Source organism: Pseudomonas sp. GW821-FHT09C08, assembly GCF_059418125.1.
Genome location: NZ_JBWKPG010000004.1, coordinates 549,474 through 664,816 on the forward strand (window position 1 = coordinate 549,474; position 115,343 = coordinate 664,816).

The 115,343-nt window shown below is 60.6% G+C and carries 85 protein-coding genes, 1 tRNA gene and 3 pseudogenes (1 of these 89 only partly in view); 48 read left to right on the plus strand and 41 right to left on the minus strand.

Features of this window, described 5'->3' with window-relative positions; genetic code table 11:
- Positions 1-98: 98 nt before the first annotated feature.
- The 4 genes from AC07OJ_RS17140 to minC form a co-directional block, all read right to left on the minus strand.
- Positions 99-734, minus strand: a complete 636-nt coding sequence (locus AC07OJ_RS17140) for a pseudouridine synthase (RefSeq protein ID WP_495094852.1) — start codon at positions 732-734, stop codon at positions 99-101.
- A 95-nt stretch (positions 735-829) separates the two neighbouring features.
- The gene (gene minE / locus AC07OJ_RS17145) at positions 830-1,084 is read right to left on the minus strand and encodes a cell division topological specificity factor MinE (protein WP_003175252.1); all 255 of its coding nucleotides are present in this window, start codon (positions 1,082-1,084) and stop codon (positions 830-832) included.
- 3 nt (positions 1,085-1,087) lie between these two features.
- Positions 1,088-1,900, minus strand: coding sequence for a septum site-determining protein MinD (gene minD, locus AC07OJ_RS17150; RefSeq protein WP_003175251.1), 813 nt, complete (start codon positions 1,898-1,900; stop codon positions 1,088-1,090).
- Positions 1,901-2,101: 201 nt separating this feature from the next.
- A complete protein-coding gene (gene minC / locus AC07OJ_RS17155) occupies positions 2,102-2,839 on the minus strand; it encodes a septum site-determining protein MinC (RefSeq protein ID WP_065903444.1) in 738 nt (245 codons plus the stop codon).
- Positions 2,840-2,957: 118 nt separating this feature from the next.
- On the opposite strand from minC, the gene AC07OJ_RS17160 reads away from it, so the two are divergent.
- Both AC07OJ_RS17160 and AC07OJ_RS17165 read left to right on the plus strand, forming a co-directional pair.
- Positions 2,958-3,890 carry a lipid A biosynthesis lauroyl acyltransferase gene (locus AC07OJ_RS17160; RefSeq protein WP_065903442.1) on the plus strand — a complete coding sequence of 311 codons (933 nt, stop codon included), beginning with the start codon at positions 2,958-2,960 and terminating at the stop codon, positions 3,888-3,890.
- A gap of 84 nt (positions 3,891-3,974) precedes the next feature.
- The gene (locus AC07OJ_RS17165) at positions 3,975-5,123 is read left to right on the plus strand and encodes a patatin-like phospholipase family protein (protein WP_495094853.1); all 1,149 of its coding nucleotides are present in this window, start codon (positions 3,975-3,977) and stop codon (positions 5,121-5,123) included.
- Positions 5,124-5,234: 111 nt separating this feature from the next.
- On the opposite strand, the gene AC07OJ_RS17170 is transcribed toward AC07OJ_RS17165, so the two are convergent.
- The 8 genes from AC07OJ_RS17170 to puuE form a co-directional block, all read right to left on the minus strand.
- Positions 5,235-6,020, minus strand: coding sequence for an outer membrane protein OmpK (locus AC07OJ_RS17170; RefSeq protein WP_065903436.1), 786 nt, complete (start codon positions 6,018-6,020; stop codon positions 5,235-5,237).
- Between the two features lie 23 nt (positions 6,021-6,043).
- The gene (locus AC07OJ_RS17175; RefSeq protein ID WP_141697272.1) at positions 6,044-6,412 is read right to left on the minus strand and encodes a hypothetical protein; all 369 of its coding nucleotides are present in this window, start codon (positions 6,410-6,412) and stop codon (positions 6,044-6,046) included.
- Between the two features lie 44 nt (positions 6,413-6,456).
- The gene (locus AC07OJ_RS17180; protein WP_065903433.1) at positions 6,457-7,800 is read right to left on the minus strand and encodes a nucleobase:cation symporter-2 family protein; all 1,344 of its coding nucleotides are present in this window, start codon (positions 7,798-7,800) and stop codon (positions 6,457-6,459) included.
- Positions 7,801-7,977: 177 nt separating this feature from the next.
- Positions 7,978-9,276: a urate hydroxylase PuuD gene (locus AC07OJ_RS17185; protein WP_106803058.1), complete on the minus strand. Its 1,299-nt coding sequence runs from the start codon at positions 9,274-9,276 to the stop codon at positions 7,978-7,980.
- Between the two features lie 51 nt (positions 9,277-9,327).
- Positions 9,328-9,831, minus strand: coding sequence for an ureidoglycolate lyase (locus AC07OJ_RS17190; protein ID WP_495094854.1), 504 nt, complete (start codon positions 9,829-9,831; stop codon positions 9,328-9,330).
- Between the two features lie 118 nt (positions 9,832-9,949).
- The gene (gene alc, locus AC07OJ_RS17195) at positions 9,950-10,951 is read right to left on the minus strand and encodes an allantoicase (protein WP_495094855.1); all 1,002 of its coding nucleotides are present in this window, start codon (positions 10,949-10,951) and stop codon (positions 9,950-9,952) included.
- 81 nt (positions 10,952-11,032) lie between these two features.
- On the minus strand, positions 11,033-11,548 hold the full coding sequence (uraD, locus tag AC07OJ_RS17200; protein WP_065903423.1) for a 2-oxo-4-hydroxy-4-carboxy-5-ureidoimidazoline decarboxylase: 516 nt from the start codon (positions 11,546-11,548) through the stop codon (positions 11,033-11,035).
- Positions 11,545-12,471 carry an allantoinase PuuE gene (gene puuE / locus AC07OJ_RS17205; RefSeq protein WP_495094856.1) on the minus strand — a complete coding sequence of 309 codons (927 nt, stop codon included), beginning with the start codon at positions 12,469-12,471 and terminating at the stop codon, positions 11,545-11,547. The genes uraD and puuE overlap by 4 nt, the downstream gene beginning before the upstream one ends.
- Before the next feature lie 380 nt (positions 12,472-12,851).
- Here puuE and uraH point away from each other — a divergent pair, with 380 nt between their 5' ends.
- Entirely contained in the window at positions 12,852-13,205 is a 354-nt protein-coding gene (uraH, locus tag AC07OJ_RS17210) for a hydroxyisourate hydrolase (protein WP_065903417.1), read from the plus strand.
- 155 nt (positions 13,206-13,360) lie between these two features.
- Positions 13,361-18,553, plus strand: coding sequence for a dermonecrotic toxin domain-containing protein (locus AC07OJ_RS17215; protein ID WP_495094857.1), 5,193 nt, complete (start codon positions 13,361-13,363; stop codon positions 18,551-18,553).
- On the opposite strand, the gene AC07OJ_RS17220 is transcribed toward AC07OJ_RS17215, so the two are convergent.
- The 3 genes from AC07OJ_RS17220 to AC07OJ_RS17230 form a co-directional block, all read right to left on the minus strand.
- The gene (locus AC07OJ_RS17220; protein ID WP_065903413.1) at positions 18,534-19,175 is read right to left on the minus strand and encodes a LysE family translocator; all 642 of its coding nucleotides are present in this window, start codon (positions 19,173-19,175) and stop codon (positions 18,534-18,536) included. The two genes, AC07OJ_RS17215 and AC07OJ_RS17220, sit on opposite strands and share 20 nt — an antisense overlap.
- 15 nt (positions 19,176-19,190) lie before the next feature.
- Entirely contained in the window at positions 19,191-20,537 is a 1,347-nt protein-coding gene (locus tag AC07OJ_RS17225; protein ID WP_065903410.1) for an NCS2 family permease, read from the minus strand.
- Positions 20,538-21,272: 735 nt separating this feature from the next.
- The gene (locus AC07OJ_RS17230; protein ID WP_065903407.1) at positions 21,273-21,707 is read right to left on the minus strand and encodes a MarR family winged helix-turn-helix transcriptional regulator; all 435 of its coding nucleotides are present in this window, start codon (positions 21,705-21,707) and stop codon (positions 21,273-21,275) included.
- A gap of 81 nt (positions 21,708-21,788) precedes the next feature.
- On the opposite strand from AC07OJ_RS17230, the gene AC07OJ_RS17235 reads away from it, so the two are divergent.
- Together AC07OJ_RS17235 and AC07OJ_RS17240 are read left to right on the plus strand one after the other, a co-directional pair.
- On the plus strand, positions 21,789-22,955 hold the full coding sequence (locus tag AC07OJ_RS17235) for an aminotransferase-like domain-containing protein (RefSeq protein WP_120449298.1): 1,167 nt from the start codon (positions 21,789-21,791) through the stop codon (positions 22,953-22,955).
- A gap of 10 nt (positions 22,956-22,965) precedes the next feature.
- On the plus strand, positions 22,966-23,568 hold the full coding sequence (locus AC07OJ_RS17240; protein WP_213554578.1) for a glutathione S-transferase family protein: 603 nt from the start codon (positions 22,966-22,968) through the stop codon (positions 23,566-23,568).
- A 37-nt stretch (positions 23,569-23,605) separates the two neighbouring features.
- Here the strand turns inward: AC07OJ_RS17240 and AC07OJ_RS17245 are convergent, their stop codons facing one another.
- Positions 23,606-24,493, minus strand: a complete 888-nt coding sequence (locus AC07OJ_RS17245) for a LysR family transcriptional regulator (protein WP_065903398.1) — start codon at positions 24,491-24,493, stop codon at positions 23,606-23,608.
- Positions 24,494-24,623: 130 nt separating this feature from the next.
- On the opposite strand from AC07OJ_RS17245, the gene AC07OJ_RS17250 reads away from it, so the two are divergent.
- The 3 genes from AC07OJ_RS17250 to AC07OJ_RS17260 are packed head-to-tail and all read left to right on the plus strand — an operon-like array spanning position 24,624 to position 27,554.
- Positions 24,624-25,916 carry a CitMHS family transporter gene (locus AC07OJ_RS17250; protein WP_262132059.1) on the plus strand — a complete coding sequence of 431 codons (1,293 nt, stop codon included), beginning with the start codon at positions 24,624-24,626 and terminating at the stop codon, positions 25,914-25,916.
- 1 nt (position 25,917) lies between these two features.
- Positions 25,918-27,243, plus strand: a complete 1,326-nt coding sequence (locus AC07OJ_RS17255; RefSeq protein ID WP_495094858.1) for an acyclic terpene utilization AtuA family protein — start codon at positions 25,918-25,920, stop codon at positions 27,241-27,243.
- On the plus strand, positions 27,240-27,554 hold the full coding sequence (locus tag AC07OJ_RS17260; protein WP_106803065.1) for an AtuA-related protein: 315 nt from the start codon (positions 27,240-27,242) through the stop codon (positions 27,552-27,554). The genes AC07OJ_RS17255 and AC07OJ_RS17260 overlap by 4 nt, the downstream gene beginning before the upstream one ends.
- Before the next feature lie 112 nt (positions 27,555-27,666).
- Here the strand turns inward: AC07OJ_RS17260 and AC07OJ_RS17265 are convergent, their stop codons facing one another.
- The 5 genes from AC07OJ_RS17265 to AC07OJ_RS17285 form a co-directional block, all read right to left on the minus strand.
- Positions 27,667-28,038 carry a glutathione S-transferase N-terminal domain-containing protein gene (locus AC07OJ_RS17265; RefSeq protein ID WP_065903382.1) on the minus strand — a complete coding sequence of 124 codons (372 nt, stop codon included), beginning with the start codon at positions 28,036-28,038 and terminating at the stop codon, positions 27,667-27,669.
- Between the two features lie 101 nt (positions 28,039-28,139).
- On the minus strand, positions 28,140-28,685 hold the full coding sequence (folE, locus tag AC07OJ_RS17270) for a GTP cyclohydrolase I FolE (protein WP_003442011.1): 546 nt from the start codon (positions 28,683-28,685) through the stop codon (positions 28,140-28,142).
- A 78-nt stretch (positions 28,686-28,763) separates the two neighbouring features.
- The gene (locus AC07OJ_RS17275; protein ID WP_057721413.1) at positions 28,764-29,321 is read right to left on the minus strand and encodes a Smr/MutS family protein; all 558 of its coding nucleotides are present in this window, start codon (positions 29,319-29,321) and stop codon (positions 28,764-28,766) included.
- 75 nt (positions 29,322-29,396) lie between these two features.
- Positions 29,397-29,717: a hypothetical protein gene (locus AC07OJ_RS17280; protein ID WP_120449294.1), complete on the minus strand. Its 321-nt coding sequence runs from the start codon at positions 29,715-29,717 to the stop codon at positions 29,397-29,399.
- Between the two features lie 142 nt (positions 29,718-29,859).
- Positions 29,860-30,450 (minus strand): cysteine hydrolase family protein, encoded by a 591-nt coding sequence (locus AC07OJ_RS17285; protein ID WP_065903371.1) that lies wholly within the window; start codon positions 30,448-30,450, stop codon positions 29,860-29,862.
- Positions 30,451-30,690: 240 nt separating this feature from the next.
- On the opposite strand from AC07OJ_RS17285, the gene prmB reads away from it, so the two are divergent.
- Entirely contained in the window at positions 30,691-31,599 is a 909-nt protein-coding gene (prmB, locus tag AC07OJ_RS17290) for a 50S ribosomal protein L3 N(5)-glutamine methyltransferase (RefSeq protein ID WP_065903369.1), read from the plus strand.
- Positions 31,600-31,682: 83 nt separating this feature from the next.
- Here prmB and AC07OJ_RS17295 read toward each other — a convergent pair whose 3' ends face one another.
- Together AC07OJ_RS17295 and AC07OJ_RS17300 are read right to left on the minus strand one after the other, a co-directional pair.
- Entirely contained in the window at positions 31,683-32,489 is an 807-nt protein-coding gene (locus tag AC07OJ_RS17295; protein WP_065903367.1) for a hypothetical protein, read from the minus strand.
- Between the two features lie 99 nt (positions 32,490-32,588).
- A complete protein-coding gene (locus AC07OJ_RS17300; RefSeq protein ID WP_065903365.1) occupies positions 32,589-33,551 on the minus strand; it encodes an alpha/beta hydrolase in 963 nt (320 codons plus the stop codon).
- Between the two features lie 143 nt (positions 33,552-33,694).
- Between AC07OJ_RS17300 and aroC the strand changes: the two genes are divergently transcribed.
- From aroC to AC07OJ_RS17320, 4 genes are all read left to right on the plus strand, one after another.
- Positions 33,695-34,786, plus strand: a complete 1,092-nt coding sequence (aroC, locus tag AC07OJ_RS17305; protein ID WP_106803068.1) for a chorismate synthase — start codon at positions 33,695-33,697, stop codon at positions 34,784-34,786.
- Positions 34,787-34,859: 73 nt separating this feature from the next.
- Positions 34,860-36,023 (plus strand): MFS transporter, encoded by a 1,164-nt coding sequence (locus AC07OJ_RS17310; protein WP_120449291.1) that lies wholly within the window; start codon positions 34,860-34,862, stop codon positions 36,021-36,023.
- Complete coding sequence (locus AC07OJ_RS17315) at positions 36,020-36,550, plus strand: acireductone dioxygenase (protein ID WP_315419977.1); 531 nt, start codon at positions 36,020-36,022, stop codon at positions 36,548-36,550. Before AC07OJ_RS17310 ends, AC07OJ_RS17315 begins: the two co-directional genes overlap by 4 nt.
- Positions 36,551-36,761: 211 nt before the next feature.
- Entirely contained in the window at positions 36,762-37,025 is a 264-nt protein-coding gene (locus AC07OJ_RS17320) for a response regulator transcription factor (RefSeq protein WP_065903357.1), read from the plus strand.
- A gap of 59 nt (positions 37,026-37,084) precedes the next feature.
- On the opposite strand, the gene AC07OJ_RS17325 is transcribed toward AC07OJ_RS17320, so the two are convergent.
- Positions 37,085-37,363: a DUF3509 domain-containing protein gene (locus tag AC07OJ_RS17325; RefSeq protein ID WP_003172952.1), complete on the minus strand. Its 279-nt coding sequence runs from the start codon at positions 37,361-37,363 to the stop codon at positions 37,085-37,087.
- A gap of 395 nt (positions 37,364-37,758) precedes the next feature.
- Between AC07OJ_RS17325 and AC07OJ_RS17330 the strand changes: the two genes are divergently transcribed.
- From AC07OJ_RS17330 to AC07OJ_RS17350, 5 genes are all read left to right on the plus strand, one after another.
- Positions 37,759-39,585 (plus strand): long-chain-acyl-CoA synthetase, encoded by a 1,827-nt coding sequence (locus tag AC07OJ_RS17330; protein ID WP_495094859.1) that lies wholly within the window; start codon positions 37,759-37,761, stop codon positions 39,583-39,585.
- 95 nt (positions 39,586-39,680) lie between these two features.
- Positions 39,681-40,196, plus strand: a complete 516-nt coding sequence (locus AC07OJ_RS17335; protein ID WP_065903353.1) for an ankyrin repeat domain-containing protein — start codon at positions 39,681-39,683, stop codon at positions 40,194-40,196.
- A gap of 41 nt (positions 40,197-40,237) precedes the next feature.
- The gene (locus AC07OJ_RS17340; RefSeq protein WP_106803072.1) at positions 40,238-40,768 is read left to right on the plus strand and encodes a hypothetical protein; all 531 of its coding nucleotides are present in this window, start codon (positions 40,238-40,240) and stop codon (positions 40,766-40,768) included.
- Positions 40,769-40,835: 67 nt separating this feature from the next.
- Positions 40,836-41,027 carry a PLDc N-terminal domain-containing protein gene (locus AC07OJ_RS17345; protein WP_003172956.1) on the plus strand — a complete coding sequence of 64 codons (192 nt, stop codon included), beginning with the start codon at positions 40,836-40,838 and terminating at the stop codon, positions 41,025-41,027.
- A 568-nt stretch (positions 41,028-41,595) separates the two neighbouring features.
- Positions 41,596-43,683, plus strand: coding sequence for an LTA synthase family protein (locus AC07OJ_RS17350; protein ID WP_065904285.1), 2,088 nt, complete (start codon positions 41,596-41,598; stop codon positions 43,681-43,683).
- Between the two features lie 72 nt (positions 43,684-43,755).
- Here AC07OJ_RS17350 and AC07OJ_RS17355 read toward each other — a convergent pair whose 3' ends face one another.
- Complete coding sequence (locus tag AC07OJ_RS17355; protein ID WP_015885095.1) at positions 43,756-43,908, minus strand: DUF3309 family protein; 153 nt, start codon at positions 43,906-43,908, stop codon at positions 43,756-43,758.
- Between the two features lie 328 nt (positions 43,909-44,236).
- On the opposite strand from AC07OJ_RS17355, the gene AC07OJ_RS17360 reads away from it, so the two are divergent.
- Positions 44,237-45,058, plus strand: a complete 822-nt coding sequence (locus tag AC07OJ_RS17360; RefSeq protein WP_065904286.1) for an SDR family oxidoreductase — start codon at positions 44,237-44,239, stop codon at positions 45,056-45,058.
- Between the two features lie 164 nt (positions 45,059-45,222).
- Positions 45,223-45,426, plus strand: a complete 204-nt coding sequence (csrA, locus tag AC07OJ_RS17365) for a carbon storage regulator CsrA (protein ID WP_120449285.1) — start codon at positions 45,223-45,225, stop codon at positions 45,424-45,426.
- Between the two features lie 10 nt (positions 45,427-45,436).
- Here the strand turns inward: csrA and AC07OJ_RS17370 are convergent, their stop codons facing one another.
- From AC07OJ_RS17370 to AC07OJ_RS17385, 4 genes are all read right to left on the minus strand, one after another.
- Positions 45,437-45,664 (minus strand): YheU family protein, encoded by a 228-nt coding sequence (locus AC07OJ_RS17370; RefSeq protein ID WP_003192759.1) that lies wholly within the window; start codon positions 45,662-45,664, stop codon positions 45,437-45,439.
- A gap of 60 nt (positions 45,665-45,724) precedes the next feature.
- Positions 45,725-46,909, minus strand: coding sequence for an osmoprotectant NAGGN system M42 family peptidase (locus AC07OJ_RS17375; RefSeq protein ID WP_495094860.1), 1,185 nt, complete (start codon positions 46,907-46,909; stop codon positions 45,725-45,727).
- Between the two features lie 387 nt (positions 46,910-47,296).
- The gene (gene ngg / locus AC07OJ_RS17380) at positions 47,297-49,045 is read right to left on the minus strand and encodes an N-acetylglutaminylglutamine synthetase (RefSeq protein WP_065904291.1); all 1,749 of its coding nucleotides are present in this window, start codon (positions 49,043-49,045) and stop codon (positions 47,297-47,299) included.
- A 3-nt stretch (positions 49,046-49,048) separates the two neighbouring features.
- Positions 49,049-50,821 carry an N-acetylglutaminylglutamine amidotransferase gene (locus AC07OJ_RS17385; RefSeq protein ID WP_495094861.1) on the minus strand — a complete coding sequence of 591 codons (1,773 nt, stop codon included), beginning with the start codon at positions 50,819-50,821 and terminating at the stop codon, positions 49,049-49,051.
- A 311-nt stretch (positions 50,822-51,132) separates the two neighbouring features.
- Here AC07OJ_RS17385 and AC07OJ_RS17390 point away from each other — a divergent pair, with 311 nt between their 5' ends.
- On the plus strand, positions 51,133-55,968 hold the full coding sequence (locus tag AC07OJ_RS17390; protein ID WP_495094862.1) for an NEL-type E3 ubiquitin ligase domain-containing protein: 4,836 nt from the start codon (positions 51,133-51,135) through the stop codon (positions 55,966-55,968).
- A gap of 8 nt (positions 55,969-55,976) precedes the next feature.
- On the opposite strand, the gene mnmC is transcribed toward AC07OJ_RS17390, so the two are convergent.
- Complete coding sequence (mnmC, locus tag AC07OJ_RS17395) at positions 55,977-57,974, minus strand: bifunctional tRNA (5-methylaminomethyl-2-thiouridine)(34)-methyltransferase MnmC2/FAD-dependent 5-carboxymethylaminomethyl-2-thiouridine(34) oxidoreductase MnmC1 (protein WP_495094863.1); 1,998 nt, start codon at positions 57,972-57,974, stop codon at positions 55,977-55,979.
- 156 nt (positions 57,975-58,130) lie between these two features.
- On the opposite strand from mnmC, the gene pap reads away from it, so the two are divergent.
- The 3 genes from pap to AC07OJ_RS17410 all read left to right on the plus strand — a co-directional run bounded on the left by pap (position 58,131) and on the right by AC07OJ_RS17410 (position 62,899).
- On the plus strand, positions 58,131-59,645 hold the full coding sequence (gene pap, locus AC07OJ_RS17400; RefSeq protein ID WP_065904299.1) for a polyphosphate:AMP phosphotransferase: 1,515 nt from the start codon (positions 58,131-58,133) through the stop codon (positions 59,643-59,645).
- A 994-nt stretch (positions 59,646-60,639) separates the two neighbouring features.
- Positions 60,640-61,824: a thiolase family protein gene (locus AC07OJ_RS17405; RefSeq protein ID WP_106803077.1), complete on the plus strand. Its 1,185-nt coding sequence runs from the start codon at positions 60,640-60,642 to the stop codon at positions 61,822-61,824.
- Positions 61,825-61,942: 118 nt separating this feature from the next.
- Positions 61,943-62,899 carry a DMT family transporter gene (locus AC07OJ_RS17410; RefSeq protein ID WP_495094864.1) on the plus strand — a complete coding sequence of 319 codons (957 nt, stop codon included), beginning with the start codon at positions 61,943-61,945 and terminating at the stop codon, positions 62,897-62,899.
- Here the strand turns inward: AC07OJ_RS17410 and AC07OJ_RS17415 are convergent.
- The gene (locus tag AC07OJ_RS17415; protein ID WP_065904309.1) at positions 62,896-64,278 is read right to left on the minus strand and encodes a class II fumarate hydratase; all 1,383 of its coding nucleotides are present in this window, start codon (positions 64,276-64,278) and stop codon (positions 62,896-62,898) included. The genes AC07OJ_RS17410 and AC07OJ_RS17415 overlap by 4 nt on opposite strands.
- A gap of 193 nt (positions 64,279-64,471) precedes the next feature.
- Here AC07OJ_RS17415 and AC07OJ_RS17420 point away from each other — a divergent pair, with 193 nt between their 5' ends.
- The 3 genes from AC07OJ_RS17420 (at position 64,472) to AC07OJ_RS17430 (ending at position 68,156) form a co-directional block, all read left to right on the plus strand.
- Positions 64,472-64,990, plus strand: a complete 519-nt coding sequence (locus tag AC07OJ_RS17420; RefSeq protein WP_025855033.1) for a DUF2059 domain-containing protein — start codon at positions 64,472-64,474, stop codon at positions 64,988-64,990.
- A 6-nt stretch (positions 64,991-64,996) separates the two neighbouring features.
- On the plus strand, positions 64,997-65,290 hold the full coding sequence (locus AC07OJ_RS17425) for a BolA family protein (protein ID WP_065904311.1): 294 nt from the start codon (positions 64,997-64,999) through the stop codon (positions 65,288-65,290).
- Between the two features lie 157 nt (positions 65,291-65,447).
- A complete protein-coding gene (locus tag AC07OJ_RS17430; protein WP_495094865.1) occupies positions 65,448-68,156 on the plus strand; it encodes an RHS repeat-associated core domain-containing protein in 2,709 nt (902 codons plus the stop codon).
- A gap of 57 nt (positions 68,157-68,213) precedes the next feature.
- On the opposite strand, the gene AC07OJ_RS17435 is transcribed toward AC07OJ_RS17430, so the two are convergent.
- From AC07OJ_RS17435 to AC07OJ_RS17445, 3 genes are read right to left on the minus strand one after another with little or no spacing between them, the layout of a single operon-like run.
- Complete coding sequence (locus tag AC07OJ_RS17435; RefSeq protein WP_495094866.1) at positions 68,214-72,743, minus strand: SpvB/TcaC N-terminal domain-containing protein; 4,530 nt, start codon at positions 72,741-72,743, stop codon at positions 68,214-68,216.
- Positions 72,740-77,617 (minus strand): Tc toxin subunit A-related protein, encoded by a 4,878-nt coding sequence (locus AC07OJ_RS17440; protein ID WP_495094867.1) that lies wholly within the window; start codon positions 77,615-77,617, stop codon positions 72,740-72,742. The genes AC07OJ_RS17435 and AC07OJ_RS17440 overlap by 4 nt, the downstream gene beginning before the upstream one ends.
- Positions 77,618-77,646: 29 nt before the next feature.
- A complete protein-coding gene (locus AC07OJ_RS17445; RefSeq protein ID WP_495094868.1) occupies positions 77,647-80,139 on the minus strand; it encodes a Tc toxin subunit A in 2,493 nt (830 codons plus the stop codon).
- 285 nt (positions 80,140-80,424) lie between these two features.
- On the opposite strand from AC07OJ_RS17445, the gene trhO reads away from it, so the two are divergent.
- The 5 genes from trhO (at position 80,425) to AC07OJ_RS17470 (ending at position 87,191) form a co-directional block, all read left to right on the plus strand.
- Positions 80,425-81,366 carry an oxygen-dependent tRNA uridine(34) hydroxylase TrhO gene (gene trhO / locus AC07OJ_RS17450; RefSeq protein WP_033900937.1) on the plus strand — a complete coding sequence of 314 codons (942 nt, stop codon included), beginning with the start codon at positions 80,425-80,427 and terminating at the stop codon, positions 81,364-81,366.
- A 36-nt stretch (positions 81,367-81,402) separates the two neighbouring features.
- On the plus strand, positions 81,403-82,005 hold the full coding sequence (locus AC07OJ_RS17455) for a DsbA family protein (protein ID WP_177343946.1): 603 nt from the start codon (positions 81,403-81,405) through the stop codon (positions 82,003-82,005).
- Positions 81,998-83,812 (plus strand): ABC transporter ATP-binding protein, encoded by a 1,815-nt coding sequence (locus AC07OJ_RS17460; RefSeq protein WP_065904319.1) that lies wholly within the window; start codon positions 81,998-82,000, stop codon positions 83,810-83,812. Before AC07OJ_RS17455 ends, AC07OJ_RS17460 begins: the two co-directional genes overlap by 8 nt.
- 71 nt (positions 83,813-83,883) lie before the next feature.
- On the plus strand, positions 83,884-86,346 hold the full coding sequence (locus AC07OJ_RS17465; RefSeq protein ID WP_106803084.1) for an EAL domain-containing protein: 2,463 nt from the start codon (positions 83,884-83,886) through the stop codon (positions 86,344-86,346).
- Positions 86,347-86,423: 77 nt separating this feature from the next.
- Positions 86,424-87,191, plus strand: a complete 768-nt coding sequence (locus AC07OJ_RS17470) for an iron-containing redox enzyme family protein (protein WP_207200669.1) — start codon at positions 86,424-86,426, stop codon at positions 87,189-87,191.
- Positions 87,192-87,211: 20 nt separating this feature from the next.
- On the opposite strand, the gene AC07OJ_RS17475 is transcribed toward AC07OJ_RS17470, so the two are convergent.
- The 4 genes from AC07OJ_RS17475 to AC07OJ_RS17490 form a co-directional block, all read right to left on the minus strand.
- The gene (locus AC07OJ_RS17475; RefSeq protein ID WP_065904326.1) at positions 87,212-88,138 is read right to left on the minus strand and encodes a GGDEF domain-containing protein; all 927 of its coding nucleotides are present in this window, start codon (positions 88,136-88,138) and stop codon (positions 87,212-87,214) included.
- A 326-nt stretch (positions 88,139-88,464) separates the two neighbouring features.
- Positions 88,465-89,739 carry an MFS transporter gene (locus AC07OJ_RS17480; protein WP_315418494.1) on the minus strand — a complete coding sequence of 425 codons (1,275 nt, stop codon included), beginning with the start codon at positions 89,737-89,739 and terminating at the stop codon, positions 88,465-88,467.
- A gap of 55 nt (positions 89,740-89,794) precedes the next feature.
- On the minus strand, positions 89,795-90,949 hold the full coding sequence (locus tag AC07OJ_RS17485; RefSeq protein ID WP_065904329.1) for an acyl-CoA dehydrogenase family protein: 1,155 nt from the start codon (positions 90,947-90,949) through the stop codon (positions 89,795-89,797).
- Positions 90,950-91,018: 69 nt separating this feature from the next.
- Positions 91,019-91,888, minus strand: a complete 870-nt coding sequence (locus tag AC07OJ_RS17490) for an IclR family transcriptional regulator (protein ID WP_065904331.1) — start codon at positions 91,886-91,888, stop codon at positions 91,019-91,021.
- A 250-nt stretch (positions 91,889-92,138) separates the two neighbouring features.
- Here AC07OJ_RS17490 and AC07OJ_RS17495 point away from each other — a divergent pair, with 250 nt between their 5' ends.
- The 3 genes from AC07OJ_RS17495 to AC07OJ_RS17505 are packed head-to-tail and all read left to right on the plus strand — an operon-like array spanning position 92,139 to position 95,715.
- On the plus strand, positions 92,139-92,924 hold the full coding sequence (locus tag AC07OJ_RS17495) for an enoyl-CoA hydratase (RefSeq protein WP_106803087.1): 786 nt from the start codon (positions 92,139-92,141) through the stop codon (positions 92,922-92,924).
- A 2-nt stretch (positions 92,925-92,926) separates the two neighbouring features.
- A complete protein-coding gene (locus AC07OJ_RS17500) occupies positions 92,927-94,456 on the plus strand; it encodes a 3-hydroxyacyl-CoA dehydrogenase (RefSeq protein WP_495094869.1) in 1,530 nt (509 codons plus the stop codon).
- 26 nt (positions 94,457-94,482) lie between these two features.
- Positions 94,483-95,715, plus strand: a complete 1,233-nt coding sequence (locus tag AC07OJ_RS17505; RefSeq protein ID WP_106803089.1) for a CaiB/BaiF CoA transferase family protein — start codon at positions 94,483-94,485, stop codon at positions 95,713-95,715.
- Here the strand turns inward: AC07OJ_RS17505 and lldD are convergent.
- Positions 95,712-96,842, minus strand: coding sequence for an FMN-dependent L-lactate dehydrogenase LldD (lldD, locus tag AC07OJ_RS17510; RefSeq protein WP_120449275.1), 1,131 nt, complete (start codon positions 96,840-96,842; stop codon positions 95,712-95,714). The genes AC07OJ_RS17505 and lldD overlap by 4 nt on opposite strands.
- A gap of 101 nt (positions 96,843-96,943) precedes the next feature.
- On the opposite strand from lldD, the gene AC07OJ_RS17515 reads away from it, so the two are divergent.
- From AC07OJ_RS17515 to AC07OJ_RS17555, 9 genes and pseudogenes are all read left to right on the plus strand, one after another.
- Entirely contained in the window at positions 96,944-97,840 is an 897-nt protein-coding gene (locus tag AC07OJ_RS17515) for a LysR family transcriptional regulator (RefSeq protein ID WP_213553875.1), read from the plus strand.
- Positions 97,841-97,900: 60 nt separating this feature from the next.
- Positions 97,901-97,976, plus strand: a tRNA-Asn gene (locus tag AC07OJ_RS17520).
- Between the two features lie 123 nt (positions 97,977-98,099).
- Positions 98,100-98,323 (plus strand): annotated as a pseudogene (locus AC07OJ_RS17525) (ParA family protein); the annotation flags it as partial.
- A 453-nt stretch (positions 98,324-98,776) separates the two neighbouring features.
- Positions 98,777-100,408: a hypothetical protein gene (locus AC07OJ_RS17530; RefSeq protein ID WP_495094870.1), complete on the plus strand. Its 1,632-nt coding sequence runs from the start codon at positions 98,777-98,779 to the stop codon at positions 100,406-100,408.
- Positions 100,409-101,152: 744 nt separating this feature from the next.
- Positions 101,153-102,874: pseudogene (locus AC07OJ_RS17535) on the plus strand (ShlB/FhaC/HecB family hemolysin secretion/activation protein).
- A 33-nt stretch (positions 102,875-102,907) separates the two neighbouring features.
- Positions 102,908-110,047, plus strand: a complete 7,140-nt coding sequence (locus AC07OJ_RS17540; protein WP_495094871.1) for a two-partner secretion domain-containing protein — start codon at positions 102,908-102,910, stop codon at positions 110,045-110,047.
- Positions 110,047-110,394 carry a DUF3969 family protein gene (locus AC07OJ_RS17545; RefSeq protein ID WP_120449267.1) on the plus strand — a complete coding sequence of 116 codons (348 nt, stop codon included), beginning with the start codon at positions 110,047-110,049 and terminating at the stop codon, positions 110,392-110,394. The genes AC07OJ_RS17540 and AC07OJ_RS17545 overlap by 1 nt, the downstream gene beginning before the upstream one ends.
- A 504-nt stretch (positions 110,395-110,898) precedes the next feature.
- The gene (locus AC07OJ_RS17550) at positions 110,899-111,786 is read left to right on the plus strand and encodes a ParA family protein (protein ID WP_495094872.1); all 888 of its coding nucleotides are present in this window, start codon (positions 110,899-110,901) and stop codon (positions 111,784-111,786) included.
- Positions 111,783-112,031 (plus strand): DnaB-like helicase N-terminal domain-containing protein, encoded by a 249-nt coding sequence (locus AC07OJ_RS17555; RefSeq protein ID WP_495094873.1) that lies wholly within the window; start codon positions 111,783-111,785, stop codon positions 112,029-112,031. Before AC07OJ_RS17550 ends, AC07OJ_RS17555 begins: the two co-directional genes overlap by 4 nt.
- A 103-nt stretch (positions 112,032-112,134) precedes the next feature.
- Here AC07OJ_RS17555 and AC07OJ_RS17560 read toward each other — a convergent pair.
- Together AC07OJ_RS17560 and AC07OJ_RS17565 are read right to left on the minus strand one after the other, a co-directional pair.
- Positions 112,135-112,442: pseudogene (locus tag AC07OJ_RS17560) on the minus strand (TIGR03745 family integrating conjugative element membrane protein).
- A gap of 92 nt (positions 112,443-112,534) precedes the next feature.
- Positions 112,535-112,789, minus strand: coding sequence for a TIGR03758 family integrating conjugative element protein (locus AC07OJ_RS17565; RefSeq protein ID WP_495094874.1), 255 nt, complete (start codon positions 112,787-112,789; stop codon positions 112,535-112,537).
- 474 nt (positions 112,790-113,263) lie between these two features.
- On the opposite strand from AC07OJ_RS17565, the gene AC07OJ_RS17570 reads away from it, so the two are divergent.
- The 3 genes from AC07OJ_RS17570 to AC07OJ_RS17580 form a co-directional block, all read left to right on the plus strand.
- Positions 113,264-113,863, plus strand: coding sequence for a histidine phosphatase family protein (locus AC07OJ_RS17570; RefSeq protein ID WP_495094875.1), 600 nt, complete (start codon positions 113,264-113,266; stop codon positions 113,861-113,863).
- A gap of 420 nt (positions 113,864-114,283) precedes the next feature.
- Positions 114,284-114,745, plus strand: coding sequence for a hypothetical protein (locus tag AC07OJ_RS17575; RefSeq protein ID WP_162946119.1), 462 nt, complete (start codon positions 114,284-114,286; stop codon positions 114,743-114,745).
- 389 nt (positions 114,746-115,134) lie between these two features.
- Positions 115,135-115,343 carry the start of an Hsp20 family protein gene (locus AC07OJ_RS17580; RefSeq protein ID WP_065904350.1) on the plus strand. The gene runs 250 nt beyond the window's last position, so only the first 209 of its 459 coding nucleotides appear in the window; its start codon is at positions 115,135-115,137; the stop codon falls past the right edge of the window.

The window sequence follows — 115,343 nt, forward strand, 5'->3', positions numbered from 1 at the left end:
GAGGCCGCGAAGGCGGTGTGTCAGGCACAGAAGGACTGTCAGTGCCACCGCCTTCGCAGCCTCGCTAAAGCTCGACAGCATTTGAGCGTGTGTGCAGCTTAGAACGGTGCAGGGCACTCGAAGCGTGCGCGTTCGCCGCTTTGCGGATGGGTGAAGCTCAGCATGCTGGCGTGCAGGCACAGGCGCGGCCAGGCGGCCAGGGCTTGGTCGTGGGCGTAGAGCCCATCACCGAGCAATGGATGCCCGATCGACAGCATGTGCACGCGCAACTGATGCGAACGCCCGGTGATCGGCGTCAGTTCGACGCGGCACCAGTCGCCGCAGCGCTCCAGCACCTTCCAGAAGGTCAGCGCGTGCTTGCCGAATTCGTGGTCGACCACGTGGCGTGGCTTGGTCGGCGGGTCGTAGCGCAGGGGCAGGTCGATGCTGCCGCTGTCCAGTTCCGGCTGGCCCCAGGCCAGGGCGGTGTAGGCCTTTTCGGTTTCGCGGTCGTGAAACTGACGGGACAGTTCGCGGTGCGTATCGGCGTCCCGGGCGAGCAGGATGATGCCCGAGGTTTCCCAGTCCAGGCGGTGGACAATGCGGGCTTCGGGGTAGCCGTTTTCCTGCAGGCGCGTGATCAGGCAGTCCTTGTTGTCATCGGCGCGGCCAGGCACCGAGAGCAGCAGGGTCGGCTTGTTCACCACCAGGACAGCGTCGTCCTGGTGCAGGATATGAATAGTGGACAGCGGCATTAAACAGCCTCGTAACAAACGCCAACGGCGGCTCGCCCACCCGGCCCGTAAAACGGGTCAGGGTGAACGAGCCGCCGTGGCGGCCGCCTGTTCGATCAACGATCAGGCAGGGTGATATTGAGTTCCAGAATCGAGCAGCTGCCGTCATTTTCCAGGGCGACATGCACGTCATCGTTACCGATATTGACGTACTTGCGGATCACCTCGACCAGTTCCTTCTGCAAGGCCGGCAGGTAATCCGGAGTGCTGCGTTGGCCGCGTTCGTGCGCCACGATGATCTGTAGACGCTCTTTCGCTACCGACGCGGTACTTGGCTTTTTGTTGGCGCGAAAGAAGTCGAGAAATTTCATTGTTTAGTTGCCTCCAAAGATACGCTCGAAGAATCCCTTCTTCTTGACATCGAGGAAGCGATGTTCCACGGTCTTGCCCAGCAAGCGATCAACGGCATCGCTGTACGCCTGGCCGGCGTCGCTCTGGTCGTCGAGAATCACCGGCACGCCCTGGTTGGATGCCTTGAGCACCGCCTGGGATTCCGGGATCACGCCCAGCAGGGTCACGGCGAGGATTTCCTTGACGTCTTCAACGCCAAGCATTTCGCCATTGCTGACGCGCTCAGGGTTGTAGCGGGTCAGCAGCAGGTGTTCCTTGATCGGGTCCTGGCCTTCCTCGGCGCGCTTGGATTTGCTTGCCAGAAGGCCGAGCATGCGGTCCGAGTCACGTACCGAGGACACTTCCGGGTTGGTCACCACGATGGCTTCATCGGCAAAGTACATCGCCAGGTGAGCACCGGTTTCGATACCCGCCGGCGAATCACACACCACGTATTCGAAGGTTTCTTTCAGCTCGGCGAGGACTTTGCCCACGCCTTCTTTGGTCAGTGCATCCTTGTCACGGGTCTGGCTGGCGGCCAGCACGTACAGGTTCTCAAGGCGCTTGTCCTTGATCAGGGCCTGTTGCAGGTTGGCTTCGCCGTTCACCACGTTGACGAAGTCGTACACCACGCGGCGTTCGCAGCCCATGATCAGGTCGAGGTTACGCAAACCGACGTCGAAGTCGACGATGACTGTCTTGTGGCCGCGCAGAGCGAGGCCGGTACCGATAGCGGCGCTGGTGGTGGTCTTACCCACACCACCCTTGCCGGATGTAACCACGAGAATCTTGGCCAAGGTGTTTCACCCCTAAGGAAAAAGGACTTTTCAGTCCCTGAAAAACATCTCTTGGAACTCGCTGCAGGCGGGCAGCCCTAGTAGGAAAAAGATGTGGTTTCCGTAGGGGAAACGCCAACTTTCAATTATTCCTACGCAAGTCTTGCCGGTTTCGCTGTGCTATCAGAGTCTAGAGATGCTTGGAAAATGCGGCAGTATCCGTTAAAGACGGATGATGTTCAACACATCGCCCGACAGGCTGACCTGCACCCCGGCCCCCCACAGCGGATCACGGCGCAAATCTTCTGAAACCTTGTACTGGCCTGCGATGGACACTAGTTCAGCAGTCAACTGCTGGCAAAAAATACGCGCTTTGGTATCACCCTTGATGCCGGCGAGGGCACGTCCGCGCATCGGGCCGTATACATGGATATTGCCATCGGCGAGAAGTTCCGCCCCCGGACTGACCGAGGAGATCACCACCAGGTCGCCACCCTGGGCGTAAATTTGCTGCCCGCCGCGTACGGGCGAGGTGATGATCTTTGTAGGCTTGATCGTAGGCTCCGGAGGTTTTTCCGGTTTTTTCTTCACTTCGCCGACCAAAGGTTCAAGCGGACGCTCGCGCGCGCCGGATGGCGGCAGTACTGGCAGTTCAATGGCGATGGCGGCGGCGATGTCTTCGATACGGCTGGCGCGAATCGCCAGGGTACGCAGGCCATGGGAGCGGCACACACGCATCAGGCCGGGCAGGTCAATCGAGCCTTGGCCGGCCGGCAATTTGTCCAGGGCCAGCACCAGCGGGGCATTGTTGAAGAAGTTCGGCGCCAGGGCGACCTTGGCGGCGAGCTGGCGATCCAGGGCGTCGAGGTCGTTGCGGGCGAGTTCCAGCACGGTGATGGCGAGCATGCTGCCTTTCAGCTGGAACACGGGATCTTGGTCTAGCGGTTCGGTTTGGCTCATGGTCGGCAAAAGCGGCTTGTCACGAAAAGTGTCGAGACTTATAACGAGAACACTCACTGGCCGCAAGCCGAGTCGAACCGTTGTAGAATGCGCGGCCCTGTCTTTACCGGAATCTGTAATGGATCGCCCGCGTTTTCGAGCTGTATTTTTTCACCCGCGTTTTTGGCTGTTATGGCTGGGACTCGGCCTGCTGTGGCTGGTCACCCAATTGCCGTACCGCGCGCTGCTGACCATTGGTCGCCTGCTGGGAGCGGGCATGTACCGGGTGGCCGGTGAACGTCGGCGTATCGCCGCGCGAAACCTGGAACTGTGCTTCCCGGAAAAATCCGCCAAGGAGCGTAAGCGCCTGCTCAAGGAAAACTTCGCCTCCACCGGCATCGCCTTCTTTGAAATGGCCATGAGCTGGTGGTGGTCGCGTCAGCGCCTGGCGCGCCTGGCCCACGTCGAAGGCCTTGAACACCTCAAGCAGGCCCAGCTGGATGGCAAGGGCGTGATCCTCATGGCCCTGCATTTCACTACGCTGGAAATCGGCGCGGCCCTGCTGGGGCAGAAACACACCATTGATGGCATGTACCGCGAGCACGGCAACCCGTTGTTCGACTACATCCAGCGCCGTGGTCGCGAGCGTCACAACCTCGATTCGCTGGCGGTCGAGCGTGAAGACGTGCGCGGCATGCTCAAGCTGCTGCGCGCCGGCCGCGCTATCTGGTACGCACCAGATCAGGACTACGGCGCCAAGCAAAGCGTGTTCGTGCCGTTGTTCGGCATCCAGGCCGCCACGGTGACCGCCACCAGCAAGTTTGCCCGCCTGGGCAAGGCGCTGGTGGTGCCGTTCACCCAGGAGCGCCTGGCGGACGGCAGCGGTTACCGCCTGGTGATCCACCCGCCGTTGACCGACTTCCCCGGCGAAAGCGATGAAGTCGATTGCCTGCGCATCAATCAGTGGGTCGAGGCCTCGGTACGAGAATGCCCCGAGCAATACCTGTGGACCCATCGCCGCTTCAAGAGCCGGCCACCAGGCGAGCCTAAACTGTACGAAAAACGTCGTTGATAAGAGCGTGTGGCGGCTGCGCAGTCCTCCGGGAGCAAGCGCCCTCGCCACAAAGAACGAGCTTTCCCCACACGGAGTGATGCGATGCGCCCAGCTGAACCGGTTACAGGCTTGATTCTTTCCGGCGGCGGGGCGCGAGCGGCGTATCAGGTGGGGGTATTGGCGGCGATTGCCGAGCTGTTACCGCCGGGAGCGCCGAACCCTTTTCCGGTGATCGTCGGCACCTCTGCCGGCGCGATCAATGCGGTGAGCCTGGCCAGTGGCGCCATGGACTTCACCGCCGCAGTCCAACGTCTTACCGTGTTCTGGCAGGGCTTTCGCAGCCATCGGGTGTTACGCAGCGACTGGCCGGGGGTAATTCGCCAGGCGAGCCGGTTCTTTATCCACAGCCTGCTGGGCATCGGCGCCCAGGTACCGGTGGCGTTGCTCAATAGCGCGCCGCTGCGCGATTTGCTGCAGGAGCGGTTGAACCTGGACGGTATCGACGCAGCCATCCGCCACCAGCATTTGCATGCGGTCGCGGTGACGGCGTTCGGCTACGAATCCGGGCAGGCCGTGACCTTCTATCAGGGCGGCGGCACCATCGACGCGTGGTTGCGCCATCGGCGTATCGGCGTGCCGACGCAACTGACGGTTGAACACCTGCTGGCCAGTTCGGCGATCCCCTTGTTGTTTGCGCCGGTGAAACTCGACCAGGAATATTTCGGTGACGGCGCCGTACGGCAATCGGCGCCGATCAGCCCGGCCTTGCACCTGGGCGCCAGCCGAGTGCTGGTGGTCGGCGTCAGCGGCAACCCGCGGGGCAACGAGCCGTCGACGCAGCGCACCTACACCGGCCAGGAGCCGACGTTGGCGCAGATTGGCGGGCATATGCTCAACAGCACGTTCATTGACAGCCTGGAAAGTGATATCGAACTGCTGGAGCGCTTGAACCAGTTCAGCCACGTGTTGCCGGCGGATGCTGCGATACAGGGCCTGGCCCCGGTTGAAGTGCTGGTGATTGCACCGAGCCAGCCGATCGATGAAATCGCAGCACGTCATCGGCAGGAATTGCCGGCGGCGCTGCGCCTGTTCCTGCGCGGGCCGGGGGCGACCAAGACGAGCGGGGCGGGGGTGTTGAGCTACCTGCTGTTCGAGGCGGGGTACTGCAGCGAGTTGATTGAGTTGGGCAGGAAGGATGCGTTGGCCAAGCGCGAGGAACTGTCGAGGTTCTTAGGCCTGTCACCGGTCTAAAAATGTGGGAGCTGGCTTGCCTGCGATAGCGGTGTGTCAGCCACCGAATCTGCTGACTGATCCACCGCCTTCGCGAGCAAGCCCGCTCCCACATTTGTTTTGCAGTGTTATTTAGAAGTGGTACTTGACCAGGAAGCTCGCGGTGTCCTGGTTGGTCTTGAACGCGCCGGAATCTTCAATGCCGTACTTGTTCTTCCAGTAGTCGTACTCAAAGCCCACGTACAACTGCTTGTCGCCCCAGTGCAGCGCCTTGCCCAGGTCATATTTGACCTGTGGGTTGAAGTGCAGGTTGGCGTGGTAAGTGCCGCGCGCGTTCTTGTCGTTGTCCGTCACCCAATCCATGAAGCCGTCGATGAGGATGTCGGAGTTGCCGACCGGCACGGTGTACGACCATACCGGGGTGATTTGCCAGACGCCGTCACCCGGGCGATTGCCTTCGGTCTGGCGCTGGTAGAAGTTCAACTGGAAGTAGTCGAAACCGGGGATATTCAAATCAAAGCCTGGGCCGAGCAAGTACGACTCGTTGTCGCCTTCGCCGAACTCATAAGTGAAGGCCAGCAGGACATCCTTGATCGGACCGAATGACAAGTCCTTGTCGAAAATCTTGCCAAACGACAGGCGCGGGCTGAACTCACCGTAATAAGTATTGGGGCCGACATTGCCGTCTTCCTTGCCGTTGTAAAAGATGCGGTCGAGGAAGAAGAAGTTGTCGCCGTACTTCCAGGCGTCGGCATGTTCGAATGTCACGGTTTGTTGGATCTGCGGGTTGACGGTAAAGCTCTTGCCCCACAAGTAAGTCAGGCTGTTGTTCTGCCACTGCAACAGATCACCGGCCACGGCCTGGCCACCGGCCAGCAGGGATCCCGCCAGCATCAGGCCTTTGAACATAGGTTTCATTCGGTTGCTCCCGAGTTAAAGTTTTATGGTTTTTCTTCTACGCAGGCGCTCTGGTGTGGCGCCTTTTGGTTCGCTGCAAAAATCGTCTGTTCGGTCAGCTTTAATGCTTTTAGCAAGAGCTGCGCCAAGGTGTTTAAAAAGCCAAAAAATCCCCGTCGGCTGCATCGGATGCAGTCGAATATCGAGAACTTTTGCGCACTTTGGCAGCAGACATTGGGCCGGGGTAAGTTGGCCTTGCAGTCAGCTTTTACATTGGCTGTTTTTTTTTGAGTCGATTCGAGCGGGCGCGGAGAATACTGGCTCCAAAGCCTTGGCTCAAGTGCGCCGTTACAGAGCGCATGGGGCAGGAATGGGGCACGGCGGGTGGCCGGCCCCGGGTGAATGGCGTGCATGGGGCTGTTTCCTGTTCGTTGTTATTGTTGTTTTAACGAAGGAATCAATGCGTGTGGGCGACGACAGGGCGTTCAGCCCCGCCGAGTATGTTGAACAATATGTTCAGCGACAACGCGCTGAGGGTGGCCATGGCGATCCCGCTGTGGGTAATCGGGCTCATCCACAGTGGCAGTTGCGCGAAGAACTCCGGGCGCACCACCGGGATCAGGCCCATGCCGATGCTCACCGCCACCAGCAACTGGTTGCGGCGGTCGGCAATGTCGGCTTCCTGGAGGATCTTGATACCGGTGGCCGCGACCATGCCGAACATGGCAATCGCCGCGCCGCCGAGGACCGCCGGTGGAATCGACGCCACCAGGAACGCGGCCTTGGGCAACAGGCTGAGTACGATCAGGAAGGCGCCGGCCATCATGGTCACCGAGCGGCAACGCACGCCGGTCATCTGCACCAGGCCGATGTTCTGCGCGAACGAGGAGTGGGTAAAGGTATTGAAGAAACCGGCGAAGAATGACGCGCCGGCATCACACAGCAGGCCGCGGCGCAGCATCTTCGGCGTGACGTCCTGGCCGGTGATCTTCCCCAGCGCGAGGAACATCCCGGTGGATTCGACGAAAATGATCACCACCACCAGGCACATCGACAGGATCGGCGCCAGCTCGAACTTGGGCATGCCGAAATGCAGCGGCGTCACCACTTGCACCCACGGCGCCTGGGCCAGGCCGGCGAGGTCGACCATGCCGATGGCGCCGCACAAGGCGTACCCCAGGCCCATGCCGATCAGCACTGAGATATTGACCCAGAAGCCGCGCATGAAGCGGTTGATCAACAAAATGGTGGCCAGCACCAGGGCGGCAATCGCCAGGTAGATCGGCGAGCCGAAGGTGGCCGCTGCACTGCCGCCACCGGCCCAGTTCACGGCCACCGGAAACAGCGACAGGCCGATCGCGGTGATCACTGTGCCGGTCACCAGCGGCGGGAAGAAACGCACGACCTTGGACATGAACGGCGCGATCAACAGGCCAAAGAAACCGGCGGCGATGGTCGCGCCGAAGATTCCCTGCAGACCGATGCCGGGCATGCCGGCCATCGCGACCATGCTGCCCACGGCGGCAAAACTGGCGCCCATCATCACCGGCATGCGAATGCCCACCGGGCCGATGCCGAACGACTGCACCAGGGTGGCGATACCGGCCACCAGCAGGTCGGCGTTGATCAGAAAGGCGATTTCTTCACGGCTCAGGCCGGCGGCCTGGCCAATGATCAGGGGGACGGCGACGGCGCCACCGTACATCAGCAAGACGTGTTGCAGGCCTACCAGAATCAGTTGCAAGAGGGGCAGCCGCTCCATCGCGGGCGCGGCAGGGATCTGCGGTTCTAACTGGGACATGCAACACCTCGGATCTTTTTTATTTTTGTGTTGTTTGGAACGCAATCTTCGAAACTCAGCAAATCCCCTGTGGGAGCGGGCTTGCTCGCGAATGCGGTGGTTCAGCCACTGATGTGTTGGATGACACACCGCATTCGCGAGCAAGCCCGCTCCCACATTTGGACCTGTGTCAGGCTGTCAGTTGGTACGCGCCCCCTGATTGATCCATGTGCCAATCAAGTCACGCTCCTGCTGGGTCATCTGGGTGATGTTGCCCAACGGCATGATCTGGCTCGCCACGGCTTGCGCTTGAATGCGCGCCGCCTGCTGCTGGATCTGCGCCGGGGTATCGAACATCACCCCGGCCGGCGCGGTGCTGAACAGGGGGCTGGTGGGCTTGGCCGAATGGCACACGGCGCAGCGTTCCTGGATCACCCCGTGCACCTTGTCGAAATCAATCGTCGCCTGGGCCGGCGCAGGTGCAGGTTCTGCGGCTGGAGCAGCAGGGGCTGCGGGCTTCAAGCCACCGCCCAAGGCGGTTTCCGGCAGCGGCTGGTACTCGATCGCCGCCGGAGCCTTGGCCACGTCCGGAGCGGTCGCAACGGGCTTGGGCCCGGTCACATACGCCAGGCAAATCATCGCCAAGGCGCCCACCGGCAAGGTCCACGCGTACTTCTGGCTGTTGTGGCGGGTGTTGAAGTAATGCCGCACCAGCACTGCCGCCACCGCGATCCCGGCCAGGATCAGCCAGTTGTACTGGCTGCCGTAGGTGCTCGGGAAGTGGTTGCTGATCATGATGAACAGCACGGGCAGGGTGAAGTAGTTGTTGTGGCGTGAACGCAGCAAGCCCTTGGCCGGCAGGGCCGGATCCGGCGTGCGGTTCTCGGCGATTGCCGCCACCAGCGCGCGTTGCGCCGGCATTATGATGCGGAACACGTTACCGACCATGATGGTGCCGATCACGGCGCCCACGTGCAGGTACGCGCCACGGCCACTGAACACTTTGCTGAAGCCGTACGCGGCGGCAATCAACAGCACGAACAGAATGAAGCCGAGCAGGGCAGGGCGCTTGCCCAGGGCCGAGTCGCAGAGGAAGGAGTAGATGAACCAGCCGACGAACAGTGAGCCGATGCCCAGCAGCACGCCTTCCGGACCACTGAGGCTGCTGCCCGGGGCCAGCAGGTACAAGGTCGGGTTGGAGTAGAACACCACGCACAGCAGCGCGATGCCTGACATCCAGGTGAAATAGGCTTCCCATTTGAACCAGTGCAGGTTGTCCGGCATGGTCGGCGGGGCCAGTTTGTATTTTTCCAGGTGGTAGATACCGCCACCGTGGATAGCCCACAAGTCACCGGCCAGGCCGTCCTTGGGGTTGACGCGGTTGAGGTTGTTTTCCAGCCAGACGAAGTAGAACGAAGCGCCGATCCAGGCGACGCCAGTGATCATGTGAACCCAGCGCACGCTAAGGTTCAGCCATTCCAACAGATGTGCTTCCACAGTCTTTACCTCTCGCCTGTCACCCTTGTTGTCGGGTGATCCGGCCTTCTCTTATTGGTGGGGGGCGAGGATCAATCGCTCATCCTCTTTGAAGAAATGCTCATCGCAGTTATTGCCTGTGCCACTGCGATCAACCACCAGGAAGTCATCCCGCTTTTCGATCGTCAGCACCGGGTGGTGCCAGACGCCGCGATGGTAATTGATGCCCTGCCTGCCGTTGGTGACGAAGGCGCGGACCAAGCCTGATACAGGTGCATCGCCAAGTGGCGCGACCACGATCAGAAAGGGGTTGCCGAGCAGCGGGATGAAAGCCTGGCTGCCCAGCGGGTGTCTCTCCAGCATGCACACGGTCAGCGGCATATCCAGCGCGTCGGCGCGGAAGATGCTGATGATCGCGCTGTCTTCAGGCTGCGCGGTTTCTACCGTTGCCAGCTTGTGAAAGCGCATGGTCGACCCGTTGTTGATCATGAAGTGATCGCTGCCATCGGTTTCGATAACGTCTCCGAAAGGGGCGAAGGCTTCTTTGGTCAGGGGTTCGATCATCAGTGTGCGCATGGCTGTCTTCTTAAGTTTTCGAATTTGATGTTGTCTGGTCTACCGCTTTCGCGGGCAAGCCCGGCTCCCACATTTGACCGCGTACCCCTGTGGGAGCCGGGCTTGCCCGCGATTGGGCTCACCCTTGTTTCGCGACCTTGCCGAGAACGCGCAGGCGGCTCACACCGCCATCCGGGAACACGTTCAGGCGGATGTGGGTAATCGGGCCCAGTGCCTTGATCTGTTCGGCGAAGGTGTGTTCGGCGTGCATTTCCAGTTTCTGTGCCGGCAGCAGTTCGCGCCAGAACAGCGATTGGGTTTCGATCTGGCTGTCGGTGCCGCCCTTCACGAAAGCGCCCTGGATCGAGCAGGTGTCCGGGTAGTTGCCCTTGAAGTGCAGGGTGTCGACGATGATCTTCTCGATCTCGCCCGGGTGACCCAGCGCGACGATCACCCAGTCATTGCCTGGCGTGCGACGACGTGCGGTTTCCCAGCCGTCGCCCATGTTGATGCCACGGCCCGGGTTGAGGATGTTGCTCATGCGCCCGAAGTGTTCATCGGAGCACGCCAGGGCGCGACCGCCATTCAACGCGGCAGCCAGGTCGACCTGTTCGTTGTCGCCGATTGCGGACCAGTCGCGGAACGGCACGCCGTACACACGCAGGCGGGCCACGCCGCCATCCGGGTAGATGTTGAAGCGCAGGTGGCTGAACGCCTGGTCGTTGCTGATTTCGTGGTAGTGGTGGCTGTTGCCCTGCAGCTCGACGGCCGACAGCACTTCCACCCACTGGGTATTCTCATCCGGCTCGCCCGAGGCCAGGAAGCAGGCTTCCAGCGAGGCCGATGGCGGGTAGTTGCCGGTGAAGAATGAAGTGTCGATGTCCACGCCCTTGATCGAGCCCGGTACGCCCAGGCGGATCACCGCGCTGTCGTAGCCTTCGAAGCGCTTGCGGCGCGACTCCCAGCCGTCCATCCACTTGCCGTTGTCATCGAAAACGCCCTCCTTCCACACGGCCGGGGTCGGCTGGAACAGGCGGTTGGCGTCGGCGAACCAGTCATCGGTGACGGAGATGATCTTGGTGCCCAGGCGGGCGTCGGCCAGGTTGACGAACTTCTCGAAAGGTACGGCGTAAGCTTTCATTCTTCTTGTCTGCCTTAAATAGAGTGGCTTGGGATGCTCGCCAGGCCCTGGGCGTTCATGAACCGCTCGGGCCAGGTCTGCTTAAAGAGTCAGTAATCGGAACAACGCGATCTTGTTGATCTCGTCCAGCGCGCACTTGAACTCGGTGTCCACCGAGTTGTGGATGCGCGTTTCGAACGCGGCGAGGATCTGATGCCGGTTGCTACCTTTTACCGCCATGATGAAGGGAAACTTGAACTTGGCCTTGTAGGCGTCGTTCAGCTCGGTGAAGCGCGAGAACTCTTCGGCCGTGCATTGGTGAATACCGGCGCCAGCCTGTTCATTGGTGCTGGCTTCGGTCAGTTGGCCCTGGACGGCGGCTTTGCCGGCCAGGTCCGGGTGAGCGTTGATCAGCGCCAGTTGGCTGGCATGATCGGCGCTCAACAGGATGTCGCTCATGCGCTGGTGCAGGGTTTCGATCTGGTCGATCGAGGTGTCCTGGCCCAGGTCGTAGGCCTTTTCGGCCACCCATGGCGAATGTTCGTAGATGTCGGCAAAGGCTGCGACGAAAGCGTCGCGGCTCAAGGTCGAGGGTTTCAATGTCTTAAACGCAGTCATTTCGCAGCTCCCGTGTACGGGTGGGTTGCTTGCCAGTGACGGGCGATATCGACGCGGCGGGTGAACCACACCTGTTCGTGGCTTTTGGCGTATTCGATAAAGCGCTTCAACGCAGCCAGGCGCGCCGGGCGGCCGATCAGGCGGCAGTGCAGGCCGATCGAAAGCATCTTCGGCGCCTCGGCGCCCTCGGCGTACAGCACGTCAAAGGCATCCTTGAGGTACTCGAAAAAGTCATCGCCCTTGTTGAAACCCTGCACCTGGGTAAAGCGCATGTCGTTGGTGTCCAGGGTATAGGGGATCACCAGATGCGGCTTGCCGGTCGGGTTGTTGGGCTCCCAGTAGGGCAGGTCGTCGTCGTAGGTGTCGCAGTCATACAGGAAGCCGCCTTCCTCCATCACCAGCCGCCGGGTGTTGGGGCCGGTGCGCCCGGTGTACCAGCCCAGTGGGCGTTCGCCGGTCAGTTCGGTGAGGATGCGGATGGCTTCGAGCATGTGCTCGCGCTCCTGGGCCTCGTCCATGTACTGGTAGTCGATCCAGCGATAGCCGTGGCTGCAGATCTCGTGGCCGGCCTCGACCATCGCGCGGATCACATCCGGGTGGCGCTGGGCGGCCATGGCCACGGCGAAGATGGTCAGCGGGATATCGAATTGCTTGAACAGCTTGAGGATGCGCCACACGCCGGCACGGCTGCCGTACTCGTACAGCGACTCCATGCTCATGTTGCGTTCGCCCTGCAGCGGCTGGGCCGAGACCATTTCCGAAAGGAAGGCTTCGGACTCTTTGTCGCCGTGCAAAATGTTGCGCTCGCCGCCTTCTTCGTAGTTGAGTACGAACGACAAAGCGATGCGCGCCTTGCCCGGCCAGTGGGGGTGAGGAGGGTTACTGCCGTAACCGATCAGGTCGCGTGGGTAGTCAGCGCTCACTGCAGTCTTCCTTCTTGTTCGTGGTAGCAAGTGTGTGGCGGCCAGCGGAAAGACTGGGTGGCGTCACAGCGATGGGCTGATTGTATACAACTTGATGATCACTTTGTAAGCCTGTATTTCCGCATTTTTTCTCGGCGGTTGCCGCAGCTTAACACTGCAAGAAACTTGCCCGGTTGGTCAGTAAATGGATAAAAGGTCGTTTAAAAGCAAGGGGTGTTGAGTTTTTGAGCCTGGGGCGTGTGCTGGCAGGGGTGTCAGAAACTTTGTGATTTTTATTGTGTACAATTTTTATTAAAAGTGTCTTAATCAGCTCAACCACGACTTTTTCATGCCCCATAAGGGGGCGGCCTATTTCACTCAACGCAAGGGAGCCCCAACCCATGGGACGACTGACCACACACGTACTGGACGCAGCCCACGGCTGCCCAGGCAGCGCCATCCAGGTTGAGCTGTACCGCGTCGAAGGCGCGCAACTGGAGCTGGTCGCCACGGCCGTGACCAACAGCGACGGTCGCTGCGACGCGCCGCTGCTGCAAGGGGAGGATTACCGCAGTGGCGTCTACCAATTGCAATTCAGCGCCGGCGACTATTACCGCGCCCGCGGCGTGCAATTGCCACAGCCTGCGTTCCTCGATGTGGTGGTGCTGCGTTTTGGCATCAGTGCCGAACAGGACCACTACCACGTGCCCCTGCTGATTTCGCCTTACAGCTACTCCACCTATCGCGGTAGCTGAGTCGTCACCTCGCTTCACACCCCCAAAGCTCTTCGTTGGTTTTTCGCCCGCCCACACTGCGGGCTTTTTTTTGCCCGGGGCGCGTTCAATTATCTAGCGCCTTATCAGGGCGGGTGCTGCATAGGCTAGGTGTTTTCCTCGACGCAGATACCGCCGTGACCTTACCTGACGATTCCGATGTGCCTGACGACGATGCATGGCAGGCGATGCGTACTCAATTGACGCGGCGGATCAACGCCAGCCCCCATCCCAGCCTGCTGATCAACTGGCTCGCAGCCGCTGATCTGCGCAGTGCCGAATCAGCCAAATTACGCTCGCGCCTGATCCTCGGAGCGCCCAGGGTCTTGCGGGTCATTCGCGCCGAGTTGCGCAAGGCCTTTGAACTGGACCCGGACAAGCTGCTGCTCACCGAGCCCAAGCCGCCTGCCGCTGCGCAAAAAGTCGAGAGCCTGACCGACCGCACGCTGCGCCTGTTGGTGCTGCCTTCGGTGCCGATCAATCTCAACCAGTACACCACCCTGAGCCTCAAGGACGATCCCGCCCGCGTTCTGCCGTTTACCCCGCTGGAGGCGTTGCAACGAGTGATTGCCCTGAACCTGTTTGGGCGGCTTGCCCAGGCATACAGCGACTATTGGCAGGCGCTGGTGCCGGGATCGTGGCTGACGCGCCAGGAGCGCTGGACCCAGTTGCACCAGCAGGCGTTCGCCGACCAGGCTTTTGTGGCCTGGCAACTGGACGAGTTATCGAGTGCAGGGCGGGCCATGGTCCAGGTGCTGGTAGATGCGCCGACGGCGCAGGCGCGGCAACGCGCGGGTGAGCCGTGGGCCAGCCTCAAGGTCAGCCAGTTGATGTGGCCGGGTGTGGGCCCGCGGCTGATGCCCATCCCCGGTGCGCTGCATATTCATCGCGCGGATGACCCTGCGCAGTCGCCGCACGTGATGTACCTGCCAGGGTTGACGCGCAACTATTACGAGTACCGCTCATTCAGCCAATTGCAGTGCGGCCTGGTGGCGCTGATCCAGGGGACGTCACTGGATGAGCTGTGGCAGTGCCTGCCCTTGCGGCGTCGGCACCCGGTGTGCCCGGCGCAAATGACCGCTGCAGCGGTGTGGCAAGGTTCAGCGGTGAAGAGCGATGTGTTTGTGCTCAGCGCCCAGGCGATGCTGGAGAGCCAATGGGAAAATGAGTTGGCGTGCGCGGTGTCGATCAACCTGGCGCAGGTCTTTGCCGGTGCGCGACAGCCTCCAGTGACCGACGCCGGCCGCTATCTCGCCGACGTCGAGCGCGGCCGAACACATTGGGTGGGCACGCCACGGTTGGGGAGTATGCGCCAGCCATTGCAGGCCTGGGACCGGCATCGACGGCGTCACGAGATCATTTTCGCCAGTACGGCGCCGTGGCTGGCGATGGACACTGCGCTGCACCAAGTCAAACGCTACGAAAAAGGCCTGATGAAACTGCTGAACCCGCAGGACCCTGTGGAAGATACCCAAGCCTTGCGGGATTTCGTGACGCTTGAAGCGCAACTCAAGACTGCCGCGGACACCTTGTCCGCGCTGTTGCAGGGGGCGCAACTGCAACTGTTCGACGTGACGTTCTGGAAGGCAAAACCCGACGGTGAACGCCATCGCCTGGCCTCTGTCCTCCAACTCTGGACCGATTGGCTGCGTGGCGAAATCGAGTTGCAGCACCGACTCAAGTTGGTCCGCACGGTCCACCGCGACCTGCTGCTCGAAGTGCTGGATACGCCGCTGGCCAGCAAGCGAGCGGACAGCGAGGCCTGCGTGCTGTCGGTTCTAATGAGGGCTGGACCCGATACCGATTCTCCGTTGCACAGCCTGTTTGCGGTGACCCGCAAGGCGGCGCTCAGTGATCCCGAGCGGCGCGAACCGGCGGTGCTGTGTGCGTTCGGGCGAGACGGCGGCGTGACGGTATTTGACAGCCTTGGCGCATTATCCGTGGGGATCAGGGCCAGCCTTGGCAGCCGAGATGAATCGGTGCTGGGGCGCTACGTCGAGCGACCCAAACGCCAAAGTGTGCGTGAGCAGGCTGCCGACCAAACCCTCGCGGTGCGTTATCAAATCATCGAGGGTAACCCCGTGCTGCTGGCGCTCAAACGGCTGCTCAAGGGTTACCTGTCCCTGCAGCGCGGCCTCGATGGCGACGCCCGTGTATTCAGTGAAACCGCGGATATTGCCTTGAGCCGCCTGCTGCTGGCGGTCGAACTGGAGCAGCATCTGCATGCGCCGGTCAGCGATGCGCTGATCCAGGCGCAGGTGCATGTGGCGCTGGTGCGCAAAGCTGCGAGCGCGAAGAAAAAACTGCCGTCCTGGCTGAGCGAGGCGAGCGTGGCGCAGCGCAAGCGCTTCAAGCACCTGCTGCGCCACTCCCTGGGCAGCGTGCTGGCGTTTGAAGAGCACCTTAAACAGCGGCTGCCGGATCTGCACACCTATGCCCGTGAACGGTTGATTGCGCGCTTACGCGAGGACGGCCTGTTCCCGCAACTGGATATCGACACACCGTTTATCGACATGCCCGACCACGTCGACGGCAAGGTCTGTGGTTGGGAAAGCAGTTGTACAGTGGGCGATCGCAAGGAAGTCCTGACGCCCAGCCCCGAGCGTTCGCGGTTCAGCCTGCTGCAGTTGGCGCTGCATAACCTCGACCCGCAGATGATGCCCACGTGGTGGCGTTTCAAGTACGCCGAGTACCTCAAACCCGCGTGGAAGCAGCAACTGAGCGCGGACTACTTGATCAATATGGTGTTCTCGCTGGATATCGGCGGGCGCTACGCGGTATTGATCGACAGTGTGTTTTATTCGCCCGGTACCGACATGCGTGTGCCACAACTCTTGAGACGCGTCTTGCGGGCAGGTGCCGACGCAGATCTGTATTCGGCGGTTCGACGCGGGTTGACGCTGGAGGCGCAGCGCTTTTTCAACACCGCCATGAACGCACGCATTCCTCAGGATTTGCTGGAACATGGCGATCAATTGCAGCTGTACATCGTGCATCTGGTGGCCCATACCCTGCAGCATGATCGTTATTGCGCGGGCATCCTGGTGATTCATGACCGGCTTTCCCAACGTTGCGTGGTTTACTGGCCCGCCGCGCCGGATGGCATGAGCCTCAGTGAGTACGCCAACCTGCAAGCGGCCCAGGAACACCTGAACCGTCACTGGGCATCGCCTGATCACGTCAGCGCACTGGCACGGCACATTGCACCCGGCTGGGCGTTCGAAGCCATCAACGCGCATCCCGGGCAAACACACGCGACGTCCTTCGACCCCGCCGACTTGCGCCCTGACTACGCCCTGGTGAATGGGTTCTGGCGCGGCGTCGAGTTTGTTCGCTCGTTCTCCGTCAAACACCTGGTGCCCACTGCACGGGTCGAGGACATTGAAAAACAGATCCTCGAGCAGATTGCCAGTGACCCGCAGCACTGGCTGGCCTTGGTGCCCACCTCACACAGTGATGCCAGGGCGCTCCTGTATCAGGCGAGGGCAATTGATCTGCACCGTCAGGCGCAGGCCGTTAGTCAGTCGCGCAAAAGTCTGGAGACCTACCGCGAGCAGCGCCTGGAGGCCGAGGCGGATAGCCGAGGGCGGGCCTTGCTGTCGATTGTCCTGCCGTTTTTTGGCTTGGGTAACCAACTGTATGAGCTGCTGCTGACCGCGCGGCACTATCACCGCACGGGTGATCCTCGGGTTGCGGTGGACGTGGCATTTGGCTCGGTATTTTTGGCGATAGACCTGTTGCTGAGCTTTGTGCCCGGCCCAAAGGTGAAGGCGGGCGCGGTGGTTCGCCCGATGACGCGGTCGATAGGTGCAAGCCTGGGACGGATCCATCGTTCAACCCTCGCGCAGTTTGGTCGGCCCCTCAACCTGCCGCGATCGTCCCCGGCAGTCGCGCGGCTCAAGCCCCTGGAACGGTTTCGCGCCCCGGGCAGGCCGCACAACACGGTGGTGTTGCAGGGGCCTGGGGAAAAGGGCCTCCACGTGCGGCGCGGCGAGCACTTCTTGGTGGAAGACACGCACCATTACCCGGTTTACCGCCGTGAGGGCGAAGCGTTTTTCCGCCTGAAAAACAGCGACGCGCCGGGAACGGATGAGCTGATCCTGACGATTTATTCGCCCAAGGAATGGCTGCTGGGGGCGGATGCGCCCGTGGCCGGTCCGAGTTCCGCGCTACTCAGTCCGTGGCAAGCGGTGCAGCCGCCGAGTTGGCGCCCGCCCAGTGTGCGCATCGCCACGCACAACCGGATCCGCCAGTCATCCGCACCGGCGGATCACTGGTTCAGTTGGCGTGCACCCGCCCCCGACGCGCAGTCGCTGGCTTCCGCGGCTTCAGGGGTGTTCCATGTGCCACTGGAACCGCCAGGATTTCCCTATGACCTCATTTACGTGGGCCGGCGCTATGACACGCCCACGCAATCGGCGGCGGGTTATTACCGGTTGCTCCACCAAGGCGATCACGTGCCGCTGAGCGAGTTCGTGTTTATCGGCAAACACGAGCCACTGGTTTCCAGGGTCAGCGTGGACATTGAACGATGGACCACCACCGCGCTGGGTGAGCAACCGCTGCCGGCAACGCGTACCGCCACCGGTGAGTGGCAGCTCCATGCCCCTCTGTTCACTGGGCCGCCGGAGGCAGAGGTCGGCAGGGCGTTCCCAGGGCTGACGCGTCACAGCCGCAAGTTTGCAGTGGCCCGGGTGCTTGAGCTTTCGGACTCCTCTCGCTCGGCAACGGCCAGCCATTTGCTCAACCTGCGGGCGACGTTGGACGATTGGATGACCCCCAATCCGGTGAGGCCCGGTCAGACGGATGATTTGCTGAGGATGCTGCGGCCTGTGCAAAGGAAGCCGACGTCAGTGTTCATTGGTTACGAAGGCAAGACCCCAGGCTTTACGCGTGTCGACTTCAGGCCCCCTGTGGCGTTGGATGCGCGGCTGCGGTCCGGTGACATGTCGTTGGCGATTGAGAGAAGAACCGCCCAACGCGCGGCTGTCAGGTCAGTGCTTGAGCAGCAGGGTTTCAGCCTTCACGAATGGCAGGTAAGGCGAGGGCATGTTCCGATGCATGAACTGGTGGCGACGCATCCACGTTCAAGCCAGCTGTATTACATGACCTATCAGTGGCTTGAGCGAGGGAGCGTTCAGTTGAATATGCGCCTGACTGATGGCTGGGTGAATACGGCCATCAACGCGCATCAGGATTCAGTCGTGGCTGCAATGGTCCGAAGCGCCATGAGGGAGCAGCGCCTCGTTCCGATCGTCACCGGCATTCAATGGCCCAGCCAGGGCAATCTGCCGCCAACGGTTTATTTCGTCAAAGTGAAACCATTCTAGCCTTGATCAGCGAAGCCACGCCGGCACTGCCGAACAGGGCGGCGCTGACGCGGTTGAACCAGCTTTGACCGCTGCCACTGCGCAGGTACCGCGCAGCACCATGGGCGCCGAGGCCGTAGGCCAGCTTGCACAGCAGGTCGAGCAGGGTCCAGGTGGCGATCATGATCAGCAACTGCGGCAGGAAAGGTTGCTGGCTGCTCAGGAACTGCGGCAAAAAGGCGGCGAAAAACAGGATGTCCTTGGGGTTGCTGGCCCCCAGCACAAAAGCGCGCCCGAACAGCGCGCGAAAGCGCGGTACCGGCGCAGCCTGCGGCACTGTCGCGCCCTGGGATGGCTGGCGTGATTGCTGCCAGCTCTGCCAGGCGAGATAGAACAGGTACAGCGCGCCGACGATCTTCAGTGCGCTGAACAGGTTTTCCGACGCGAGCAGCAATGCGCCCAGGCCCAGGGCCGACGCGCTCAACAGGCAGATCGAGGCGATCACCCCGCCGAGAAAGGCCGGGTATGAGCGACGCAGGCCGTAGTTCAGGCTGTTGCTGATCATCAGCAACGACAGCGGCCCCGGGATCAGGATCACTACCAGTGCAGCGCCACTGAACAGCAGCCAGGTTTCCAGACTCATTGCATGCTCCTTTTTTTATAGAAAGACGAACTTGGCGATAAAGATCGCGCACAGCACCCACAGGCTCACGGAGATCTCGCGGTACTTGCCGGTGCCGGCCTTGAGCGCCACATAGGTGATAAAGCCCAGGGCGATCCCGTCGGCGACCGAGAAGGTCAGCGGCATCATGATCGCGGTCACGATGGCCGGGATGCTGTCGGTGGCTTCATCCCAATTGATATGGGCCATGCTCGCCATCATCAGCATCGCCACGTAAATCAGCGCACCCGCCGTGGCGTAGGCCGGGATCATGCCCGCCAGCGGCGCGAAAAACATCGCCGCCACGAACAGCACGCCGACCGTGACCGCCGTCAACCCGGTACGGCCACCGGCGGCAACACCGGCAGCGCTTTCCACGTAGCTGGTCACCGGCGGTACACCGACCATGGCGCCGAACACACTGGAGGCACTGTCAGCCTTGAGGGCGCGGGACAGGTTATCGATCCTGCCGTCGGCATTGACCAGCCCGGCGCGTTGCGCAACGCCCATCAGTGTACCGGCGGTATCGAACATGTGCACAAAAAGAAAGGCAAATACCACACTTATCATGCTCACATTGAACACACCTTTCACATCCATGGCCATCCAGGTCGGTGCCAGGCTTGGTGGGGTGGAAAGGATCCCGTTGTAATGCACCAGGCCCAGGCCCCAGCCGGCCAGGGTCACGGCGATGATGCTGATGAGGATCGCGCCGAATACGCGGTGATAGCTGAGGATCGCGATCAGCAGGAAACACACCGCCGCCAGCAGCGGCGCCGGCTCATGCAGCGAGCCGAGCTTGATCAGCGTGGCCGGGCTGTCGACGATGATCCCGGCGGTTTTCAGGCCGATCACCCCGAGGAACAGACCGACACCCGCGCCCATGGCGTGGCGCAGGCTGACCGGAATGCTGTTGAGCAGCCACTCGCGGATCCGGGAGAGCGTGAGGCCCATGAACAACACGCCGGAAATGAACACCGCACCCAGCGCGGTTTCCCAGTGATAGCCCATGGTGCCGACCACGGTGTAGGTGAAAAACGCGTTCAGGCCCATGCCCGGCGCCAGGCCTACCGGCCAGTTGGCGTACAGGCCCATCAACAGACAACCCAGCGCCGCGGCGATGCACGTGGCGACAAACGCCGCGCCATGATCGATGCCGGCGTCGGCCATGATGTTGGGGTTGACGAAGATGATGTAGGCCATGGTGATGAACGTGGTGAGGCCGGCGATCAGTTCGGTCTTCACTGTGGTGCCATGCAGGCGCAGTTTGAACAGGCGTTCCAGCCAGCCACTGCGTGCAGGTAAAAGATCCAGCGTTGGGGCTTCGGATTTGCGGCTTTCCACAGCGAGTACTCCTCAAGAGTTTTATTGTTATTTCCAGCGCCGGTCACGACAGTGGGCAGCAGCGCTTTGAGGTACTGGCGGGTTTTGTTGACCAATAGGTCAGGAACTCGCACGAAGCGAATTATGCTTTTGTATACAAATAAAGCAAATAATGTTTTCGATTGTTGGGGCGAAAGTCGATGGAAGGCCACGGGTGTGGTGTCTGGATAGGGGGGAGCCGCGTTTTTTGGTGAGCTGGGTTTGTTGGAGTGATCGGGCTTGTTGGGGGGGAACTGGGTTTATTGGGGTGAACTGGGCTTATTGGGATGAACTGGACTTGCTGGGGTGAACTGGCCTTATTGGGGTGAACTGGACTTGTTGGGTGAACTGGGCTTGTTGGGGTGAACTGGCCTTATTGGGGTGAACTGGCCTTATTGGGATGAACTGGTGCTTATTGGGGTGAACTGGACTTAATTGTGGTGAGCGGGCTTGCCCCGCGTTGGGGTGCGCAGCAGCCCCAAAACCTGCTGGCAGGTTCTGTCTGTAAGAATGCAGTGACTGAATTGGGGCTGCTTCGCACCCCAACGCGGGGCAAGCCCGCTCGCCACAAGTCAGTGCCACAGCCCCAGATCCAGTTGTTGCCCCAAGCCCTTGCCACAGCCACAGATCCAGTTGTTGCCACAAGCCCTTGCCACAACCACCTATCCAGTTGTTGCCACAAGTCCAGCCACAGCCACAAGCACATCTACAAAGCAATCACGGCTGCCCGGCAAGGGCCTGATTCACCGCCAACCAGCCCGCCACGGCTTCCTCCCCGGCTTCACTGAACGCGCGTTGCAACAGTTTCACCTGCTCACGCCGCAGTGATTGCTCGAACCGCATACCTTCCTCTGTCAGTTCCAGCAGGCGTTTGCGCTTGTCGGTCTGCGCCGCAACGCTGTTGACCAGGTGCATTTCCTGCAATTGGCGCAACGGCATGTTCAGCGCCTGCTTGCTCACGCCGAGCAGTTCCAGCAACTCCTTCACGCTCAAGGCCGGGTAGCGCGCGATAAAAAATACGATGCGCTGGTGCACCCGGCTCAGGCCGCGGCGTTCGAGCATTTCATCGGCTTTGGCAGTGAACGCCTGGTAGCCGAAGAAGAACGCTTGCATCGCCTCTTGCTGGCTGCCCTGGTTTTTAAGGTCAAGCATGTTGACGTATCCATTCAAGCTGTCGTAATTTCGGTCAACCAGTTTGACGTATTTCCCACAGGCTTTGCTACCGGTGACCTTATGGCCTTCTCTGAACGTGTTACGCGCCTCAAAAGCTCCTTGATCCGTGAAATCCTCGCGGCAGCCCAGCGCCCGCAAGTGATGTCGTTCGCCGGTGGCCTGCCGGCCGAGGCCATGTTGCCGGCCTTGCAGTGGGAGGGCATGCCGCTGAACATCGGCCAATACGGCATGAGCGAGGGCGAGCCGCAATTGCGCGAGTTGCTGGCGGCCGAGGCGCGCGCCCTGGGGGTGCCGTGCCAGGCGAGCCAGGTACTGGTGGTCAGCGGCTCGCAGCAAACCCTCGACCTGGCGGCGAAGTTGTATATCGACAAGGGCACGAAAATCCTGTTGGAAGGCCCGACCTACCTGGCCGCGTTGCAGATCTTCCAACTATTCGGCGCCGATTGCCTCACCGTGCAGCTGGAAGCAGACGGCCCCGACCTGGCCAGCTTGCGCGCCAACCTTGAACGTCATCGCCCGGCGTTCATCTACCTGATTCCGACGTTCCAGAACCCGTCCGCCGTGCGCTACAGCGAGGCCAAGCGCGAGGCTGTCGCCGCGTTGCTCGATGAATTCGGCGTCACCCTGATCGAAGACGAACCCTACCGCGAACTGACCTTCGACGGTGGCAGCGCCAAGCCCATCGTCGGCCGCCTGAACAAAGCCAGTTGGATCTACACCGGCACGGTTTCCAAAACCTTGCTGCCGGGACTGCGCGTCGGTTACCTGATCGCCAGCCCGGACCTGTTCCCGCACTTGCTCAAGCTCAAGCAGTCGGCGGACCTGCACACCAACCGCGTCGGCCAGTGGCAGGCGATGCAGTGGATCGGCACGCAGAAATACCAGCAGCACCTGGTGCAATTGCGCAGCTTTTACCGCGAGCGCCGCGATGCCTTCCAGGCGGCATTGCTGCGTCACTTCGGCGAGCTGGCCGACTGGCAAGTGCCCCAGGGTGGATTATTCTTCTGGCTGACCTTGAAACAGCCGCTCGACACCCGCACCTTGTTGGCTCCTGCGCTCGATCAGGACGTCGCGTTCATGCCCGGTGAACCGTTCTTTTCCGAGCCGGACCAGCACCTGGGCTCACTGCGACTCAATTTCAGCCATATCGACCCGTCCCGTCTGGACGAAGGTCTCAAGCGCCTGGCCGCAGTGGTCCGTCAAGCACAGCACGCGCAAGCGGCATAAGGGGAGCCCCATGTACAAGGTTTATGGCGATTACAAGTCGGGCAACTGCTACAAGGTCAAATTGATGCTCAACCTGCTGGGCATCCCGTACCAATGGGTGGATGTGGACATCCTCAGGGGTGACACGCAGACCGCCGAATTCCTGGCAAAGAACCCCAACGGCAAGATCCCGGTGCTGGAGCTCGAAGACGGCACCTGCCTGTGGGAATCCAACGCGATCCTGAATTTCCTCGCCGATGGCAGCGAATTCCTGCCCACCGAGCCGCGCCTGCGCACGCAGGTGTTGCAGTGGCAGTTCTTCGAACAGTACAGCCACGAGCCGTACATCGCGGTGGCGCGGTTCATCCAGTTTTACCTGGGGCTGCCGCAGGAGCGCCTCGAGGAATACAAGAAGCTGCACAAGGGCGGTTACAAAGCCCTCAAGGTCATGGAACGCCAGCTGCAACTGACGCCGTACCTGGTGGGCGACCAGTTCTCCATCGCGGACGTGGCCTTGTATGCCTATACCCACGTGGCCCGGGAAGGTGGTTTTGACCTGGATGCGTATCCGGGCGTGCAGGCGTGGTTGGCGCGTGTGGCCAGCCACCCCAAGCACATCGCGATGCTCGACTGAACGCCCTCAATCTGTAGGCGCCCGGCAAGCCGGGCTCCTACAAGGAGGGCATCTGGGCCTTGAGCAGGTCAAAACAGCGCTGCGCCGCCGGGCTCAGGCTCATGCCGCTGCGGCTGATCAGCCCGATCTCCCGGTTCACGCCGGGATGATCGATGTTGATGCGCTTCAAGCCTGCCAAACTGTCCGCCGCCGACTCCGGCAGCACACTGATGCCCAGCCCCTGGCGCACCAAGGCAAGGACCGTGGACATATAGTTGGCCTCCATGCCTGCGTTCATCGTCAGCTGCGTCTCATCAAACAACGCATCCACTTGCTCACGCACACTGCTGTCACGCCCGGTGAGGATGATCGGCTGGTCGGCCAGTTGCTCCAGGGTCAGCTGGCGATGGCGGGTGAGGGGATGGTCCAGCGGCACGAAGGCGCACAGTCGATCATTGAGCACCGGCACAAACGCCAGGCCGTGACTGAGCCGTGCGCGTACACCAATGCCGAAATCGACCTCGCCTGCACGTACCTGGGCATGAATGCGGTGGGCCACCAGGTCGTGCAGGCGCACTTCGATGCCGCCAAAGCGTTCGCGAAACAGCCGTAAGGCCGGGGGCAGGGTGCCGGCGCAGACCGAGGGCAGGGCGGCGATGGTGACGACGCCGCGACGCAAGGCGGCCAGGTCGCGGGAACCGGTGACAATGTTGTCCAGGTCCAGCAGCAGTTTTTCCATGGGCCCGCGCGCGTCCTGGCCGGCGGCCGTGATGCTCACATGGCGCGGGCTGCGGTCGAGCAGGGCAACGCCCAGCCAATCCTCCAATTGCTGGACTTGCACGGTTAGCGCCGAAGGTGACAGGTGCAGTTCGTTGGCCGCCTTGGTGAAACTCCCGGTACGGGCCACCGCGAGGAACGCCTGGATATGCTGGATCGAATTTTTCATTGTTGTTTTTCTCGAGCGTTTTGTTTTTACGAACATGACTCGCTGAACATTCCAATTTACAAAGGGTAACGTGATTCCAATACTCGGGGGAAAACAATAACCGGCCGCAAAGGCCGCTCTGGAGTAACCCATGCTCGCTACCCTGGGTGTCATCACCATCCTGTGCCTGCTCGCTGCCGTCATGAGCAAACGTCTCTCGCCGCTGGTGGCCCTGATCGCCTTGCCGATCATCGCCGCGTTGCTCGGTGGGTTCGGCCTGCAAACCAGCGCCTTCATCATTACCGGTATCAAGAACGTTGCCCCCGTGGTGGGCATGTTTGTGTTCGCGATCCTGTTTTTCGGGATCATGACCGATGCCGGCATGCTCGACCCCATCATTGATCGCATCCTGCGCACGGTAGGGACGCGTCCTACAAGGATTGTCGTCGGTACCGCGACCCTGGCCCTGTTGGTGCACCTCGACGGTTCCGGCGCGGTGACCTTTCTGGTGACAGTGCCGGCGATGCTGCCGCTGTATACGCGGCTGGGCATTGATAAACGTATCCTTGCCTGTGTCTGCGCGATGGCCGCCGGGGTCAACTTCCTGCCGTGGACCGGCCCGGTGCTGCGCTCCTCGGCGGCACTGCATGTGCCGGTGGCTGACCTGTTCCAGCCGCTGATCCCGGTGCAGATCGTCGGCCTGGTCTTCGTCTTCGCCTGCGCCTGGTGGCTCGGCCGCCGCGAGGAAAAACGCCTGGGCCTGGGCGCCGGTTCCAGCGTGGATGCCGTGCCGCAACGGGTGCTCAGCGACGCCGACATCCAGCTGCGCCGGCCTCGGCTGTTCTGGGTCAACCTGGTGCTGACTGTGTTGGTGATGGTGGTGATGATCGCCGGCTGGGTCGACCCGGTGGTGATGTTCATGCTCGGCACCGTGGTGGCCCTGTGCATCAACTACCCGAATGTGGACGCCCAGCGCGCCCGCATCGACGCCCATGCGAAAACCGCGCTGACCATGGCCAGTATCCTGCTCGCCGCCGGGGTGTTCACCGGCATCATGCAAGGCACCGGCATGCTCAAGGCGATTGCCGAAGTGGCGGTGGCGCAGATTCCGGCCGGCCACGGCAAGTTGATCCCGGCGGTGGTGGGCTTTATTTCCATGCCGTTGAGCATGCTGTTCGACCCCGATTCGTATTATTTCGGCGTGATGCCGGTGATCGCCGAAGTCGGCAAGGCCCTCGGTGTCGACCCGTTGCAGGTGGCCCAGGCCTCGCTGCTGGGCGTGCACACCACCGGTTTCCCGGTCAGCCCGCTGACCCCCGCGACCTTCCTGTTGGTGGGCCTGTGCAAGATCGAATTGGCCGATCACCAGCGCTTCACCATTCCTTTTCTGTTTGCCGCGTCGGTGTTGATGACCCTGACTGCGTTGCTCCTGGGAGTGATTTGAGATGAAAACCTTGCGCATCGGTTCCGGTGCCGGTTATTCCGGCGACCGTATCGAACCTGCCGTGGAACTGGCTGAACAGGGCGATCTGGATTACCTGGTCTTCGAATGCCTGGCCGAACGCACGATTGCCCTGGCGCAACAGGCGCGGATCACGGATCCCGACGGCGGCTATGACCCGCTGCTCAGTGAGCGCATGCGCCGCGTGTTGCCGTTTGTGGGGGAGGGCGCCGGGCGTCGCCGCCTGCGGGTAATCACCAACATGGGCGCGGCCAACCCGGTGTCGGCGGCGATTGAAGTGCGGCGCATCGCCAGCGAGCTGGGCCTGCGCCTCAAGGTGGTCGCGGTGGTGGGCGACGATGTCTTGGCTGCGTTGCAGCCCGAGCAAGTGCTGGATAACGGCCAGACCGTCGGTTCACTCGGCGAACGGCTGATTTCCGCCAATGCCTACCTGGGCGTGGAGGGCATCCTTGAAGCCCTGCGCGCCGACGCCGATGTGGTAATTACCGGACGTGTCGCCGACCCCTCGCTGTTCCTCGCGCCGCAGATGTTCGAGTTCGGCTGGGCCGCGGATGACTGGCAGCGCTTGGGTCGCGGCACTTTAGTTGGACATTTGCTCGAATGCGCCGGGCAAGTCAGTGGCGGCTATTTTGCCGACCCGGGCTTCAAGGATGTGGATGACCTGGCGCGCCTGGGATTCCCCTTGGCCGAGATCGATGCCGAGGGCGAAGCGCTGATCACCAAGGTTGCAGGCTCCGGTGGACGGGTCAGCCGTGCGACCTGCACCGAGCAACTGATTTATGAAGTGCATGATCCAGCGGCGTATTTGACCCCTGATGTGACCGCCGATTTTTCCCAGGTGGGTTTTGTCGAGGAAGCGGTTGATCGTGTGCGCGCCCAGGGCGCCGCGGGTCGCGCGCGACCTGAACAGTTGAAGGTCAGCGTGGGCTATCTGGATGGCTGGATCGGCGAAGGGCAGATGTCCTACGGCGGCCCCGGCGCCGTCGCACGGGCTCAATTGGCGCGGGATGTCGTACTCAAGCGTCTGGCGTTAACCGGCGTGAAGATGCAGGACGTGCGCGCCGAGCTGATCGGCATGGACTCGCTCCACGGCCCGCGCAGCAGTGTCGAGCCTTGGGAAGTGCGCTTGCGCGTCGCGGCTCGATGCGAGGAGCGTGGCGAAGCGGTACGGATCGGCAATGAAGTGGAAACCCTCTACACCAACGGCCCCTCCGGCGGCGGCGGTGCCAGTAAAAGCGTGCGCCAGGTGGTGGCGGTGGCGTCATTACTGCTGCCGCGAAGCGCGGTCAACCCGAGGATCGAAGCATGAAACTGCACACGCTGGCCCACTCCCGGACCGGGGACAAGGGCGACACCTCGAACATCTCGATCATTGCTTATCGCGCCGAGGATTACCCGTTGCTGTGTGAACAGCTCACGGCCGAACGCGTGACCGAGTTCTTTGCCGGCCTGCTGGAACCGGGTGCTGCGCCGGTGCGGCGTTATGAATTGCCCACTGTCCAGGCGCTGAACTTCGTCTTGCCGGGGATTCTGCGCGGTGGCGTGACCCGCTCCCTGGCGCTGGATGCCCATGGCAAATGCCTGGGCTCGGCGCTGCTGGATGTTGACTTGGTAATCTGAACTCAATGTGTGCGGGCTTGCTCGCGAATGCGCTTTGTCAGTCGATAGATTAATTGACTGATCCGCCGCTTTCGCGAGCAAGCCCGCTCCCACATTCGATCTTCAGTGTTTGTCAGACCGCGGCGAAGCGCTTGTCCAGGTAGTCGATGATGACCTTGGAGTCATACATCCAAGTGGTCTGGCCGTTTTCTTCGATGCGCAGGCACGGCACTTTGATCTTGCCACCTTGCTCCAGCAGGGTCTGGCGGTCCTGCTCGTTGTTTTTCGCATCCTTGAGCGCCACCGGCACATTCAGGCGGTGCAGGGTGCGGCGAGTCTTCACACAGAACGGGCAGGCGTGGAATTGATACAGAGTCAGGCCCTTGGCCGCTTCGTTGACCTGTGCCTGTTGTTCGGCGGGGCGCTGCTTTTTACGCGGACGGGTAAGGAAGTCGCCCGCGATGATGACGTGGCCGAGGCCCACTCGAAGTGCTTTGACGAACATGGCTGAAACCTCTTGCCCATGAAGAAGGGGCCGCAGCTTACCTGATTTCTGCAGGCGAAAAAAAACCGGCGATGAACGCCGGTTTTTTCCTACTCAGACGATTACTTGATCAGGCTGAGGAATTCGCTGCGGGTGGCCGCGTTTTCGCGGAACTCACCCAGCATCACCGAGGTGATCATCGAGGAATTCTGTTTCTCGACACCGCGCATCATCATGCACATGTGCTTGGCCTCGATCACGACGGCCACGCCCAGGGCACCCGTCACTTGCATCACCGCATCGGCGATCTGGCGGCTGAGGTTTTCCTGGATCTGCAGGCGGCGCGCATACATGTCGACAATCCGCGCGACCTTCGACAGGCCCAGCACTTTGCCGCTCGGGATGTAGGCAACGTGCGCCTTGCCGATAAACGGCAGCAGGTGGTGTTCGCACAACGAATACAACTCGATGTCCTTGACCAGCACCATTTCGCTGTTGTCAGAGCTGAACAAGGCACCGTTGGTGACTTCTTCCAGGGTCTGTTCATAGCCGCGGCAAAGGTACTGCATCGCCTTGGCGGCACGCTTTGGCGTGTCGAGCAGGCCCTCGCGGGAAACGTCCTCGCCGAGTTGGCCGAGGATCGCGGTGTAATTCTGTTCCAGGGACATGAAACTACCTGTGGGATTTTCGCAAAGCGCAAGGTTACGGTGGCGGGCACATCGCTGCAAGCCTGACGATGGCACTTGTTACTCGTCACGCCCTTCCATCATGGTGCGCTTGAGCATCACATACACCGCCCCCGCGCCGCCGTGGCGGGCCTGGCAGGAGGTGAAGCCGAGTACCTGGGTGTGCTGGCGCAGCCAGGTGTTGACGTGGCTTTTGATCATCGGACGCTTGCCGTCCAGTCGCACAGCCTTGCCGTGGGTGACGCGCACGCAGCGGATTTCAAATTTGGTGGCTTCGGCGAGGAAGGCCCACAGGGTTTCGCGGGCTTTTTCCACGGTCATGCCGTGCAGGTCGAGGCTGCCTTCGAACGGGATCTGGCCGGCCTTGAGCTTGCGCATCTGGCTTTCCTGCACGCCGTCGCGGGCCCACATGAGTTCGTCTTCGGGGCCGACATCGATCACGAACTGGTCCGACAGGCCATCCACGGTGGTGGCGTCGGTGCGCACGGTTGCAGCCTGGCGCAGTTTGGCGATCTGCGCCCGGTCGGCCTTGGGTTTGCCGGTGTCGGCGCGGTCGTGCTTGATCGGCTTGACGCCGCGCAGCTCGTTTTTGAACAGGGAAAAATCGTCGTCTTGCATGTCAGCCTCCGCGAAGGGCGGGCAGTTTACCTAAATCGCGGCGGCCAGGGCGCAGGAAACGCTATCCAAGCGCCATCAGTCGTGCTTTTTCATCAGGTGTGAAGCGATGTTCAGCGACAACGGCTGACGCATCTTCCGACGGCTGCGACGCCACAGCCAGACGCCCAGCCACAGCACCAGCAGGCCAACGACCGCCAAGATCGCCGAGCCACCGGGGCTGGCATTCAGTTCGCCAAGGGCCGGCGAGTGACCGAATAAACCAGCGGCACCCGCACCCGCCAGCAGCACACCAACAATCGCCAGCAGCGCGGCAATGCCGGCCACCAGGCGCAGACGCCAGTTGCTCGGGCCCTTGGGGCGCAAGCGACGAGCATCAAAACCATCGGATATCTTCATTCCGACCTTTCCTCCAGGGTATCGGCCCTTCGACCGGAAGATACACAGGTTGTTCCTGTACCCGAGGTAATTGCAGCAAATGACAGGCATTTGCAGATGAGCGGGACATAAAACACGCCGCGCCGCTCATCCCATGGGTCGATCAGATCAGATCTTTGGTCAACGCGAGGGTCGCGAAGTTGTCGGCCATGATGGCCATTTCGGTCTGTTGCACGTGCTCGGCGCTGAGGATGCCGCCCTTGTAGGGCAGGTCGCGTGTCGCACAGGCGTCTTCCACCAGGGTGCAGCGAAAGCCCAGGTTCTTGGCGGCGCGCACGGTGGTGCTGACGCTGGAGTGGCTCATGAAACCGCAGACGATCAGGTCCAGGGAGCCAAGGTCCTGCAGGTGTTTTTCCAGGCCGGTGCCGTGGAACGCGCTGGGCAGCAGTTTGCCGATGATGGTCTCGTCGCCGACAGGTTCCAGGCCGGGGATGAATTCGCCGCGCTCGCCTTGCGGGTCGAACAGGCCGCCAACGGTGCCCAGGTGACGCACATGCACGATCGGGCGCCCGGCGTTGCGCGCGGCAGCGGCCAGTTGCTGGATGTTGGCGACCGCCGCGTCCATGCCCGAGAGGGCGAGCGGGCCGCTGAGGTATTCCTTCTGGGCATCGATGATCACGAGGGTCGCATGGCCAAGGTTGGCTGCCGCATAACCACGACCGCTGAGTTGAAACATCGTCTTTGGAACGGACATTCTGGGGGCTCCTGTGAGTGGGGCTTTTGTGACATTGTCCACTGGCTGAGCGGTTCTGTGAATCGCTACCATCGTAAGGTACGCCGTTGTTGACGTGCAGCCATGTCAAGTGGGCGGCTTGTTTAACCGAATGATGGCAATTTGGATGAAATCCGACGTATGGCCTGGGCTTTTCGTACATCGTCGGTACAGGCGAAGGCTGTTAGAATCGCCAGTCGTTTTTTCCAGGAGTCTGCCCCCGTGATCACTTCCCGCCTGCGCACCTTGCGCGACCACATCCGTTGGGCTGTCAGCCGTTTCCATGGGGAAGACCTGTTTTTTGGCCATGGCACCGACAACGCCTGGGACGAAGCCCGGCAATTGGTGCTCGGCGCCTTGCACCTGCCGTGGGAAATCGCCGACAGCTACCTGGATTGCAATCTGGAAGAAGAGGAAATCTCCCACGTGCAGCGCTTGCTGCATCGACGCATCCACGAGCGCGTGCCTACCGCCTACCTGCTGAAAGAGGCCTGGTTCTGCGGTATGTCGTTTATCGTCGACGAGCGCGTGCTGATCCCGCGTTCACCGATTGGCGAACTGATCGAAAACCGCTTCGAACCCTGGCTGGCCCAGCCACCGGCGCGCATCCTCGACCTGTGCACCGGCTCCGGTTGCATCGGCATTGCCTGTGCCTACGAGTTCCAGGACGCCGAAGTAGTGCTGGGCGACTTGTCCTTCGAAGCGCTTGAGGTGGCGAACCAGAACATCGAGCGCCATGGTGTCGACGAGCGCGTCTACACCGTGCAGGGCGACGGCTTCGACGGCCTTCCGGGCCAGCGCTTCGACCTGATCGTGTCGAACCCACCGTATGTGGATGCCGAAGACTTCGCCGACATGCCGGACGAATACCAGCACGAACCGGAGCTGGGCCTGGCCTGTGGCGATGATGGCTTGAACCTGGTGCGGCGCATGCTGGCCGAAGCGGCAGACCACCTGACCGAGAAGGGCTTGTTGATTGTCGAAGTGGGCAACAGCCAGGTGCACGTCGAGGCGCTGTATCCGGAAGTGGACTTCGCCTGGCTGGAGTTCCAGCGCGGTGGCCACGGGGTGTTCATGTTGACGGCCGAGCAGTGCCGCCAGCATCAAGCGGTCTTTGCCGCTCGGGTGTGAAGCACGCCCTGTAGGCGCCCGGCGTGCCGGCGATGGCTCTCTTGAGGCCACCATCGCCGGCAAACCGGGCGCCTACAGTTGCATTACCGGTGAGTGGCAATCCAGATCAACAACCCCGCCTGAAACACGGTAAACGCCACCAGGCAAGTAATCGTGAAGCGCAAGCCGCTGTCTTCGCGCTTGAACTTGGTGACCTTTTCTTCTTCCTTGCGCAGCTTCACTTCCTGCTCCGCCAGGTTCTGCTCGGCCTGTTGCAGCATCTGCGCGGCTTCGAGAATTTCCACGAACTGCACTTTCTCGGTGTTCCAGCTGTCGAGCACGTCGCTGACCTTGCCCGGCTGCACGTTGCCCTTGAGGTGCTGCACATCGGCGTAAGCCACATCAAACCCCTGGATGCGCAGGAAGTGATCGCGGCGCAGGCGCGTGGATTCGTTGAGGGCGTCCTTGTTGGCCAGGTCGACGCCGTCGACGCGGTAGTGCGACCACTTCTTTTTCGCCCAGGCGGCGCCTTGGGCCACCAGGAAGCGACCGATGCCACGGTTGGCCGGTTCGATTTCCAGGCTGTTGCCCGGGCCGAAGTGCACGCGGTGCGTGTCATGGTCGACCCAGATATCCAGATGGTTCTGCTCACGGCGCACGCGCTGCCCCGGCAGCTGGATGACCATGCGCAACAGGCTGTGGCGTTTGTCGTGGCGCTCGGCATAGCCGAACTGCACGAACCGCAATGGCCGCACGCCTGTGGCGCGGTCGGTGGCCAGCGGCGCCAGGCGCAGCATCTTGAAATGCTCGGCCTGAACATCCGCCCACGGCAGGGGCGCAGCGTCGACGGCCTCGGTTTTTTCAGCCGGGGTGTCGGCGATTGGTTCCGGTGTTGCTTCAGTGGTTGTCATGCGGCGCGATCCTGTCCAAGCCCAGCGAGTCGACAGTCTTTTTGCTGTCGACTCAGGGCTTATCGGCCGGTTTCTGCAGGACTGGAGGCAAATTGTCGCTTAACGGGGTTGAAGTCCGTCGATAAAGCGCACCAGGCGGCTGCCCAACTCGGCGGCGAGCGGCAGTTGCGGGTCATTGTAGGAGGCCAATTGCTGCTTTACGTCATTCGGCACGATGCGCATGACGTGGTTCATGCCTTCGATCACCGTCAATTGCGCGTCGGGCTTGGCGTTTTTCAGTTGGCGGGCATCGTCGACGCCAACCTGGATGTCGTTGGTGCCCTGGATGATCAGCGCCGGCATGTTCAGCTTGGCGAAGGCCGCCGACGGGTCGGCGCGGAACAGGCTGATCAGATACGGCTGCACGCTGGGACGGAAAATACCCTCCAGCGGGCCAGGCACATCGGCATCCACCTGGCCGGCCTTGAGGTGATCAAGGATTTCATTGCTGCGCAGCAACAGGGCAGGTGGCAAGTGGTCGGCCAGTTGCTGGCGAATCACCTGGTCGACCGGCCGCGCGCTGCCGGACAGCGAGATCACCCCGGCCGGGTCCAGTTGCGGTGCCGCCAGGGCAGCCACCAATGCGCCTTCACTGTGGCCCAGCAGGATCAGCGGGCCCATGCGTTCATCGGCCTTGAGCTGCTTGCCCCAGGCCACGGCGTCCGCCACATAGGCATCCAGGGTCAGGTTGCGTTCATCCGGGGTGGCGGCCAGGCTCGCGGCCACACCGCGCTTGTCGTAGCGCACGCTGGCGATGTTGTGCCGCGCCAGCACCCAGGCCAGGCGCTTGAGGCTGTCGTTGCGTGCGCCGTCGGCACTGTTGCCGTTGCGGTCGGTGGGACCGGAGCCGGCGATGATCAACACCACCGGTACCGGCTTGTCGGATTTGGGCAACAGGAGCGAGCCAAACAGCTCGCCGCTGCCGGTGTCCAGGCTGATGGGCCGTTGCAGGACGACAGGGGAGGCGGCGAAGCCAAGGCTGGAAAACAGGGTGAGGGTCAAAAGCAGAACTCGCAGCATCATCGCGCCATCATTGGGAAGGTGCCGGTTGGACCAACGTCTACCGGTAAGGTTTCGAGGATGAACTAGTGAGTTAGCCTGCGTATACTGGCCGCCTTAAGTTATTACGGTTGACTTGATTCAACTGATTTCACGGAGCGCTCTGCATGTCCGGCAATACCTTCGGCAAGCTGTTCACTGTCACCACCGCGGGCGAAAGCCATGGCCCGGCGTTGGTCGCCATTGTCGACGGCTGCCCGCCTGGCCTCGAGCTGTCCCTGGAAGACTTGCAGCGTGACCTCGACCGCCGCAAGCCCGGCACCAGCCGCCACACCACCCAGCGCCAGGAGCCCGACGAAGTCGAGATCCTCTCCGGCGTGTTCGAAGGCCGCACCACCGGCTGCGCCATCGGCCTGCTGATTCGCAACACCGACCAGAAGTCCAAGGACTACTCGGCGATCAAGGACCTGTTCCGCCCGGCTCACGCCGACTACACCTACCATCACAAATACGGCGAGCGCGACTACCGTGGCGGTGGCCGCAGCTCGGCCCGCGAAACCGCCATGCGCGTGGCCGCCGGCGCGATCGCGAAGAAATACCTGGCGACCCAGGGCATCGTCATTCGTGGCTACATGAGCCAACTGGGCCCGATCGAGATTCCGTTCAAGACCTGGGACAGCGTCGAAGACAACGCCTTCTTCAGCCCCGACCCGGACAAGGTGCCGGAGCTGGAGGCCTATATGGACCAGTTGCGCCGCGACCAGGATTCCGTCGGCGCCAAGATCACGGTGGTCGCCGAAGGCGTCAAGCCGGGCCTGGGCGAGCCGATCTTCGACCGCCTCGATGCCGAGCTGGCCCACGCGTTGATGAGCATCAACGCGGTGAAAGGCGTGGAAATCGGCGCCGGTTTTGCCTGCGTGTCGCAGCGCGGCACCGAGCACCGTGATGAGCTGACCCCGGAAGGCTTCCTCAGCAACAACGCCGGCGGCATCCTCGGTGGTATTTCCTCCGGGCAGCCAATCGTTGCGCACCTGGCGCTCAAGGCCACGTCAAGCATCACCACGCCGGGCCGTTCGATCGATGTGCACGGCAACCCGGTGGATGTGATCACCAAGGGCCGCCACGACCCATGTGTCGGCATTCGCGCCACGCCGATTGCCGAGGCGATGATGGCCATCGTGCTGATGGACCACCTGCTGCGCAACCGTGGGCAAAACGCTGATGTACAGGTGACCACCCCGGTGCTGGGCCAGCTGTGACCGCCTGTAGGGGTGAGCGAGCTTGCCGTGGCAAGGGCGCTTGTTCTTGCCGGGCGGCGATGCAGCCCCGGTAATGACCCCAGCCCTCCCGTACTGGCGCCTCTCCAGCTTCTACCTGTTCTACTTCGCCCTGCTCGGGGCGACGGCGCCGTTCCTGGCGCTGTATTTCGATCATCTGGGGTTCTCCAGCGCGCGCATCGGCGAGCTGGTGGCCATCCCCATGCTGATGCGCTGCGTGGCACCCAACCTGTGGGGTTGGCTCGGCGACTACACCGGTCGGCGCCTGGCCATCGTGCGCTTTGGCGCGGTGTGTACGTTGGCGAGTTTTTCGCTGATCTTCGTCAGCCACACCTACGCCTGGCTGGCCCTGGTGATGGCACTGCATGCGTTCTTCTGGCACGCGGTGCTGCCGCAGTTTGAGGTGATCACCCTGGCGCACCTGCAAAAACAGACCTCGCGCTACAGCCAGATCCGCCTGTGGGGCTCCATCGGTTTTATCCTCACCGTGGTGATCATGGGCCGTCTGTTCGACTGGCTGAGCCTGGACATCTACCCGGTAGTCGTCGTGGTGATCATGGCCGGCATCATCGGTGCCAGCCTGTGGGTGCCGAATGCGCAACCCGCCAGCCACGGCAATCGCCTGGCCGGGGAGGGGTTCCTCAAGCAGTTACGCAGCCCTGGGGTACTGGCGTTTTATGCCTGCGTGGCGCTGATGCAAATGAGCCACGGCCCGTACTACACCTTCCTCACCCTGCACCTGGAACACTTGGGCTACAGCCGTGGCACGATCGGCATGCTGTGGGCGCTGGGAGTGGTGGCGGAGGTGCTGATGTTCCTCGGCATGAGCCGCATCCTCACGCGTTTTTCGCTGCGCCGGGTGCTGCTGGCCAGTTTTCTGCTGGCGGCCCTGCGCTGGTTGCTGCTGGGATCGTTTGCCGAGTACTTCTGGGTGCTGCTGCTGGCGCAGGTCATGCACGCCGCGACTTTCGGCAGCTTTCACGCGGCGGCCATCGCCTTTGTGCAACGCAGCTTCGGCGCTAGACAACAAGGCCAGGGCCAGGCGCTGTATGCCGCGCTGGCGGGTACCGGCGGCGCGTTGGGCGCGCTGTATTCCGGCTACAGTTGGAACCTGTTGGGGCCGACCCTGACTTTCAGCATCGCCAGCGTCGCGGCCCTGGCCGCCGCCGTTATCATCGGTCTTCGATTGCAAGAGCAGAACCAAGGAAACCCTCAATGAGCTATGTCGCCGTCTACCCCGTCACTTCACCGGATACCCCGAACAAGGTCCTGACCCATGCCGACGACATCGCCGCGACCCTCGCCGAGCACGGTGTGCGGTTCGAGCGCTGGCAGCCCGCGCCGATCGAGCAGGGGGCCAGCGACGCGCAAATGATCGCGGCGTACCAGGCGCAGATCGACGCCCTGGGCTACGAGCGCGTGGACGTGTTCAGCGTCACCGGCGACCACCCGCAAAAAGACTCACTGCGCGCGCAGTTCCTCGATGAGCGCCGTTACAGTGACGATGAAGTGCGCTTCTTTATCGCCGGCCAAGGCTTGTACACCCTGCACATTGGCGACTATGTGTACGCCATACGTTGCGAAAAGCATGACCTGCTGGTGATCCCGGCGGGTATTGCACACTGGTTTGATATTGGCGAGAACCCGCATCTGGTCACGCTGCGGCTGTTCAATAACGCTCAAGGCCAGGTACCCGCGTTCACGGGAGATGAGATCGCTCGACGTTTCCCCGGATTGGACGACTGATTGCGGCGAATTACAAACATCAACCCCGATGAGTTGTTAGTTGCTGTGGGAAGAAACTTAAATTCCTGTAAGGCCCGGCTGTTTGTTGCGGGCCCTACGCCTTAATACCATTCGTTATGTAACTCTCTGCGGCATCGATGTTTATATCACCTGTCAATAGGAGGAATCCGAATGCTGACAGGGCGTCCGCCAATAAAAGGGAGAGAACTTAATGATAGGCACAGAGGAATCGTCACCGTACTGCGTGCCCGATGCCGTCAGGCGGCGGCTGAGCTTGTCCGGCAAGCCCTTGACCCCCACCGAGTTGGAGATCCTGCGCTGGGCCGCGGAAGGCAAGACGGTCTGGGAGATCAGCCAGATACGCAATACGTCCGAAGCCACGGTGAAATTCCACTTGCGCAATATCTACGGCAAGTTGGAGGTCACCAACCGCGTGCAGGCGATGAACGAGGCTGCGCGACGAGGCCTGTGCTGAATCCATGAAAAAGGGCCGCAATGCTCAACGGCATTGCGGCCCTTTTTTTGGTTGCTTGCTCAGGCCGAATGGTAAGTCGGCAGGGCAAAACGGTTCTGGCTCTGCAGCATCGAGATCTGCGGCAACTCACTGGCTTGTTCGGCCAGGTCGCGGCGAATGGCGCTGATCACCCAGGTGAGTTGATCGGCGGTGTGCAGCTGCTGGTAGGAAATCGAACGCTTGACCTGTTTGCCTTCGCTGTTGCGCAGGGTCAACAGGATGCCGCCGTCGGGACGTGGCTGGGTGGTGACGTCGTAGTTGGAGAATACTGAAGCGAATTTATCTTGGATCAGGCTCATGTCTATCAGCTCCGTTGGCTCAAGTTGGCAAGCATGGAGTGATAGGTGCAGTGATTGTGCCAGCTACCGCATTTTAAAAATATCGTTGTAAATCAGTGGCTTATAAAAAAAGAGATTTTTCGTTTTCGTGCAATTTGCATGAATGGCCATCATGCATCCTGCATTTTGCGCTGCTCAACCCGGCGAATTGCGCGTGCCGTTATCCATAAAGACTGCCCGCACGCGGCTAAATTCCTTTTTTCAGCACGCGCCCCTCGGGATACAAAACTTTTCAAATCCCGCGTGTACAGCCAAAGAGAGGCTGACGTATTTTCCTTCAATGCATTCGGCCTTCTGCCTACAAGAGAGTCGGTGTTTCTGGATCATACGAAGAATAAGAAAAAGGACGTTCCTCCATGAGCCATCCGCAAAACGACATGATCACCTGGGGCATGATGCTGCGTAAGATGCCCGCCATCGTTCGAGCCCTGCCACGGGTGGTGCGCGGCATGCGTGCCGCCAACGTCACCGATCCCCAACAGCCCTGCGGACTGGGCTGGCACTTCGAGCAAGCGGCCCTGCGCAACCCCGACGGCGCGGCGCTGTTGTATGGCGACCGCGTGCTCAGCTACCTCGAAGCCAACCAGCGCGCCAACCGTATCGCCCATCACCTGCAGGCCGAGGGCATCGGCAAGGGCGACGTGGTGGCGCTGTTTATCGAAAACCGCCCGGAACTGCTGCTGAGTGTGCTGGCCGTGGCCAAGCTCGGCGGCATCTGCGCGATGCTCAATACCGCGCAGACTCAGGGTGCGCTGGTGCACAGCCTGAACCTGGTGAGTCCGGTGGCGGTGGTGGTGGGCGCTGAGCTGGTAGCAGCCTATGACGCAGTACGTGAGCAGGTGCAGATCGAGGCCCGGCGTACCTGGTTTGTCGCCGACCAGCAACCCGCCGCCGTGCCCGAGGGCTACCTCGACCTGCTGGCCGCGAGCGCCGAGTGCGCGGAGGACAACCCCGCCAGCACTGCACAGATCTTCTTCAACGACCCGTGCTTCTATATCTACACGTCCGGCACCACCGGCCTGCCCAAGGCCGGCATCATGAAGCACGGCCGCTGGACCAAGACCGCCGTGAGTTTCGGCAGCATCGCCCTGGACATGGGCCCGCAAGACGTCCTCTATTGCACGTTGCCGCTCTACCACGCCACCGGCCTGTGCGTGTGCTGGGGGTCGGCGATTATCGGCGCGTCGGGCTTTGCCATTCGCCGCAAATTCAGCGCCAGTCAATTCTGGGATGACGCGCGCAAGTTCAAGGCCACCACCCTCGGTTACGTGGGCGAGTTGTGCCGCTACCTGCTCGACCAGCCACCCAGCGGGCTCGATCGTGATAACCAGGTCACCAAGATGGTCGGCAACGGCCTGCGCCCCGGCGTGTGGGCGCAGTTCAAGGCGCGCTACGGCGTGGAGCATATCTGCGAGCTGTACGCGGCCAGCGACGGCAACATCGGTTTTACCAACGTGCTGAATTTCGACAACACCATCGGCTTCTGCCTGCAACACTGGGCGCTGGTGGACTACGCCCACGACAGCGGTGAGCCGATCCGGGGCGCTGATGGCTTCATGCGCAAGGTGCAAACCGGCGGGCAAGGCCTGTTGCTGGCGCGGATCGATGATAAATCGCCGTTCGACGGCTACACCGACCCGGAAAAGAACCGCAAGGTGATCCTCACCGACGTGTTCGAAAAGGGCGACCGCTACTTCAACACCGGCGATTTGTTGCGCAGCATCGGCTTCGGCCATGCGCAATTTGTCGATCGCCTGGGCGACACCTATCGCTGGAAAGGCGAAAACGTCTCCACCACCGAGGTCGAGAACGTCCTGCTGCAGCACCCGCAGATCGCCGAGGTGGTGGCCTATGGGGTCGAAATCGAAAACACCAATGGCCGTGCGGGCATGGTCGCTATCACTCCGAGCGAATCCCTGGCCTCACTGGACATGCGCGAGCTGCTGCAATTCGCCCATGGCCAACTGCCGCACTATGCGGTGCCACTGTTCCTGCGGATCAAGGTGAAGATGGAAACCACCGGCACCTTCAAGTATCAGAAAGTGCGGCTCAAGGAAGAGGCGTTTGACCCGGACAAGGCCGGCAATGACCCAGTGTACGCGTGGCTGCCGGGGTCCGACTGCTACGTGCCGGTGACCGGGCAATTACTCGCGCAGATCCAGGGTGGGCAGTTCCGCTATTGATTCTGCCTATGGGCGCTTTTGACAAAAAAGCCATGACAGCTGGGAACTCCGTCGCGACACTGGCGCCTATTCAGTACCAGACACGGAGTTCCCACATGTCAGACCACGCCAAACAAATGACCGAAGACGAAGCCGCCGAATTTGCCGAGCAAGTCTTCGACGTGGCCCGCAAGGGCGATGCCGCCATGCTCGCCGCGCTGCTGGCCAAGGGCTTGCCGGCGAATTTTCGTAACCACAACGGCGACACCTTGCTGATGCTGTCCGCGTACCACGGCCACGCCGAAGCGGTCAAAGTACTGCTGGAATTCAAGGCCGACCCGCTGATCGCGAATGACAAGAACCAGTTGCCGATTGCCGGTGCGGCGTTCAAGGGCAATCTGCCGGTGGTCAAGGCGCTGATCGAAGGCGGCACGCCGGTCGAAGCGGCATCCTCTGACGGCCGCACCGCGCTGATGATGGCGGCGATGTTCAATCGCGTGGAAATGGTCGACTACCTGCTCAGCCAGGGCGCCAACCCCAAGACCACCGACGCCCAGGGCGCTACGGCGCTGGCAGCGGCGCAGACCATGGGGGCCACGGATACGGCGGCGCAGTTGCAAAAACTGGTGTAGGCTGTGCGCCCTCGAAAACCAGCCCGCTACAGGATCACCCCATGAAAACCGCCCTCGTCGAACTCATCAGCAAAATCAGCGCCGGGGTCATGGGCGCAGACGAGGTGGCGCGCATCGCCGATGAAGCGGCCCAGGCCTACGCCGACCCGGTGGCCTTCCTGGCGGCCAACCCGGACATCAACTACGACGACACCTTCCCGATCCCGTTGGGCGAGTGGGTGGTGGTTGGCAGCCTGCCGGACACGGTGCTGTTCCAGGCCGATACCTATGGCGATCTGTTTGCGCAGATCGTCGCCTCGTTCGGCCCGGGTGTGGCGTTCAACCTCAAGCCCAAGCAGTTGGCCAAGACCGAGGACCTGACCGCGCTCAATCGTATCCAGATCCAGATGAGCGCCCTGAGCCCGGAAGATGGCGGCTATGTGCTGCTGGATTTCAGCCAATTGCTCGATGATGAAATCCAGGCCGTGCTGGTCTACGGCAATGACCTGCCGCGCGTGCTCGAGTTGTGCGCTGAAATCGGCATCAAGGCCGAGCCATCCCTGGAAGCGTTGAAAGTCGCCGTACACGTCTGAAATAAAACGGAACCCCGGCCAGGGCTGACTATCCTACAAGTGCATGCCCTCACTTAGGAGCGACACCATGGGTTCCACTTTCAACGGCCTGATCGGGCTGATCATCCTGGCGCTGGATATCTGGGCGATCATCAACGTGTTCAAAAGCGGCGCGAGCACCGGGGCCAAGGTGCTCTGGATCCTGCTGATCCTGTTGTTGCCGGTACTGGGCCTGATCATCTGGGCAATCGCCGGGCCCCGCGGCAACGTGCGGATCTAAGCGCCTCACTCCCTCTGGAGTAGGCACGATAAAGGTGGGAGCGGGCTTGCCCGCGAAAGGGGTTTGCCAGTCGCTGAAGAGGGTGACTGGTCCACCGCCTTCGCGAGCAAGCCCGCTCCCACATTTGGGGTGTATTTCAAGGTTGGAGCGAGTTGTACCGACCGCTCAAATGCCGTAGCACCCCGAATCCCAAGCCCGAGCAGCGATCAAAACTGTGGGAGCGGGCTTGCCCGCGAAAGCGGTGGGTCAGTCGCCGCAGAGGGTGGCTGGCCTGGCGCCTTCGCGAGCAAGCCCGCTCCCACATTTATGTTTCGAAATATTCTGCGCACACAATTTTCACATCCCATCCAAGACAATTCGCCCGCTCAAACCTCCCAGCCAAAGGCTCTATCTCAACTGCCATTAAAGGCGGGGCAGGGGTGCACGTTCAGTAATTAATAGCCTTGCCGGCTTTGATCGGGCACCATTTGCGCCACCGCGTTAACCGCCTACCCCAGCCAGCCTGGGCGAGGGACGGACGCCACTGCATTATTTCGCAACTTAAACTTCCAATGGGTCCTGAAACGACATGGCAAACCCGGACGCCCTGAGTCAGCAGCGAGCTTCTAATCGCCTGCTGCAACCGACCGTCAAATCCCATCTGGCTTACACGCTGCTCTGCGCACTGGTCATGATGGTGATGTTCTCGCTGCTGCGCCTGGCGCTGCTGGTGTACAACCGCGAGATGATCCTCGACACCCCGGCCTCGACCTTCCTCGAAGCCTTCGCCAACGGCCTGCGTCTGGACCTGCGCCTGGTGGTGTACCTGATCATCCCATTGCTGCTGGCGCTGTTCAGCGTACGGGCGATGGCGGCACGTGGGTTCTTCCGTTTCTGGCTGACCGTAGCGTCCAGCATCGCGCTGTTCCTGGGCCTGATGGAAATGGACTTCTACCGCGAGTTCCACCAGCGCCTCAACGGCCTGGTCTTCCAGTATGTGAAGGAAGACCCGAAAACCGTGATGAGCATGCTCTGGTACGGTTTCCCGGTGGTGCGCTACCTGCTGGCATGGGCCGTGGGCACGTTGATCCTGAGCATCGCGTTCAAGGGCGCCGACCGCGCCACTCGCCCGCGCGGCCCGTTCAGCGGTGGCAGCATCGGCACCCGCCAGGTCGCACCGTGGTACAGCCGCATCGCGGTGTTCGTGGTTTGCCTGCTGATCGCCGTGGTCGCCGCACGTGGCACCCTGCGCCAGGGCCCGCCGCTGCGTTGGGGTGATGTCTACACCACCGAATCGAACTTCGCCAACCAACTGGGCCTCAACGGCACCTTGTCGCTGATCGCGGCCGCGAAGTCGCGCTTCTCCGAAGACCGCTCGAACATCTGGAAGGCGACCCTGGATCAGCCACTGGCGACCCAGACCGTGCGTGACATGCTGGTGCTGCCGCAGGAAAAGCTGGTGGATGCCGACATCGCCGCCGTGCGCCGTGACTACACGCCACCGGCCGAGAAGACCCTGCCGATCAAGAACGTGGTCGTGATCCTGATGGAAAGCTTCGCCGGTCACTCGGTCGGCGCGCTGGGGCGTCCGGGCAACATCACGCCGTACTTCGACAAACTGTCCAAGGAAGGCCTGCTGTTCGACCGCTTCTTCTCCAACGGCACCCACACCCACCAGGGCATGTTCGCCACCATGGCGTGCTTCCCGAACCTGCCGGGCTTCGAATACCTGATGCAGACCCCGGAAGGCAGTCACAAGCTGTCGGGCCTGCCGCAGTTGCTCAGTGCGCGCAAGTTTGACGACGTGTATGTCTACAACGGCGACTTCGCCTGGGACAACCAGTCGGGTTTCTTCAGCAACCAGGGCATGACCAACTTCATCGGCCGCAATGACTTCGTCAACCCGGTGTTCTCCGACCCGACCTGGGGCGTGTCCGACCAGGACATGTTCAACCGTGGCCTGGAAGAGTTGAAAGCCCGCGAAGGCGGCAAGCCGTTCTACGCGCTGCTGCAAACCTTGTCCAACCACACCCCGTACGCATTGCCGACTCCGTTGCCGGTGGAGAAAGTCACTGACCGTGGCAGCCTCAACGAGCATTTGACGGCCATGCGTTACTCCGACTGGGCCCTGGGCCAGTTCTTTGAAAAGGCCCGCAAGGAGCCGTACTTCAAGGAAACCCTGTTCGTGATCGTCGGCGACCACGGTTTCGGCAACGAACAGCAAATCACCGAGATGGACCTGGGCCGCTTCAACGTGCCGATGCTGATGATTGCACCCGGCATGCAAGAGAAGTTCGGCGAGCGTGACCACACCGTGGGCACCCAGATCGACATCGTGCCGACCATCATGGGCCGTCTCGGTGGCGACACCCTGCACCAGTGCTGGGGCCGTGACCTGCTCAACCTGCCGGAAGGCGACAAGGGCTTCGGCGTGATCAAGCCGTCCGGCAGCGACCAGACGGTAGCCTTGGTCACCGCCGACCGGATCCTGGTATTGCCCAAGGAAATGCCGCCGAAACTGTGGGAATACGAACTCGGCGCCAACCCTACCGGCAAAGTGATCCCTGAATCGCCGGACGAGGCTGCACTCAAGCAGCGACTCGAGTCGTTCCTGCAAACCGCCACCAAGAGCCTGCTGGATAACACTGCCGGCGTGGTGAATGGTAAGCCGGACTAACTAACCGGCAATAAAAAAGAGGCCTTTTTCAAGGCCTCTTTTTTTTGCATCTTTTTTAATACCGGGTGGCGGTTATATCCGACCCAGCAGCAACAGCACCAACAGCACCACCAGCACTACACCGAGGATACCCGACGGGCCATAACCCCAGTTACGCGAGTGAGGGAACACTGGCAGACCACCGACCAGCAACAGGATCAGGATAATGATCAGAATGAGGCTCATAGTTTTTTTCCTTATAGGCCTTCTGCAAAGACCGGTTATTAAACGAGAGGCCCGTCATTTAAATTCGGACGCCTTAACAACTCCGACTGCACCACGACGGAGAAAATTCCGTGTTTTTTTAAAGCATTTCGCACACAGGCTTATTTCTTTTAATGCGTTCGCAACTGCAGCTCATAAGTTGAAAAAGATTGAACTTAGGCTATACGCCGGCATCCGACCCGGCCTGCGGTTTGCCTGGGGCATTCATCAATCTGATGGTGCGTGGGTGCGGGAAAAACCTTCGCTACACTGCCGGTCACTTCTTCTGTGAACCACAAGGCTACTTCCTATGCAAAATCGCATGATGATCACTGGCGCCGGGTCCGGCCTGGGTCGTGAAATCGCTCTGCGCTGGGCCCGTGAGGGTTGGCAGTTGGCCTTGTCGGACGTCAGTGAGCCGGGCTTGCAGGAAACCCTCAGGCTGGTGCGAGAGGCCGGTGGCGAGGGTTTTATCCAGCGCTGCGACGTGCGCGACTACAGCCAGCTCACCGCGTTTGCCCAGGCCTGCGAGGTGAAGCTGGGCGGCATTGATGTGATCGTCAACAATGCGGGCGTGGCCTCGGGTGGGTTCTTCGCCGAGCTGTCGCTGGAGGATTGGGATTGGCAGATCGCGATCAACCTGATGGGGGTGGTCAAGGGCTGCAAGGCGTTTCTGCCGCTGCTGGAAAAGAGCAAGGGCCGCATTATCAACATCGCGTCGATGGCGGCGTTGATGCAGGGCCCGGCCATGAGCAACTACAACGTGGCCAAGGCCGGTGTGGTGGCCTTGTCGGAGAGCCTGCTGGTGGAACTCAAGCAGCAAGAGGTCGGGGTGCACGTGGTGTGCCCGTCGTTCTTCCAGACCAACCTGTTGGATTCGTTCCGCGGACCGACCCCGGCAATGAAGGCGCAGGTGGGCAAGTTGCTCGAGAGTTCGCCGATCTCGGCAGCGGACATTGCCGACTACATCTACCAGCGGGTGGCGGCGGGCGAGTTCATGATCCTGCCCCATGAGCAGGGGCGGATGGCGTGGGCGTTGAAGCAGAAGAATCCGCAGTTGCTGTACGACGAGATGACAGTGATGGCCGACAAGATGCGCGCCAAGGCCCAGGGTCAAAGCGCCAAGGCTTGAACCCAGGCTGGCCGGTGAGGGTGCTGTCGAAGGCAATATTTCGTCAGGTCTGTCAGGCAAATTACCAACGTTTGTAGGTGCTGGCTGATTTGTTTGCAAGCCATTGATGGCGCCCATCCATGCGCGCATGGTCAAGGTCCTGAGACTCAAAAAGGACAACGACCATGCTGGTATTAAGCCGTACTGTCGACGAAATCATCTCCATCGGCGACACCATCGCCGTGCACATCCTTGAGGTGAACGGTAACCAGGTGAAATTCGGGGTAGAGGCACCGACCGGGGTGCATGTTCATCGTGCCGAGGTCTATCAGAAAATCCTCGAGCGCCAAGGCGCTGCCACCCATCCGGTGCTGGTGCCCAACCCCTGAATAACCTCGGTCAGTCGAACAGATGCTTGGGCACATCGTGCTTGAGCATCAACTGGCACTGCTCGCTTTCCGGGTCGAACACGATCAATGCCTGGCCCTTGGTCAGCGCCTGGCGCACGCGCAATACACGGGTTTCCAGGGGCGTGTCGTCGCCATTGTCGGTGCCGTCACGGGTGACGAAATCTTCGATGAGGCGGGTCAGGGTGTCGACTTCAAGCGCGTCGTAGGGAATCAGCATACAAGCCTCACATAGAGAATCCCGGCGATGCTACTGCGCCGGGACTCCAGTTGCCAGTCTTCAGGACTTGTTGCCCACCAGGCTGTCCACCGACGGCACGCGGGTATCGCTCTCCATCTGTGTTTCATGCTCGATCTGGTGACTGAACCGATCCAGTGAGCCCTGGGCCGGCTGGGCGTCGCTGGCGAACACGGGCGGGCTGAGGATGTAGGCGCTCAACAACCGGCTCAGGGCGGCGAGGCTGTCAATATGCGTGCGCTCGTAGCCATGGGTTGCATCGCAACCAAACGCCAGCAACGCGGTGCGGATGTCGTGGCCGGCGGTCACGGCCGAGTGAGCATCACTGAAGTAGTAGCGGAACAGGTCACGGCGCACCGGCAGTTCGTTGTCGGTTGCCAGTCGCAACAGGTGCCGCGACAGGTGATAGTCATACGGCCCGCCGGAATCCTGCATCGCCACGCTCACGGCATGCTCGCTGGAATGCTGGCCGGGGGCGACCGGGGCGATATCGATACCGACAAACTCGCTCACGTCCCAGGGCAGGGCAGCCGCGGCGCCGCTGCCGGTTTCCTCGGTGATGGTGAACAGCGGATGGCAGTCGATCAGCAACGGCTCGCCGCTGTCGACGATGGACTTGAGGGCCGCGAGCAGGGCGGCGACGCCGGCCTTGTCGTCCAGGTGACGTGCGCTGATATGCCCGCTCTCGGTGAACTCCGGCAGCGGGTCGAACGCCACATAGTCACCAATGCTGATGCCCAGGGAATCGCAGTCGGCGCGGGTCGCGCAGTAGGCGTCCAGGCGCAATTCGACGTGGTCCCAGCTCACTGGCATTTCATCCACGGCGGTGTTGAACGCATGCCCCGAGGCCATCAACGGCAGCACGCTGCCACGGATCACGCCGTTGTCGGTGAACAGGCTGACGCGGCTGCCTTCGGCAAAGCGGCTCGACCAGCAACCTACCGGCGCCAGGGTCAAGCGACCGTTGTCCTTGATCGCGCGCACGGCGGCGCCGATGGTATCCAGGTGTGCGGAGACGGCGCGGTCGGGGCTGTTTTTCTGGCCCTTGAGGGTGGCGCGAATGGTGCCGCGCCGGGTCATTTCAAACGGAATGCCGAGCTCTTCCAGGCGCTCGGCGACGTAGCGCACGATGGTGTCGGTAAACCCGGTCGGGCTGGGAATGGCGAGCATTTCCAGCAAGACTTTTTGCAGGTAATTGAGGTCCGGTTCGGGGATGGTTCGAGTCATGAAAACTCCTCGTGAGGTGAGCGCGCTATTGGAGCGAGCGGGCTGGTTGTGGCGTGGCGAGCGGGCTAATTGTGGTGAGCGAGTTAATTGTGGTGAGCGGGCTTGCCCCGCGTTGGGCTGCGAAGCGGCCCCAAAACCTGCCAGTCAGTTCTGGCTGGAAAAACGCGGCGCCTGGATGGGGGCTGCTTCGCAGCCCAACGCGGGGCAAGCCCGCTCGCCACAACAGTCCTGCTTGCCACAACAGTTCTGCCTGTCATGACAGCCCTGCCTGCCACAACAGTTCTGCCTGTCATGACAGCCCTGCTTGCCAAAACAGCCCTGCCTGCCAGACACAGCCTGCTTGCCACCACGCACATGCTCTCCACAACAGCCCGGCTCTCCACTGGGTTATTGAGCGGTCGGCTGGCTATGGGGAAACAACAAGTCCACAAACTTCTCCGCCGTCGGCTGCGGCTCATGGTTGGCCAGGCCGGCGCGTTCGTTGGCTTCGATAAATACATAGTCCGGTTGGTCTGCGGCGGGCACCATCAGGTCCAGGCCCACCATGGGGATGTCCAGGGCGCGGGCGGCGCGTACGGCGGCGTCGACCAGCGTGGGGTGCAGGATGGCGGTGACGTCTTCCAGGCAGCCGCCGGTGTGCAGGTTGGCGGTGCGGCGCACGGCCAGGGTCTGGCCCCGCGGCAGAATGCTGCTGTAGTCGTAGCCGGCCGCCTGCAGGGTGCGTTCGGTCTCGGCGTCCACGGGGATTTTGCTTTCGCCGTCGGTGGCCGCCTGGCGCCGCCGACTCTGGGCTTCGATCAATGCCCCGATGGAATGCTGGCCGTCGCCGGTGACTTCGGCAGGGCGGCGGATCGCGGCGGCGACCACCTCGAAGCCGATCACCAGGATGCGCAGGTCGAGGCCCTGGTGGAAACTTTCGAGCAACACGCGGCTGTCGAACTGGCGCGCCGCTTCGATGGCCTGCTGCACCTCTTCAATGGTCTGCAGATCCACTGCCACGCCTTGGCCTTGCTCACCATCCAGCGGCTTGACCACGATGCGCTGGTGTTCGTCGAGGAACTCCAGGTTGTCATCGGCGCTGCCCGCAAGTTGCTGCGATGGCAGTTTCAATCCGGCAGCTTTCAACACCTTGTGGGTCAGGCTTTTGTCCTGGCACAGGGTCATGCTGATCGCGCTGGTCAAATCGCTCAGTGACTCGCGGCAGCGCACGCGGCGTCCGCCATGGCTCAGGGTGAACAGGCCGGCATCGGCGTCATCCACCTGCACATCGATGCCGCGTCGGTGCGCCTCTTCGACGATGATCCGCGCGTAGGGGTTGAACCCCGCCTGCGGACCCGGGCCGAGGAACAACGGCTGGTTGATGCCGTTCTTGCGCTTGATCGCAAAGGTCGTCAGCGCGCGAAAGCCGAGCTTGGCGTAGAGGTTCTTGGCCTGGCGGTTATCGTGCAGCACCGACAGGTCGAGGTAACTCAAGCCACGGCTCATGAAGTGCTCGACCAGGTGGCGCACCAATACTTCGCCGACGCCAGGACGCGTACAGTGCGGGTCCACCGCCAGGCACCAGAGGCTGCAGCCGTTTTCCGGGTCGTGGAAGGCTTTCTGGTGATTGAGGCCCATCACACTGCCGATCACCGCGCCGCTGTCTTCATCCTCGGCCAACCAATACACCGGGCCACCTTGATGGCGCGGGGTCAGGCGCTCAGCGTCGACCGGCAACATGCCCCGCCCTTGATAGAGCTGGTTGACTGCCGCCCAGTCTGCCTCGGTCTGCACCCGGCGAATGCGGAAACCGCGAAACACCCGGGTGGCCGGACGATAGTCGCTGAACCACAGGCGCAGGGTGTCGGAGGGGTCGAGAAACAACTGCTGCGGATCGATCCCGAGGATCTGCTGCGGCGCCGCCACGTACAGGGCGATGTCGCGCTCACCAGGCTGCTCGTTGAGCAGTTCCTCGGCCAGGCTCGCGGGGTCGGGAAAGGTATGGCCGATCAACAGCCGGCCCCAGCCGCAATGCACGGCAATCGGCTCGGCGGCCAGCGGGCTGCCATCTTCGGCCAGTCGGGCTTGCAGGCGCTCGTAGGTTGGCGCCTGGCCCTTGAGCAAGCGTTGGCTGTAAGCCGCTGCATGGGGTTTCATCAATCAGATTCCTTGTTCGCTGAGCCACAGGTTCAGCGCCGCCAGTTGCCACAGCTTGGAGCCGCGCAGCGGGGTCAGTTGGCCTTGCGGATCGGTCAGCAGGCGGTCGAGCATGGCCGGATTGAACAGGCCACGGTCCTGGCTCGGGTCGAGCAGCAACTCGCGCACCCAGTTGAGGGTGTCGCCTTGCAAATGCTTGAGGCCGGGGACCGGGAAGTAACCTTTCTTGCGGTCGATGACTTCGCTCGGGATCACCCGGCGCGCCGCTTCCTTCAACACTTGCTTGCCGCCGTCGGGCAGCTTGAATTTGCCTGGCACGCGGGCCGACAGTTCCACCAGGCGGTAGTCCAGGAACGGCGTACGCGCTTCCAGGCCCCAGGCCATGGTCATGTTGTCGACGCGTTTGACCGGGTCGTCCACCAGCATCACGGTGCTGTCCAGGCGCAGCGCCTTGTCCACGGCCGCATCGGCACCGGGCATGGCGAAATGTTCGCGCACGAAGTCACCGGCGGCGTCGTTGGCGGTCAGCCATTTCGGCCCGACGGTGGCGGCGTAGTCGTCATAGCTGCGGTCAAAGAATGCTTCGCGGTAGGCCGCATACGGATCGCTGGCGCCATCGACCTGCGGGTACCAGTGGTAACCCGCGAACAGCTCGTCGGCACCCTGGCCGCTCTGCACCACCTTGCAATGCTTGGCTACTTCCCGCGACAGCAGGTAGAAGGCGATGCAGTCGTGGCTGACCATCGGCTCGCTCATGGCGCGGAAGGCCGCCGGCAATTGTTCGATGATCTCGCTTTCGGCGATGCGCAACTGATGGTGGCGCGTGCCGTAGTGCTTGGCGATCAGGTCCGAGTACTGGAATTCGTCGCCACGCTCGCCGCCGGCGTCTTCAAACCCGATGGAGAAGGTCGACAGGTCCTGCACGCCCACTTCACGCAGCAGGCCGACGAGCATGCTCGAGTCGACGCCGCCGGACAGCAGCACACCGACATCCACGGCGGCGCGTTGACGAATCGCCACGGCTTCGCGGGTGCTGTCGAGTACGCGGTCGGTCCAGTCTTCGAGGGTGAGGTTGCGCTCATCCTCGTGCGGGCCGTAGGGCAGGGTCCACCAGGTTTTCTGCTCGGTGGTGCCGTCGGCGTCGATGCGCATCCAGCTGGCCGGCGGCAGTTTTTCGATACCTGCCAGCAAGGTGCGTGGTGCAGGCACCACGGCGTGGAAGTTCAGGTAATGGTTGAGCGCCACCGGATCGAGGATCGGGTTGATATCGCCGCCCTTGAGCAGCGCCGGCAAGGCCGAGGCGAAGCGCAAACGCTGGCCGGTACGCGACAGGTACAACGGCTTGACGCCGAGACGGTCGCGGGCGATGAACAGGCGCTGGGCATCGCGCTCCCAGATGGCGAATGCAAACATGCCATTGAGCTTGGGCAGCAGGGCCTCGCCCCAGGCGTGATAGCCCTTGAGCAGCACTTCGGTGTCGCCACCGGAGTAGAAGGCGTAGCCGAGGGCTTCAAGCTCCTGGCGCAATTCCGGGAAGTTATAGATCGCGCCGTTGAACGCCAGGGACAGGCCCAGTTGGGCGTCGACCATCGGTTGGGCGGAGCCGTCCGACAGGTCCATGATTTTCAGGCGTCGATGGCCCAGGGCAATCGGCCCTTGGGCATGGAAGCCCCACGCGTCAGGTCCGCGTGGCGCCAAGTGATGGGTGATTCGTTCCACCGCTGCCAGGTCGGCAGGTTGGTGATCGAAACGCAATTCTCCAGCTAATCCGCACATAGAGTCCTTACCGGTTTTTCCGTTGGGGAGGGATAGAAATGCACGCGCCAATACAGCGGGTACCTAGGGACTGACCCCACGCCCATGTGCGGAGTTTTAGATCAATAAGTTATATGGCAAACGGCCGCCCCTGCCTGCGAAGTGCCCCCCGGCCCGCGTGGCGTGGGCCAACGTGGCGGTAACCAGATCACGTTCAGGTACAAAAACCAGGGCGCTCCAGTGCTTGAACGCGCAACTATTTGAACCCTTTGGCGAGGAGGGTGGGCTTATCGTGCTGCGTCATTGTTCAACGCAATGAAGGAACGTTGTTAATGACGCAAACAGTTGATTTGAGCCAGGCCGTCGCGCCTGTGACTCAGGATGAAACGATGGCCGCGCTGCTGGGAGTCACCGGCGACCTGGACAAGGCGCAAGTGCTGTATGAGCAACTGCCGGCCTGGTTGGTCAAGGCTGATGCCGAGGTGCTGCACGGCATCGAGCGGGCGCATGCGCTGAGTGAACGGCCGCGGGAAAAACTGCAGCGGCTGCTGCGCCGCCTCAAGCCCCTGGATCAGTTTTGCCGCGAACGGCTCGGCGCCTTCCTGGCGAGCAAAGGCCTGGCTGGACTGGACATCGATAATGACACCCTGGATCTGCCCCGGCGTTCATTCAGCGGTGTGAGTGCAGACCTTGGCGGCATGCTGATCGAGACCATCAACCTGGAGCGGCACAGCCTGTTGCAGGCCGCCATGCAGAACTTTTCCGACGCCTCGGCCGCGGTGGGCGGGCTACCGATCAACGCGGTCGTGCGTATCGGGCCAAAGCGCGCGATTGCGCAACACCCCACCGCGCATACCTTTGTCGGTTACTGTCGCGAGTTGAACCTGGGCGCGGCTTATCAGGCGCATATCCGTGAAGTGTTCAACCTGCCTGCTCCCGGTGAGGGTCAACTGGACATTGGACGGGGCTATAACCCGGCGGTCAGCGAGGTTGGCCAGCCTCGCTGCCTGGACATGCAGATCGACCTGCATGTGGCCTATGGCAAGGGCGATATCGACGCCCCCACCCGTGCGTTGTTGCTCGACGTGGTCAGGCTCGACCTGCCAGCCGCTGAGGTTCCAAACGTGTGGTTCAACCGCCAACCGTTGACCTGGCAGGGCTTGAACATAGACGGGGCTTGCCTGTGGGGCGTGCTGGTGTTTTCCAGCACGGCGGCCGAGGGTCTTTCCCGCGGACCGATCGTGGTGTACATGCCCAATGAGCCGGTGCGCCCGTGGTACCGCTATGAGTCCCTGGAGCAGTTCAAGGTCTACCTGACGCTCAAACTCCAGGTCGGCTCCTATCGCACGTTTTTCACCGGCTATCTGGATGAGTCCGAGCGCTTCGATTTTTTTCAGCGCTTTGACCAGAACAAAACGTTGATACGGGTGGAGCCGCTGGCGGTAACCAGCAATGTGTCGACGTTTTTTTTCAATGCCTGTGTCGGCAAGATACGCCTCGATGCCCTGGTACTGGCGGTGCCCAACGCCCAGGCCGATGACGATGCGCGCAAGGAGCGCGTCCAGAATTACCTGGATATCGGCCTGACCCTGCTGAATGTCGCGGGGTTGATGGTGCCGGTCATCGGGCAACTGATGATGGGCGTGGCGGTCGGGCAGATTCTTGGGGAGGTCTTCGATGGGGTGGACGATTGGGTCCACCAAGACAAGCACGAAGCGCTCAGGCACCTGACCAACGTCGCTGAAAACCTGGCCGCCATGGCCTTGTTCGCGGCGGGGACGAGCGTGATGGGGCGGCTGTGGCGATCTACCCCTGCCACGTCGCGGCTGTACGAGAAAGTCGAAGGTGTGCGCATGCCGGACCAATCCACGCGGTTATGGCGTACCCGTCCCGAGCCCTATCAGCAGTCCCTGTCGCTGCACGGCCGGGTTGCCGGTCCGCGAGGGGTGTATCAGGTCGACGGCCAGTCCTACGTGAATATCGACGGTGCGGTGTATTCGATCACCTTCGATGCCCGTACCGGCCGTTGGAGAGCCCTGCACCCGCGACGTGCCTCGGCGTATCAGCCGCCGGTGAGCCACAACTTCCAGGGCGGCTGGCAGTTCTCGTTCGAGCGTCCCTATGAGTGGGAAAGTGTCGAATACATCCTGGGGCGGCTCGACCCGAGCCTGAAGTCCTTTACCCCGGAACAATTGCGCCAAATCGCCGCCATCACCGATATGAACTTGCCCCGCCTGCAGCAACTGGCCAGGGACAACCTGCCATTGCCGGAACGGTTGCGCGATTGTGCGCAGCGCATGCGGCAGAACCAGAGTATTCGCGACCTGATCTGGCAAATGGACCATCAAGCCCCCCTCGACGCGACGACCTCCCACGTGCAGATGCAGGCGCTGCCGTTGATGGACGGCTGGCCCAAAGGGCGGTTTTTCGAACTGCTGGACGACGAAGGCTATGTGCTTGAGCGTCACCCTGACACTGCGCCTTTCGACTACGAAGACCTGAGCATCCACCTGACCACGCAGCAACTGAAAAGCGGGCAGATCCTGCCGACATTGCTGGCCGCCCTGGACGATGAAGAAAAGGTGACACTGCTGGGCGGCGCCTTTCAGCCAGGCGAGGCGCAAGCGATCCTGGCGCGGCGCCTCGCAGCATCGCTCAAGCAGCAACATCGAGCGGTGTATGAACGGCTGCGAGCGCATGCCGACTTCACCGAGCAGGCGGATCATGGGTTGCTCAAGGACCGTCATCCGCAGTTGCCTATTCGGCTCGCCTGGGAAGTCATGAGTGAAGCCTCCACCGCCGAGCGCCTGCGCTTGCGTCATACCCGGCGCGTGCCGCTGCGCCTGCGCCAATGGGCGCGCGCGACCGAGGAGGCGCTGGACGAAGACGAGGCCCTGATGGGCCTGTACGTACCGGAGGTGGCCACCGATGCCACCCGCCGCATCGCCACCGGCCTGCTGCGCGTGGTGCCGGGCTGGCCCGAGGACCTGGTGCTGCAAGTGCGCCGTGAGCGCTTGCGGGGCGATATTCTCGCCCAGGTGGGCGATACAGAGGCCGCCGCCACGCGTGTGCTGGTTCAGTCGGCGAAGGGCTTTCGCGCCCACGATGGGCAGGGGGTGTCGCTGGGGGCGCTGGCCGGTGGTCCGGAAGGGTTTTACACGGCCCTGCTCGACTGTCTGTCCGCCGAGCACATCGAGGCAATGGGACTCGACGGAAACGAAATGGCCAGTCGCCTGCGCCACACCCTTATCGGTAAGGCTGAGGATGAGCGCAGCCGGATGGCCCGTTACCTGTGGCCGGAACGAGCGCTGCCTGAGGAACCGGCCCTGTCGTGCGTGCAGGCCACGCCGATGGGGTGGCAGCAATATCCCCATGGCCTGATGCGCAAGGTCAGAAAGCTCTACCCCTTGTTTGATGACTCGCGCATCGCGACTTTCCTGCAAGCCCTGGGCTCCGATCACCTGTCCCGCGCCAAAGCCGTGCGTGCCCTTGAAGAACAATATGAGGCGTTGCATCGGGCCCTGAAGCTGTGGACCAAGGACAAGGTCGCACAATCCGACCAGGCCCTGCTTGACCTGCGCCTGGCGCGCCATCAGGCCGCAGAAGCGATCAAGCGCAGTTGGCAATACGCGACGTTGAGTCGGGATGTGGCGGCTCGCCAGGTCCCGATCCTGAATCTTGACGGCATGGCCGTTGGCGCCTTGCCGACCCTGCCGCCAGGTGTCCATTTCGGGCATGTCCGGCAGTTGTCGTTGAAGCGGATGGGGCTCAACGACGACGTCGGGTATTTCCTCAAGCACTTCAAGGGCCTGAATTTCCTCGAACTGACGGGTAACCGCATCACGCGGCTGCCGGAAGTGCTCCAGCAAATGAAGCAGCTCAGTCACTTGTACCTGGACCACAATCAACTGCAACTGACCGAGTACACCCGCACCAAACTCGCCGACCTCAAGGCGCTGCAAGTGCTGAACCTGAACGACAACCCGCTGCTGGACTCACCGGTGGTCTACAAGATGCTCGATCTGCAGACCCTGGCCTTGCGCAATTGCCGGCTGACAAGCCTGCCGACCGGCATTATGCGCATTCCCCACCTGAACCGACTCGACCTGCGCGCCAACGATATCGTCAGCTTGCCGCCGTGGTTGTTCGACACCGAGCAGCGCAAGCCCGAGAACATCCACCTGGAGCAAAACCCGCTGGATGCCGGCACCCGCCAGCTACTGAACCATTACCGCGACGAGACGGGGGTGGGCATGGGTTTTTTTGAAGATGACATTGGCCGGTTACACGAACAGCGGGCCAAGGCCCTGTGGCTGGGGGATGAACGGCTGGCGGGGCACGCGCAGCAAGCCGAGATCTGGCTGGGGCTTCGCGATGAGCCGGCTTGCGACGGACTGTTCAAGCTGCTGGCAGGGCTGAGTGATACCGCAGACAGCGTGCACGTGCGAGAGGACCTGCACCGGCGCGTCTGGAACGTGTTGGAAGCGATGGCAGAGGATGTCGAGTTGCGCGGCCAAGTGTTCGAGCTCGCCGCCACGCCGTTGAACTGTGATGACAGCGCCGCCGACAGTTTCAGTAATGTGGAGGTACTGGTTCTGGTCCGCAAAGCCGTGCGACAGGTCGAAACGGGCGAGGCGCAGACGCGGCCGCTGCTGCGCTTGGGCAGGGGCTTGTTTCGTCTCGATCGGCTGGCGTCCATCGCCCGTCGCCATAGTGTCGCGCATCCGACGGTCGACCCGCTGGAGGTCAGCCTGGCTTATCGGACTGGCCTGGTCGAGCGCCTGCACTTGCCGGGGCAGCCTCGCCACATGCGCTATGCCAGCCTCGGCGGGGTCACCCAGAACATGCTCAGAATGGCCGAAGCGCAGGTCAAGGAGGCTGAGCTTTCGCCGCTGCTTCTGAAGTACCTGGCGAATCTGCCGTGGTGGCAAAACTACTTGAAAAAGACCCAGAGCGGCTCGTTTGAAACCTTGAACGAACCATTCATCAGCCGCTCGGACACGCTGTTCGAGCAGCGTGAAGCCCTGGATGACGCCACCTACAAAAACCGTATCGATCAGATCAGTGACGACCGGCAACGGGCGGAGTCCGCCGAGCTTGAACGCCTGACCCAGGAGGCGTTGAGGCTGGATGACCTGGGTGGCTGTGCATTGCCAACGGTGCACTGAGCCTGCGCTCAGCGCGGATTTTTCACGGCGTTGCTGCGAATCAAGGCCCGCACCGCGAAGCGGTTCGGGTGGCAGGCCTCGGCCACACTGCGCGGCAGGGGCAGCGGCTCGTTGTCCAGCCAGGCTGCCAGTAGCTCGCCGGACAGCGGCGCGGTGATAAGGCCCCGCGAGCCGTGGCCGCTGTTGACGTACAGACCGTCCAGCCACGGGCAGGCGGCTTGCGGGGCGTGGCGGGCGTCCTTGCGCAGCGCATCGTAGGCCAGGTCGAAGGCCTCGGGGTCGGCGAGCGGGCCGACAATCGGTAGGTAATCCGGACTGGTGCAGCGAAATGCAGCGCGGCCTTGCAGGGCATCCGGGGCGAGGCTGGCCGCCTGCAGGCGCCGGGCCAGGTCCGGGGAGATTTCCTCCAGCAGCTCGAGGTTGCCGGCATGCTCGGCAGCAGTGGGGGCGAGGTCATCGCTGTGGAAATCGAAGCTGGCCCCTAGTGTGTGTTCACCCAGGCGTGGCGGCGCCACATAACCTTCGGCGCACACCACCGTGGCCAAGGCCTGGCTGTCGGCGGTCTGGGGCAACCGGGTGATTTGCCCGCGAATACGCTTGAGGGGCAACGCGGCGCTGGCAGCAAAACGCTTGACCTCGGCGGCACCGGCCAGCACTACCACCGGGGCACTGGCGAGCAACTGCTCACCGTCCCAGGCCTGCCAATGGTCGTCGACTTTGCGCAGCTCCAGCACCTCGTGATGGGCCAGCACGTTGATCCCGGAGTGGCTTGCCTGCCACTGGCAGAGGGCGGGCGGGTGCACCCAGCCACCTTCGGGGAAAAACAGCCCGCCATGCTCCAGGCCAACCCCGGCGCGCACCTGGGCCTGATCCCGGTCCAGCAGGTGCAGCAAGTCCGGAGCGAACGCCCCGGCCAGTTGCGCCTGGCGTTCGGCCTCCTTGGCATTGAAGGCCAGTTGCAGCACGCCGCAGCCATCCCAATCCACCCCCCGGTGCAGGTGTTCCAGCAGGCGCCGGGTATGCCCGAAGCCGCTGACAATCATCTGCGACAAGGCGGTGCCGTGGGCGGACAGCTTGAGGTACAGCACCCCCTGCGGATTGCCGGAGGCCTCCTGGGCCAGGGCCTCATGCCGCTCCAGCAGGCTGACGCGCCAACCGCGTGCAGCCAGGCTGGCGGCGCTGGCGCAACCGGCCAGGCCACCACCGATCACCAGGGCGTGGCGCTCGCCATGGAGCGCGGGAGGGCGCGCGAACCAAGGTTTGACCGCAGCCGGCGCGGGCGTCTCGGCGGGCCAGCCGAGAAACTCACCGCGCAGGATTTCCCATTTATGACCGATGCCCGGCGTGCGCTTCATCTTGAAACCGGCGGCGTTGATCAGGCGCCGTACCCAGCCGGTGCTGGTGAAGGTGCTGATGGTCGAGCCGGGGGCTGCCAGGCGTGCCAGTTCGGCGAACAGCTCGGCGGTCCACATCTCGGGGTTTTTCGCCGGGGCGAAGCCGTCGAGAAACCACGCGTCGACCTGGGCGTCCAGCTGCGGCAATTGCTCCATGACATCGCCGATCAGCAGGGTCAGGGTCACCCGGCCGTTATCCAGCACCAGTTGCTGGAAGCCTGGATGGATGGCGATGTACTGGGCCAGCAGTTGCTCGGCGAAGGGCTGCAGTGGCGGCCAGAGGGCGAGGGCGCGCTGCAGGTCGGCGTGGCTCAGCGGGTACTTTTCCACGCTGACAAAATGCAGGCGCGCACCGGCCACGGCGTGCTGTTCGAACAACTGCCAGGCGCAGAGAAAGTTCAAGCCGGTGCCGAAGCCGGTCTCGCCAATCACCAGCCGCCCGCCCACCGGCAGGGCCGCAAAGCGTTCCTGCAAGCGGTTCTGCTCGAGGAACACATAGCGGGTTTCTTCAAGGCCGGACTTATCGGAGAAGTACACGTCGTCAAACACCCGCGAGTGCGGGCGACCTTGGTCATCCCAGTCGAGCTGGGCGTTGGGCAATACGGGGGTCATGGGCGGCTCATCATCAACGAAGCAGGCAACGGCAAGGCGGCCATTCTAGCCGATCAACTACCAACGCATTGATCCATGGCAAGCGGCAGTGGAATTTCCTCCCGCGTGTCGTTGCCCAATCCGCTAGTCTTGCTGAATTCTGGAACGGAGCCGCCCATGTTCGAATCTGCCGAAATTGGTCACGCCATCGACAAAGACACCTACGACGCCGAAGTCCCGGCCCTGCGCGAAGCGTTGCTGGAGGTGCAGTACGAGCTGCAGCAGCAAAAGCGTTTCCCGGTGATCATCCTGATCAACGGCATTGAAGGGGCCGGCAAGGGCGAGACGGTCAAACTACTGAATGAATGGATGGACCCGCGCCTGATCGAGGTGCGCACCTTCGACCAGCAGACCGACGAAGAACTGGCCCGCCCACCGGCCTGGCGCTATTGGCGCCAATTGCCTGCCAAGGGCCGCATGGGCATCTTTTTCGGCAACTGGTACAGCCAGATGCTGCAGGGCCGGGTGCATGGAGAGATCAAGGACGCGCGGCTCGACCAGGCCATCGCCGGGGCCGAGCGCCTGGAGAAAATGCTCTGCGATGAAGGCGCGCTGATCTTCAAGTTCTGGTTCCACCTGTCGAAGAAGCAAATGAAAGCGCGCCTCAAGGCCCTGGCCGACGACCCGTTGCACAGCTGGCGCATCAGCCCGCTGGACTGGCAGCAGTCCGCGACTTACGACAAGTTCGTGCATTTTGGCGAGCGCATCCTGCGCCGCACCAGCCGCGACTACGCGCCGTGGCACGTGATCGAAGGCGTCGATGCGCACTACCGCAGCCTTACCGTGGGCAAGATCCTGCTCGAAAGCCTGCAAAATGCCCTGAAGCAGGCCAAGGGCAAGGCCAGCGGCATGAACCCGGCGCCGCTGCTGGCTTCGGTGGACCAGAAGAGTCTGCTCGACAGCCTCGACATGACGCTGAGCCTGGACAAGGACGATTACGAAGAACAGCTGATTACCGAGCAGGCCCGCTTCTCCGGCCTGATGCGCGACAAGCGCATGCGCAAGCACGCCCTGGTGACCGTATTTGAAGGCAATGACGCGGCGGGCAAGGGCGGCGCGATCCGGCGTGTCGCGGCGGCACTGGACCCGCGTCAGTACCACATCGTGCCGATTGCGGCGCCGAGCGAGGATGAACGCGCCCAGCCTTACCTGTGGCGGTTCTGGCAGAAGATCCCGGCGCGCGGCATGTTCACTGTGTTCGACCGCTCGTGGTACGGCCGCGTGCTGGTGGAGCGCATCGAAGGCTTTTGCACCCCGGCCGACTGGATGCGCGCCTACGGCGAGATCAATGACTTTGAGGAGCAACTGCGCGATGCGGGGGTGATCGTGGTCAAGTTCTGGCTGGCAATCGACAAGCAAACCCAATTGGAACGCTTCCAGGCCCGCGAAGAAATCCCGTTCAAACGCTTCAAGATCACCGAAGACGACTGGCGCAACCGCGAAAAGTGGGACGACTACCGCGCCGCCGTCGGCGACATGGTCGACCGCACCAGCACCGAGGTCTCGCCCTGGACATTGGTGGAAGCCAATGACAAGCGCTGGGCGCGAGTAAAAGTGCTGCGCACCATCAACCGCGCGCTGGAAGAAGCGTTCGAGAAAAGCGACAAGCACGACAAGAAGAAAAAGAAATAAGCGCGAGGCAGCCGGGTTGAGGTGGAGAGCTGGCTTGTGGTGGACAGCTATGGTGGACAACCAGCTTGTAGTGGAGATCTGGTATTTAGTGGAGAGCCCGCTTTTTTGTGGCGAGCGGGCTTGCCCCGCGTTTGGCTGCGCAGCAGCCCCAAAACCTGCCCACCCCTTCTAACTGAAGCCCTGCAGTGCCTGGGGTCAGGGCCGCTTCGCACCCCAACGCAGGACAAGCCTGCTCACCACAAGGGCCTGGCCGCACAAACTCTCTGTACTCCAAAACCGCGTGGTGGACAGCCAGCTTTTAGTGGACAGTGGAGAGCCCGCTTTTTTGTGGCGAGCGGGCTTGCCCCGCGTTGGGCTGCGCAGCAGCCCCAAAACCTGCCCACCTCTTCTAACTGAAGCCCTGCAGTGCCTGGGGCCGGGGCCGCTTCGCGCCCCAACGCAGGACAAGCCTGCTCACCACAAGAGCCTGGCCACCCAAACCCTCTGCACTCCAAACCCGCGTGGTGGACAGCCAGCTTTTAGTGGACAGTGGAGAGCCAGCTTTTTTGTGGCGAGCGGGCTTGCCCCGCGTTGGGCTGCGCAGCAGCCCCAAAACCTGCCCACCTCTTCTGACTGAAGCACCGCATTGCCTGGGTGAGGGCCGCTTCGCGCCCCAACGCAGGGCAAGCCTGCTCACCACAAGGGCTTGGCCACCTAAACCCTGCCCACCTCTTCTGACTGAAGCACCGCATTGCTTGGGGTCAGGGCCGCTTCGCGCCCCAACGCAGGACAAGCCTGCTCACCACAAGGGCCTGGCCACCCAAACCCTCTGCACTACAAACCCGCTGCACAACAACCTTCTGCACAACTAGACTTCTGTAAAACACCCCCCCGCACTCCAAACCCGCGCACCACCCCATGCTTTTGTATATGCCAGGTGAATGATCATCGCGGCCGGGCGGGCGCGGATCTATTCTCGATTGATCTCCCAACAACGACAAGATCGAGGTAGCCCATGCGTGAAGTAGTGATCGTCGACAGTGTGCGAACCGGCCTGGCCAAGTCCTTTCGCGGCAAGTTCAACCAGACCCGCCCGGATGACATGGCGGCCCATTGCGTCAACGCACTGCTGACCCGTAACGGCATCGACCCGGCCAGTGTCGAGGATTGCATCGTCGGCGCCGGCTCCAACGAAGGCGCCCAGGGCTACAACATCGGTCGCAATGTGGCAGTGCTCTCGCAGCTGGGCACCGGCACGGCGGGCATGACCCTCAACCGATTCTGCTCGTCGGGCCTGCAGGCGATTGCGATTGCGGCCAACCAGATTGCTTCGGGTTGCAGCGACATCATCGTCGCCGGCGGCGTCGAGTCCATCAGCCTGACCATGAAAAGCGTCAACACCGACAACCTGATCAACCCGCTGCTCAAAGAGCAGGTGCCGGGGATCTATTTCCCCATGGGCCAGACCGCCGAAATCGTCGCGCGCCGCTACCACGTCAGCCGCGAAGACCAGGACCTCTATGCGCTGCAAAGCCAGCAGCGCACGGCCCAGGCGCAGGCCGACGGGTTGTTCGACGATGAAATCGTGTCGATGGCGGTCAAGTACAAGGTCGAGGACAAGAACACCGGCGCGGTGCAGGTCCTTGATGGCGTGGTCGATCGCGATGATTGCAACCGCCCGGACACCACCCTGGCGAGCCTTGCCGGGTTGAAGCCGGTGTTTGCCGAAGACGGCTCGGTGACGGCGGGCAACTCCTCGCAGTTGTCCGACGGGGCCTCGATGACCCTGGTGATGAGCCTGGAAAAAGCCCTGGCGCTGGGGCTCAAGCCCAAGGCGTTCTTCCGCGGCTTCACCGTGGCCGGTTGCGAGCCGGACGAAATGGGCATCGGCCCGGTGTTCTCGGTGCCCAAGCTGCTCAAGGCGCGTGGCTTGCAGGTGGCGGACATCGACCTGTGGGAACTCAACGAAGCGTTCGCCTCCCAGTGCCTGTATGCGCGCAATCGCCTGGAAATCGATAACGCCAAGTACAACGTCAACGGCGGCTCGATTTCCATCGGCCATCCGTTCGGCATGACCGGTTCGCGGCAAGTCGGGCACCTGGTGCGGGAACTGCAGCGGCGCAACCTGCGCTACGGCATCGTCACCATGTGCGTGGGCGGCGGCATGGGCGCCACCGGTCTGTTCGAGGCCGTCCGCTAGATCACCCGCCAATGTAGGCGCCGGCTTGCCGGCTCCTACAATTGAATTGCGCCGTAGCCCAATCCTTCTGCTTGCCCCTAGAATGCCCGTTCCACTTCCTCTGGCATCTGGGGCACTCATGCACATCTCTTCCGGCCGCTGGGTCTACGGTTTCTGCCTGACCCTGTTGACCGCGCTGCTCTGGGGCATCCTCCCGGTCAAGCTCAAACAGGTCTTGCAAGTGATGGACCCGGTCACCGTCACCTGGTTTCGCCTCACCGTCGCCGGCAGTTGCCTGTTACTGTACCTGGCGGCCACCAAGCGCCTGCCCAGCCGCAAAGTGCTCGGCCCCAAGGGCGGCTGGCTGGTGGCGATGGCCGTGTGCGGGCTGGTCGGCAACTACGTGTTGTACCTGGTGGGCCTGAACATGCTCAGTCCCGGCACCGCGCAGTTGGTGGTGCAGATGGGGCCGATCTTTCTGATGGTCGCCAGCGTGTTTGTGTTCAAGGAGCGTTTCAGCCGGGGGCAGGTGCTTGGATTGGTGGTGTTGATCGTGGGGTTTGGGCTGTTTTTCAACCAGCGCCTGGAGGAGTTGCTCACGTCTGTCGGCACTTACACCGCCGGCGTGCTGACCATCCTGCTCGCCACCTCGATCTGGGTGTTCTACGCCCTCGGCCAGAAGCAGTTGCTGACGGTGTGGAATTCGCTGCAGGTGATGATGGTGATCTACCTGTCCTGCGCGGTGCTGCTCACTCCCTGGGCGCATCCGCTGGAAGCGCTGGACCTGAGCCCATTGCAAGGCTGGCTGTTACTGGCGTGCTGCATGAATACCTTGGTGGCCTACGGCGCATTTGCCGAAGCCCTGGCCCATTGGGAGGCCTCGCGGGTCAGTGCGACGCTGGCGTTGACGCCGCTGGTGACGTTTGTCGCGGTGGCGCTGGCAGCCTGGCTGTGGCCGGACTACGTGCAGGCAGAAGAAATCAACGCGCTGGGATATTTCGGCGCGCTGGTGGTGATGCTCGGTTCGGCGGCCGTGGCGCTGGCCCCCTCGCTGCTCGCCGGGCTCAAGGCCCGGCGGCTGCGCATGGCGTCTTAGGCGCCCAGCATGTTTTCCGGGCGAACCCACTGGTCGAACTCTGCATCGGTGAGGTAGCCCAGTTCAAGGGCGGCCTCGCGCAGCGTCAGCCCTTCGGCGTAGGCCTTCTTGGCAATCTCTGCCGACTTGTCGTAGCCGATGTGCGGGTTGAGCGCGGTGACCAGCATCAATCCGCGCTCCAGGTGCTCGGCCATTTGCGTGGCGTCGGGCTCGAGCCCGGCAATGCAGTGCTCCTGGAAGTTGTTGCAGCCGTCGGCCAGCAGGCGGATCGACTCCAGCAGGTTGTGGATGATCACCGGCTTGTACACGTTCAACTGCAAGTGCCCTTGGCTGGCGGCAATGCCGATGGTCACATCGTTGCCCAACACCTGGCAGGCCAGCATCGACAGCGCCTCGCACTGGGTCGGGTTGACCTTGCCGGGCATGATCGAACTGCCGGGCTCGTTGGCCGGCAGCTTGACCTCGGCCAGCCCGGCGCGTGGGCCCGAGCCCAGCAGGCGCAGGTCGTTGGCGATTTTCATCAGGGCCACGGCCAGGGTTTTCAGCGCGCCGTGCAGGGTCACCAGTGGCTCGTGTCCGGAAAGCGCGGCGAATTTGTTGGGCGCCGTGACAAACGGCAGGCCGGACAGCGCGGCCAGCTCGGAGGCAATCGCCTCGCCGAAACCATGCGGCGCATTCAGCCCGGTGCCGACGGCGGTGCCACCCTGGGCCAGCTCGCACACGGCGGGCAGGGCGCTGCGGATGGCGCGTTCGGCGTAGTCAAGCTGGGCGATAAAGGCTGACAGTTCCTGGCCAAAGGTGATCGGCGTGGCGTCCATCATATGGGTGCGGCCGGTCTTCACCAGTTTCATGTGCCGCGCGGCGAGTTCCGCTAGGCCACCGGACAGATTGGCGATGCCCGGCAGCAACTGGGTGTGTACCGCCTGCACGGCCGCAATGCTCATGGCCGTGGGGAAGCAGTCGTTGGAGCTTTGCGAGCGATTGACGTGATCGTTGGGGTGCACCGGGCTCTTGCCGCCGCGGGTCTTGCCCGACAGCTCGTTGGCACGGCCGGCGATCACCTCGTTGGCATTCATGTTGCTCTGGGTGCCGCTGCCGGTCTGCCAGACGACCAGCGGGAATTGGTCATCATGCTGGCCGGCGAGCACTTCGTCGGCGGCCTGTTCGATCAGGCGGGCGATGTCGGCGGGCAAATCGCCATTACGGTCGTTGACCCGCGCGGCGGCCTTCTTCACCAGGGCCAGGGCGTGCAGCACCGCCAGCGGCATGCGCTGCTCGCCGATGGCGAAATTCACCAGCGAACGTTGGGTCTGGGCGCCCCAGTAAGCGTCATCCGGGACGGCGACTTCTCCCAGGCTGTCGGTTTCGATACGGCTCATCGGGCACACTCCTTCAGGTTCGTTTGCGCAGTTTAGGCCTTGATGGGCCTATGGGGTTCCCTAAAAGACTTTTCATCGGATTCATCCCGTGCCAATCCACGCCGTACAAGGCCCGGGGTTGAGCCGCAGCGTTTTTTAGGCGCAGAATGGGCGCCCTTGGGGTCTTACCTCGCCTGCTAGAAAAGGAAACTCGATGACTCGTCTTCGTGCCATCTGTACCGCGGTTGCTCTGGTTTGCGCCAGCGGCCAGGTTTTTGCCGATACCGCCAGCCACAACGCCAGTGCCGAAGCCTTCCTTACCCTGGCCCACGCCGACAAGCTGGGTACCCCGGTGTACATGCAAGTGCAGCAAATGTTCGCCCAGCGTTTCGAACAGACCAAGGCGCCTGCCGCCAAGCAGTCCGTACTGGACAGCTACCAGGCCAAGGCCAACGCCGCCCTCGACCAGGCCATCGGCTGGCCGAAGCTGAAACCGGACATGGTCAAGCTCTACACCAGCAACTTCAGCGAATCCGAGCTCAAGGACCTGGTCGCGTTCTACCAGTCGCCACTGGGCAAGAAAGTCCTCGAGAAAATGCCGCAGCTGACCCAGCAATCGGCCCAGATGACCCAGGAAAAACTGGAAAGCGCCGTACCGGTGGTGAACAAGCTGTTGGAAGACATGACCAACGAGCTGACGCCAAAAGCCGCCGCACCGGCCAAGAAGAAGTAAGCAGGAATGAGCATGCAACAGCGTATCGAAACGGCACTTGCCGCCCTGGGCCCGGACCACTTGAGCGTGCTGGATGAAAGCCACATGCACAGCCGTGGGCTGCAAACCCACTTCAAGGCCGTACTGGTCAGCCCGCAGTTCGAGGGGCTCAACCGCGTCAAGCGCCACCAGAAGGTCTACGCCACCCTGGGTGACCTGATGAGCGAGTTTCATGCGCTGGCGCTGCACACCTACACGCCTGAAGAATGGGCGAAAATCGACGCAGCCCCGGCCTCGCCGACCTGCGCCGGCGGGCACTGAGCCCGCAGCCCAAGGCCTGCGGGCGCGGCGCGTTCGCGCTCGCAGGTTGCCGTATCCTGTGCCTGTAATTAGACACATAAAACATCCTCGCAGTACCCCCACGCCCTAAAGGGGTTCCCTAGACTTTTTTGACCTTAGCTGATCAGGTCATGAGTTTATGTCCACTTCTTTGCATCGAAATACACCGACCTTGAAGGCCATGGATCCTCGCGGGCTGGCTGTGCGTGCTGTTCACTATCATCGTGAGAGCGTGACGCAGGCTCCGCAGGCACGGGTCACCCGCCAGGTTTTTGGGGCCAATGGTCTTTTGCTCAGCCAGTGGGACCCGCGGCAATTTGCGCGCGGCGCTGCGGGTGTGGCGTCACAATCGACCATTTACAGCCTGTCGGGCGAGCCTGTGCGCACCGAGAGCGCCGATGCCGGCTGGCGCCTGCTGATACATGGTGAAGCAGGGCAGCTGTTGCATCGCTGGGATTCGCGTCTAGCTCATCACGAGCGGCGCTACGACCGCCTGTTACGCCCAGTGGCCGTGTTTGAACAGGCAGCGAATGAGCCACGGCCGCGTTGTGTCGAGCGCCTGACCTATGCGGCCGCCGAACCCGCCGAGGCGGCCGTCAACCGTTGTGGTCGGCTGATTCGCCACGCGGACCCGGCCGGTGTCTTGGTGATGGATGAGTACGGGATCGATGGAAGCGTCACCCAGCAGACTCGACGGTTTCGCTTGGATACGTCGGCAGTTGACTGGCCATCCAGTCATGACGAACAAGCCGAACAGCTGGAGCCCAAGGCCCACACTACGACCTGGCGCTACGATGCCACGGGGGCGCAGCTGGAGCAGGTCGACGCCCAGGGCAATCGCCGACACTGGCTCTATGGGCAGCAAGGCTGGCTGAAGGAGGTTGCGCTGACCCTCCGTGGCGGCTCACGCCAGGTTTTGACGCACCAGCGCGTGTACAACCCCAGCGGTCTGGTGATCTCCGAACGGATGGGCAATGGCGTTACCAAGCTGGCGAAATACGCCGCTGAGGATAATCGTCTGTTGCAACTGACGGTGCATCGCAAGGGCGATGCCGCCAAGCCTTTACAGGACCTTGTGTATGAGTACGACCCGGTCGGCAACATCCTCAGCCTCAGCGACCAGGCGCAGCCGACGCAATGGCACACTAATGCGCGTATTGATGCGGTCAACCGCTACCAGTACGACAGTCTGTACCAGCTGACACAGGCGACCGGTCGGGAAAATGCCGGCAACAGCGGTGGCCAGGCGGCGCCGGGACGGGTGACGTTCGGTGCAACTGACACCGGGCTCTGGCGCAATTACACCCAACATTACCGTTACGATGAACATGGCAACTTGACGAGCCTTCGCCATGTGCCGAGTAGCGGAGCCGGACATACCCGGGACATGCGTGTCGCTGCGGGCAGCAATCGCGCCTTGCCGGTGACTGACGGTGCACCGCGGCAATGGGCAATGATGTTTGATGCCAATGGCAACCAACACGTGCTCGGCAGCGGCCAACAGTTAGGCTGGGACGTGCGGAATCAGCTCACCCATGTGACTCAGGTGTGGCGTGAGCAGGGTGATCCGGATGTGGAAAGTTACCTCTACGACGGCCAGGGCCAACGGGCAGCCAAAATCAGAAGCCAGCAGGTCGCGGGGAAACCCCATACACAACTGACATGCTACTTGCCGGGTTTGCGCCTGCATGTACAAGCAGGCAAGCGCTTGAACGTGCTGGAGATCGATATCGGCGGCGGTCATGTCACGGTGTTGCAATGGGAGCAGGGTCGCCCCAGCGATATGAAAGACGAGCACGTGCAATTCAGCCTCCTCGATCACCTCAATAGCAGCTTGCTGGAACTGGACGAGCAGGCCCAGTTGCTGAGCCAGGAGCATTATTATCCTTATGGCGCGACGGCGTGGTGGGCTACCAACGATACGCAGCGAGCTCGCTATAAGGTTCGCCGCTATGCAGGTAAGGAGCGCGATGCGACAGGGTTGTATTACTACGGATCGCGGTATTACGCGCCGTGGCTGCAACGCTGGATCAGCCCGGACCCGCTGGGCGACGTGGACGGCCTGAACCTGTATGCGATGACCCTGGGCAACCCCTTGCTGTTCAGGGATGTTGATGGCGGGCAAGTGTCTTTTGGCGAGCAATTCCAACCCAGTCGAGGCGATATCCTTTTCGGCTTGGCCAACACCGTGCGGATCTATCGCAGCTTCTGGTCGAAGCTGACGGCCCGCGGGGACATAATGGCTGCCTATTTCGGCGTCGAGGAGATGGGGGCGGCAACTGCGGCGCTGGCCGTAAGTGTCGACGCGTATATTCGGCGCGGGCTCGACAGGATCGGCGAGTCCGAGTATGAGCAAACGATCGCAGAGCAAGGCGGGCAGGTCGCACGGCAATTCTATGGCGCTATTGTGTCCAAGTATTCGGGCTGCACATCGACCACCGCCAACCGGGAGTTCGCGAAGAAATTCGTCAGTGATTTTTCTTCCAGTGACTATTCCTTCGAACGCACCCTTGAAGGCTACATAGATGTGAACTTGAGTGCGTTTCAGCACAAGCTGGTCAACCGCGCCAGCAAGTCGGCGTTGAAGACGCTGACGGACCCTCAGAGCCTGCGCCAGGCGCACTTTGCTCTGGATGATCTGGACATGGACGTTGTGATCAATAAGTCCGCGGTTTCTGCCACGGGTTCTGAGCTGCGCTGGCTGTATCGGCATCGACAGCAACTGGCAGGCCGCGTGACGTTCTATCGGCATCAACAACGGGTCGACGCCCCTTGGGAGTCCGACTCCTCCGCGTGGCGTCGCTATAAACCCGCCAGTTCCAGGGCTTCACGGGCGGCGGCACGTTGAGTGAACAAAGCCGTTTGGCCGTCTCTCAACGGTGAGACGGCCACGCTTCCCCAGGCTTCAGTGTTCAGCCGAGAGGTCTACCTGCGCTCCAGACGTATCATTTTCATCCTCGCTGACGGTGTACCAGGCCCAGTAGGTGATTTGCCGTAGTGTTTTCCTGGCTGTGAGGGTGCGGGTGGGGCGGCCGAGGGGGTCATGGAACTGCCTGTCGCCAGGCAGGAACTGCTGCAGGGACTGACCGTCGATGTACCGGTGGCGGTCGGCGTAATAGGTGCGATGTACCCGCATGATCCGCCCCGTGGGGCTGTACTCGGTGTGTTCGCTGACACACCAGCGCGGATCAGCGTGAACCGTCTGGATGGCGCCGTCCTTGACCGTCAGGTCCGCGTTGTCGCCCACCGCACAGGCCGGCCCCGGCTCGGCTTGTTGTTTGCTTTGCAAGATGCGCCCGAAGCCGTCATGGGAGACCAGGCTCATGTGGATGAGCTGTTCCTGATCGTGGGTATAGCGATCAGCTGCCAACATCAGGCTTCGTGCCGGTTCGCGCTGGGCCTTCTGGATCAAGTCGGACAAGGCTTTCTCGCTCGCACTCAAGGCGCTGGCCTTTTTTTTCAGGCGCAACCGGGCGGTGGCGCGTATGTGCCCGTCTGGTGAGACATAGCGCTGGGTGACCCAGTGCGCCTGCCTGTCCGTCGAGGCGATCGAACCCATCCAACTGAACGGGTCGTAGAGCCAGGCACTTGCTGCCTCGCCGAGGATCGTTGCGGGTGCTTGAATGGCGGATTCGATGGATGCGTCTACCGGGCGGCGATACGCGGACAATGGCCCGAAGCCCACGGACGTTGCAGATGCTTGCCCGTTGATGCTGGTCGCGAGCAAGCGACCGAACGCATCGTAGAGCGCTTGCTCGGTCGTGCCGTTTGGATCGGTGATGCTGATCGGCTGGAGCAGGCGGTAGTCATGCTGGACGCGGGTGATGCAGCCGTCGGGTTGTTTGACCTGGATGACCTGAAGCCCGTAAGGGTCATAGGTCAGCGTGGTTTCGCCCTCGGCCTGAGTCAGGCGCCAAGTGTGTAGACGAAAGAAGTGTTTGGCGTTGAAGTAGCGCGGAAACTGACGGCGAATCGACCAGAGGGGGGACGATTGGCGTTCCTGGTCATTGGCATGAAAAAACAGCGCCATGGGCCGGTAACCGATTCGGCCCAGGCGGCTCGGCAGGTCTTCGGCCGGTTGGCCCGGCATGTCGGGAATTTTCTCCAGCGCCTGGAGCGCTTTGGGGGCCAGTTCAGCGCTTTCTTGATAATCCGCCAGCCCCTGGAAGTTTGCTGTTCCGGGCGTCAAGGTTTGCCCTTTGCCGCCCGGTTCGCGGTAGTGCTGGATCGTCAAGCCGCTCAGCTCGCGCGGTGCTTGTGGCCCCAGTGGACCTGAAAGCCGGTCGATCAAACTCTCGTAGCGGATAGCCGATGCGTTCAGCCCCGCAGGTGGCTGACCGTCAGGCAGGGTCCAGGCGTTGGTGCGTTGACGATAGGGCAATCCCAATCGCCATTGGTCGTCGTTGGGTTGATGAATCCACTGCGCCAAGGTTTCGCGCAGATAAAACACCTGCTGAGCCGGGTCGTGGGTGTCACGCCACCATTGTCGCTGATGCTCATCCTCGAGCAGTGCCGGGGGGGTATCACTGACCGTCTTGCGCCGCGCGCCATGCACCGTAACGCTGTGGACCAGGCTGGCGTAGGTATCCCAGCGCAAGTTGACCTGGTGTTCGCAGACCGGATCATCGGGCACCTGTTCGTACTGATAATGCACGGACTCCAGCGTCAGCGGCAGCATTCGCGGCCAGGGTTGCGAGCCGGATGCCGGGGGCAAGCGACGGACCAGATAGCGGTACTGCTGCACCGAATAGGGTGTGCTATTGGCCGGGTCAAGGGCGAACACTTCCACCCGCAGCGGCAGGCCCCTGAGCGCATAGGCTGCCGCCCGTGTCTCCGGTGGCGTGGGCGACGCGATCACGCGGTCGTGATGGTCGGTCGGTTGCGGCTGTTGGGGGGCATCATATGTCGCCAGCAACGTGCGGCCGAGCATGATGGCGTCAGGGTCGTGCTCGCTGTAGTCGTCCTTGGGCATATCCAGCGCCTGGCCGGTGTGAAACCAGCGTTTGGTTTGCGTCCCTGCTCCGGGCGCGTCATGGGTGCCGGTCTCGATGTCGGTTTGAAGCAGCAAGCTAAAACCCTGGAAGGCGCGTTCATGGGGGTCGTAAAACCCTTGGCGATAGCTGAAATGCTGGGTCAGTGTGTGATGACTGATCTCATCGCGCTGCCTCTGGCGTTTAACCAGGGTCAGTGCGAAGGGCAATCGGCAGACGGCCTGCCTGCCTTCGGCCTGGTGCTGCCTTTTCTCGTCCAGCCATTCCTGGGCACTGCTGCGGTAGCTCACCTCTACTTGTGCGCCCAGATTGTTGTTGGTAATGCTGAGTAGACAAGGCCTGCTATCAAAAAAATCGTAGCGCCAATGGCGAGGGTGTGGGTGCGTGACGCTGATGATCAGGCTGGCGTAACCGTTGCCTTGCAGGTCCGCCACGCTCACCTGGCATAAGGCGTCATGCTGAACGCCTGATGGCCAGGGTAAGACCAACGAGGTTTTGGCAAAGCCATTGCCGCCCTTGTTGGTGAAAATGCGTACCTCATGGGTCGTCAGGTACAGCAAGTCGCTGGCACCGCAGCCATCCAGATCCGCCAGCAACACGTTGGAAGCATTGAACGTCGTTTCCCTGAAAGGCAAGGTGGCCAATACTCTCCCTTTGCCGAATCGCCCATGGCCCAGGTTGGGCCAGCATTTGATTTCGTTGTGTCGTATACGCACCAGGTGCTGCTGGCCGCTGCCAAGTATGTCGCTGAAGCCAACCCAGTCGGCGGAAGAACCGAGGAAGGACGGTAAGTCGTCGCCGTCGATCGTGTGCGCCTGCTCGATGCCCTGCTGGAAACCGCTATGCCGGTTGGCATACAGGCGCACGCTACGCGGGCCCACCAGTGCGATATCAGCCAAGCCGCTGCTCATCAGGTCGGCAAATATCGCATGGGTGTGCAAGAACTCCACCGGGAACGCATCGAACCGTACGAACCCCGCGTCTTTACGTTGTGGGGCCAGGCTGAAGAAACCGCTCATGCCCGGTCGGGCCAGGACCCATTCCAGCCGACCGTCACCATCGATATCGAGCAAGGCCTGATAGACCGGGCGTGAACCGTCCGCCACGGGAATAGCCGGCAGTTCTTGAGCGGGAGCGTACGTCACCCCATCGCCTGTAGACGCCTCATCTCGCTGGGGTGCTCGGTAGTACCAGGCTTGATCACCTCGGTACAAGATTCCCGGTAAGCCCTCGCCGAATAGATCCACCAACTGATAGCGCTGGCCGTCATTGAGACCGGGCACGTCCACAAAACGCTGGTAGCGGCGGGCATCCAGTTTCAGGCCTGAGTATTGATACAGATATTCTTGCGGCGGCAGGCTGGTGAGCGTTCCCTGGGCGTCAACGGCCTGCTCGTGAACCGCTAGCAAGGTGTTGAGCCCGTTGGGAAAGGTTTTGTGTTCGAACCGCAGGCGTTTGACCAAGACGGGGGAGGGGCCCATGTCGGGGGCATCTGCAAAGGCGTGAAACATCAGGATTTGCCGACACAGTCGCAGTGTCCGTAGTTCAAAACCGTAGATGAAACTGGAAAACGGATCTTCGCGTGGAAGCCACGGGTTGAGCGCGTCGTAGGAAGGCAACTTGTCGTTGGCGGTGGTGCGTTGACCGTAGTCGAACAGCAGGTAAAAGTGCCACGCCTGACGGGACAAATCGTCATTCTTGAGCAAATACAGCGTCTCTTTTTCCCTCGCCATGACGTTGCCGTAACACACTTTATGCAGATAACGCTGGGCCCGGCTGTCATGGGGTTCCGTGCGGGTATCGGTCTCGGCCAGGTACTGGTAACCGATATGCTCGCCATGGGCGTTCAGGCTTTCCTCAAGCAGCCATTGCGCCACATGGCTCAGGTTATCGGGATCAGCGATACGCGCCGCAGGCGTTTTGCCGTACACATGCCGGCTGCCGTCAGCCGCCTGGATCAGCCAGAACCCGGCCGCATCGCCCTCTGAACGCCAATGCTCGACGCGCTCGAAGCGCTGTTCGACCCTCGGAAAGTAGCGCGTGACGACGTAGTGGCGGCCTAGCGGCACGTGGTCAAAACTGTCGCGTTGTGTCTGGACAAGCGTGCCTGCGGCGGTGCGTTCGGGCATCCATTGCTGTGCATCCGGACCCTGGAATGTATCGGCTGCGGTGTAATCGGGGACGCCCTGCTGGGTACGCCGTGTGACGGCACCCGGATTGACGTCCCAGCCGAAACCGAACGCACTGTTACCCGCCGTGCTGCGATAGATCAGCGACAACGTAGGTGCATAACCACGGCCAGTGGAAATCGGCAACCCAACCTCAAAAGTCGCCGTGCCATCAGCGCCCACGTTGCCCCAGCCTTTGGCGACGCCCTCGATGGCGGAGCTGGCTTTAGGCAGCGATGGCACCTTGAGGGGCGATTCATTCGCCTGAGTGCTCATGTTTCACTCCTGCCAGGCCTGGCCGTGTAGCGCACATGAATGATGATGTCGGTGATGGATTCAAGCAGGTTTTTTTGTTGCAGCGGATTGGGAAAGTTCAAGCGCCAGCACGATATCGCCCCCGTGTATTCAAACGGCAGGTAGCGTGGGTCGTTGTCGAAGTTGAGCGTAAACAGGCCGTTGTCGTCCAGGCCGCGTGACAAGGCGATTTGCTGGTGTGCCCTGAAGTCGGTCCTGAGGGTGCCATCGGGCATCTGGAGTTCGTTTCGGGTCTGGGTCAGTGTTGCCTTGATGTCTTCATAAGGTCCTAGCAAGGCGGGTAGTGTGACGCTGACATGCTTGATCCTGCGCAGGGTCTGCCCAGGGTAGTCCTCATCCAGGAGCGCTTGAGTCAGGGCGAAGCTGATGGTGCCGCTGCTGACCAATTGCGCTTTATGTTCAGTCCAGGTTTTGGCAGGCGCGGTGATTTCGAAGGTCTGTTGGCCGGTCGCGACCTGACACTCGATCAGGCGATGGCGCAGTGACATGGTTTTGCTGATTTCCAGCTCGCGAGGTGTGTGTTGCAGGTACGCGGTGTTCATCTTCACCAGGTTCAGTTTCAAGCTTTCCGCGCTCAGCAGTCCTCGGCAGGTGTGATGCCAGGCCCCACCTTGGAAGAACTGCCGGCTGTCGGTGGTTTCGTACTGCCAGCAGGCTTCAGCGGCCAGGCACAGGGAGTGGACGTTGTCATACAGCGCGTAATAGAACGTGCTCAGTTGGGCCGTGAGCCATTGATAGAGCTGTGTCCCGGTAAAGCGCATGCCGAGTAATTGGTAGGCTGACTTGGCCTGGGCCAATGCGGTGTGGGCACTGCGTAGTTGCAGGCGAGTGGCTTTTTCCTGCTCGGCATGCACCAGCAGCAGGGTGTCGATCTGGGCCAGTTCCAGGCGAGCCTGTTGTTCGGCGTGGGCCCATTCTTGAGCGCGACGATTTAACTGTTCAGTGCGCTCCAATTCGTTACCGTTGGCGCGGGCGATGTTGGCTTCGCCCTGGGCGAAGGCCTGATAGGCATGAAACGCCCCCTCCCAACGCATCCCTCCGGACGACGTGCCGAAGATATTCGGCAACAGCATAGCGGCGCCGGCGCCTATACCGGCAATCGCGACTTTTCTCTCCCAGGCGGCGCTCTCCAGATAGTGTTGGCCGGCCGAAATTTCACCGGTGCTGATGCCTTCGCTGAGCTGGCGTGTCAGGTAGTCCAGTCGCCCCTCGACGATTGCTCGGCTGCGACGCAGGGCATCTTTGTTTTTTTCATCGATGGCAACGGCCTGGGTCTGTTGGGTCAGCACCAATTCGGCCAACTGCCAGGCGTTTTGCTGTTGCACCTCAAGGTAGTGCGCCTGTTCCTTGCGCTCGATCAAGGTGAGCAGGGTGGTGCCGAACTGCGCCAGGCTGTCGACCGCGCTCAAGGCGTGCCCCAGCATGACCTGGAACCGGTAGTGACCCACTTCAGGGCGGACCAGTGGCAATGTACTGGCGTCACCCGCAGCGCCCTGTGCATTTCGCGTCAGCAGGGCGGCAGGGGACAAGGGGGGCGCAAAGAGTGTCTGGCGCAATGGCTTGCCGGAAATATCCAGATGATGGCGAAGCCCGTGCAGGCGACTTTCCAATATGTCCCAGCGTGCGACCAGTTGCGTGTTCAGCGGGCGGAACAAATAGGGGCTGTCCATGAGCCAAGTGTGTTGCCCTGTGGTCTTGCAGTGCCGGGACAGTACGGTGGTGTATTCGGGTTGATGTTCCAACTGGCGGATGGCCTGGGAGGACACCGTCGCCAGTGCGTCCAAGGTGCGGGAGGTCCAGGTATCGGCACGTGTGACCGTCGGGCGCATGCCGAGCAGGTTCTGCGCCTGGATGTACCAGAGTTTGGCTTCGGCCAGGCTGTCGGGGCTCACTTGGCGATAAGCCGCGTCGCCCCGGTTGATCAGGATATCCACATTGAGGTGGTACAGCGCCTTACGCAGGTATGTCGGAAAGCTGAGAGCCAGGTAATGCGGGCTCTCGGGGTGGTGGCAGGCGAAGCTCAGTTCTACCGGGTTGCCTGGCAGGGCACTGAGGGCACCGGTGTCTGGGTGGAGTGGGTCGAACAGGGCGTGCAACCAGGTCTGGGCGTGAGCGTATTGCTGCTGCTGGTTGAAGTAATGGGCGATGGTCCAGGGTAAGTAGATAAACAGTTCGCGCAAACTTTTACCGTGCGCGCCCTGGAAATCCAGGGGCTCGGGGGCGGCGTCCGCAGTCAGTGCCGGTTCCGTCCAGTCATCGGGGGAGCGTAAAAATACTGGGTCGAAGCTGACCGTGGAATGTTGGGTCAGTTGACTCGCCACCGTGGTGTTGAGTCGGATGGCCGGGACACTCGGGGCGAAGCTTGTGGAAAAATCAATCCACTCGTGGGTCGCTCCGGTGTTTTGCTGTTGGCGCGTAATTCGTGGGGAATGCGCGGGCTTGTCGACGGCAACGGAGGTGGCAAGGGCGCATTTGACGGCCTTGAGTGCATAGCCGAGGACAGTCACCTGGTTCTCTCTGCTCTCAAGCGTGATGACCCCATGGATCAGCGTGATGGCTGATGCGGGTTGCTCATTGGGTAACTTTACCCGCGTACTTGCCAGGTGCCCGGCTGCGAGTTCGGGGGAGGCGCCTACCAGACTCTCGTGATCGAGGTCCGAGTCGTTGAGGATTTGGGCAGTGTTGTTATTAATGGCTTGCGGAGTGGGCACGTCCTTCAGTTTGGATTGCATGATGACGTGCTTGTAGAAACGCAATGTCGGCGTGGAAGTGTTACCCAGCTCCAGCCTCACGTCATTCACGAAGTGCAGTTTTGGGTTGGCGACTTCATCACCTGGCAGGTGGTAGCCGCTGTAACGGTCGAGTATCACCAGGAAGGGATCCTGATGATGGGTATACAAGTGGAGGAATGCATTTTTGTTGAGAAACTTCCCTGCCAGGGAGTATTCGAAGATGGGAAGGTATTGGTCGGTATGCCCGGGTCTCGGGTCCGGCCTTGATTTCATCTCTTTCTCAAGCCTGAACAATATGGAGTCTTTGTCATAAATGGCATTGGAATAGCTTTTTCCGGTCTTGGGGTTTTTAAAGAACATCGAGTGATACGTGGCGTCTGCACTGGGATGTATCGCGCAGTCGATCCTGATGACCGAACCGCTGATGAGTTCAACTTCGGCCAAGGTCGAGTCATGCAACGCCGACTGGGTGCTCAGGGTAATGCTCATCTCGGAGTACCGGGATGCAAGGGTGATGCTGTACGTCTGCAGAAAGGGCTTGACGATTCTTGAGGTGAAGACGAATTCGTTGGTGGCGGGATCAAAGGCGGTGGTGGCTGTATCGGTGGCGACTATGGCTGTGCTTTTGGATTCAAAGTCCCACGTTCGCTGATCTTCGATCTGGGGTGTTTGAGCGTCCAGGACTACCGTTCTTTCGTCTTGTTCCTGCGCCAGGCGTGTCTTGAACTGTAAGTTGTCTTTGTTTATATCGAAAAACAGACGGAAGTATTGGTGAGCGAACGGCGGAAGTAACGCGCTGGAAAACAGGTTGTCTTTGTCGACGCCGCCCAACAACGCTTTCTGTAGTGGCGTGTTTTGTGTGGATTCATAGGCTTCCAGCAATCGGAGGGCTTCCTGGGCTACGGCTGAACCTGGCACGATTTTGTAGCGGCCGGGGCTGCCTGCGCTGGCGACGATTTTTATGCTCAATGACTGATCGATACTGATGGCTTGGAAGAATTCGCCCATTTGATCGCTGCCATGATTCAGCGTGTTGGCGCGTATACCCAGGAACAGGGTGTGAGGAGAGCGGCTATCGACTACGGCAATGGTCTGCGTGATGCCGATAAGTTGCGCTGGCGTGAGTGCGTTGATACCCCGCGTGACGCAGTGCTCTTCCAGTCCCGTGTGCGCAAAGCTCCAGGTGCCATCCAGTTTTTTATAGGAAAAGCACAGACGAAACTTCACGAACTGGCTGTTCAGCCATTCAGCCTGGCGTTGTTTTTCATCCCCGTCCTCTTCGTTGTCGCCATTGCCATTGCCCTGTGCCTTGAAGGAGTGGTGCGGGGCAGGCTTGATGATCTCGGCCCAAACCATAAATAGCCGCTGATTGAACAGGACGGGACGGATACTGTGGGCCGGTGTATCGGCGCCAAACGTCAGGTTGATGGGTTTCCAGTCTGTCCAGGCCAGAGGTGCGGGCGCGTCGGGGTTGGCGGTTGAGCGTTTGGACAGGTCCAGCGAACGCCAATAATAGATGCTGTCGGTGGCGGACTTGCCGACGAAATAATAAGTGCTGGTCTCCAACTGTCCGACATTGCCATCAATGTAGCCATTGAGCGTTTGAATGCTGGCGACCTCTTCGAACCGTGACAGGAAGCCTTGCACGGCCTTCAGTGCGGTGTCGGGTTGGAGTCGATGCTGTTGGAGTTCGTTTTCCAGTTGCGCAAAGCTGTCGCTCTTGTCCTCGCGCAGCGTGGGGTCGAGGAAATTTTGCGGGTGATAGCGCAGTTGCTGGCTGGCGCTCCAAAGGGGGTAAGTGTGCAGGGAATTCTGCCAGGCCAGGGTCTCGTGTGGCGACATGCCCGGGGTCTCATAACCCGGTTCGAGGCCTGAGTGGATGCGGTTTATGTAGTGTTGCAGGCTGGTGATCGCACTGGCGACCGGGCTGGTCGGCACTGCTTCGCTGACTTGTACGTCCAGTAGCCAGTAGTCGTACAGGTCGTTGGGTGTCTGCAACGCGTCTTTAAGGTCAGCGCTGATGCAGTGAGCCAGATAGTAGCTCAGCATGGCATCACGCCTGGCTTCATTAAGCCGTTGGTCGAGGTTCTCAGACATAGTCATTCCTTGAGTCTGCTGATTGAGATGCAGCGTTATTGACGTGCGGCGACGACGGCTTCACCCACGGACTGCCAACTGCTGAAGTCGCTTTGGATATCCAGTTCGCTGGTGTCGAGCAGGGTCTGGCTGGAGAGTCTGGTGAGGGTGCAGGCTTGCCGGCAGCGCATGATCCAATCCAGTTGGTCCATGGACCTGACCATGCCTGAGGGCAAGGTCGCCGTGAGCACGCGCAGCTCGCGTTCGTCCCAGCCCAACCATTGACTCAGCTGGGCGTTGGGGTTTTGCGGCCCGTTGTTGTTGGCACCCTGGAAAAACGCCAGGAGGCTGTCCTGTGCCAGGCCATACGTATCGCAGCAGTCTCTGAAACGCTGTAATAGATAAAGCGTGCCCAGGTTCAGCCCGACCAGCGCCCCTTTTGTCATCTCGCTGTCCAGCCAATGAGGGTTGAGCAGCAATTGACGTAGCGACGTGCCGTTAACTGGCAAGGACAACAATGTGGTGATGTCTGGAACCAGCAGGATCAGGTGTATCGGTGCCGGCTCAGGCTCAGGCAAGGGCACAAAATGTTGGCCGTAGTAGAGTTTCAGCTCATTGCTGTAGACGGCCGGCTCCGGGCTTTCCAGGAACTGTTGGATGCATGAGTGCGGCCCTTGTCTCAGCAGGTCGACCCCGCGTTGCAGTGCCGGGCTGTCAGTAATGGGTTCCAGCAGCAATTGCTGGCGCAGCTGCGTCACGCTGGTACCGCAGGCCTTGAGCCACGTGACGGCCCAGTCCATTTGCATCAGCACATCGAGAAAATCCATCGGAGCGGCTTTCTTGATGCGTAATGTGGGGGTGACCAGCGACGCCCAGGTCGACGGGCCGAGCACGTCAGCCAGTTGTTTGCAGTGCAGGACAGAAAGGCCGAAGACTTGAGCGATCCGCGCTTGCCGATAGATCGCGGAGTACGTGGCAAGGTTTCGGGCGACAGGGGCCGGGGTGGCCTCGATGAGCAATTGCAGTGAATCCGGTGTGTCCCTCAACGTCAGCGCGGCGCAGAGTTGCTGGCGGGTGTGTGAATCGAAGGCCTGGTCGTCCAGCGGCAGGGGTTGCGAGGACACCGCTGTGCGGTTGAACACTTGATCGAACAGCGGCTGCTCATTGGCGCTGGCCTGAACGGGCAAACGATGCAGCCACGCGGAAAACTCCAACGGCTTAAGGGCGTAGTGCCGACTCAGGTAGCGGTAGACGCCTTGTGCGCGCAGGGTATTGGGGCTGATGCGCAGGCTCGAGTTGGCTGTGCCCTCACACTCCATGGCGCTGACGATCAAAGTGTCCAGCTCGGCGAAAGGCAGATTGACCCACTGTTGCAGGCGGATCATCCGTTGCATGCGATCAAACCGGTCGTGCGAGGTATTCAGCAGTTGCGCGGTTTGCCTGCTGGTGGAGATGCCCTCCACAGTCATGGGTGGGTCACCAGTACCGTTGACGTAGCGCGCCCCAAAGGTCGGCAGTGTCTGGCCCTTGGTCGAGAGAGAGGCGTGGGGAGCGAAACTGTTTTGCGCCAACAGTGCCTGCAATTGGAGGCTGTTCAACGCCGTACTTTTCAAGAAGACGTCGAGGTTTTCCAGTGGGATTGCCATCTGGGTCGGCGGTTTCCGAGGCCGGCCGTAGTAGATTTCATACAAAGTGTCTTCCGGAACGAGCGATTGCGCCAAGAGCTTTTGCTGCTCCGGACTCAGTTCACCCAGCAGCCGCTGGGTATTGGCATTGGGCTTTGTGACCGTGGCATAGCGTGCGCTGCTGGCGTCGTCAAACGGCAAGCGTTTGCTGATTCGATAATTCAACTCACCCAGGGAGTACCGGGTTCCCGAGAGTGCCAGCTGGCACTGGCGATGATGATGGTGGTAAGGCAACGCCATGGGGTAGCGCGCCCTGCTGAGTTGTTGATGCAGGTCCTTATCCGGATGGTGGAGCTGGATCTGCACGTGCAACATCTCATCAATGAGTGTCAGCAGGGGGCGTTGAGAATAGGTTGTGTCGTGGTCGATCAATAAGCGTCCCAGGTCCGGACGCCGTTGGCTCAACAGGATTTTTTTTTTACTGGTTGCCGCGCCTTTTTTTTCCAGTTGAGTTGCAAAAAGAAACAGCGTGCGCAGGTAGGCAACCGGTGAGTCGATAGCGGCGATGGCCTCCGGGTGACAGACATTCCCCCAGTCCTCGTTGAGCGGGCTGGGCGCCTTTGAACCCAGGTCGCGCTTGCTGTGAGACGGGGCAGGGCGCGGATTTAATGATTGTTGGTCGTGCAGCCATTGCAACTGGGTGGCGTAGGACAGCGCATTTTCATAGGCCTGGGCGCCATCGTCATCAGTGTATTGAGCCAATTGACGGATGAATTCGGCCTTGGGCTGGTCGACAATGTCGAAGACGCTGGCGAGGTTGAGTCTATTCAAGGCGGTACTCAAATCGACCCTCCCTGCGCCAGGAGTGACGGGGTGTTCCACCAGTTGCGCCAGTAGCGGACTGCTTGGATTTGAGGTGTCCATATCAATCGATCTTCCAATAAAACTGTCCAAAGGCGGGTCCCATGGGCGACGCAAGACGCTATCACGCAGGTGGTCTGGGTCGAGGTCAGCCAATGCCGTGAGGGCGTCAAGGAAATATCGGTGATTGAGTGTCGATGCAGTCGCATCGGGGTTTTGCTAGAATCCGCAACGCGCCGCCCAGTCGGCGCGTTTTTTTTGCGTTTACTGGCAGCTTGCGGTTAAAAGCCCGTAGCTGCCGACATCCGGTTCACCCCTTACGAGGGTAGCCACCTGGAGAGAACACCCATGACTCAACCGATTGTCGTGGCGGCACTGTATAAGTTCGTCACCCTGGAAGATTACGTCGCCCTGCGCGAGCCATTGCTGCAGGCAATGGTCGACAACGGCATCAAAGGCACCTTGCTGATCGCCGAAGAAGGCATCAACGGCACCGTTTCCGGCAGCCGCGAAGGCATTGACGGGCTGATGGCGTGGCTGAAGAACGATCCACGCATGGTCGACATCGACCACAAGGAATCGTACTGCGACGACCAGCCGTTCTACCGCACCAAGGTCAAGCTCAAGAAAGAGATCGTGACCCTGGGTGTCGAAGGTGTCGACCCGAACAAAAAAGTCGGTACCTACGTTGATCCACAAGACTGGAACGCGCTGATCAGCGATCCGGAAGTGCTGTTGATCGACACGCGTAACGACTACGAAGTATCGATTGGCACCTTTGAAGGCGCAATCGATCCGAAAACCACCAGTTTTCGCGAATTTCCCGACTATATCAAAGCCAACTTCGACCCTGCCAAGCACAAGAAAGTCGCGATGTTCTGCACCGGCGGCATTCGTTGCGAGAAGGCCTCGAGCTATATGCTCAGCGAAGGGTTCGATGAGGTCTACCATCTCAAGGGCGGCATCCTGAAGTACCTCGAAGAGGTGCCCCAGGCAGAAACCAAATGGCAGGGCGACTGCTTTGTTTTCGACAATCGCGTGACTGTGCGCCACGACTTGAGCGAAGGCGACTACGATCAATGTCATGCCTGCCGCACACCGGTGAGCGTAGAAGACCGCGCGTCCGAGCACTATGTGGCCGGCATCAGTTGTCCACATTGCTGGGATAAGCTGCCGGAGAAGACCCGTCGCAGCGCGATCGACCGGCAAAAGCAGATCGAGCTGGCCAAGGCCCGCAACATGCCGCACCCGATTGGCTTCAACTATAAGCAAACCCCTTCCGAGGCCTGACCCATGTCCGCGCGCCTGCTCTATGTAATGGACCCGATGTGTTCCTGGTGCTGGGGCTTTGCCCCGGTGGCGCAGGCGTTGGTAGAGCAGGCCCAGGCGGCCGGGGTGGAACTGCACCTGGTGGTGGGCGGGTTGCGCACCGGCAGCGGCGCGGCGCTGGAGCCGACCACCCGGCGCTACATCCTGGAGCACTGGCAAGCCGTCACCGACGCCACCGGCCAGCCGTTCAAGCGCGAAGGTGCGTTGCCCGACGGTTTTGTCTATGACACCGAGCCGGCCTGTCGCGCCATCGTCACCGCGCGCAGCCTGGCGCCGGATTGCGCGTGGACACTGCTGGGGCTGATCCAGCGCGCGTTTTATGTCGAGGGTCGCGATGTGACCCTCGCCAGCGTGCTGGTGGAGCTGGCCGAGCAGGCCGGCATCCCGCGCATCGAGTTTGCCGGTGCGTTCGACCGTGCCGAGCAGCACGCCGCGACCGCCGCCGATTTCACCTGGGTCCAGGATTTGGGCATCGCCGGTTTCCCGACGCTGCTGGCCGAACGCAATGGCCAGCTCGCGTTGCTGACCAACGGCTACCAGCCGCTGTCGGAACTGTCGCCCTTGCTCGCCCGTTGGCTGGAGCGAGCTGCCTGTGTATGACCGGCCCGATGAGCAACCCAAACGCGTCGACCGACTGACCTGGGCGGAAATTCGCCGCCTGGCCTTGCGGCACCGTAAATCCCTGTGGATCGCCAATGGCGTTGCCGTGCTGGCGACCCTGTGCAGCGTGCCCATTCCCTTGCTGTTGCCGTTGCTGGTGGACGAAGTGTTACTGGGCCACGGCGATGCCGCGCTCAAGGTGATGAACCATGCGCTGCCCCTGGGCTGGCAGAAAGCAGCCGGTTATATCGGCCTGATGCTGCTGGTGACGCTGACGCTGCGGTGCGGCGCCCTGGTGTTCAACGTGGTGCAGGCGCGCTTGTTTGCGCGGCTGGCCAAGGACATCGTGTACCGCATCCGCGTGCGCCTGATCGAACGCCTCAAGCGCATCTCCCTGGGCGAGTACGAAAGCCTGGGCAGCGGCACGGTGACCACGCACCTGGTCACCGACCTGGACACCCTGGACAAGTTCGTCGGCGAAACCCTCAGCCGCTTCCTGGTGGCCATGCTCACGCTGGTCGGCACCTCGGCCATCCTGGTGTGGATGCATTGGCAACTGGCCTTGCTGATCCTGCTGTTCAACCCGCTGGTGATCTACGCCACGGTGCAATTGGGCAAGCGCGTCAAACACCTGAAGAAGCTCGAAAACGACAGCACTTCGCGCTTCACCCAGGCGCTGACCGAAACCCTGGACGCGATCCAGGAAGTACGCGCCGGCAACCGCCAGGGCTTCTTCCTCGGACGCCTTGGCCAGCGCGCCCAGGAAGTGCGTGACTACGCGATCAATTCGCAATGGAAAAGCGACGCGTCCAGCCGCGCCAGTGGTTTGCTGTTCCAGTTCGGTATCGACATCTTCCGGGCGGCGGCGATGCTGACGGTGCTGTTTTCCGACCTTTCCATCGGCCAGATGCTCGCGGTATTCAGCTACTTGTGGTTCATGATCGGCCCGGTGGAGCAACTGCTCAACCTGCAATACGCCTACTACGCTGCGGGCGGCGCGCTGACGCGGATCAACGAGCTGCTGGCGCGTGCCGACGAGCCGCAATATGCGGGCGGCGAAGACCCGTTCAGCGGCCGCGAAACCGTCGGCATCGAAGTCCGCGGCCTGGACTTCGGCTATGGCGATGACCTGGTGCTCAACCAGTTGAACCTTGCCATCGCTCCCGGTGAGAAGGTCGCGATTGTCGGCGCCAGCGGCGGCGGCAAAAGTACCCTGGTGCAGTTGCTGCTCGGGCTGTACACGCCGCAGGCCGGCAGTATCCGTTTCGGCGGAGCGACCCAGCAGGCCATCGGCCTGGAGACCATTCGCGAGAACGTCGCGGTGGTGCTGCAACACCCGGCGCTGTTCAACGACACCGTTCGGGCCAACCTGACCATGGGGCGTGAGCGCACGGACCAGGCCTGCTGGCAGGCGCTGGAAATTGCCCAGTTGGACGCCACCGTCAAAGCCCTGCCGCAGGGTCTGGACAGTGTGGTGGGACGCTCTGGCGTGCGCTTTTCCGGCGGGCAGCGCCAGCGCCTGGCGATCGCGCGCATGGTCCTCGCCGAGCCGAAAGTGGTGATCCTCGACGAGGCGACCTCCGCCCTCGATGCCGCCACCGAATACAACCTGCACCAGGCGCTGGCGCGGTTTCTCAGCGGCCGTACTACACTGATCATTGCTCACCGTTTGTCGGCGGTTAAGCAAGCGGATCGAGTATTAGTGTTCGACGGCGGTCATATTGCTGAGGACGGCGATCATCAGCAGTTGATTGCCGATGGCGGCCTGTACGCCAAGCTATATGGACACTTGCAGCAAGTGCGTTGATTTAGCCTAGGCTTAGCTATCGGAAGCGGATTTTCGCGTGCGTATTGGGCAGTGCATGTGTAAGGGACTTCATGAAGCAAAAGCGGACTCTCGGAACGCCTCGGCTGTTGGGCATTGTGTGGCCCTTCATCGCCGTCGTTCTGTTTCAGGCATTGTTGGGCTGCGTCAGTCTCTACGTGCTTTCAGCGGTACGCGGCTACGTGGCCGGTGAAAGCCTGTGGTCGAAGGGCCAGAAAGACGCGATCTACTACCTGACGCTCTACGCCGACAACCGTGACGAATCCACCTATCTCAAGTACCAGCAGGCGATTGCCGTGCCCCAGGGCGGGCATGAGCTGCGCATCGCCCTGGATCGGCCCACGCCCGATCTTGCTGCCGCCCGCCTGGGCATCCTCAAGGGCGGCAACCACCCCGATGACGTCTCCAGCCTGATCTGGCTGTACCTCAATTTCCGGCATTTCAGCTACCTGGAAAAAGCCATCGAGCTGTGGACGGTGGGCGATGGCTACCTGATGCAGCTCGATGACCTGGCCCGGGAGATGCACCAGGCGATCCGCCGTGACCAGGTCAACGCCAATGATGTGCGCCAATGGAAGGCGCACATCATTGCCATCAACGAAGGCGTGACACCCGCCGCCAAGGCGTTCAGCGACGCGTTGGGCGAAGGCTCGCGGATGATCCTGCGGCTGCTGCTGATCACCAACCTGACCACGGCCCTGGGCTTGATCGTGCTGGCGCTGCTGCGTACTCACAAGCTCCTGGCCCAGCGCCATGCCTTTGCCGATGCGCTGCAGGAAGAGAAGGAGCGGGCGCAGATCACCCTGGAGTCGATTGGCGATGGCGTGATCACCACCGACGTCGAAGGCAGCATCACCTACCTGAACCCGGCGGCCGAGGCGCTGACCCATTGGAACACGGCGCAGGCCCAGGGCCTGCCGCTGGCGGCGTTGTTCAACCTGCTGGATGACAATGCCCAGCCCGACGGTTTCACCTTGATCGAGCACATCGTCAAGGGCCAGCTCAGCAGCGGCAGCGAGCATTCGAAAACAATCCAGCGCCTGGACGGCAGCACCGTTTCGGTCAACCTGGTGGGCGCTCCGATCCGCAGCGCGAGCAAGGTCACGGGCGCGGTGCTGGTGCTGCACGACATGACCCAGGAGCGCCAGTACATCGCCAACCTGTCGTGGCAGGCAACCCATGACGCCCTGACCGGCCTGGCCAACCGCCGCGAGTTCGAGTTCCGCCTGGAGCAGGTGCTGCACCCGGCCGGGGGCGCGCAGAGCGGGCGGCATGCGTTGATGTTTCTCGACCTGGACCAGTTCAAGCTGGTCAACGACACCTGCGGCCATGCGGCGGGTGACGAGCTGTTGCGGCATATCTGCGCACTGTTGCAGTCGGACCTGCGCGAAGGCGACACCCTGGCCCGCCTGGGTGGCGATGAGTTCGGCATCCTGCTGGAGAACTGCCCGGCACCAGTGGCGGAGAAAATCGCCGAGAGCCTGCGGCATACCGTGCAAAGCCTGCACTTCGTGTGGAAGGGCCGGCCGTTCATGACCACCGTCAGCATCGGCCTGGTGCACATCGGGCACACGCCGACCACCCTTGAAACGTCGCTGCGGGCGGCTGACATGGCGTGCTACATGGCCAAGGAAAAAGGCCGCAACCGCGTGCAGGTGTACCACGCCGATGACTCGGAACTGTCGGTGCGCTTTGGCGAAATGGCCTGGGTGCAGCGGCTGCACATGGCGTTGGAAGAAAACCGCTTCTGCCTGTACGCCCAGGAAATCATGCCGCTGGGGCACACTGACGGCGGCAACGGGCATATAGAAATCCTGCTGCGCCTGCACGACGAGGGCGGGCGCATCATCCTGCCGGACAGCTTTATCCCGGCGGCCGAGCGCTACGGTCTGATGACCTCCCTGGACCGCTGGGTGGTCGAGAATGTCTTCAAGCTGATTGCCGCCTGCATGCATGAACGTCCGGGGCGTCCGATGGCCATGTGTGCGATCAATCTGTCAGGCATTACTATCGGTGATGATGACTTCCTCGGATTCTTGCGTGAGAAATTTCATACTTACAGTATTCCACCCAGCATGATCTGTTTTGAAATTACTGAAACCAGTGCAATTGCAAACTTGGGCAGTGCCATCCGCTTTATTAATGAACTCAAGGCCTTAGGCTGTCATTTCTCGCTGGATGACTTCTGCGCCGGAATGTCCTCATTCGCTTATCTCAAACATTTACCTGTAGACTTCCTGAAGATCGATGGAAGTTTCGTAAAGGATATGCTGGACGACCCGATTAACCGCGCGATGGTTGAAGTGATCAATCACATTGGCCACGTCATGGGTAAGCGCACAATTGCAGAGTTTGTTGAAACACCGCACATCGAACAGGCGTTGCTCGAGATCGGGGTGGATTACGCTCAGGGTTACCTGATCGAACGACCGCAGTTGTTTACCTTTGATAGTCTGCAGTGTCGACCTTCGCGGCCGCAGCCCCTGTTATTCAAGGCGCCCGGCACATTCCGCTGAAACCTTTGCTGGTCTGTACATCACACTTAAAAAGGAGCCCGACAGTGATCGACACATTCAACAGAACCGGCCCGCTTATGGAAGCCTCGAGTTACCCCGCCTGGGCGCAACAACTGATCCAGGACTGTAGCGAGAGCAAGCGGCGCGTTGTCGAACACGAACTGTACCAGCGCATGCGCGATAACACGCTCAGCGCCAAGACCCTGCGTCACTACCTGATCGGTGGCTGGCCCGTGGTGGAACAGTTTGCCTTGTACATGGCACAGAACCTCACCAAGACCAAGTTTGCCCGCCATCCTGGGGAGGATATGGCGCGACGCTGGCTGATGCGCAACATTCGCGTGGAACTGAACCACGCCGATTATTGGGTGCATTGGGCCCGTGCGCATGGCGTCAGCCTCGAAGAACTGCAGGCGCAGAACGTGCCGCCGGAGCTGCACGCGCTCAGCCATTGGTGCTGGCACACCAGCTCGGCCGATTCGCTGATCGTGGCCATCGCCGCGACCAACTACGCGATCGAGGGGGCGACCGGGGAGTGGTCGGCGGTGGTGTGTTCCACCGGTGTCTACGCGGCGGCTTTCCCCGAGGAAGACCGCAAGCGCGCGATGAAGTGGCTGAAGATGCATGCCCAGTACGATGACGCCCACCCGTGGGAAGCGCTGGAAATCATCTGCACCCTGGCCGGCATGAACCCGAGCAAAGCCTTGCAGGTTGAGCTGCGCCAGGCCGTGTGCAAGAGCTACGACTACATGTACCTGTTCCTGGAAAGCTGCATGCGCCTGGAGAAGGAAAAGCCGGCGGTGCTGGTGCGTGAGCGCCCGGCGCGGGTGGCCAGCGAAGCCTGATGTAACGGCGGTGGTGGGGGTTACCCTGCCATCGCCAGGCGGTTGCGGCCTTCGCGCTTGGCCACGTACAAGGCGTTATCGGCCCGGCGCAGCAGGCTTTCGGCAGACTCGGCGGCCAGCAATGTCGAGCAGCCGAGGCTCACCGTCAATTCGATCCGTTTACCCTCCGCCGAATAATCCTGGGCCTGTGCCGCCTGGCGCAGGCGTTCGCCGACCATTGCGGCTGCATCCCGGCCGGTGTTCGACAGCAGGATCAGAAACTCTTCCCCACCAAACCTGAAGACCATGTCGACATTGCGCAACTGGGCCTTGATCGCTCCGGCGACGGCGCGCAGGACGTTATCGCCGGCGGCGTGGCCGTAGGTGTCGTTGATGTTCTTGAAGTGGTCGATGTCCAGCATCAGCAGCGACAGCGGGTTCAGGTGACGACGTGCCATGTCGATTTCCCGTTGCAGGGTCTGGTCCATGGCAATCCGGTTGCCGGTCTCGGTCAACGGGTCACGCAGGGCGCTGCGGGTGGCGGCGCGGTAGAGCAGGGCGTTGCGCATCGGGTAGAGCAAGGTTGCCAGCAGCGACTCCAGCTGGCCGAGTTCCTCTTCCAGCAGGCGCTGGTTGCGCCGGAAAATCAGCTCGCCCAGGTGCTCGCCTTCGTGGCTCAGGCTATAGCTCATCGAATGGTGGCCGCGATGACCGAACTCCAGGCGCAGATCGCTGGCAGCGTGGCGATATTGCAGGGCGTCGAGCGGCACCAGACGCTGGATCTCGCGGAAAAACGTCGCGAGGATGCGCTCCGGTTCCAGGCTGGTCTGCAGTTGCATGCCCAGTTGCTGGCGAAGTTGCAGAAGGGTGATGGGACGGCGCGGCAGGAGGGACGGCTGACCAAAGCCCAGGCGTTGCAATTTGGCACTGTCGAAGTCAATTGCGTTGGTCTGGGTGGGTGTTTTCATAAACGATCGGCCTCTAAGCACTTGGCTGTCTTACAGGCTCGATGAGAGTGGCGAGTGCCAAGCGTCTTACTGTTCCTTCAGTTCCGTAAAACATGGGAATAGTTTAAACCGCTTTACAGTGGGTTATAACCCCTGGGCACTGCCGCACGTCTTGTCATCGCGTAACCTGCTTGAAGGAGGTTAGAGCCAGATCCATGCCAATTGGTTTTAACTAAATTAAAACCCTTATAAATCAATCGCCTTCTTTTCAGGTTAAACCGGCAAGCAAAGACTGACGCCAGTTATTTGGCAAACAAGGGCCGGCGCTGCCACCGGCCCGCTCTGCTTTACTGTTTTTGTGGATCGAACTGTTTATCGCGGATAAACAGCGCCGGGATCACCCCGCAGATAAAGTACGCGCCGCCCATCACCAGAAAGCCCACGCCGATGGAGCCGTGGGATGCCAGGAAACCAATGGCGGCTGGCGCCACGGCGGCACCGATGCGACCGATGTTGTAGGCCCCACCCACTGCCGAACCGCGAAACTTGGCTTCGAAGCTTTCAGTCATGTAGGTGGCGTTGACGCCATAGGGAATCCCGTACAGGAAGCCGAACACCACCAGCATCCACAAGATGTTCTCGGGGCTTTGGAACAGTACGATCACCGGCAGGAAGATCGCGGTGCCCAGCGCACCCACGGCAAACACCGTACGCCGACCCAGGCGGTCCGCCGCCAGGCCGGCGAGGATCTTGCCGAAGATCATCGCCGCGTAGGTGCCGACCATGTAGCTGGTCATCGACTTGAAGTTCATCCCCAGCTCGCTTTCCAGGTACGACGGCATCCAGTTGTTCACGCCGTAGTAGCCGAACTGCAGGAAGCCTGCGGTGAGGGCCCAGAGCAGGAACATGCGGCTGGCTTTTGGATCGCTGAAAATCAGTTTGAACATGCCGTCGGGCTTGCTCTTCTGCGCGAGCCGGGTGCCATCGGCTTTCTGCCGGGCGCGTTCGGCGCGGGCCGTCAGCCAGGCCTGGGGTTCCGGAACCAGGCGTTGCATCAGGACCGCGAGGATCACCGGGATGATCGCCACGTAGAACAGCCAGCGCCAGCCGTGTTCAGGCAGGATCCAGCCGGCCAGCAAGGTGGCGACGATATACCCCACCGACCAGCCCGCCTGCAGCGTGCCGAGGACGGTGGTGCGATAGCGCGTCGGCACGTATTCGGCCATCAGTGTGTTGCACGCCACGTACAGGGCGCCCAGGCCGAGGGAGGCGAAAAACCGCGTGCTCGCAAACTGCCAATAGCTGTGGGTCATGCCCAGGATGGCGGTGCCGACAGAGAACAGCACGATGCTCCACACCACGGTTTTCACCCGGCCAAAACGGTCACAGGCCCAGCCGCCGTAGATCCCGCCGATGGCCATGCCGGCCAGGGTGAAACTGCCCAGGCTGCCGGCTTCGACGCTGCTCAGGCCGAACTCGGCTTTGAGGCTGCTGAGGCTGTAGGACAGCAGCATCAGGTCGGCACCATCGATCAGCAGGCCGAGGAAGCAAAAGATGAATACGATGATCCACAGGTGGTTTTTGGCAGGCGACAACGCGCCCGCCGATGCGGCGACTTCCATAGCGATACCTTGTTTGTAGTTGTTAGGGCATTGGGTATGGGTATTGCGGTGAGTCCTAGCGCTGCGCCGCGCGAATCATGTTGCGGGCGATCACCAGTTGCTGGATTTGCGTGGTGCCTTCATACAGGCGGAACAGGCGCACATCCCGGTAAAACCGTTCGATGGCGTACTCGCTGATATAGCCGGCACCCCCATGGATCTGCACACAACGGTCGGCTACCCGCCCGCACATTTCCGTGGCGAACATCTTCGAGCACGAGGCTTCTGTACCGATGTCCTGGCCTTCGTCGCGTCTGCGCGCGGCGTCGAGCACCATGCAACGGGCGGCGTAGATCTCGGCCTTGCTGTCGGCGAGCATGGCCTGGATCAGTTGGAATTCGGCAATCGGCTGGCCGAATTGCTTGCGTTCGATGGCGTAGTTCAGCGCGTCGTTGAGCATGCGCTCTGCCGCTCCCACGCTGACGGCCGCGATGTGCAGGCGCCCCTTGTCGAGGACCTTCATCGCGGTCTTGAAGCCCACGCCTTCGACGCCGCCGATCAATTGGCTGGCCGGAACGCGCACGTTGTCGAAGATCACATCGCTGGTGTGCGCACCTTGCTGGCCCATCTTGTGGTCGCGCTTGCCCAGCGACAGCCCCGGTGTTTCACGTTCGACGATAAACGCGCTGATACCGCCCGAGCCGCGAATCGCCGTGTCAGTGCGGGCCATCACCGTGAAAATCCCGGCGTGGGGCGCGTTGGTGATAAAGCGCTTGGTGCCGTTGATCACATAGTGATCGCCGTCGCGCACCGCGGTGGTTTTCAGCGAGGCGGCATCCGAGCCCGAGTCCGGTTCGGTGAGACAGAACGAACTGAGCAGCTCGCCGCTGGCCAGCAACGGCAGGTAATGCGCCTTCTGCGCTTCGGTGCCATCGAGCAGGATGCCGATGGAGCCGATACCGTTGTTGGTGCCGAAGTAGGAGCGGAAGGCGGGGGAGGTGCGCCCCAGCTCGAAGGCGATGGTCACCTCTTCTTCCATGGTCAGCCCCAGGCCGCCGTAGGCTTCGGGAATGGTCAGGCCGAACAGGCCCATTTCCTGGAATTGGCTGACGATGTCCGCCGGGATTTCATCGGTCTCGGCGACTTCGTTTTCCCGTGGGATCAGCGCTTCGTTGACGAACTGCGCAATGGCATCCACCAGGATATGAAGTGTTTGCGGGTCTCGGATCATGTGCATTCCTCAGCGGCCCGTTCAGCGGGCCTGTTATCGTCAATCTGCCGAGGCCGCACACCGATCCTGCTAGCGGGTGGCGGCCACGATATTGTTCACCATGTGCTTGAGGCGCGGTCCGATGTCGTCTTCGAGTTTTTCCCGGGAAAGGTGAAAACTCGGTCCGCCACAGTTGAACGCCAGCAAGCCATGTTGTGGGTGCAGCAGCGGTACGGCGATGGCGTTTACATCGCGGTGCCACTCTCCGATCGACATGCAATAGCCGAAGTCGGTGTAGTCCCTGAACGCGCGCTCCAGCCCCTTGCGCAGTGTCGGCCAGTCCTCCAGATGACGCTGGCGGATATGGTCGAGCATGAACTCGCGCTCGTTTTCCGGCATCGCCGCCAGGCAGGCGCGGCCTGCCGAACTCAAGTGCAATGGCAGGCGCGTACCGACCTGGCGGCGCATCGTCATGTTCGCTTCGCCCTGGACCACGTCCAGGTAGACCATGTCCAGGCGGTCCCGGGTGGCCATGGCAACGGCCGCCTGGGCGTACTTGGCCATCGTCTCCATCAACGGGTGGGCCACGGCCCGGATCGACAGGTTCGACAGCATCGCGTAACCGAAGGCCATCACGCCCACATCCAACTGGTACCGGCCTGACTGCGGCAGGTGCTTGAGGTAACCCAAGCGGGTCAGCGTGTGGGTCATGCGGGTGATCGTCGGTTTCGGCAGCCCGGTCTTGCGCGCCAGTTCCTGGTTGCCCAGCACACTCTCGCTGGGCGTAAAGCAGCGCAGCAGTTCCAGGCCACGGGCCAGCGCAGTGACAAACTGGCGGTCCTTGTCTTCCTCCTCATCGTTGTTCATCGGATCAATCAACACATGCTCGAAAGCGTGGTTGCCAGCCGGGACTTCTGAGCTATCCGGGTCCGCGTTTTGACGGCGCATGTTAAGCCTCATTTTTTTATAAAATCAACAAAACAAAATTCTATTCCGCACAGCGAAACAAAGCAAGATGTTGAGGTTTTCCGACGCTTGCTGATAACACCTGTTTAAACAGCGGGTTAGCGGCTATTTTCAAATGGATTTGGGTTTTTGCGTTTACACCTGCAGGGTCGATACTTATGATCATGGCTAAATACGGAATGTTATTTCGCACAGCGAAACAAGTGACAGGCCGACTAACAAGAACGTTGCAGCAGGAGTGAATGTGACCAGCGCAGACCAACCCGTGGTAACCCTCGACGTCCACGACAACGGCGTGGCCGTGGTCCGTATTCATCGCCCCGAGGTCAAGAACGCCCTGAATGCCCAGGTGCGTGAAGCCCTTGCCGAGCATTTTCGGGCACTCGCCAAGCGCCGCGAGGTGCGTGCGATTGTGCTGACCGGTGGCGCGCAGTTTTTTGTCGCCGGAGCCGATATCAAAGAGTTCGCCAGCGCAGGCGCAATCGATATGTATCGACGCCACACCGAGTACCTGTGGGAAGCCATCAGCCGTTGCCCCAAGCCGGTGATTGCCGCGGTCAACGGGTTTGCCCTGGGCGGCGGTTGCGAGTTGGCGATGCATTGCGACCTGATCGTCGCCGGCGAATCGGCGCGGTTTGCCCAGCCGGAGGTCAAGCTGGGCTTGATGCCGGGGGCGGGCGGTACCCAGCGGTTGATCCGCGCAGTGGGTAAGTTCCAGGCGATGCGCATCGCGCTCACCGGGTGCATGGTCGGCGCACGAGAAGCCTTGGCGATGGGCATGCTCAGCGAAGTCGTCAGCGACGACCAGACCCTGCCTCGGGCGCTGGAGCTGGCGGCGCAGATTGCCGCACTGCCGCCCCTGGCAGTCGAGCAGATCAAGGAAGTGATGCTGGCCGGTGCCGACCTGCCGCTGGAAAGTGCGCTGGTACTGGAGCGCAAGGCCTTCCAGTTGTTGTTCGATTCAAAGGACCAGAAGGAGGGCGCTGCGGCGTTCTTCGAGAAACGCACGCCTGAATACCGGGGGGAATAAGCATGACCGACACCCTCAATACGTTGGGCCTGGTGGGCACCGGTGTGATGGGCGCGGGCATTGCGCAGATCGCCGCTCAAGCCGGTGTGGCGGTGCGCCTGTTCGATGCCCGCGACGGCGCTGCGCAAGCGGCCCGCGACAACCTCGGCGCCACGTTTGCCAAGTTGGTGGGCAAGGGCAAGATCAGCCAGGCGGCGATGGATGCGGCGTGGGCCAACGTGCAGGTGGTTGAGCTTATCGATGACCTGCAGCATTGCGATCTGGTGGTCGAAGCCATCGTCGAAAATCTCGACGCCAAGCGCGGCCTGCTGCAACAGCTGGAAGGCATTGTCAGCCCGCATTGCATCCTCGCCACCAACACGTCCTCGCTGTCCGTGACCGCCATCGCCACCGGCTGCCGCTACCCGGAACGCGTGGCGGGCCTGCACTTTTTCAACCCGGTGCCGTTGATGCGCGTCGTGGAAGTCATCGACGGGCTGGCCACGGCGCCGCACGTCGCCACCGCGCTGCTCGCATTGGTTGCACGCATGGGCCATCGCGGCGTGCGCGCCAAGGACACCCCGGGCTTCATCGTCAACCACGCCGGGCGCGCCTATGGCACTGAAGCCCTGAAGATGCTCGACGAGGGCATCGCCGCGCGGGGCGATATCGACCGCATCCTGCGTGACGGCGCCGGCTTCCGCATGGGGCCGCTGGAACTGCTCGACCTCACCGGCCTGGACGTGTCACACCCGGTGATGGAATCGATCTACACCCAGTTCTACCAGGAGCCGCGCTACCGGCCGTCACCGCTGACCCGGCAGATGCTGGTGGGCGGGCGCCTCGGGCGCAAGACCGGGCAGGGTTTCTACCGCTATGAAAACGGTCAGGTGGTGGACGCCCCGCAGCCTCAGCCCGTACCGACGGTGCGGCAACAGCCACCGGTGTGGATCGCCACCGAAAACAGCGAAGACCATGCGCGCCTCAGTGCCTTGCTGATCGGCCTCGGTGCCCAGCTGGAAAACACGCTACAACCGTCGGCAGAGGCGCTGTGCCTGCTGGCACCTTATGGGCGGGACGCGACCAGCGCGTCGGTGCACTTCGACACTGACCCGGCGCGCACCGTGTGCATCGATGTGCTGACGGACCTGTCGCGCCAGCGCACCCTGATGCAAAACCCGCTGACCTCTGCCGCCATGCGTGATGCCGCGCATGCCTTGCTCGCGGCGGATGGGGTCGGGGTGACCGTGATCGGTGACAGTGTCGGTTTTGTCGCCCAGCGCACCCTGGCGATGGTGGTCAACCTCGGCTGCGACATCGCGCAGCAACGGATCGCCACCCCCGCCGATATCGACCAGGCGGTGCAATTGGGCCTGGGCTATCCCAACGGCCCGCTGGCCTGGGGCGATGCACTTGGCCCGCAGAGAATACTGACAATTTTGCAGCGCATGAGCGAACTCACCCATGACCCGCGCTACCGCCCCAGTCCCTGGTTGCGGCGGCGGGCGTTGCTGGGGATTTCCCTACGCCATGAAGAGCCGGCAGTCGGCTGATTTCCCAACCTCACAGGATAAGAACAATGGGTGCATTGACAGGTTTGCGGGTACTGGATTTAAGCCGTGTGTTGGCCGGCCCGTGGTGTGGGCAAGTGCTGGCGGACCTCGGCGCGGAAGTGATCAAGATCGAACGGCCGCAAAGCGGTGACGACACACGTGGCTGGGGCCCGCCGTGGATGAAGACCGATACCGGCGAGTCGTCCGGGCAGGCGTCTTATTACCAGTCCACCAATCGCGGCAAATTGTCGGTGGCTATCGATCTGGCCAGCCCGGAGGGGCAAGAGTTGGTACGGGCACTGGCGGCGAGTTCCGATGTGTTGATCGAGAACTACAAGGCCGGTTCCCTGGCGCGCTACGGCCTGGATTACGCGACCCTGGCCGAGATCAATCCACGCCTGGTGTACTGCTCCATCACCGGTTTTGGCCAGACCGGCCCGCGTGCCGAAGAACCGGGCTACGACTTCATCATCCAGGGCATCGGTGGCCTGATGAGCATCACCGGCGAGCGCGACGATCTGCCGGGCGGCGGCCCGCAAAAAGTCGGCGTGGCCTTTTCCGACCTGATGACCGGCCTGTATTCCACGGTGGCGATCCAGGCCGCGCTGCTCAGCCGCGAGCGCACAGGCGTCGGCCAGCATATCGACATGGCCTTGCTCGACGTGCAGGTCGCGACCTTGGCCAACCAGAGCATGAACTACCTGGCCTCGGGCAAGGTGCCGCAGCGCTATGGCAACGCCCACGCCAATATCGTGCCTTACCAGGTGTTCCGGGCGGCCGACCGCGACTTCATCATTGCCTGTGGCAACGACAGCCAGTTCGTCGCGTTGTGCCAGAGCATCGGCTTGCCGCACCTGCCGGATGACCCGCGCTTTCGCCGCAATGCCGACCGCGTGGCCCACCGCGCCGAGATCGTCGAGTTGCTCTCGGCGCACTTTCTCGGGCGTACGGCCGATGAGTGGGTGGCGTGCATTCACGCCTCGAAGGTGCCGGTGGGGGCGATCAACTCCATCGCGCAATCGCTGGAAGAGCCGCAAGTGATCGCGCGCAACCTGATGGTGAAAATCCCCCACCCGCAGAATCCCGATTTCGCCATGGTCGGCAGCCCGATCAAGATGTCCGGGACGCCGGTGGAATATGTGCGGCCGGCGCCGATGCTGGGGCAGCACACCGACGATATCCTCGGGCAGCGGCTGGGCCTGTCGGCTGAGCAACTGGCGCACCTCAAGGCGCGCGGTATCGTCGAGCAGCAGGGCTAGACCAGGGTGGTGCGGTCGATCTGGTCGATCGAAGTGACGCCGGTCAGGGTCATGGCCACGCGCATTTCCTTGGCGAAGATATCCAGCAGGTTCTCCACCCCGTGCTGGCCATCGGCGGCCAGTGCATAGGCAGTCGCGCGGCCCAGCAGGCACGCCTTGGCGCCCAGTGCGAGCATGCGCACCACGTCCAATCCGGAACGGATGCCGGAGTCGACCAGCACCGTGAGGTCATCGCCGACCGCATCGGCAATCGGTGGCAGCGCCTTGGCGGTGGACAGCACGCCGTCGAGCTGGCGGCCACCATGGTTGGAGACCACGATGCCATCGGCGCCAAAACTCACGGCGTCCTTGGCGTCCTGCGGGTCGAGGATGCCCTTGATGATCATCGGGCCCTTCCAGAACTCGCGGATCCACTCCAGGTCTTTCCAACTGATCGACGGGTCGAAGTTGTTGGCCAGCCAGCCAATGTAGTCTTCCAGGTGCGTCGGTTTGCCGAGGTATCTGGAGATATTGCCGAGGTCGTGCGGACGTCCCATCAGGCCCACATCGAAGGCCCATTGTGGCTTGGTGACGGCCTGCAGCATGCGCCGCTGTGCCGCAAACGGACCCGACATGCCCGAATGCGCATCGCGATAGCGCGCGCCAGGTGTGGGCATGTCGACCGTGAACACCAGCGTGGTGACCCCGGCCGCCTGGGCGCGTTCCAGTGCATTGCGCATGAAGCCACGGTCCTTGAGCACATACAGCTGGAACCAGATCGCCTGCGGGCTCTGCGACGCCACTTCTTCAATCGAGCACACCGACACTGTCGACAGGCAGAAGGGAATGCCCTGCTTGGCCGCCGCTTTTGCAGCCTGCACTTCACCGCGTCGCGCGTACATGCCGGTCAGGCCGACGGGGCTGAGGATCACCGGCATCGCCAATTCCTGGCCGAACACGCTGGTTTTCAGGCTCAGGTTGTCGACATTGCGCAGGACGCGCTGGCGCAGGCTGATCTCGGCCAGGTCCGAACTGTTCGCGCGCATCGTGTGCTCGGCGTAGGCGCCGCCATCGATGTAGTCGAACAGAAAGCGCGGCAGCTTGCGTTTGGCGGCGGCGCGGTAATCGGAAGCGGACGAGATGATCATCAACAGTGTCTCCACAAGGCAAGGTGGCTTGAGGATAAGGAAATTTATGGCATGATAAAAACAACTTTTATCACTGGTATCCAGTCGCAAAGGGAATACCGATGAACCTCAGAACACTGCGCGCCTTTGTCGAAGTGGTCCGCCAGGGCGGTTTCTCCCAGGCGGCCGAGGTGGTCTCCCTGACCCAGTCCACCGTGAGCAAGGCGGTCAAGACCCTGGAGGACGAACTGGGCACGCCGCTGCTCAACCGCCTGGGCCACCGCAACGAACTCACCGCCGCCGGCGAAATCGCCTATCGCCGGGCCCTGGTGCTGCTCGCCGAACGCAACGACCTGGTGGCCGAGATCAACGACCTGCGCGGCCTCAAGCGCGGCGTACTGCGCATCGGCCTGCCACCGGTGGGCTGCGGCGTGCTGTTCGCGACCATGTTCGCCACCTACCGCAGCCGCTACCCGGACATCGACATCGAGCTCACCGAATACGGCAGCAAACGCCTGCGCGAATGCCTGGAAGCGGGGGAGGTCGATCTCGCCGCCTTGCTGCTGCCGGTGGATGAAGCGTTCGACTACCAGCCCGTGCGCAATGAACCGCTGATGGCGGTGTTGCCCATCAGCCACACGCTGGCGCGGCGCTCACGCATCGACTTTACCGACCTCGCCGATTCACCGTTCATCCTCTTCGAAGCCGGCTTCGCCCTCAACGCCAAGATCCTCGCCGCCTGCGAGCGCAAAGGCGTCACGCCGCGGGTCACCGCACGCAGCGGGCAGATCGACTTCATCGTCGACCTGGTCGCCGCCGGCCTCGGCGTCGCCTTCCTGCCGCGCATGCTGGCGCACAAACACCAACACCCCGGCATCGCCCTGATCCCCCTGGACGAACCCCACACCGACTGGCACATCGCCCTGGCCTGGCGCACCAACGCCCACCTCCCACCGGCAGCCCTGGCCTGGCTGGAACTGGCAAAGGAGCACCGGCTCGCAACCGGTCATCCGGTTTAATCACTTGAAATACCAGAGAAAGCTTGACTTCTCCTTTTCAATCAGTAACATACGGCGCATTCCGCGATAGCTCAGTTGGTAGAGCAAATGACTGTTAATCATTGGGTCCCTGGTTCGAGTCCAGGTCGTGGAGCCAGACATTGAGAAAAGCCTGCAGAGATGCAGGCTTTTTTCGTTCAGGGCGTTTTCTCCTGACAATCAGCCTATAGCTTGACCTTTATGAAGCTGTCTCTAATCCTTCGATTCAGAGGCAAGCAGTATGAAAATCGCAGCAATCGTTTCAACCAAGGGCGGACCGGGTAAAACCACGGTAGGCGCCAATCTAGGCGCGTTCTGCGCCGATGCAGGTCTTCGACCCTACTTATTGATCTTGATAACCAGCCATCGCTGTCGTCGTTCTACGCGCTATCGCATGAAGCGCTAGGCGGCACCTTTCAACTGATCGCGAATAATGAGACCCGGGGCGATTCAATTTTCCAGAAATTGATTCATCTCTGATTCAGTGTGCCGCGCTTTATGGGTGTGATGACTATGCCGCTCAGACAGACCTAATTGTTCGACTGCTAGCGCTGAAGAAAAATAGTACGGGGGGGGCGCCTTGACGTTCTGTAAGTTCCCAAACGTATAAAAAGGACGTCGCCAGTTTCGACGTGGAGTGATGAGGGGGCACTGAGTAATCTGCAGGTGTCACCCAAGGAGCGCGCTCAATCACGCTGCGCCTCCATTACTCAGGAGTAACACCATGTCGAACAAACCGTCGAATCAGCAACCATCCAACCACCAGCGCGTTCAGAACAATCACCGTTCTGACTCGTTAAACACGAACCGAGGTACCAATGGTTCGAACACCACCAACTCCCTTGTGCACGGAAACCGAGGTAAGCAAATGAACCCTAATCAGCAGTAAGCCACGCGGGCACTTCGGGGAAACACATCATGGAAAGAGTGTACACATCACCCACTCTAGGCGACGTGGTTAAGTATGCGGTTGCGGCGTCTGGCGTGATGCCCCGAAAGGCCCATGATCGTCTCGACGAAACCGAGTTCGATCAGAGCATGGCGAAGACTTACCAAAAGCGAATGCAGCGCCTGGCGAAGGAGGACTGCCATTTGCAGAGCACATTTGAGGATATCGCGAAGCTCCTTACAAGCACGCTAGGGCGGTATGTCCGATGTGGGTTCCGAGCGGAGCAAATCCGCGAATTACTCAATGACCTGCACGAGTCGTACGTGTCCCTGATTAAACAGATGGGTACGTACATGACCAAGGCCGACACCACACGCTATTTTCTAACGAGCTATGCCATTGAAATAGCGGTGCGCTCTGCGGCTCGTACCTGGATCGTGATGCAAGGGTATATCTATGCCGTTCCTCAGCCTCTGGAGCCGTGTTGGTACCTGCCCTCAAACGTTGATGGGGATATGACAACACCCCTTGCTAAGGTAATGGCTTGGGCCTATGCGGCATGTGGCTGTCGCCTTTCCACGTTCCATGATCCCGCAGGGACGCAGGACGAAATAGGTCGATATGAGCGCAACGAGAGGGCTGCCCGGAACTGGAAAGCGGGCAAGCATTTACCTTCCCTTCCTGCGCTGGTGAAAAACTTGGAGGACTCTTTCAATGCGCAAGCATTGATTGGAAATCCAGTTGAGCAACGGCTCCAAGACGGTATTGTTACCTGCGCTGTAATTGCACGAATCACCACCTTCATTACGCAGGATGTTCAAAAGGTCTTTGGCAGGGAGTTTCTGAAGGAGACCTTGAGCCAGACACGGCTTTACGCTGGATGGATGGCGGTAGAGATCAAGGAATACCTTGCCAATCTAGATCAACACCTTATTGAACATGCTTCAGAAATTGAGCCACCCGACGAGAGTGGGAAAAAGTTTGGACTAGAGAGCCAGGCTTCAATCCGCATGAAGAAGAGAGTCAGTCTAGGTATCAAAATGGCACCTCACTTTTGGGGGGGCTTTGAAGCTAAATGCCAGACTGCAAGCGACCTTATGATGGAACACACAGACCATGATGGGCATGTGCCCGATAATGTTACTTTGTGGTTGGAGAAGCGCTACGGCGCCTATGCAGCGCGGATCCGCGCAGACGTTATTTCTCGCTGGAGATTAGACAAGCCCGCTGATCTTGACACGTATGTGCAGCGAGGCATGGTGATGAGGAACCTCCAAAATTTAACCTTGGAGGACGTAAATTCTTTCCACGAAGAGTTGAGCTGCGCCTCCATAGCAGGGCGTTTGCCATGGCTTGTGGAATGGCTTAAGGGGATCGTTTTCTACAGGTCAGCCGATTACGCCGCTTCCTCTATTTACTACACCCAAGCATTCAAGTTGGCTAAGTATTCAGCTGGGGATCTGCAGTACCCACTGGTGAATCAATATCTGGAGGTAATGGCAAAAACCAATCGGTGGCTGGACTTCAAGCAAGGGGCGCTGTGGGCTAGCTATCTCGACTTACCTGTGAGGTGGTTACGGGATAGAGAGCCCACTGACGCAAACATTCGTAAAGCATTCAACGTCTTGGGGCTATCACAGATGCAATACACGCGGATGTGATTCGCTTGCCGCTAAGGAAGATCTGGATATTGAGGTTCTACAAGCTCATTGATAATGGCGTTCAATGTTCCAGTCGTTTTGAAGGACCAGACCTTCATGTCAGTGATGCATACACTGATAAACCGTCCACGACTCCGAGTGATGCGTCGCTCGGAGCAAAATCACATTCCGTGAATGCCTCTTTGATCGCATCGATCACGTAGGGCGCTCGGGAAATGCCCCCAATCAAGAACAGCACTGGGGAATAGTCTTGGGTTACATCCGTACCTCTCCAAGAAGCTCTTGAAATGAACGCATGAGGCGTTCTGCTCCGAGTGCTAAGTCGGCTTTCGGCATACGATCGCTACCGATTTGATGAAGCAACCCAAGAGCAACCTTCACATCTTCTAGGACCTGTTGGGGTACCGAAGTATCGCCACGACCCTGAAATATGTTCATGTGGATGTTGAGCAGGTGAGGCATGCACTGGAGGCAATGCGGTAGCGGGCGATTTACTGTCTGGATTGAGAACCTAGCTTGAGAAGAGCCTGCAGCCATGCAGGTTTTTTGATTGGCCTAGCGATTAGAGTGCTTGGCTATATTTACAGAGCTCGTCTCAATTTCCTCCATGTACGGCTGAGCGGCGGTCCCAATTTTCCATGTATCGTCCAGAAAACAAATTTGTACATTTAATTGACGCCACTATAACGCCACCATATGATCGCCGCTCATTGATGGCACTTGGCTATATAGAGGGATCTACACATGTGGCGTTGCAGGCGTCGGACCAGGCTCAGCCTGCTGTCCGTTTTTTTATGCCTGGGCTTAGCCGGGACGGCCCAAGGCGCAACCCCGCAGAACACGCCAGGCGTTACCGACCTGATCCGCGATCGTCAGGATCGCCTGCTCGAAGAGCAGCAACGCCGCCTCGAAGAACTCAAAGACCTGCCCGGCAAAACCGCCGCGCCAGCTAATCCATCAGCACCTGCCGACACCCGCTGCTTCCCCATCAACACCATTGAACTCACCGGTACCGACGCCCTCTCCGAAGGCGAGCGCAACAGCTTGCTCAAGCCGTACATTGGCCAGTGCCTGGGCGTACCTCAGCTGAATGATCTGCTCAAGGTCATCACCGACCACTACCTCGCCAAAGGCCTCGTCACCAGTCGTGCCTACCTGCCGCAACAAAGCCTCGCCAGCGGCAACCTCAAGGTGCAAGTGGTGGAAGGCCGTCTGGAAGGCATGAAGGGCGCGGAGGGCAGCGGCATCACCGACCGCCAACTCGCCATGAGCTTCCCAGGCAAACCGGGTGACCTGCTTAACCTGCGCGAAATCGAGCAAATGGTGGATCAACTGAACCGTCTGCCCTCGAACCAGGCCCAGATGGAGTTGGCGCCCGGCAAAGAAGTGGGCGGCAGCGAAGTGCTGGTCAAAAACACCCCGCAGAAACCCTGGCGCGTCGGCCTGTCGCGCCACAACGGCGGCCAGCGCGCCACTGGCGAGCAGCAGTGGGGCGCCAGCCTGGATTGGGATAATCCACTCGGTCTCGCCGATCAATTGTCGCTGCGTGGCGGCCACGATGCGGTCAGTGACCACCAGAAAACCTCGCGTAACTCGATGCTCAACTACAGCCTGCCGTTCGGTTGGTGGAACCTCAATTACAGCTACAGCGAAACCGAATACCGCTCACTGGCCCAAGCCAGCGGCTTCAACTTCAAGCAATCGGGCGATAGCCAGAACCATCAGTTACGCCTGGAACGGGTTATTCACCGTGACGCCCTGAGCAAAACCTCCCTCAACACCGGCGTGGCCTACCTGCGCACCAACAACTTCATCGAAGACAGCAAGCTCGCTCTAAGCAGCAACCGCCTCAGCGAAGCCCAGTTCGGCATCAACCATGGTCGACGTATTGGCGGTTCGTTCCTCAACATCGACCTGGGCATGCAGGACGGCATCGGCGCGTTCGACGCCCAGGCCAATCACTACCCGCGCCCGGGCCAGCCGGATGCACGCTACCGCAAATACACCGCGACGCTCAGCTACCTGTACCCGTTCAAACTGTGGGGCGAGTCGTTTAGTTTCAGCAGCCTGATGACCGGCCAGCGCAGCGAAGACGTGCTCTTCAGCCCACAACGCATGAGCCTGGGCGGGCAGTCATCGATTCGTGGCTACAAGGACCAGACCCTCAGCGGCGACAGCGGCGGTTAATGGCGCAACGACCTGCGCTGGAGCCGCCCGGTGACCTGGGCCTGGCTGCAGCCGGTGTTCAGCGAATACGGCACCAGCCTCGGCTACGACCAGGGCGTGATCAGCCACGGCCGTTACAACGCCGAGCAGCATGGGCGCATGAGCAGCAACTCGGTCGACCTGTTTGCCCGCGGCCAGAACGTCGCCGCCACGGTGACCTTTGCACATTCTTTGGAAAGACCGGGGCCGATCACTGAGCGTGAAGCGCCGATCTATTTCCGCCTGGATTTCTTCCTTTAAATTTTTACCGCCCTTCGGGCATCGAGACATCACATGGACGTTCGCCAGTTTGCCTTCCTTGCGTGCCAACCTTCTGCGGCCCTGAAAAGTCGTTCCAACTTCTTGGGGCTGCCCAAACGCGGGTTGGCATTGGTGCTGGCCAACGCCATGTTCTGGCAGCCGTTGTTGGCGCAAGCGGACGGCATTGTGGTCAGCGCACCCGGCACCGGCCTGGGCCAGGCCGCGAATGGCGTGCCGATCGTCAATATCGCGGCGCCCAATGGCAGCGGGCTGTCGCACAACCAGTTCAAGGACTACAACGTCGGCGCCAACGGGCTCATCCTCAACAACGCGACGAATCGCACCGAGTCCACGCAGTTGGGCGGGATCATCCTTGGCAACTCGAACCTCAACGGTCGCGCCGCCAGCACCATCCTCAATGAAGTCAATGGCGGTAGCCCAAGCCAGTTACGCGGCTACACCGAAGTGGCGGGGCAGTCGGCACATGTGATCGTCGCCAACCCCTACGGCATCACCTGCAACGGCTGCGGGTTTATCAACACGCCGCAGGCGACGCTGACCACCGGTAAAGCAGTGATTGAAAACGGCCAGGTCGGCCGCTATCAGGTCGATCAAGGCAGCGTTTCCATCGAAGGCGCCGGGCTCAACGTCAATAACATCGATCGTTTCGAGATCATCACCCGCTCGGCCAAGATCAATGCCGAGATCCAGGCCAAGAACCTGACGATCATCGCCGGCGCCAATGACGTCGATGCCAAGACCCTGAAAACTACGGCACGTGCCGCTGACCCGGCGACCGCCCCTCAACTGGCCATCGACTCTTCGGCGTTGGGCGGTATGTACGCCGGCGCAATCAAGCTGGTCAGCAGCGAAGCCGGCGTAGGCGTGAAGCTCGACGGCAAGATGCTCGCCAGTGGCGGCGACATGCAACTGGATGCCAATGGTCATTTGAGCCTGGTGCAAGCCACCGCCGCCGAAGCGGTTGTCATCAAGGCACAGAGCCTGGACGCCCAGGGCAAGATCTACGCCGGCACCCGCGTTGAAGCGACCACCCAAGGTACGTTGACCAATCGCAGCGCCATCGCTGCCCAAGACAGCGTTGCGTTGACCAGTGCGGGTCAGCTTGAAAACCTGGGCATGATCGAAGCGGGCGTCACCCCGGAGAACACCCGCAACCAGACGGGTGACGTGGTGCTCACCGCCAAGAACATCGACAACCGTGGCCAGAGCGTTGTCGCCAGCCGTGACCTCAAGGCAACCGCCACCGAAGCACTCGACAACCGTGCGGGTACGCTTTCAGCCAACGCCCTCCTGACGCTTGACGCTCAGGATCTGGACAACCGTGGCGGTGCCTTGACGGGTCAGGGTGCGGTCAAGACCACCCTCAGCGGCACACTCGACAACCGAGAAAAAGGCACGCTCGCCAGCGGCGGCGAGCAAACGTTGAACGCTGCGGCGGTAAAAAATACTGATGGCGTGATCAGCAGCCAGGACACGCTCGGCCTGGACCTAGCCAGTCTCGACAACACCAGCGGCAAGATCACCGCCAAAAACACCCTGACCCTTGACGGCATGGCCATTGAAAACGCCAAGGGCCAAATCACCAGCCAGGGAGACATCCTCGCCACGGCCAAAACATTCAGCCAGCAAGGCGGCAAGTTGATCAGCCAGGGCCAGCTCACCCTGGTAGCCGACACCCTCGATAACAGTCTTGACGGCTACATCGCGTCCGCCAATGCCATGAGCCTTACGGCCTACCAGCAATTGATCAACACCGGCAAAGGCATTATCAGCACCCAGCAGGGCCTGACGATCAACGGCGGTGCGGTGGACAACACCACCGGCAGCCTGCTCAGCCAGCGCGGTATTACCGCTACGTTGAGCGAGGGGCTCAACAACCGAGACGGTAGCGTCATCACGCAAACAGGCGACCTCACGATTGATGCCGACGGCGTCGATAGCCGTGGGGGCGTTTTGGCGAGTGTCGCGGGCAAACTCAAGACCACCCTGGCGTCTGTTTTGGATAACGGCAAGTCGCTCAGCACGCCCGGCGAGGCGGGGCTGATTCAGGCTCAGTCGCTCGATCTTGGTGCTCAGCAGGCCGTCCTCAACAATGGCGGCCAGGTGTCTGCCTTGAATGGCGATGCCCTGATCACCACCGCCACCCTCGACAACCAGGGCGGCGCCGTGCTGGCCAAGCAACAGCTGGTGGTGCGCGCTCACGACCTCAACAACACCCAAGGCCGCGCGGCTGGCGACGCCATCGATCTCGGCCTGACCGGCGCACTGAACAACCAGTCAGGCCTGGTCGAAGGCAGCAGCGGTTTGCTGATCGACGCCGCCTCCATCAACAACCAGAACGGCAAGTTGCGCTCCCTCGGCCAACAAGGCACCGCCAGCGTGGCCAGCCAGCAATTGCTGGATAACCAGAGCGGCATGATCGAAGCGGCTAACCATGACGTGTCCCTGCGCATGGCCAGCTTCAATAACGCGGGTGGCAATATCCAGCACGTCGGCACCGGGACCTTTGGCGTCGATCTGGCGAAGTTCAGCAATATCGGCGGAAGCGTTGCCACTGCCGGCACACTGACCGTCGATGCCGCGACCTGGGACAACAGCACCGACGTTCAAGCTGATGTGCTCAACGTCACCGTAGGCCAGTTCAACCAAACAGCCACCGGCAAGCTTGCTGCCAGCCAGAGTTTCACCGGTAAAGGCGACACGTGGACCAATGCCGGCCGTATCACCAGTAGCGGGGCGTTCTCGCTGACCGCGACCAACGTCATCAACACCGGTACCCTCGGTGGTGCTGGCAAGGTGGATCTGAACGCCGAAGCTGTACGTAACGACCACGGCCTGATCTTCAGCGGCAGCGACATGGCGCTGCGCTTCAAGAACCTTACCAATTACTACGCCGATATCTACAGCCTGGGCGGCCTGAGCGTGATGGCTCGCGACGGCGTGGCACGCAGTGCGTCGTTGGAAAACATTTCCAGCCATATCGAAGCCACCAACGATGTGCTGGTGCGCAGCGACAGCGTAATCAACCGCAAGGACGTATTTAGCACCGTCGATGAGGCGGTCTCGGGCTACCTCAGCGTGACCTGCTACGACTGTGGTGGCGACCACCACAACGTCGACTATGTGGCACACGAAGTCTCCAAGAGTGTGGTGGCAACGGATTCCGCCAGCTCTTCAATTCAGAGTGGTGCCAAGCTGACTGTCGACGGGTCAAGCGTGCTCAATAAATACAGCACCATGGCCTCGGGCGGGGATCTGCTGATCACTGCTGACAACTTCGCCAACATCGGCGCGACCACCGGTACCAGCACACGCACACGTACGTGGAACACCGGTCGTATTACCGATGGTACAGACGAGCGCTTTCGTGCCAACTGGATCTACCCCTACAACGCGCAAGGTAACCCCAAGGTACTACCGGTGGGCGCACTCAACTCCTTCAACCTGGTAGGTGATACCACCAACGTGACCCCCGGCGACCCGATCGCCTCGGTGATTCAAGCGGGCGGTAACATCAGCATCCAGGCGACCCAACAGCTGGAAAACAGCAGCATCGTACAGTTCGCACCGCCTATACCGGTTTCGGACAAAGGCGGCGCCACTGCTGTGACCAAACCCGTCGTGGTCGTGCTGAACCCACAATTGCCACCCGACCTGGCACAGCAACAAGTCAACCCGACCACCCTACCAGGCTTTACGTTGCCGAGCGGTACGAACGGCTTGTTCCATGTGGTCGATAGCGCCGCCGCAGCCAAAAACAGCCAGGACCTGAGCAAGGCTAACATCCAGGGCTCGGACGCCAGTCGCGTGTTTGTTGGCCCTAAATACCTGGTCGAAACCAACTCTGCCTTCACCGACCTCAAGCAATTTATGAGTTCGGATTACCTGTTGGGCAAACTCGGTTACGACCCTGAAACCAGTTGGAAACGCCTGGGTGACGGCCTTTACGAACAACGCCTGATCCAACAAGCCGTCACTGCCCGAACCGGCCAACGTTTCATCGCTGACCAGACCACCGATGAAGGCATGTTCAAGTACTTGATGAACAACGCCATTGCCAGCAAGGATCAACTCAACCTTTCCGTGGGTGTAAGCCTCACCTCACAACAAGTCGCCGCACTGACCCACGACATCGTCTGGATGGAAGACCAGGTGGTCAATGGTGAACACGTGTTGGTGCCCGTGTTGTACATGGCCCAGGCGAACAACCGCCTGACGGCGGATGGCGCGCTGATTCAAGGCAAGGATGTGACGCTGATTGCCGGTGCGGATTTGAAGAACGCCGGGACCTTGCGCGCCAGTGAAAGCCTGTCGGCAGCGGCGGGTAATAACCTGGTGAATACAAGGCTGGTCGAGGCTGGTGAAAAGCTCAAGCTGGTCGCGGGCAAGGACCTGGTGAATATGCAAGGCGGCATCCTCAAAGGCAAGGATGTTGACCTGAGCACGTTGACCGGCGATATCCGCAACGACCGGAGCATCACCACGATTGAAAACAGTGGAAAAGGGTTCAGCTCCAAGACTGCTGTTGTGGATAGCGCTGCGAGCATTGAAGCCGGAAACAACCTGACGATGCATGCCGCTCGCGACCTGCTGAATGTGGGCGGGGCCATTACGGCAGGCAAGAACGCGGAGTTAAGCGCGGGTAATGATGTGGTGATTGCGGCGGCTCGCGAAGAAACCGGGTCGATGCGTCAGGACAAACGGCATTTTTGGGAACAAAGCCAGACGGTGCAGCATGCCAGTGAGATCAAGGTCGGTGGGGATCTCGATGTTGTGGCGACGAATGAGCTGACGATGGTCGCCAGCCATGTCAAGGCGGGGAGCGACGTCAACCTGTCTGGCAAGGATGTGAACCTCCTGGCGGCTGCCAACGAAGAATCAAGTGAGTACCGCTATAAACGCAGCGGCAAGAAGATCAATCAGGATGAAGACCATATTCGGCAGCAGGGTACGACGATTGATGCCAGTGGAGATGTAAACGTCGCTGCGCTGAACGACGTGACAATGGTGGCCAGCAAAATCAACGCCGGTAATGAGGCGTATCTGGTTGCCGGTAACCAGCTGAATTTACTGGCTGAGCTCAATCGCGACTACTCCCTTTATGACATGACCAAGAAAGGCAGTTGGGGGAGTAACGCGGCGAAACGGGATGAGGTGACGCAGCACACAAACGTCGGCAGTGAAATCAAGACGGGCGGCAATCTCACGCTCAAGAGTGGCGGCGATCAACGTTATCAAGTGGCAACCCTGGAAAGCGGAAAGGACCTGACGCTGGATAGCGGTGGCCGCATCGTGTTTGAGGCTGTGAAGGATTTCCACGATGAGAGCCATACCAAGAGCAAGGGTGACTTGGCTTGGTACAAGATGAAAGGCGAAGGGAAAACGGATGAGACCCTTCGGCAAAGCGCTCTGATCGCTCAAGGCAAGCTTGTCATTAAAGCTGCCGAAGGCATTCGTATTGACATCAAACAGGTCGATCAACAAAGCGTTAGCCAAACCATCGACGCGATGGTTCAAGCTGATCCGAACCTTGCTTGGATGAAGCAGGCGGAAGCTCGGGGCGATATCGATTGGCGCCAAGTAAAAGAAATTCACGACAGCTTCAAGTATGAATCGTCCGGGCTGGGAGCCGGCGCCAAGATTGCCATCGCAATTCTGATGTCTTTCATACTTGGCCCTGCGGGACTTGGGTTGAGTGGGACTAACTTGGCTGTCGCGGCCAGCTTGAGCACTACTGCAGTCACCAGCACCATTGATAACAAGGGCAATCTTGGTCTGGCGATTAAAGATACGTTCAGCGCGGGTAGCCTGAAGAACGCTGCGATTGCAGGGTTTACTGCTGGGTTTCTTGATTACGCCGACGATAAATGGTTTACGGCAGCCGATGGTGCTGGGTCCGCCACACAGGGTATTCAACCCGTGGATGGTGCTGTCGTAAGCACAGCTAACCCATCCAAAGATATATTCCGTTGGAGCAATGCGACTGATGCGGCGACCCGCACAGTAACGCGAGCAGTTATCAGCAGTGGCGTATCCACTGCGATTGGTGGTGGCAGTTTCAGTAGTAATTTCAACGCAGCGCTGCTGGGCGAGGCCGGCAACATGGCCATGGCCACCGGCTTCAATTGGGTTGGGGACCAAATCACCTTTCCAAACGGAAGTGTCCAGAAAATTGCTGCCCACGCCATCATGGGTGGCCTATTGGCAGAGCTGACGGGGAGTGACTTCAAAACTGGTGCAGTTGCTGCGGGATTGAACGAGGCCTTGATTAACGTCATGGCCGGTGCGGCTGGTAAAAATGAACAGCTGCAGTTGGTTTTTTCCCAGCTCACTGGACTGGTGGGAGCTGCTGCTGTCGGGGGAAACCTCAACACTGGCTCAGTGATCGCTCAAAAGGCCACTACATTTAATTATCTTTTTCATGAGGAACTTGTTGAGAAAGAACGGAAGCTTAATACGTGCGCGACTGAAGATGCCTGTCAAAAAGTTCGCGATTATTACAACGACTTGGATGCAACTAGGAATAAAGGCTTTCCAGGTTTATGTCGTGATAATCCGACGATGTGCGAGCAAGTTTATGAGCGACTTAAAAATGAAACTCCCTCAAACTGGGCTTTAGTGGAGGAACTGAGAAAGTCTGGTGTAGACAATGTATCTGGGCGCACCATAGCACTCTTGACAGCGATGGACAGGAATCAGGAAGCTATCAACATAAATATTGCCGAAAGCATCCGGGCTAAGAGTGGTGATATTGCTGGAAATGCCGCTGCTTCTGTCATGGACGCTTTAAACCCGGGCATGGATCTTTTTTCCTCAACAGCGGGTAAAACTGGAGCTGCTGGAACTGGGATCAAAACGGGCATCGTTGGTGATGTTGGGAAGAATCGAGGTATTCAGAATGTATACGATTCCATTCGTAAAGCACCTGAGTTTCCTGCAGGTTTTAGGGAGCGGGCGGGATCAACAACCAAAAATGTGGTAAACAATAGCGAACTGCTTAGCGATCTTCGGCAGGTAGAAGCAGGAAAATGGACTAAGATTTACAAGGACGGTTATGATGCGGTCGGAAATAAAGTGTCGATTCATTACTTTCAAAGTGAAAGTGGGAAAGTTTTTAATGTGAAAACTAAGCCAAATTGGAGTAATTATTGATGGAAAATCCAGTTTTAGTCGTAGAGCTATATGAGCCAGAGGAGGCCGCTCGATTTTTAGCTGCCACATCTATTGGGTTGTTGAAGTCGATTAGTGATAAAGTCATGACACTTGCCGAAGCTGAACGTTTATTGTTTTCGCCTAGAACTGTAAGGGTGCTGGGTGAAAAAGGCATTTCTTCAGAGCTGTGTGGAATTATTATGGACTGTTGTGAATTGGACGATATCTTGGATTTACTGCCATTAAAGTTTGACGTTGAATTGAATAAAATGATTGAGCGTTTTTCTAATTATATAGTTGGTACGGTCGCACAGGATCCGTACGCAGCCCATGCAAGATTAAAGTGAAATTGTGGGAAAGGATACTGAAACCGGATGATTTGAGATCATATTGTGAAAGGTGACAAGTATTATTTAGATGGGTAGCATAAAAATCATCTTGAGGTTTTTGATAGCAAGGGAAGAGTTAAAAGTGTCTTGAATCTCACGCGTTGAAGTGAGTGCGTTAGCTTACTGCGGCTGCCTCCTTTTCTTACATGTCATTGCTTTGTCACGCTTTGACAAGCCAGCCCAACCCGACTAACTTTCCTGGCGTGACGCATTCATGCGACCCACGCTATGCAGCAATCCCATCTCTCCACCACTTTTTTCGTGGTCCCTATGTGCCTAACAGCTAGCAAATGACTGTTAATCGTTGGGTCCCTGGTTCGAGTCCAGGTCGTGGAGCCAGACATTGAGAAAAGCCTGCAGAGATGCAGGCTTTTTTCGTTCAGGGTTTTTTCACCTGGTAATCAGTCTATAGCGTGACTTTTATGAAGCTGCCTTTAATCCTTCGATTCAGAGGCAAGCAGTATGAAAATCGCAGCAATCGTTTCAACCAAGGGCGGACCGGGTAAAACCACGGTAGGCGCCAACCTAGGTGCGTTCTGCGCCGATGCAGGTCTTCGAACCCAACTTATTGATCTCGATAATCAGCCGTCGCTGTCGTCTTTCTACGCGCTTTCGCATGAAGCGCCAGGGGGCACTTATCAACTGATCGCGAATAATGAGACCCGGGCCGAACAGATCATCTCCCAGACCTGCATTCCCAATCTCTCGCTGATTCACTCCAATGACCCGTTCAACCAGTTGAGCAATCTGCTGTTGCACGCAGCTGACGGCCGTCTTCGTCTCAAAAATTTGATGCCGGCATTTGAGAGCGACTTTGATCTGATTTTGATCGACACCCAGGGCGCGCGCTCCATCCTCCTGGAGATGGCGTTGCTGGGCGCCCAAATGGCTATTTCTCCCATCACGCCGGATATGTTGACTGCTCGAGAGTTTCTCCGCGGGATGCTCCAGCTCTACCGAGATCTTGAGCCATTGGCAGCGCTTGGTGCTGTAACGCCACCGCTGAATGTGGTGATCAACAAGCTTGACGCAACGAATGATGCAAACCTGATTTATCAATCTTTAGCCGAGACTTTTTCGGACCATGCCCAGGTTCAGATGGTCCGCACAACAATCCCGGCGGCGGTGAGTTTTCGTCGTGCTGCCACTGAAGGTATTCCCGCTCACCGATTGGAATATCGGCTGCCTACACATCGCCGTTCACCAACCGCGTTCAAGGTCATCAAAGACCTCTCTATGGAGCTGTTTCCCGAGTGGCGTTGGAAGTTCGAAGCGCTGAGTGAAGAGCGGCTGAGCCAGAACCTGTCGATGCTATCGAAGAGGGCAACGCTAGGGAGAGCGGCAGTATGAGCGTGCTTGATTTAGCCCAGCCTCATTCAGTTGAGGCCGAGCAAGGCGTTCTCGGTGGCCTGATGCTCGACAATTCCACGTGGGACCTCATTGCAGACGTCATTACCGCGGACTATTTTTTCAGGCGTGATCATCGTCTGATTTACCAGGCGATCGAGAAGCTTGCTGTGCGCGGTTCACCGATTGATGTGGTAACCGTCCCCGAGTCATTGGACGAGCCAGATGAAGTAGGAGGTCTAGGCTAAGCCTCAAGACAATAATGGGCTGGCGGTTCAGCCGCGTGGGTAGGAAGCGCAAAGTGCCGTCAGGCAGTTGCTGATCTCAGTCTCTTATCATTGAGCGTCCGCCTCACAGCACGCTTGTGCCTTTGGTCAGCAGCCAGATGATGATCACCAGGAGTAGGGCGCCCACACCGCATGTCAATCCGAATTGCACCCAGGTTTTCTTGCCGCTTTGCAGTTAGGAATAGGTCCCGTAGGCGTGGTACGCCACACCGCAGAAGGCCGCTGCGGCAATGGCCAGGGCGATAAGCCCTACGATGTCGAACCATGGTTCTGTAGCGTTTGGATAATACCGTTGCCTTCACCTCGGCTGGGGGCCTCCATTTGTGGAAGCGCCGCGTAAGTGCCGGCAGACACAGCGGCGGAGCAGATCATGAAGTAGAGCGAGAAGCGGCGAGCGAGGTTCTTGAAGATAGGGCGAAAATGCATGGTGTGCCTCCAATGGCGATGTGAACGTTGTTGCTGCATCAGTGCAGTAACAGGAATGTGAGCAGGATGTAGATCAGAGTTACCTTCACTGTCAGGCCAACGAACTTCGCCTGTGAAATCTGGCCCGTCGTCCAACCGCGATAGCCGCTACCGAGCGCCCAAGCGGCGAAGACCAAGGCACTAGCCAGACCAAACCGATTAAGAGAGTGGTGCTTTGCTGTGGTGTGAGCCCACCTAAAGCCCGAAACGCGACGAGCTGCTGTTGGCTCATGCTCATGGCTGTGACCGGTCAACTCGGGCGAGATACGAGGTTGAGCGCGAGATGGCGTCAGGTACTCGTGATGCCTTGGCGCATCAGGTCGATGTCAGCCGAAAAGCGAGGGTAGTCGAATGTGCGGCCCCGCGTATCCCAATGATTCAATGACTAACAGTGAGGCTGTGGTTGATGACCAGTTGACTGTCGCCACAGCCCGTACCGAAATTGAGGGACGTTGTCTTCGGACAACAGCCCTGGTCTACAGGGTTTCGGCAGCAGTAGGGGGGTGGCGATTTTCGCACCCGCAGGCTGATGCGAAAAAATTATGATCCCCTCGGGAATTTATACCAATAGTTTTGGTAACGATCAGGTTCTGCGCCCTTACAGCGCTTATATGCTAACTGCTTCGTAAGCGTCTGGAGAATACACCTGTCCCAAAACCCCGTCTTGGTGCGTTCACTGGCGATGGAAAGGTACAATCTATCTCTTATATTTCGCTGAGACGGATTTCATGCATTTATACATCGTGCGGCATGGTGAAACCTGGGCTAATGCCGAACATCGATACCTTGGATCTCTTGATCCAGAACTTACCGCGCTGGGCCGCCAGCAAGCTCAAAGGCTTTGCGAGCAATTGCCCGCAAGCCTTGATGTACTTGTCGTTTCTCCACGCCTCAGGGCGGTACAAACCGCGAGTATTCTGAACGAACACCTCAAGCTCTCGCCTGAAATAATGGACTGCTTCAGAGAGCGGGATGTCGGCGTTTTCGAGGGTTTGACCCAAGGCGATGCCAAGAAACGCTATCCGCAACTCTGGTCGCAGAACATCACTCGACTTTGGGATGCTGGGCCGACCGATGGTGAGTCGATCTCTGACGTTGTGAAACGAGTGCGAGACGGTTTAGCTGAGCTGGAATCTAAATATTCCTCCAAAACTGTTTTGCTTGTAGCACACGGCTTCGTTGCAAAAGTAGTCAGAGCACTGGCCATAGGAGACTTTTCAGACTTCTACGAATGGCAGCTTTCAAACGGTAACATGCTGTTTTTGCAAAGCTTCAATATGCCTACACAAGATCTTGAAACTCTGAGGCGCTCTCTACCCATAGCGTGATGTGGGCTGCTGCCATTTTGCGGCAGATTCCCGCTGCGGTGAGTTTTCGTCGCGCTGCAACAGAGGGCGTAAGCGTCCTTTCAATGGTGATCTACGAGAGTGGCTGGGCAAACAACGTTCGCGCCTCTCCAGCAAGAGTAATTGAGATCAGCAAAGGGGTAATGATGTGTGGGGCTTTCATTGGCTGCATCAGCAGGCAGCGCATGCTGGTGTGCTCATTTAGGAAAGGGACACGGTGTCAAACCGCACAGGTATGCGCACCAGACAAACTGGTATGGAAAGACTCGGGTTTATTGATTTTTATTCATTTTGAGAGGCGCGCTGACTTAGTTAGAAGACAAACCTCAAGCTAAAGGCAATGTGGTCGATATCGAGACGTTCGTAAACCTAACGTGTTGATTTGGAAGGGAGACCAAGCTTTTGAGTGAATCATTTAGATATTTCCATATTGGTGCAACTGTCCTAGGCGGTATAGGCGCAGCTGTTATGTTGATTGCCATACGTGACCCAAAGACTCCCAAATGGATGGATGTGGCGGCGTCAATTCTTCTGCTTCTGTGGGCGGCGCTTTTTTTGGGGATGGTTCAGAGTATTTTGGGGCTCTTGCCGGACTCTTCTATAGAGGACAAGGATCTCAGAGACCAGTATCAGGTCGCGCTGTATTTGATCCCGTTTTTTAGCGCTGGGCTCGCGACCAATCTGTTGTCAAACGTCATTCTTAGCCAGCGGGATTACAACGGTACGATGTCATTTTTCGAGGCCGCACAAAAGACGCTTTGGGCGATCTGGATGTGCTTTCTTGTCAGCACATTGGTTGGGCTAGTCCTGTATGTCTTCTACAAGAAGGTCAGGAGTAAGGAAGGGTTCTCGACCCTAAGCTAGCGAATCTCTTCGAGAAATCTTCCCGCGCAGGACCTTCGCACTATTATGAGTTTGCGAAGGTCTTACTGTGCTGACCCACTGAGAGACCTCGTCGACTCGAAAGGTCGATATTCGACTGTCAGAATATTTAACGATTTGGGCCGCGATTAGTGGAGCTGAGACAGGAGATACACCCACTTATTTGGCCTCACTTTTGTAAGGCAAGTAGATTCACCACCACCCTCGCCAGGTGGTCGAAATCAAGGCGCTGAATCCTCCATCGAGAAGCCGCTGAAAAAATTTTCAGGGCGCCGCTTGAAATTTTTCCCCCTGAACCTATTTAGGTTTTACGCGATGCCGAAGACGGGTCGCGGCTCAAATCACTTGGAGAAAACTCAGGAGATTTTGCAATGGCTACTACGCTTTCGTTGGCCCCACTGTTCCGCCACTCCGTTGGCTTTGATCGTTTCAACGACCTTTTTGAATCGGCGCTTCGCAGCGAGGCCGGTACGACCTACCCACCGCACAATGTCGAAAAGCACGGTGATGATCACTACCGCATTGTCATCGCGGCTGCCGGCCTGGTGGAGGACGACCTGGACATCCAGGTGGAAAAAGG

What these genes read in the sequence shown, in the direction of transcription:
- AC07OJ_RS17140 (WP_495094852.1), bottom strand. Translation starts at nt 734, where the DNA reads ATGCCGCTGTCCACTATTCATATCCTGCACCAGGACGACGCTGTCCTG.
- minE (WP_003175252.1), bottom strand. Translation starts at nt 1,084, where the DNA reads ATGAAATTTCTCGACTTCTTTCGCGCCAACAAAAAGCCAAGTACCGCG.
- minC (WP_065903444.1), bottom strand. Translation starts at nt 2,839, where the DNA reads ATGAGCCAAACCGAACCGCTAGACCAAGATCCCGTGTTCCAGCTGAAA.
- AC07OJ_RS17160 (WP_065903442.1), top strand. Translation starts at nt 2,958, where the DNA reads ATGGATCGCCCGCGTTTTCGAGCTGTATTTTTTCACCCGCGTTTTTGG.
- AC07OJ_RS17165 (WP_495094853.1), top strand. Translation starts at nt 3,975, where the DNA reads ATGCGCCCAGCTGAACCGGTTACAGGCTTGATTCTTTCCGGCGGCGGG.
- AC07OJ_RS17170 (WP_065903436.1), bottom strand. Translation starts at nt 6,020, where the DNA reads ATGAAACCTATGTTCAAAGGCCTGATGCTGGCGGGATCCCTGCTGGCC.
- AC07OJ_RS17175 (WP_141697272.1), bottom strand. Translation starts at nt 6,412, where the DNA reads ATGCACGCCATTCACCCGGGGCCGGCCACCCGCCGTGCCCCATTCCTG.
- AC07OJ_RS17180 (WP_065903433.1), bottom strand. Translation starts at nt 7,800, where the DNA reads ATGTCCCAGTTAGAACCGCAGATCCCTGCCGCGCCCGCGATGGAGCGG.
- AC07OJ_RS17190 (WP_495094854.1), bottom strand. Translation starts at nt 9,831, where the DNA reads ATGCGCACACTGATGATCGAACCCCTGACCAAAGAAGCCTTCGCCCCT.
- alc (WP_495094855.1), bottom strand. Translation starts at nt 10,951, where the DNA reads ATGAAAGCTTACGCCGTACCTTTCGAGAAGTTCGTCAACCTGGCCGAC.
- uraD (WP_065903423.1), bottom strand. Translation starts at nt 11,548, where the DNA reads ATGACTGCGTTTAAGACATTGAAACCCTCGACCTTGAGCCGCGACGCT.
- uraH (WP_065903417.1), top strand. Translation starts at nt 12,852, where the DNA reads ATGGGACGACTGACCACACACGTACTGGACGCAGCCCACGGCTGCCCA.
- AC07OJ_RS17220 (WP_065903413.1), bottom strand. Translation starts at nt 19,175, where the DNA reads ATGAGTCTGGAAACCTGGCTGCTGTTCAGTGGCGCTGCACTGGTAGTG.
- AC07OJ_RS17230 (WP_065903407.1), bottom strand. Translation starts at nt 21,707, where the DNA reads ATGCTTGACCTTAAAAACCAGGGCAGCCAGCAAGAGGCGATGCAAGCG.
- AC07OJ_RS17235 (WP_120449298.1), top strand. Translation starts at nt 21,789, where the DNA reads ATGGCCTTCTCTGAACGTGTTACGCGCCTCAAAAGCTCCTTGATCCGT.
- AC07OJ_RS17240 (WP_213554578.1), top strand. Translation starts at nt 22,966, where the DNA reads ATGTACAAGGTTTATGGCGATTACAAGTCGGGCAACTGCTACAAGGTC.
- AC07OJ_RS17245 (WP_065903398.1), bottom strand. Translation starts at nt 24,493, where the DNA reads ATGAAAAATTCGATCCAGCATATCCAGGCGTTCCTCGCGGTGGCCCGT.
- AC07OJ_RS17250 (WP_262132059.1), top strand. Translation starts at nt 24,624, where the DNA reads ATGCTCGCTACCCTGGGTGTCATCACCATCCTGTGCCTGCTCGCTGCC.
- AC07OJ_RS17255 (WP_495094858.1), top strand. Translation starts at nt 25,918, where the DNA reads ATGAAAACCTTGCGCATCGGTTCCGGTGCCGGTTATTCCGGCGACCGT.
- AC07OJ_RS17260 (WP_106803065.1), top strand. Translation starts at nt 27,240, where the DNA reads ATGAAACTGCACACGCTGGCCCACTCCCGGACCGGGGACAAGGGCGAC.
- AC07OJ_RS17265 (WP_065903382.1), bottom strand. Translation starts at nt 28,038, where the DNA reads ATGTTCGTCAAAGCACTTCGAGTGGGCCTCGGCCACGTCATCATCGCG.
- folE (WP_003442011.1), bottom strand. Translation starts at nt 28,685, where the DNA reads ATGTCCCTGGAACAGAATTACACCGCGATCCTCGGCCAACTCGGCGAG.
- AC07OJ_RS17275 (WP_057721413.1), bottom strand. Translation starts at nt 29,321, where the DNA reads ATGCAAGACGACGATTTTTCCCTGTTCAAAAACGAGCTGCGCGGCGTC.
- AC07OJ_RS17280 (WP_120449294.1), bottom strand. Translation starts at nt 29,717, where the DNA reads ATGAAGATATCCGATGGTTTTGATGCTCGTCGCTTGCGCCCCAAGGGC.
- AC07OJ_RS17285 (WP_065903371.1), bottom strand. Translation starts at nt 30,450, where the DNA reads ATGTCCGTTCCAAAGACGATGTTTCAACTCAGCGGTCGTGGTTATGCG.
- AC07OJ_RS17295 (WP_065903367.1), bottom strand. Translation starts at nt 32,489, where the DNA reads ATGACAACCACTGAAGCAACACCGGAACCAATCGCCGACACCCCGGCT.
- AC07OJ_RS17300 (WP_065903365.1), bottom strand. Translation starts at nt 33,551, where the DNA reads ATGATGCTGCGAGTTCTGCTTTTGACCCTCACCCTGTTTTCCAGCCTT.
- aroC (WP_106803068.1), top strand. Translation starts at nt 33,695, where the DNA reads ATGTCCGGCAATACCTTCGGCAAGCTGTTCACTGTCACCACCGCGGGC.
- AC07OJ_RS17310 (WP_120449291.1), top strand. Translation starts at nt 34,860, where the DNA reads ATGACCCCAGCCCTCCCGTACTGGCGCCTCTCCAGCTTCTACCTGTTC.
- AC07OJ_RS17315 (WP_315419977.1), top strand. Translation starts at nt 36,020, where the DNA reads ATGAGCTATGTCGCCGTCTACCCCGTCACTTCACCGGATACCCCGAAC.
- AC07OJ_RS17320 (WP_065903357.1), top strand. Translation starts at nt 36,762, where the DNA reads ATGATAGGCACAGAGGAATCGTCACCGTACTGCGTGCCCGATGCCGTC.
- AC07OJ_RS17325 (WP_003172952.1), bottom strand. Translation starts at nt 37,363, where the DNA reads ATGAGCCTGATCCAAGATAAATTCGCTTCAGTATTCTCCAACTACGAC.
- AC07OJ_RS17330 (WP_495094859.1), top strand. Translation starts at nt 37,759, where the DNA reads ATGAGCCATCCGCAAAACGACATGATCACCTGGGGCATGATGCTGCGT.
- AC07OJ_RS17335 (WP_065903353.1), top strand. Translation starts at nt 39,681, where the DNA reads ATGTCAGACCACGCCAAACAAATGACCGAAGACGAAGCCGCCGAATTT.
- AC07OJ_RS17340 (WP_106803072.1), top strand. Translation starts at nt 40,238, where the DNA reads ATGAAAACCGCCCTCGTCGAACTCATCAGCAAAATCAGCGCCGGGGTC.
- AC07OJ_RS17345 (WP_003172956.1), top strand. Translation starts at nt 40,836, where the DNA reads ATGGGTTCCACTTTCAACGGCCTGATCGGGCTGATCATCCTGGCGCTG.
- AC07OJ_RS17350 (WP_065904285.1), top strand. Translation starts at nt 41,596, where the DNA reads ATGGCAAACCCGGACGCCCTGAGTCAGCAGCGAGCTTCTAATCGCCTG.
- AC07OJ_RS17355 (WP_015885095.1), bottom strand. Translation starts at nt 43,908, where the DNA reads ATGAGCCTCATTCTGATCATTATCCTGATCCTGTTGCTGGTCGGTGGT.
- AC07OJ_RS17360 (WP_065904286.1), top strand. Translation starts at nt 44,237, where the DNA reads ATGCAAAATCGCATGATGATCACTGGCGCCGGGTCCGGCCTGGGTCGT.
- csrA (WP_120449285.1), top strand. Translation starts at nt 45,223, where the DNA reads ATGCTGGTATTAAGCCGTACTGTCGACGAAATCATCTCCATCGGCGAC.
- AC07OJ_RS17370 (WP_003192759.1), bottom strand. Translation starts at nt 45,664, where the DNA reads ATGCTGATTCCCTACGACGCGCTTGAAGTCGACACCCTGACCCGCCTC.
- AC07OJ_RS17375 (WP_495094860.1), bottom strand. Translation starts at nt 46,909, where the DNA reads ATGACTCGAACCATCCCCGAACCGGACCTCAATTACCTGCAAAAAGTC.
- ngg (WP_065904291.1), bottom strand. Translation starts at nt 49,045, where the DNA reads ATGAAACCCCATGCAGCGGCTTACAGCCAACGCTTGCTCAAGGGCCAG.
- AC07OJ_RS17385 (WP_495094861.1), bottom strand. Translation starts at nt 50,821, where the DNA reads ATGTGCGGATTAGCTGGAGAATTGCGTTTCGATCACCAACCTGCCGAC.
- AC07OJ_RS17390 (WP_495094862.1), top strand. Translation starts at nt 51,133, where the DNA reads ATGACGCAAACAGTTGATTTGAGCCAGGCCGTCGCGCCTGTGACTCAG.
- mnmC (WP_495094863.1), bottom strand. Translation starts at nt 57,974, where the DNA reads ATGACCCCCGTATTGCCCAACGCCCAGCTCGACTGGGATGACCAAGGT.
- pap (WP_065904299.1), top strand. Translation starts at nt 58,131, where the DNA reads ATGTTCGAATCTGCCGAAATTGGTCACGCCATCGACAAAGACACCTAC.
- AC07OJ_RS17405 (WP_106803077.1), top strand. Translation starts at nt 60,640, where the DNA reads ATGCGTGAAGTAGTGATCGTCGACAGTGTGCGAACCGGCCTGGCCAAG.
- AC07OJ_RS17410 (WP_495094864.1), top strand. Translation starts at nt 61,943, where the DNA reads ATGCACATCTCTTCCGGCCGCTGGGTCTACGGTTTCTGCCTGACCCTG.
- AC07OJ_RS17415 (WP_065904309.1), bottom strand. Translation starts at nt 64,278, where the DNA reads ATGAGCCGTATCGAAACCGACAGCCTGGGAGAAGTCGCCGTCCCGGAT.
- AC07OJ_RS17420 (WP_025855033.1), top strand. Translation starts at nt 64,472, where the DNA reads ATGACTCGTCTTCGTGCCATCTGTACCGCGGTTGCTCTGGTTTGCGCC.
- AC07OJ_RS17425 (WP_065904311.1), top strand. Translation starts at nt 64,997, where the DNA reads ATGAGCATGCAACAGCGTATCGAAACGGCACTTGCCGCCCTGGGCCCG.
- AC07OJ_RS17430 (WP_495094865.1), top strand. Translation starts at nt 65,448, where the DNA reads ATGTCCACTTCTTTGCATCGAAATACACCGACCTTGAAGGCCATGGAT.
- AC07OJ_RS17435 (WP_495094866.1), bottom strand. Translation starts at nt 72,743, where the DNA reads ATGAGCACTCAGGCGAATGAATCGCCCCTCAAGGTGCCATCGCTGCCT.
- AC07OJ_RS17440 (WP_495094867.1), bottom strand. Translation starts at nt 77,617, where the DNA reads ATGACTATGTCTGAGAACCTCGACCAACGGCTTAATGAAGCCAGGCGT.
- AC07OJ_RS17445 (WP_495094868.1), bottom strand. Translation starts at nt 80,139, where the DNA reads ATGGACACCTCAAATCCAAGCAGTCCGCTACTGGCGCAACTGGTGGAA.
- trhO (WP_033900937.1), top strand. Translation starts at nt 80,425, where the DNA reads ATGACTCAACCGATTGTCGTGGCGGCACTGTATAAGTTCGTCACCCTG.
- AC07OJ_RS17455 (WP_177343946.1), top strand. Translation starts at nt 81,403, where the DNA reads ATGTGTTCCTGGTGCTGGGGCTTTGCCCCGGTGGCGCAGGCGTTGGTA.
- AC07OJ_RS17465 (WP_106803084.1), top strand. Translation starts at nt 83,884, where the DNA reads ATGAAGCAAAAGCGGACTCTCGGAACGCCTCGGCTGTTGGGCATTGTG.
- AC07OJ_RS17470 (WP_207200669.1), top strand. Translation starts at nt 86,424, where the DNA reads ATGGAAGCCTCGAGTTACCCCGCCTGGGCGCAACAACTGATCCAGGAC.
- AC07OJ_RS17475 (WP_065904326.1), bottom strand. Translation starts at nt 88,138, where the DNA reads ATGAAAACACCCACCCAGACCAACGCAATTGACTTCGACAGTGCCAAA.
- AC07OJ_RS17480 (WP_315418494.1), bottom strand. Translation starts at nt 89,739, where the DNA reads ATGGAAGTCGCCGCATCGGCGGGCGCGTTGTCGCCTGCCAAAAACCAC.
- AC07OJ_RS17485 (WP_065904329.1), bottom strand. Translation starts at nt 90,949, where the DNA reads ATGATCCGAGACCCGCAAACACTTCATATCCTGGTGGATGCCATTGCG.
- AC07OJ_RS17490 (WP_065904331.1), bottom strand. Translation starts at nt 91,888, where the DNA reads ATGAGGCTTAACATGCGCCGTCAAAACGCGGACCCGGATAGCTCAGAA.
- AC07OJ_RS17500 (WP_495094869.1), top strand. Translation starts at nt 92,927, where the DNA reads ATGACCGACACCCTCAATACGTTGGGCCTGGTGGGCACCGGTGTGATG.
- AC07OJ_RS17505 (WP_106803089.1), top strand. Translation starts at nt 94,483, where the DNA reads ATGGGTGCATTGACAGGTTTGCGGGTACTGGATTTAAGCCGTGTGTTG.
- lldD (WP_120449275.1), bottom strand. Translation starts at nt 96,842, where the DNA reads ATGATCATCTCGTCCGCTTCCGATTACCGCGCCGCCGCCAAACGCAAG.
- AC07OJ_RS17515 (WP_213553875.1), top strand. Translation starts at nt 96,944, where the DNA reads ATGAACCTCAGAACACTGCGCGCCTTTGTCGAAGTGGTCCGCCAGGGC.
- AC07OJ_RS17530 (WP_495094870.1), top strand. Translation starts at nt 98,777, where the DNA reads ATGGAAAGAGTGTACACATCACCCACTCTAGGCGACGTGGTTAAGTAT.
- AC07OJ_RS17540 (WP_495094871.1), top strand. Translation starts at nt 102,908, where the DNA reads ATGGACGTTCGCCAGTTTGCCTTCCTTGCGTGCCAACCTTCTGCGGCC.
- AC07OJ_RS17545 (WP_120449267.1), top strand. Translation starts at nt 110,047, where the DNA reads ATGGAAAATCCAGTTTTAGTCGTAGAGCTATATGAGCCAGAGGAGGCC.
- AC07OJ_RS17550 (WP_495094872.1), top strand. Translation starts at nt 110,899, where the DNA reads ATGAAAATCGCAGCAATCGTTTCAACCAAGGGCGGACCGGGTAAAACC.
- AC07OJ_RS17555 (WP_495094873.1), top strand. Translation starts at nt 111,783, where the DNA reads ATGAGCGTGCTTGATTTAGCCCAGCCTCATTCAGTTGAGGCCGAGCAA.
- AC07OJ_RS17570 (WP_495094875.1), top strand. Translation starts at nt 113,264, where the DNA reads ATGCATTTATACATCGTGCGGCATGGTGAAACCTGGGCTAATGCCGAA.